Raw genomic sequence first — 112,521 nt, 5'->3', positions numbered from 1 at the left:
GAACTGCGCACCAGGTAGAACGATTCGCTGGCTTCGATGCGCTGGGCGAAGGGTTCGACCAAGCGTCCGTGCGCCAGCAGGTCGTCCACCATCGACGAGCGGGCCAGGGCGATGCCCAGTCCCAGCTCGGCCATGCGCAAGGTGCACACCAGCGTGTCGAACTGCATGCCGGTCGAAGAATCCACCGAATCCGCGCCGACCATGTTCAACCAGTAACCCCAGCCTTCTTCGTAGCCTAGTACGTGCAGCAACGGATGCTTCGCCACGTCGGCCGGCGCCTTCAAGCTCGCCATAAGGTCCGGCGAACAGACCGGGAACAGGGTGTCCCAGGTCAGGCGCTGCGACACCAGGCCGGGCCAATGACCGTGGCCCCAGCGGATCTCCAGGTCGTCTTCGCCGTCCAGTTCCTTGACCCAGATGTTGCTGATGTAGCGGATGTCGACGTGCGGATGGGCCTGGCGAAAATCCACCAGTTTCGGCGCCAGCCAGTGCACGAAAAACGCCAGGCTGCCGCGCACCTTGATCGGCCGACGCTTGTGCTGGCCGAAAATCTCGTTGGTGCCCACCGCCAGCCGCGTGATCGCGTCCTGCACCACCGGCAGGTACGCCTGGCCCTCCTCGGTCAAGCCCAGCCCGCGGGGCAGGCGCTTGAACAGCGCCACACCCAGGTGGCTTTCCAGTTGACGGATCTGCTGGCTGACCGCGCCCTGGGTCAAGAACAGTTCATCGGCGGCGTGGGTGAAGTTCAGGCAGCGGGCAGATACCTCGAATGCCCGCAACCAGTTCAATGGCGGTAACGGCTTTTGCTTCATAGTCTTGACCTTTAAACCCCGCCACCGAGCGCAGCTGCCACGTCTTCAACTGGACGGTTGCGCCAGGGCCGCGACCGACAAGCGTTGCTGGCGGCCCTTGCGGGTAATGAAATACACGAAATAACACCAGGCGATGAAGGGCAAGCCGAAGTACAGCGCCACCCGCTGTTCAGGGTCGAAGGCGATCCCGACACACGCCAGGGCGCAGCATACCAGCGCGCCCAGCGGCACCCACGGATAACCCCGCACGCGGAACTTGAGGTCGCGAATGTCGCCGCCGTTGGCCACGTAGTGACGACGGAACCCGATCTGGCTGGCGGCGATGCTCATCCACACCACCACCACGGCCAGCCCGGAAATCGACACCAGCGCCAGGTAGATGGTGTCGGCGGCGAACACGCTGCTGAGCAACGAGGCGGCGCCACCGGCCATGCTGACGATGATCGCGTTGAGCGGCGTGCCCAGGCGGGTCAAGGCCGAGAATTGCTTGGGCAGGTGGCCCAGGTCACTGAGGGTCCAGAGCATCCGCGATGCGGCGTACAACCCGGAGTTGGCCGCCGACAACAAGGCGCTGATGATCACGAAGTTCATGATGTCGGCGGAGTACGGGATGCCGATGTAGGTGAACACGGTGACGAAGGGGCTTTCCACCAGCCCGGCCTGTTCGCGGGGCAGCAAGGTTGCCAGGACAAAAATGGTCCCGACGAAGAACACCGCCAGGCGCAGCACGGTGGTGCGGATGGCCCGTGGTACGTTGCGCTGCGGGTCTCTGGTTTCGCCAGCGGCGATGCCGATCAGTTCAGTGCCGGAGAACGCGAAGGACACCGCCAACAGTGTCATGGCAATCGGCATGAAGCCGGTAGGAAACAGCCCTTCGCGGGTGAAGTTGCCCAACCCGATGCTGTGGGCCTGGTCGATGTGCAGCAGGCCGAGAATCGCCCCGCCACCGATCAGCAAGAACACCACCACGGTCACCACCTTGACCAGCGACAACCAGAACTCGGTCTCGGCGAACAAACGCACCGAAACCACGTTGGTCAGGAACACGAAGCCGGCGAACAGCGCGCTCCAGATCCACACCGGGGTGTCGGGAAACCAGCGGGTCATCAGGATGCCCGCGGCGGTGAACTCGGAGCCGATGGCCACGGTCCAGGTCAGCCAGTACAACCAGGCCACGGTGTAGCCGGTGCCCGGTCCGAGAAAACGCGTGGCGTAGGTGCTGAACGAACCGGTTTCCGGCATCTGCACCGCCAGTTCGCCCAGGCACATCATCACCAGGTAGACCATCAGCGCACCGATGATGTACGCGACCACCGCCCCCAGGGGGCCGGCCTGGTTAACGGTGTAGCCGGACGTGAGAAACAGCCCGGTGCCGATGACACCGCCCAATGCCAACATGACAATATGCCGTGTCTGCATTTCCTGTTTAAAACCGGAAGTTGAATCAGGTTGTTGTTCTTTTATGGACATGGTTGTTCTCATGAAAGTCATAGGGCGCGCATTAACATCTGCGACAAGTTGCCTGGCAGAGTCAAAGTACGTCGCCACTCGGTTTTATTATTATTCCTGCTTCATGAACGCCCCACTCACGGCCTTGTGGTGGGGTACAACTTTCAGACTTCAGTTGGCTGTTTCGACGGATGTTTCATTGCGTTGCGGATGGAGTGTCTTCTTGACGAAGGCGAATGCCTGTTTCAGATCGTCCAGCAGGTCGTCGGTGTCTTCGATGCCGACCGACACCCGCACCAACCCTTCGGAAATGCCCAGGGCCAGGCGTTCTTCCAAGGTGTTCTCGACATGACTGGTGGTGCGGGCCGGGCCGTAGATGGTTTCCACCGCACCCAGATTGCCGGCGCAATGGGCGAAGCGCAGGCGCGGCAGGAGCAGCTTGACGGTGTCCATGCCACCCACCAGGACGAAGCTGACGATGGCGCCGAAACCGGACATCTGCGCACACGCCACGGCGTGGTTCGGGTGAGTGGGCAAGCCTGGATAGTTGACCGACTCCACCAGCGGCTCGGTGCAGAGGAACTCCGCCAGGGCCCGGGCGCTGTGCTGTTGCTGGCGCATGCGCAGCACCAGGGTTTTCATGCCACGGATGATCATGTAGGCCGAGAACGGGTCGAGGCTCGCGCCATTGATTTCCCGGTAATGACGCACCTTGCCCATCAAGGCTTCGCTGCCGCACACCAGGCCGCCGAGCACATCGCCGTGGCCGCTGAGGAACTTGGTGGCGCTGTGGATAACCACGTCCACGCCCAAGGCCAGCGGGTTCTGGTTGAGCGGCGTGGCAAAGGTGTTGTCCGCCACGACCAAAGCGCCCACGCGCTTGGCCGCTGCCACCAGGCGCGGAATGTCGAGGATCTTCAGGGTCGGGTTGGTCGGCGTTTCCAGGTACAGCACCTGGCAGCCCTTGGCGATTTCGCGCTCGATGTCGTCATGATCGAAGGTCTCGCACAAGGTCACTGTCACGCCGGTGCGCGGCAGGAATTCTTCGAAAATCTTGTTGGTGCCGCCGTAGCTGTCCTTGGTCGACACCACGCGATCGCCCTGGGCCAGGAAGGTGTAGAGCACGCTGCTGATGGCCGCCATGCCGCTGCTGAAGGCCACGGCGGATTCGGCCATTTCCATCTCGCGGATCTTGGCTTCGAGGGTCTCGACGGTCGGGTTGCTCATACGGCTGTAGATAAAACCGGGGGCCTTGCCCAAGGCGACGTCGTACCAGACGTCGATGTCGTCGTAACCGTATGCGGCGCTGGCGACGATGGGGGTTTGCGTGGCGTTGTAGGGGTGCCTGACCTGCTCCCCACCCCACACCGCACGGGTGGCTGCTCCTGCGTTATCAAGCCCTGTGCTGTCAGGTTTATTGTTCATTGCGACTACTCACGCTGAAGGCGTGGATGTTGAGCCATCCACTGGATCTGACGGCCAATATAGGGAAAAGCCCCGGCGCCGAGAAACGATGTTATCGGTGCCAAAGGGGTGGTTTTTTTAATGGCTGGATTCAGGGGGAAGGTGGTGATCAGAGTAAGGAGGCATGACTCATTGTGGCGAGTGAGCTTGCTCCCTCGCCACGGGTTTGGGGTGTCTCTTGAGTTTTGCGTTCCTTGCAGATGCCGACCCGCACGCATTCTCAAGAAATACCCGCCAGCAATCCCCCAACCTGGCGTAATCTCGCATCTGCACGACGCACCCTCTGAATCCGGCCAGGAGACGCCACCGCAATGCCCTCCATTTACCAACTCAAACCCGCCTTCCAGAACCTGCTGCGCCCCACGGTCCAGCGCCTCTACGACAAGGGCGTTACGGCGAACCAGGTGACGCTGCTCGCGGGCATCGCTTCCGTGCTGGTGGGTGCCTTCATCGCCTGGTTTGCCAGTCATCCGTGGGTGTTCGCCCTGGTGCCGGCCTGGATGTTCCTGCGCATGGCGCTCAACGCCGTGGACGGCATGCTGGCCCGGGAGTTTGGCCAGCAATCGCATCTGGGCGCCTACCTCAATGAGCTATGCGATATCATCGCCGACGCGGCGTTGATCCTGCCTTTTGCCCTGATTCCCGATGTCAGCCTGTTGCTCGTGTTGTCGGTCACGCTGTTGGCGTTGTTCAGCGAATACGCAGGCGTCTTGGGGGCGATGGTCGGGGCTTCGCGGCGCTATGACGGGCCCATGGGCAAGAGTGATCGCGCCTTCGTGTGTGGCGTGTTGGCCACCGGTATTGCCCTGGGCTGGCTCGGGGCCGGTTGGGTCAATGGGGTGATGGCGGTGGTGGCCGCCCTGCTGGTTTATACCTTGGTCAACCGGGTTCGCCAGGGTTTGGCCCAAGTGAAAAATAACGCTCCCTCAGCATAAGGAAATTGCAATGCGCGAAGCCCAGGAACTGACGTTCACCACCCATGATGGCGTGGAGTTGTTCTACCGGCACTGGCCGGCCGTCACGCAAGATCCGGCCGAACCCCGCCAGGCGGTGTTGCTGTTTCACCGTGGTCACGAACACTCCGGGCGCATCGCCCACCTGGTGGACGAGCTGGACCTGCCCGGCTTCGACTTCTTCGCCTGGGATGCCCGCGGCCACGGCAAGTCCCCCGGCGAGCGTGGCGACAGCCCGAGCTTCGCCACCAGCGCCCGGGACGTGCAGACCTTCTGCGACCACATCGGCGCCACCCACCGGATCGACGAGTCGGACATTGCCGTGGTTGCCCAGAGCGTCGGCGCGGTGATCGTGTCCACCTGGGTCCACGACTACGCGCCGCGCATTCGCTCGCTGGTGCTGGCCTCGCCGGCGTTCAAGGTCAAGCTCTATGTGCCGTTCGCCCGCCCGGGCCTGGCGCTGCTGCGCAAGTTTCGCGGCAACTTTTTCGTCAACAGCTACGTCAAGGCGCAATTCCTCAGCCATGACCCGGAGCGGGTGGCGTCCTACGACAGCGATCCGCTGATCACCAAGGCCATTTCGGTGAACGTGCTGCTGGGCCTCTACGAAGCCGCCGACCGCGTGGTGGCCGACGCCCAGGCGATCCAGGTGCCGACGCAACTGCTGATCTCAGGTTCCGACTTCGTGGTGCAGCGCAAACCCCAGGAGCAGTTCTTCGAACGCCTGGGCAGCCTGCACAAGGAAAAACACATCCTGCCGGGGTTCTTCCACGACACCCTCGGCGAGAAAAACCGCGCGCCGGCCATCGCCAGCGCCCGCCGCTTCATTCTGCAAAACTTTGCCCACCCACTGGAGCGCCCTTCCCTGCTGGAGGCCGATCGCCTGGGCGCGACCTGCGCCGAAGCCGAATCCCTCGCCACGCCCCTGCCGCACAATTCGCCGCGTGACCTGTACTGGCGCATGACCCGCGCCAGCATGCGCTTTGGCAGCACGATGTCGGATGGGGTCAAGTTGGGCTTCGACACCGGGTTCGACTCCGGCAGCACCCTGGATTACGTCTACCGCAACATCCCCACCGGCACCTCGGCACTGGGACGGATGATCGACAAGAACTACCTGAATTCCATCGGCTGGCGCGGTATTCGCCAGCGCAAGCTGAACGTCGAGGAGCTGCTGCGCCTGGCGATGGGCAAGCTGCGCGCAGAGAACCGCGAAGTGCGCATCGTCGACATCGCCGCCGGCCATGGCCGTTACATTCTTGAAGCGCTGCACGGCGTCAATCCGCTGCCCGAGTCGATCCTGCTGCGCGACTACAGCGACATCAACGTACGCGACGGCAGTGCCTTGATCGTTGAAAAAGGCCTGGGCGACATCGCGCGCTTCGTCAAGGGCGACGCTTTCGATCGCCAGGACCTGGCCGCCCTGGAACCCAAGCCGACCCTCGCCGTGGTGTCCGGCCTGTACGAGTTGTTCGCCGACAACCAGATGGTCGGCAACTCCCTCGCGGGCCTGGCCGAAGCGGTGGAGCCCGGTGGTTTCCTGGTCTACACCGGCCAACCGTGGCACCCGCAACTGGAGCTGATCGCCCGCGCCCTCACCAGCCACCGCGCCGGGCAAGCCTGGGTGATGCGTCGGCGCACCCAGGCGGAAATGGATCAATTGGTGGAGGCGGCAGGCTTTCGCAAGATCACCCTACGGGTCGATGAGTGGGGCATCTTCAGCGTTTCGCTGGCGCAGCGAGTGCAGTGATGAGCGCCGTCATCACCCCGGCCCGCGAACCCGCACTGCTGAAACCGGCGGTGCTGTGGCTGCTGTTGCTGGCGCCGCTGTTCTTCACCACCTACGGCTTCGCCACCTGGGTCACCTCCCAGCGCGACGACGTCGGCACGCTGGTGTTCGGCTGGGAAAGCCATATACCGTTCATGGCCTGGACCATCGTGCCCTATTGGTCGATCGACTTGCTGTACGGTTTGTCCTTGCTCTTGCCTACCAGCCGCGAAGAACTCAAGCGCCACGCCTTGCGCCTGCTCACGGCCCAGGCGATCGCGGTCAGTTGCTTCCTGCTCTGGCCGCTGCGCTTCACCTTCCCCCGGCCAGAAATGGATGGGCTGTTTGGTTGGTTGTTCGAAGTGCTGGCGGGTTTCGACAAGCCGTTCAACCAGGCGCCGTCGCTGCACATCGCGCTGTTGGTGATCCTCTGGGTCTGCTATCAGCGCCACTTGCGGGGAATCTGGCGCGGCTTGATGCACGTTTGGTTCGCGCTGATTGGCGTGTCGGTGCTGACCACTTATCAACATCACTTTATTGACCTGCCCACGGGCGCGTTGGCCGGTTGGCTATGTGTCTGGCTGTGGCCGCTGGATCGGCCGAGTCCGCTGCTGAGTGCGCGCCTGGCGACAGACCCTGCCCGTCGGCGCCTGGCCTTGCGTTATGGCTTGGGCGCGGCGGTGATGTTCATCCCGGCGTTTGCCTGGGGCGGTGCCTGGCTGTGGCTGATCTGGCCGGCGGTGGCAGTGCTCATGGTGGCGCTGAATTACCTGGTGTTCGGTGCCGACGGTTTTCAGAAGCGTGAAGATGGCCGGCTGAGCCCGGCGGTGCGTTGGTTGCTGGCGCCTTACCTGGCGGCGGCGTGGATCAATTCCCGGTGGTGGACGCGCCAGCATCCGCAGCCGGATGAGGTGGCGGATGGCGTCTGGCTCGGGCGGGTTCCCACGCCGATGGAGTTGAAAGACAGCGCGTTTACCGGCGTGCTCGACCTTTGCGCCGAGTTGTCGATGAACAGCAGCGCGATCGCCTATCGCTCGTTGCCGGTACTCGACCTGACGGCGCCGACCGCCGCGCAGTGCCTGAAAGCGGCAGAGGCCATCGAAAGCTTGCGCCAGCACGGGCCGCTGCTGGTCTGCTGCGCCTTGGGCTATTCGCGCAGCGCTACGGCGGTGATCGCCTGGTTGCTGCACAGCGGCCGGGCGGCGAGTGTCGATGCGGCGATCGTACAGATCAAGCGCGCCCGCCCGCACATCGTCTTGCATGCCGCGCACCGTGAAGCGCTGGCGCAGTTCGCCCTAGGCCTTGCCCATGAGCAGTGACATGGAACTCCACAGCGTGGCGAGCCTGTTGCGCCGCGGGCATTCGCTGGACCAGTTGTCCACCGGGCTAACGCTGCTGGCGGCGCTGCTGGGTTTGGGGCAATGGCTGGTGGGCAGCGTCGATCCCTGGCTGCTGCTTTTCAGTGCTGTGCTGTTCAGCCTCGGCGTGTTGCAAAAATACTGGGCACTACGCGTGGCGTTCGATGCCGACCTGTTCCAACGCGTGGCGGACGGTATTCAGCCATTGGCCGAGCGTACCCTGGCACTGGATCAGGCGCTCACTACCCTTGGCCTGCAACCGGCTGAACGCGGTGGCCGTCCCTGGAACGAACGCAGCCGTGGCGCCTTGCGGTTGCTGCGCGCACAGTCGCTGTTGTTGGCCGCACAAGTTGTCTTGACGCTGGGCTTCATCCTGGCCAGCCCTTGGTTAGCTTTTTCAGGATAAGGAATCCTCATGCTAGAACCCGTGGTCGCCCACCTCATCACCTCCGCCGCCCGCATGGTCACGGGTGCTCGCAGCCTGTGGCTCGGCTGTGCGCCGAAGCCGGTACAGCGGATCTACTTCGCCAACCACAGCAGCCACGGTGACTTCGTCCTGCTCTGGGCCTCCTTGCCGCCGGCGCTGCGCAAGCTCACCCGGCCGGTGGCAGGTTCCGACTATTGGCAGAAAAGTCCATTGCGCCGCTACATCATCAACCGGGTGTTCAACGGCGTGCTGGTGGACCGTGAGCGCAAGGACCCATCCTACAATCCCTTGCAGCCGATGCTCGAAGCGCTGGAACAAGGCGACTCGCTGATCATCTTCCCCGAAGGCACGCGCAACCCGGACGAAGGCTTGCTGCCATTCAAGAGCGGAATCTATCACTTGATGAAAAACCACCCCGAGGTCGAGGTGATCCCGGTGTGGATCGCCAACCTCAACCGCGTCATGCCCAAGGGCCGTGTGCTGCCTTTGCCGCTGTTGTGCACCACCAGTTTCGGCGCGCCGCTGTGCATCGAAGAAGGTGAAAGCAAAGAGCAATTTCTAGAACGCAGCCGCGCCGCGCTGCTGGCACTGGCCCCGGAGCACGTCTGACATGGATCGATATACCCTGATGTTGTTTGGCGGGATCGGCGCGATTCTGGTGCTGGCGTCGCTGATCGGCTTCATTCTCAAGCTCAAGACCCGTGGCGCGCCGAACTCGGTCATCGACAACCTCAACGCGCGGATCAATGCCTGGTGGGTCATGGTGCTGGTGATCGGCATTGCGTTCTGGCTCGGCAACGCGGCGGTGATCCTGCTGTTCTACGCGGTGTCGTTCTACGCCCTGCGGGAATTCCTGACCCTGACGCCCACACGGCGCAGTGACTACCCGGCGCTGGTAGCGGCGTTCTACCTGGCGCTGCCGCTGCAATACCTGCTGATCTACTACGACTGGTACGGGCTGTTTTCGATTTTCATCCCGGTGTATGTGTTCCTGCTGCTGCCGATCCTGGCGTCCCTGGGCGGCGACAGCACGCACTTCCTGGAGCGTGCTTCCAAGGTCCAGTGGGGGCTGATGATCGCGGTGTTCTGCATCTCTTTCGTACCGGCATTGCTGACGTTGGATATCGCCGGGTTCGAAGGGCGCAACCTGTTGTTGATCGCCTATTTGGTGATCGTGGTGCAGCTGTCGGATGTGTTGCAGTACGTGTGCGGAAAGTTGTTCGGCAAGCACAAGATCGCGCCGAACCTGTCGCCGTCAAAAACCGTGGAAGGTTTTGCCGGCGGCATTTTCCTCGCCTCGTTGATCGGCGGCGCGCTGTGGTGGATCACGCCGTTCAATCCATGGCAGTCGTTCCTCATCGCCTTGCTGATCAACCTGCTCGGCTTTGCCGGCGGCATCGTCATGTCGGCGATCAAGCGCGACCGTGGGGTAAAGGATTGGGGCCACATGATCGAAGGCCACGGCGGCATGCTCGACCGCTTGGACTCGGTGTGCTTCGCCGCGCCGATCTTCTTCCATTTGGTGCGGTACTGGTGGACCTGAAAATGATCTTGGCGAACACCTGAACCTATGGAAACACACCCTGGGGGCAGGTAAGCACCAGTCCCTGTGGGACTAAGCAATCAATCGAGGATCAAATGCGGCAAGAACCGGCTGGAATCCTTGGTGATCAGGCTGTTGTCTTCCCGCACGCCAATACCGGCGGCCTGATCGCCGATGACCCAGGAGCCGATCAATGTGTAGCTGTCGCCAAACCGTGGCAGGGGCGCGAGTTCCTGGAGGATGAACGGTGCATCGGTGTAGGGCCCGTCTTCCTTGACGATCACACCGTCAGCGGTCTGTAGCTCGATGTTCGCCCCTTCCCGGGAAAAATACGGCTTGCGCACCCAGCCCTTGGGCACCGCTTTGCCCGTGTCGCTATCCAGGTGGGCCGCGAGCAGGTTCGGGTGGCCTTTGTGGAACTCCCACAGCAACGGCAGGATGCCTTTGTTGGAGATGATCGACTTCCAGGCCGGCTCAAAAAACTGCGTGTCGCTCTGGGCAATCGCCTCGCCGAACGGCTCGTGGAAGATGAACTCCCAGGCGTGCAGCTTGAACAGGTGGGGAATCCAGCGCTCTTGCAGGTCGACGAAACGCCCTTCACTGTTGAGGCCGATGTCCTCGATGTCGATGTGCCGCGACTCGATACCGACTTTTTCCGCGATCAGGCGCAGATAGTCGGTGGTGCCCTTGTCTTCCACCGAGTCTTTCATCGAGGCGAAGTAAAAGGGCTTCGTGAGTTGCAGCTGGGCAAAGGCCTGGTGCAGCTTGGTGTCGATGCTGTTGAACTGGTCCACATGGGCCGGCAGCAGGCCGCGCTCGATGCATTGCTCCAGCCAGCCCCACTGGAACGCCGCCGCCTCGTACAGGCTGGTCGGCGTGTCGTAGTTGAGCTCCAGCAGCTTGGCCGGGCCGTTGCCGTTGTAGGAGAAATCCATGCGCCCGTACAGGTGCGGATGGCCTTCGAGCCATGACGTGCGCACCAGGTCGAAGTACGGTGCGGGAATGCTCAGGCGCTCCAGCAGTTCCTCGCTCTGCACCACCCTGGCCACCAGGTCCATGCACATCTCATGGAGCTCGTTGGTCGGGTCTTCGAGATCGTCCTCGATCTGCCTGAGGGTGAACTGGTAGTACGCGCGCTCGTCCCAATAAGGTTCGCCGTCGATGGTGTGGAACAGAAAGCCGAGGTTCTCGGCGGTCTGTTTCCAGTCATGGCGTTCGGCGCATTGGATCTTCTTCATGAGCGCGTTCCTCAGCCGCCGAAGCTGCTCGAACCGCCCCAACCGCTGCGGGCGCTGGCCTTGCTGCCGAAACCGCCACGGGACGTGGAGGAGGCAACGGAGATCGGCTTGCTGCTGGTCTTGAGGGAATCGGTGTAGCCGCCGTAGCGCGCCTGGTTGGACTTGGTGAACGTCGTGCCGCGCGACACGCGCTGGCTGAGCGTCGAGGACCCGTAGTCGCCGCGATCATCGCGGTAGCGGTAGACCGGTTCGGCGTAATAGCTGTTGCGGTTGCCGCTCAGCATGTTGCCGATCAGCAATCCGGTCAGCAGGTTGCTGAAGCCTGACCCGCCCGTGTTCGCTTCCGAGGCCGGTAACTGGGCCCGGGCGGCGTCCACCTGGGATTGGGTGACCTCGCCATCGGCACTCAGCTCGAAGCCGCCCAGCTTGGGAATGAACTTGCCGGCGGAGTCTTGCTGGCACCAATCGGCGACAAAATCGGCGTCGCAATCGGCCTGGTTGTCGTACACCGGTGCGATGCGGCGGTGCTCGGCCATGGCGGTCATGTAGGCGTCGGCGCAAATGTCCACCGGCAGCTTTTCATCGACACATTGCTGCACCGACTGGAAGTTGTACTTCTTCTGCAACCGGTAGGTTTTTTCCGTTGGCCCGCAACCGGATATCGCCAGGGCGACCGACGCGGCCAGCGAGAGCTGGACGTACTTGCTTCGTTTCATCGGGATCTCCGTGGCGCAATCAGTTCTGGGAAGGCGTCATGCAGGCGGCGTTCAGCAGGCCGACACTGATGGCCACGGCGGCGATGTAGATACCGGCGGCGATTTCACCCTTCTTGATGCGCTCGGAAGCGCCCTTGAGCACCAGGCTGGTCACCAGGAAAGCCAGTAGTTGAACGAACGCGGCGATCACGGCCCAGACCACGAAGTCGAGCAGGTTGACCGAATAGGCGATCACGTTGCTCGCCGGGATGGCGAAGCCAATGAGGGCACCGCTCAAGGCGATGGCCGCCGCCACGTTGCCCGAACGGATCAGTTCGAGTTCCTTGTGCGGCGTGACATGGATGTAGATGAACTGGAACAGCGCGAACAGCACGGCGGCGCCGAGGATGTACAGGACGAAGCCGAACACCGCGGCCTTGTTCAGGGAAATGGAGAGCGCTTCAAGCATGGATGTCTTCCTTATTCAAAAAGTGTTCAGGTCGGTGGTGTACAGCGAGATGCCCAGCGAAGTGCTCAGGCTGACGGAGCCTTCGGCGTCTTCCTCGACGGAGAACAGCAAGAACTCCCGGCGATCGGTCAGGCCGGTGTCACGGGCGTAGAGCATCGAATGGTGCTCGATGCTGTAGGACTCGTCTGGATTGCTCACACGCTCGCTCATCGCCACCAGTTCAGTCTGGCCGCTCTCGGTGCCCCATTCGCGGTGGTACTCGACGCCATTGTGGGTGTAGGTCGGCAGGCCGATCAGGCTTTCCGGGCCGGCCAAGCGGCGCAACTCCGCTTCACTGTTGATCGTGACGCAGCTCTGGTAGTTGAACAGGATCACCGACTCGACCTGTCCGGCGACGTCGCCGCTGGTGTGCACTTGCAGCCAGTAGTCCTCGTCGTTCATGTAGCAGCGCGACAGCCAGTTCGACTGCCCGAGGTCGACCACACCGAAGCTCCAGATCTGTTGCGAGCCCGGGATGATCACGGCGCTATGGCCGTCGAGCAGCAACTTGAGCGTGGCATCGAACGTGACCTGCTTGCCGGCGGCCAGGCCCAGCGGCCCGCTGATGGGCGTACTGCTGGCGGTGGGGGTCGCGTTCGGGGCTTCGAGGCCCATCAATTGTTTAAACCAGCCCATGGGAGAGGTCCTTGAGACGCGTGGAAGCGATGTAGAAGAGTTCACCGCCCACGACACGCGTGGCACCGGGCGGGTTGATCGAAGGGTGGCGGTCACCCTTGGCGCGATAGCCGATGAGTGTAGCGTTGTGCTGCTCTTTCATCCGGGCGTACAGGTCGCCGAACGTGGCTTCGAACGCCTCGGGCAGTTTCATCAGGTACTGGGTGGCGCCCTGGCCGACGCAGAGCAGTTCGTTGATAACCACCGACGAGCCCGGATCCTGGGAGGCGCGCACCAGCATTTCGATGGCCATGCTGGAGGTGCATTCCAGGCTTGGCGCGTACGCACTGGCGAGGGCGGCGATTTCACTGTCGTTGAAGTGGGCGACCACATGGCCCGCAGGGCTCAATTGATTGATCGCCAGCACGGTGGCCAGGGTCAGGTCGTCGGAGTGGGTGCGCACCAGCACGCGTTCGGCACCCGGCACACCGGCACGCTGCAACAGGGCGACGGAAGACAGGCTGTCGCCCTTGATGAAACTGGCCTTGCCCGGCATCGGGTTTTCGTCGAGGCCGCAGTCACAAATCACGATCAGGTTGTCGTTGGAGGTTTCATCTTGCAGCAGCAGTTCGATGACGCGCTCGCTGGACGTGCCCTCCCAACCGATGAGCACGGTGTGGCCCACCTTGCCGGTGAAGTCGCCTTTGCCCTTCATGCCTTTTCTCCATACGTCGATGACGCTGCTGGTGGTTTTGCCGATGGCTGCCGTCAGCAGCGCGATGCCGCCGAGCATGACCCAGGTGGCCACGAAAATGCGTCCCGCCGCGGTCTGCGGCGCAAGATCGCCGTAGCCGACGGTGAGCGTGGTGGTGAGGTAAAAATAGGTAAATGTGGCGGCCGCGATAAGGTGTTGCTCGCCCAGCAGCACCAGGCCGATCCAGGCCGTTGCCAGGTGCACGCCCAACGCCATGGCCAGGCCCGCCCAGCCGAACCGGTGGAAGAACGACGAGGCGTACGCGCGCAACAAAAGGAAAATCGACATTTCGTCCCTGACTCCGTGGGGCTTTGTTCCTGGCGAGGTCGTCGCTTTGGCGGCTGGACGCTCGAAATGCGGCTACCGGCCAGCATTAAACCTGCTGCGGGGCGTGGATAAAAGTGCTTGGGTGACAATAAATCCGGATGAGCAGCCAGGCCGAGCACAAAACCTGTGGAAGATTGCATTTCTGTGGGAGCAAGGCTTGCCCGCGATGAAGGCGACGCGGTCTTTCAGAGCCCCAGGTGTCTTCTTCGCGAGCAAGCTTTGCTCCCACACATCCCCTCGCCGCAAGGTTCTGTGCCTGGCTTTCACTGATCAGCGCGTACCGATCACTCCGCCGATTTTTTCTTCAGCCGCTCCAGGATCGCATTGGCACTGCCTTCGTTCGGTGTGATGCCGGCTTCGCGCAGCTTGCGTTCCAGGTCGTTGCCGGTCGAGGCCTCGGCCAGTTCGTCCTGGGCTTGCAGTTCGGCCGCGCGCTGCTGCTGCTTGGCTTGCAGACGGTTGAGGGTACCGACGGCGGTTTCCAGCTTGCCATTGGCGCCGCCGCTGGCGATCGAGGCGCTGACCTGGGCTTTCTGCACGCTTTCGCGCGCCTTGGCCATGTCCACTTGCTGGCGCAGGCTCTTGATACGGCTTTCGGCCTTGGTGATGTCCTTGCGCATGTTGTCGGCGTAACCACCGAATTCGGTCGCGTGCTTCTGCTCGGCGTCCAGTTCGTTGGTCAGGGTCGAAATGGCTTCGGCCACTTCCAGCGCCAGGTCTTCGCGGTTGGCCTGGATCGCGGCCAGGGCCTTGGCTTCCAGGTCCTTGATCTTGGCGTTGTATTCGCCGACGCGATCGGTTGCCAGCTTGTGCTTGGCCATGATGGTGACCAGCTCGCGCTTGGCGCTGGCCAGGGCGCTGTCGGCGTCGCGGATCTCCTGGTCGAGGATGCGCAGGGCCTGTTGGTCGACGATCGCTTCGCCGACTTCGCTGGCACCGCCACGCAGTGCGGTGAACAACTTGCTCCAGATGGACTGAGTCATTGAATAGTTCCTATTCGGCGAATTAAATGAAGAAGCGTTCGAAGGCTTCGCTGGCGCGCTGGACGTTGTCGACGAGGGTTTTGACCTCGGTCACGACGTTGGTCAGGCTGGAATCGGCACTCAGGGCACCGAACATGTTGTAGACGACCTGCCCATTGGGCATGGACTCGATGCCGATGGACGACAGCGGGAACATCTCCCGGCTGCGCAACACAGCGTCATTGAAGGCCGCCACGTCGTTGATCGACTCGACATCCACCAGGACGGTGTCGACGATGATCTGGTCGCCCACTACGGCGATGTAAATCGGCAAGCCACCGAAATCGTTCATTTCCAGCTTGATGCTGGACTCGGAACCTTGGACGAGGGAGAGGCCGATGTCGTTCGCAACCACTTCGTCCAGGGCCTGAAGGGCGCTGTAGAGACGGTCGATGTTCCAGTTGTTACCTGCGCTCATGTAATCCTCCGACATGAATGAGCCAGCCAGAATCGGTTGGCGTAGCTGTTTCTCCATCTGCTTGAGCAGGCTTCGGTTTTCGGGAAGCACCCAAGTCTCGTGTTTCACATACCCGGCGGCACTCAAGCCCGCGCGCATCTGCTTCATGTAGAAGCTCGACGGCTTTTTCGCGGGGGATTTCGAGCGCTCTCCCTTGCGGCTCGTTGGTTCGGTGACAGACCCGACAGGTGGGTCTGATGGAGAGCTGCTTTGCATGGTGCTGACCCCACTGTGAAAAACTCACGCGTGAGAAACACTACAGGTACTTCCCAGACCTCACAATAGCTCACGCGTGAGATTTTTCGCAGCCGCCCGATACCCCTGTGGGAGCAAAGCTTGCTCGCGATGGCGGTGGATCAGTTAGCCGCGATGCTGGATGTGTCGATGACTATCTACGGGTAACTGAAGCTCTTGACCAACGTCAGCTCACCCACCGCCCGCATCGGCACGACGAAGGTTTCCATTTTCTCGCTGGGCGTGCCTTCTTCGGTGATCACGGTGACTTGTGCGGTGGTCAGGGCTTGTTGCGCCTGTTCGCCACCGCCCTCGCCTTCCTCGCTGTCGTCCGAATAGCGATAACCGCCGCCGTAGTAGTTCACGTACACCAGGTACTGGCCTTTGATCGGCACGGGCATGGCGAAGATTTCCGGGCCGTAGCCGGTGGTGACGTCGACGTCGAGCGCGGCACCGTTCGGAGCGACACGGTCGCCGTACCAGATGTGGGCGCCGTCGGGGGTGATGAGGTGCAGGTCCAGGTCGGTGCCGTCGCTGTCCCAGGTCAGCAAGACGCGCAGTTTGGCCGGGGTCGCGCCGCCGCGGGCGTTGAGGAACTGCGTGCGATGGCGCTGCTGGCCATCGGCGCTGCGCACCTCAACGCTGTTGCTGCCGTTGGGGAACGAGAACGGTCGGTCGAAGCGACCTTCCGAGTCAACCTTCAGGGGCATGCTCACGCCGTTGACGATGAGTTTGCCTGGCTCATTGTCCTTGGGCGCGCCTTTGATCTGGCCGGTGATCCGCGCCGTGCTGGCCTGGCCCACCGGTGTGTTGACCGACGAGGCCGGGTAGTTGACGGTCTGGCTGAAATTTTCGTCTTCGCCGCCCGGCGCACCGCTGCGCCAGCCGCCGATCGGCGTGTCGAGGGTGACGCCGTTGGCGGCCATGGCCGGTGGCAACGCGGTCAGGGCGCAAAGCAGCAACAAGACCTGGGAGTAACGGAGTGTCATGGTCTATTCCAACAAAAGGTGACGGGCGAGCCCTTCGATGTAGTTTTCATCCTGGCCGTTGGGGTGAGCTTCGAAGGCCAGGTGCAGATATTCGTGCGTCAGGTCCAGGCGATCCTGGAGCGACAGCACGCCGCGCACATAGATGCGCTGGCGTTCGCGATCGACGTAAGGCCGGCCAAAGGCCACACGGCAGACGGCGAACACGCTGATTTCGTTGTAACCCACTTCCCTTTCCAGCCGTTCACGCCAACCGCGACGTTGCTTGAGCAACCAATCCTGGGCGGCGGGTAGCGCTTCGCAAGACGCCACCGGGTTGTCCCAGCGACTGAGGCTGGCGCGCGGGTAGGCGTGCAGCAGGATCGCGTCGTAGCGTTGGCCGGCGTTGGCTTGCTCCACGGCCTGGGCCCAGGACAGTTTGTCCGGGCCTGGCTGGTCGGAGTGGTAGGTGACATCGGTGCCGGCCAGGACCAGGTCGCTGGTCCAGGCGGCAATGGCACGGGTTTCAGGCGCTGCCGGGCGTGGCGCGACGCGCTGGCGATGGCTGCTGTCGTCGATGCTCAGGCAGTCGCCGTTGCGCTGGGCGTTTTGCAGCAGGTAGGTGCGGATCGCCACGGCCAGCGCCTTGGCGGCTTCGGCGGGCTCGGCCTTGGCTTCGCGCTGCAAAACCCGGGCGACGTATTCTTCGCGGTCCAGACGCGCCACCAACTTGCCGGGCAGCAGGAACAGTTCGCCATCGCTGTGAATGTCCAACTGGTTGCCGTTGGTGAACTCGACACGGTAGTCGCCGCGCAGTTGCCCTGGCTTGGCGGGCCGGTCGCCGGCCATCACCCGTTGCCAGGGATAGCGGGCAAACAGGCCGACTTCCACGCAGCGCCCGGTTTCCGCCGGCCAGCGGGACGGCAACGCCGCTGACAAACCATCGCCGTACACCTTCAAGACTTGCTGGCTGGTGCCACGGCCACCGGCCCAGATCGGCGTGCCGTCGGCCAGCCAACCGGCGAAACCGCCCTGCCGGGACGAGGGCCCCTGGTCGCCCAGCCAGCTCCAGGTCTTGACCCGCAGGCGACTGCCCAACTCACCCACCAGGCGCCCGTCCGCCGCGCCGAGCACCACGTCCAGCAGTACCCGACGCGCCCGGTCCTGGGCCGGCAGCGTGGCCAGGGCCTTGAGCAGTTGGGCGACGGGCACTTGCGTCTGCGGTTGCAGGCTCGACAGATCCGCCAGCCACGCCGGCGCCTGGCGGGCCTGCCAGTAGTCGCGCCAGTGGCTGGCCGACAGCCCGAGCCGCTGCGGTTCGAAGTACAAGCCGCAGGATTTTACCAAGGCCTGGTCGCGCCCGATGCTCTGCCCGGCCGTGCAGCAGTAGACCTCTTCTTTCGATTCACCGCGGCACTCATAAGCCGGCTCGCGGGCATCGGTGTCCACCAGCCAGGCATAGACGAACAGTTTCCACAAACTGCCCAGTGGCGTTTGCAGGGAATCCGGCAGCGGCTGGCGATCCAGCACTTGCGCCGGGCTCACCCGCAGCAACTGACCGTCGAAGGCCAGGCGCAACGGTTCTTCCTGCGCTGTTGCCAGCGCAGGAATCAAGCACAACAGCCAACAGACCAGCGGCCTGAGCATGTCAGTTGACCGTGATCTGACCAAGCGCCGGCTTCTGTTCCTGGGCCTGATGCTGTGGCGCGTAGACCTGGGTGAAGCGCACCGGTGGCAGGTTGAACTGGCCTTTCTGGGAGAAGCGCACCAGGTGACGCAGGCGCAGCTCGCCGCTGAGGGCATCCACCGGCACCGCATAGGCCATCTGGCCCGGCTCGAAGCGCGCCCTTTCCAGGGACGTCGGTTCGCTGTCGGCCTTGCCCTGCAGCTGGATGCCCCAGGTGGTGCGTTCCACGTCGGCGCCCGGCGGCAACGGCACTTCCAGCATGCCGTAGCGCAGCGGCGTCGGCGCCTTGCTGTTGATGATCACTTCATCCAGGTACAGGCTGTCGCTGGACAACGGTTTGTTGCCCACGGCTTCAAGCTTGAAGGTGAAGGCCTCGTCACCCGGCACCAGCCGCGACAGACGACGGGTGATGGACACAGCCATCGGCGTCACGGGCGGTTGCTGGCTGCGGAAACTCAGCGCCGCTTGCAGCGGACGCTCCTGGGCACCGCTGAGGGTCAGCATCGTCGGCAACTGCGCCCCTTGCCATTGCCAGTAGGTTTCGCCGCTGGCGCCTTGCTTGGCTTTCCAACCTTCACCCGGCGCCAGGGCCACGGCCGGCGCGGCCTGTTCAATGCTGCGTTGCAGCCAGGTCAGGGCCAGGGCCCGCTCCAGGGTGGACTGTTGCGGCAGCACACGCTCCAGCAGCGCCGTGGCGCGCGCTTGGTCAAAGGTTTGCAACGACAGCACCAAGGCCTCGGCGAACGGCTGCGAGCTGGCCTCCAGTTGCTGTTGCGCAGCGTCCAGTTGACGGCTGAAGGCCGCCGGCAGCGGCACCTTCGCCTGTTTCGCCAGGGAAGCCGTCAGGACACGGGCACTGGCCAGGCCAAGGGCCGAATCCGGCGCGTTCATGACCAGGCTGTCTTCGCCGCCGTCGGTCACGCTCTCGCTGCTGTCTTCGCTGGCCTTCGCCAGGTCATCCATCAGGCCGCTGAGCAAGGTGTTCACCGGCAGTTGCATTTGTTTAGCGAACGACAGGATCAGTGCCCGTTGCAGCAACGGCGTATCGCCGGCCTGCTTGGCGTAGACCTCCAGCACCCGCTGCCAGTGTTCCGGCGGCAGGTTCACGTCCAGGACCTTGCTGGCGTGCCAGTCGGCGTAATAGGCGTACGCGGTGAGGAAGGCATCCGGCTCACCGTCCTGGCCCCACCAGGTGAAGCTCGCCGACGGACCGGCCATCTGCACCAGGCGCAAGCGACTGTTCTGCATGATCAGGCGCAGGCGGTCGCGTACTTGCGGGTTCGACGCCAGGGTCGGGTAGGCAATGCTCAGTGGCAGCAATTGGCTGGCGGTCTGCTCGACGCCACCGTACGGATAGCCCAGCAGGTCATCCAATGCCGAACGGAACAGCGCTTGCGGGCTGTCGTCCAGGCGCAGGCGCACGTCGCTGGCGTCAGCCGGCAGGCTCAGCGGGGTGTCGCCGCTCGCCACGTCGAGGCGTTGGTTCTGGGTAACTAGCCAACCATTGCCGCTGGCACTCAGGTTCACCGCCAGGGTGTCCTGGGTTTCGCCGTTCAATTGCAACTGCACGCTCAGGTCGCCACTGCTCAAGGCCACGGCCGGCAGCGCCACGTAGTTGATGCCGTTCTTCAGGTCCGCCACCACGCGTTGCTCGGCACCAGCGTAACGGATCACGAGTTCGGCCTTCAGCGGTTTTTCCGACTGGCTGAAGGCGAACAGCCCCAGTTGCGGCTTGTCGCCAGTACGGAAGCGGGTCGGGCCGCTCCACTTCAGGTACAGCGGTTTTTCCGAGGCGATGAATTGCTTCTTCTGGCCGACCTGGCCGTCGTCGGAAATCGCCCGGGCGGTGATGCGCCAGCGGGTCAGGGAGTCCGGCATCTTGAAGGTGAAACGGACCTTGCCGCTGGCGTCGGTGACCAGCTCCGGCTGCCAGGCGGCGGTGTCGACGTCTTCGCGACGCGGCCGCTCCAGCACCTTGACGCCCCGCTCGCTGCGGTTGGCCTTGCCCGGCGCACCAGGGCTGCCCGGCAGCGCCACGTCGTAGCTGATGAACGACAGGCTGGCACTGGTGCGCACGTTGTTGCGGCGCGGGTGATAGAAGAACTGGTCGATGGTCGGCGCTACTTCCGGTTGCAGGGCGTAGACCATTTCGTCCACCACGCTGACCGTCAGGTGCGCCGGGACCGCCTTGCCGGCGAACTGGGTGCTCAGGTCCACGGTCACCGTGTCGCCCGGTCGATAAGTAGGTTTATCCGTGACGATGCCCACGTCGATCTGTGGCGTGATCACCTTGATACCCGCGTTCTGGAAGCTGTACTGGCCGCCCTTGGTGTACAGCACCGAGAAGGTCAGGTTCGGCGCGAAGTTGTCTTTCACCGGAATGCGCGCGCGGTACTGGGTGTCGCTGAGTTTCTCCATCTTCAGCCAGTCGCCGCCCTTGGACAGCAGCGCCGTGGCCTCGACCTTGTCGCGCTCGAGCGACAGCAGCGCATCGCTGACCGGTTCCGGGAACGTCAACAGCGCCAGGGCTTCGTCGCCGGCCTTGTATTGCGGCTTGTCGAGCACGATTTCTACGGTGCCCGGCACGGCCTTGACGCCTTCACCGGTCACGGCGTGCGCGGCGGCGCCGATGACCCGGCCGTGGTCGTCCTTGAGCGTCAGGTTGTAGGTGCCGGGGCGGTCGAAGGTCAGGCTGAAGCCCTTGTCCTTGGCGGCCAGCTTGCCTTCGCCGGTGCTCTGGTCTTCCAGGCGCACCCAGGCGTAGCTGCCCGGCGCCACGGCCTTGGCTTGCTCGTTGCCGCCTTCATTGACGTAGCTGAACGCCACTTTCTGGCCGACGGCGCTGAAGCGCTGGGGCGCGCTCAGGCGGAAATTCGCCGCGCCACGGTCGATGAGGATTTCCTTGGTGGTCTTGACCCGATACGCCGCGCCATCGCTGGCAAACACGGTAAGCGTGTAGCGGCTCGGCTTGTCGGCGGCCGGCAGGTCGAGGGTCGCGTTGCCCTTGTCATCGGTGGTCACTTCGCTGCTGGTCAGTTCCACCGGGAATTGCCCCAGGTATTGCAGCTCGTTGTCCACCATCGACAGTTGCTGGGCGCGCAGGCTCAGGCTGACGGTGGCGTTGACCACCGGCTTGCCGTCCGGGTACAGCAACACCAGGTTGCCCTTGACCGGCTCACCCGTGCGGTAATCCTGCTTGGCCAGGTTCAGGGCGATTTCGAAGTGCGGCTTGATGTATTCGGCCACGCGGAAAGCGCTGCTGTAGAGCTGGTCCTTGTAGCTGAAGCGCAGTTCATAGCCACCGGCCACGGCGTTTTCCGGCAGTTGGAAACGACCTTGGGTGCCGGCCTTGGAGTCCAGTTTCAGCGCCAGGGTTTGCAGGGCGGTGCCGGTGGCGTCCAGCACGCTGACGTTGACGTCGGCGGCGGCCGGTTGCACCGAGTCACGGGCATTCTTGAACTCACGGCCGACGATTTTCAGCGAGACCCAATCCCCCGGCCGGTACAGCGGCCGATCGGTGAAGGCATAGAGCTTGGTGTCGTAGATTTCGCTGTCGTAGTAGAAGTTCTCGGAGACGAATACGCCGCCCTCCTCGTCTTCGCCAATGACGAACGAACGCTCCGGACTGACGTGCTTGAGGCGCAACAGGCCGTCGTCATCGGTGGCACCGCTGCTCATTACGCCCAGGCCGTCGGTCCACAGCACGTTGACCTTGGGCACCGAACGCCCTTCATGCTTGCGTGCGGCCCAGACCAGCAGCTCGTCGCCGGCGATCTTGCTCACCGCCACGGTGTTGGAGACGAAGACCATGGTGGTGGCGCGGTACTTGCCGATCAGCGCTTCCACCAGGTACAGGCCTGGCTTCAGCTTGCCCAGCGGCACATAGACGTTGCCCGGCGCGACCGTGACGAACTCGCTGGACGAACCGGCCAGGTCGACGCCCGCCGGCGGCTGGATCGGCTTGGCTTGCCACAGCGGATAACGGAACTGGCTGACCACCGGCAGGCCCGGGATCAGGGCGAATTGCGCTGGCGCGTCGTACGGGGTCGGGGCGACCAGGGCGTCGCCGACCTTCAGTTCCGGCACCTCTTCGGTGACTTGCTGGCGCGACTCGTAGGAGAACGCCCGCTGCATCACTCGACGGGACTTGCGGTACCAGTTGTCCCACAGATACGCGAGGGTGTTCGACAGGCCTTCGCCCTTGAACTGGCCGTCGCTGACCACGCGGTGCAGGTTCTTCTGGCGCTTGAGGAAGTCCAGGGGTTTTTCGATGCGATAGACGCGGATATCGGCGCCGCCGTAGGGCTCCATGCGGAAGCGACGATAGTCACGGCCCGGCGCTTCGAGGCGAACCATGGCTTGCTCGTCGCTGGCGAAACTGCTGTCGGCCAGCAGGAAAAAGCTTTCACCGGACACCGGCGTATAGCCGCTGGGCTCCACCGTGTCTTCGGCATTGACGACGGGTGCCAGCAACAGGGCAAACAGCAGGGGTAGTTTTGAACACAAGCGCAGCATGCGGGCACCGGTCATTGGGAGAGAAAGTTGAGTCGATAGACGCCGATGAAGTTGGGGTTGGCTGCGTCGGGTATCCATCGGGTGTCCTTCCAGTTCATGAGTTGTTGCAGGCTTGCGGAACGCATGCCGTTGTCGGTAGGGGTGGTGGTGCCGGTGTGATAGGCGATGTAGCGGCCCATCCAGATCATCAGGTGCTGGTCGTCGCCCTGGTCGAAGAACATCAGGTCACCGGGACGGGCCTGGGCCACGTCGCGGCCCACCAGGCGACTGTTGAATTGGATCAGCTTGATGGCGTTGACGTAGGGCCCGACCTTGCCGCCGCCCTGCTGCCATTGCTGGGCCAGCCGCCGCTGGGCGTCACTGAGTTCAAGCTCCGGCGGCAGGTAGCGGTTGGACAGGCCATTGCTGCGCAGCCACTTATCGTTGTGGACCTTCAGCGCCTCGTTGGCGGCGAACCGCACCAAGCCGGCGCAGTCCTGCTGATACCAGCGCGGGCTCGGGCCTTTGGTCAGTTGCTCCTCGGCGATGCGCACGAACCAGGCACGAAACACCTGGGATTGCTGCACATCCAGCGGCGGCGTCTCGACGGAAGGCTGCGCCGCGACGGAAAGCGGCGTCTCGACGGCCAGTGCCGGCCCGCCCCACAACAGAGCCAGCAACAGTGCCCATCCGGGGTTGCGGATCAGTCCTGTCACAGCGCTTTCCATTCCAGTGGCAGCCACTGCCAGTGCCCGTCCGGCTCGCTGCCGGCAGGCAACGTCAGGGCGTACTTGCCATAGCCGCCGAGGGTGCGCAGTTTCGGGATCAGGTAGGTTTGCGCGGCGTTGTAGAACACCGGTTCCATGTCCTGGGGCAGGCTGTCGAGGGTTTCGCGCTGCATCAGCTGCGCCATGGCATCGGGGCCGAAATAGATCGGCATCAGCACATCCTTGGGCACTACGTCAGCCATGGGCGGGAAGCGCTTGTCGAGGGTGCCGAGGGCCTTGTCCACCAGTTTGTCGTCGAGGGAGAACAGCAGGGTCGAACCGTGGCGCACCAGGCTGACGCGCAGGAAGGCCTTGCCGGTGATGGCGTCCGGTTGCAGCGACTCCTTGGCCAGGTAAGGGCCGAAATTGGAGCTCACCTGGCGCTGCCATTGGTGCATCGCGCCTTCCTGCTTCTCGACGACCGGGAACACGTGCTCGGCGGCATTGTTCTCATAGGCGCCCACCATCGAGCCGAACAACTTGCCCAGGTCGGCGTCGAGCTTACCGTCGTCTTCGTTCAGGCTCGCCACCAGCAGCGGTGTGTACAGCCGCGAATCGGCGTACCAGCACAGGCCCGCAGCGCCGGCAACATGGTCGACCATGGCCTGGGCGGCTTTTTCGTCGGCGCCGAGTTTCACCAGCAGCGGCTTCTGCGGTTCCGCGGCCAATGGCAAGGCAACGCAGGCACTGGCGCCCATGGGCATGGCTTGCCAGATCGGCTTGAAGTCGAAGTCCGGTTGGTTCTCCAGCTCGTCCATAGCCAGGAAGCTGTGCCAGCCCTTGTCGTCCATGTCGAAGCGCAACCCGGCGAAGTTCGGGATGAAACGCTGGTAACCCATGGCCAGCACGTTGGCATTGACCGAAATGCGTTGCTTGACCTCCGGCGCCTTGGGCGGCAGGCCGAAGGCTTCGGGGAACAGTTTGTCGCCGTTGAGCAAGGCGGCCAGGGCGGTCGTCGACACGCTGCCGCGCTCATCCGACGGGCCGTTGGCCGGGTCATAGAGTTTCGCCGGGTTGGACAACACCACCAGTTTGTCGCCGTGGGAGGCGAAGACCAGGGATTTGCTGGCGTTGTAGCTCAACTGGTAGAGCGCGACTTCATCACCGGCGACTTTCAGGTCGCTGAGCTTGCTCAGTTGCGTATCGTCCAGCGCGACTTTCGCCAGCGGTTCCAGCACCTTGGCCAGACCGCCGCGATCCATCACCAGCAGGAAGTCCTTGAGACGACCGTCGGCACCGCGCCACAGCGCGACATCGGCCGGCTGGTCGAACAGCTCCTCGATCAGGCTGTCCTGCAGCTTGAGGTCATGCTCGTAGATGATCCGGCGCAGGCTGCCCATCAACCCGAGGCGGTCGGCGTGGGTTTCGTAATAAAAGACGAAGTCTTCGGTGAGCGTGGCCTTGAGGAACGGCACGGCCAACAGGTCCTTGGGCAACTGGCTCAGGGAATGGGCTTCGAGCAGGCCGTCGGGCCGGCTCAGGCCGAGCTTCTCCAGCGCCAACGCCGTGGGCGGGGCCTTGGGCTTGGTCATGAACCAGCCCAACCCGGCGGCCACACCGGCCGCCAGGCACAGCCCGATCAGCAGAGCCGGCCAGCGGCGCGCAGGTTTAGCGACAGGTGTCGGCGTGGTCGGGGAAGCAGTGTTGTCGCTCATATTCACAAGGGCCTGTTCATCCGTGGAGCGGATACTTAGTAGTTGAAAGTCTTGACCAGCAACAGATCGCCAATGGCACGCAGGGGCACGACAAAGGTTTCGCGTTTTTCATCGACGGTGTTTTCGTTGAGCACCAGGTTGATCTGCGAGGTGATCACCTCGTTGTCGTTGCTGGTCTCGTCAAAGTTGTAGCCACCGCTGCCGTAGTTGCCCCAGTAGTTCACGTAGACCAGGTAGGTGCCGTGCATCGGCGCGGTCATGGTGAACATTTCGGGACCGGGGCCGTCGACGCCATCCGGGTCGAGGCCACCGCCGTTGCTCAGCGCGGGCTGGCCGAAGAACGCATGCTGGCCGTCGGGCGTAATGATGTGCAGGTCCAGCTCGGCCTTGGGGTCATCCCAGCCCAGCACCACGCGGATCTGCGCGGGGGTGCGCAGGTTGTTGGCTTCATAGAATTGCACGCGCTTGAGGGACTGGCCTTCGGAGCTGCGCACCTCGACGCTGTTGGAGCCGGCGCCGAACGCATACGGCCGGGCGAACCGCCCCTCGTCGTCGGTATAAAGATTGAGAGGGTTGCCGTTGACCGCCAGGCTGTGGGGCGGCCGTGCCGTGCCCATGGCCTTGAGGCGGCCTTCGATCATTGTGCGATTGCGCTGTACGCCACGGTCGATCGGTGGCGTGGGATAGGCGACCTGCGGGTTTTCCGTGCGATCGAGCAGGCCACTGTAGCGCCAACCACCGACCGGCTCCGACAGTTCGGCCGCGGGCTCGGCCCACACCCACGGTGCGGCCACCAGCGCGATCAGCAATGAAAGAAAACGCATGTATGCCTCCTGCCATGCACAACGCAACCTGGCGCCCTTCCCCGGCGCATTTTTTGTCATTTATCAGGTTTCGTCTGAGAGCCCGCCATATGGGGGCTGTAGATGGCGCGAAGGTTAGCGATTCGGCCAATTATTAACAATCGGGGAACGCGTGATTCTGTGTGGGAAATCACGTACTGAGGGTTACATGAGCCGAATACGAGAAGCTGTACAGATTCCGAGCTGTTTCCCCTGCGCCCCGCCCCGCACAAAACCGTGGCGAGGGAACTTGCTCCCGTTGGACTGCGCAGCAGTCCCATCAAAGCTGGACGCATTTCGCCTGACATGCCATGGGACCGGCTTGGGGTCGCTGCGCGCCCCAACGGGAGCAAGCTCCCTCGTCACAAGAGCCAGCACTTCGCTCCCCCGTCCTGGCCCATCCGCCCCACTTTGATCCAGCCCCCCTGATTTGCCCCAACCCCCCATGTCTGCTAGTGTCGCGCCGGTTTAACAAGCAACCGGAATAGCCGCCATGGCCCGCAAAAAAGCTGCACTGGATTTCGAACAATCTCTGGCAGACCTGCAAACGCTGGTCGAGCGACTGGAGAACGGCGAATTGTCGCTGGAAGACTCGCTGACCGCTTTCGAACAGGGCATCGGCTTGACTCGCGACTGCCAGGCGGCGCTGGCCCAGGCCGAACAGAAGGTGCAATTGCTGCTCGAGCGCGATGGTGAGCTGACCGAAGAACCTTTCGACGCGGAACAGCCTGAATGATCGGCGCGTATCAGGCCAGCAGCCAGGCCCGGGTCAATGCTGCACTGGAACGCCTGTTCACCGCCCCGAGCCCAGAGCTGGCGCGGCTGTACGAAGCCATGCGCTACAGCGTGATGAACGGTGGCAAGCGCGTGCGCCCCTTATTGGCCTACGCTGCGTGCGAAGCCCTGGGCGGTGCGGCCGAGCAGGCCAATGGCGCGGCCTGTGCCCTGGAGCTGATCCACGCGTATTCGCTGGTGCATGACGATCTGCCAGCCATGGACGACGACGACCTGCGCCGCGGCCAGCCCACCACCCACAAGCAATTCGACGAAGCCTGCGCCATTCTCGCCGGTGACGGTTTGCAGAGCCTGGCGTTCAGCGCCCTGCTCGACCCGAGCTTGAGTGATTGCCCGGCGCAGACGCGCCTGGAGATGGTCAGCACCTTGGCGCTGGCGGCAGGCCCGGCGGGGATGGTGGGCGGACAGGCCATCGACCTGGGTTCGGTCGGCCTGAAGCTGGACCAGGGTGCGCTGGAATACATGCACCGGCACAAGACCGGTGCGCTGATCGAGGCGAGCGTCAAGCTCGGCGCCCTGGCCAGCGGCCACGCCACCCCCGAACAACTGCAAGCCCTGCAAACCTATGCCCGGGCCATCGGCCTGGCGTTCCAGGTGCAGGACGACATCCTCGACGTCGAAAGCGATACCCAGACCTTGGGCAAGCGCCAGGGCGCCGACATCGCGCGCGACAAACCGACCTACCCGGCTCTGCTCGGCCTCGATGCAGCCAAGGCCTACGCCCTGGAACTGCGCGACCAGGCCCTGGACGCGCTGCGACCGTTTGACGCGTCGGCCGAGCCGTTGCGCGAGCTGGCGCGCTATATCGTCGAACGACGCAGCTGATACGGGGTCAACCCTTCAGGCTGCGTATCGGCCAAGTTCCGGCCTACGCGTGGGCAGCTTGCGATGCATAAGGTAAACTGCCGCCTCTTTCTATACCTATAACGATTCGCCTGATGCCCACGACGTTTCAAGAGATTCCCCGCAAACGCCCGACCACGCCCCTGCTGGACCGCGCCAACACGCCGGACGGCCTGCGTCGGCTAGGTGAAGCCGAGCTGGAAACCCTGGCCGATGAGTTGCGCCTGGAACTGCTCTACACGGTCGGCCAGACCGGTGGGCACTTCGGCGCGGGCCTGGGCGTCATCGAGCTGACGATCGCCTTGCATTACGTGTTCGACACCCCGGACGACCGGCTGGTGTGGGACGTCGGGCACCAGGCCTACCCGCACAAGATCCTCACCGGGCGCCGCAGCCGCATGGGCTCGCTGCGCCAGAAGGACGGCATCGCCGCGTTCCCACGGCGTTCCGAAAGTGAATACGACACCTTTGGCGTCGGTCACTCCAGCACGTCCATCAGCGCCGCCCTGGGCATGGCGATCGCCGCCCGCCTGCAAAACAGCGAGCGCAAGGCCATTGCCGTGATCGGCGACGGTGCACTAACGGCGGGCATGGCCTTCGAAGCGCTGAACCACGCGCCGGAAGTCGACGCCAACATGCTGGTGATCCTCAACGACAACGACATGTCGATCTCGCGCAACGTCGGCGGGCTGTCCAACTACCTGGCGAAGATCCTTTCCAGCCGCACCTACGCCAGCATGCGCGAAGGCAGCAAGAAGGTCTTGTCGCGCCTGCCCGGCGCCTGGGAAATCGCCCGCCGCACCGAAGAATATGCCAAGGGCATGCTGGTGCCCGGCACGCTGTTCGAAGAGCTGGGCTGGAACTACATTGGCCCGATCGACGGCCACGACCTGCCCACGCTGATTGCCACGCTGCGCAACATGCGCGACCTGAAGGGGCCGCAGTTCCTGCACGTGGTCACCAAGAAAGGCAAAGGCTTCGCCCCGGCGGAAGTCGACCCGATCGGCTACCACGCCATCACCAAGCTCGAACCGCTGGACGCCCCGGCCGCCACGCCGAAAAAGGCCGGCGGACCGAAGTATTCCGGTGTGTTCGGCCAGTGGTTGTGCGACATGGCTGCCGCTGACCCGCGCCTGGTGGGTATCACCCCGGCGATGAAGGAAGGCTCGGACCTGGTGGCCTTCAGCGAACGCTACCCGCAGCGCTATTTCGACGTGGCGATCGCCGAGCAGCATGCCGTGACCCTCGCCGCAGGCATGGCCTGCGAAGGGGCGAAACCGGTGGTGGCGATCTATTCGACCTTCCTGCAACGCGCCTACGACCAGTTGATCCACGACGTCGCGGTACAGAACCTCGACGTGCTGTTCGCCATCGACCGCGCCGGCCTGGTGGGCGAAGACGGCCCGACCCACGCGGGTAGCTTCGACCTGTCGTTCCTGCGCTGCATCCCCGGCATGCTGGTGATGACTCCGAGCGATGAAAACGAGCTGCGCAAGATGCTCACCACCGGTCACCGGTTCAACGGCCCGGCAGCGGTGCGCTATCCGCGCGGCACCGGCCCGAATGCGACGATCACGACCGATCTCGAACCGATCGAGATCGGCAAGGGCGTGATCCGCCGCCAGGGCAAGCAAACCGCCCTGCTGGTGTTCGGTGTGCAACTGGCCGAAGCCATGAAAGTCGCGCAGACCCTGGACGCCACCGTGGTGGACATGCGTTTCGTCAAGCCATTGGACGAAGCCCTGATGCGCGAGATGGCCGACAGCCACGACTTGCTGGTGACCATCGAGGAAAACGCCATCATGGGCGGCGCCGGCGCGGCAGTCAGCGAGTTCCTGGCCCGGGAAAACATCCTCAAGTCCGTGCTGCACCTGGGCTTGCCGGACATCTACGTCGAACATGCCAAGCCTGCGCAAATGCTGGCCGAGTGCGGGTTGGACGAGGTCGGGATCGAAGCGGCGGTGCGCCAGCGCCTGCAACTGCTGGGCCTCTGACTTTTCAAACCCCACAGAACCTAGTGGGGCCAAGCTTGCTCGCGATGACGGTGGGTCAGTTGGCGGTGATGTTGACTGTGCCGCCGTCATCGCGAGCAAGCTTGGCCCCCACTGTTTCCGAGCTATTCACCGATCTGGCGTTACCCGCTCATCAACCAAGCTGACGCGGAATGCGATACAGGTAGAACAGCACCGCGCTGGACAACGCCAGCAGCATCAGCGGCACCGCTTCCAACCCCACGAAGACGGCAAGGGCACCGATCCAGGCCGGCAACCCGGCCACCAGGAAGGCTGCGCGGCGACGGGCCGCCAGGGTGATCCAGGCCTGGGGTTCTTCGGGCGTATCGAGGGCTTTCTGGGTCGCGATCAAGGCCTGTTTATAGGACCCGAAGAAGCGCAGGCTGACAAACATCGATGCCATGCCGGCGATGAACAGCGGCATCGCCAGTACCGGCAGGATCGCTTCGCCCTGGCCGAACACCAGGTTGATCACGAACAGCGGCAGCAACGCCAGCGCGAGGTATTTCCACCAGGCGACGGACAGCCGTCGCCGGACCTGACCGCGCGTCACGCCCGGTCAACCTCGCCCTGGTGCTCATTGCCCATCATGTGGTCGAGCTTGCTGGCCTTGGTCGCCAGGTAGAGCTTGTTGTGAGGGTTATGGCCGGTGTGCAGCGGCACGCGCTCGGCCACTTCGATGCCCATGTCGGTCAGCGCCTTGACCTTGCGGGGGTTGTTGGTCATCAACCGCAACGATTTCACGCCCAGGTGTTCAAGCATCGGCAGGCAGATGCTGTAGTCGCGCAGGTCGGCGGCAAAACCGAGGCGCTCGTTGGCTTCCACGGTATCGGCGCCGCCGTCTTGCAGTTCATAGGCGCGGATCTTGTTCAGCAGGCCGATGCCGCGACCTTCCTGGCGCAAGTACAGCAGCACGCCACGCCCCTCACGGGCGATGGCCTGCAGCGCGGCCTCGAGTTGCGAACCGCAATCGCAGCGCTGGCTGAACAGGGCATCCCCCGTCAGGCATTCGGAGTGCAGGCGACCGAGTACCGGGGCGCCATCGGCGAAATCACCCAGGCTCAGCACGACGTGCTCGCGGCCGGTGGCTTCATCGAGAAAACCATGCATGGTGAATTGCGCAAAGGGCGTTGGCAGCTTGGAAGCGGCAACAAAAACGACAGGCACCGGTGTGCTCCTGATCTAGTACTGGAGATTCGCAGAGAGGCGCATTGTAACAGCACGCTCGAAAGGACGCTCAGGCTGAATTGTCGGCCATAACCATCGAAAAGTTCGATTACGGCTTCGGCGGGTTGCCGTTTTCATCGAAGGGATAGGGTTGTTTCCAGCGCTCGAAAATCGGCTTCAGCCGGCCGCTCTTCACCAGCACCTCCATGCGCTGGTCGAACAACGCACGCAGGGCACGCCCGTTCTCGTTGTTGGAAAAACCCAGGTACAGCGGCAGGTTGATCAGTGGCGAGACCTTGAATTGCTGGGGATTATCGGCCTTGGCGAGCACTTCCTGGACTTCCATCAAGGCATCGATGTAGTAGTCGGCGCGATCATGGGTCAGCATCGGCAAGATACCCACGGCGCGGTGAATTTCATTGAAGCGACGGATATTGGGCAGGTAGTTGTTGTACTCATACCCTCGCATCCACACCAATCGGTAGTTGCCGACCGTCGTCAGCGTAGGCGACGGTTTGGAGGCCAGCCCCAGGGCATAGATGTGATCGACGTCGTAATGCCAGTGCGGGTAAAGCAGGCCTTCGGTCTCGTCACGGTAGGCGCCGACCTGGGCGTCCATCTCCCCACGCTGTACCAGGCCGATCGAGCGGGTGTAGGGTACGCTACGGGTTTCCAGCTTGACCCCGGCAGGCTCGAAGACTTCGCGCAGGATGTCCCAGGCCATGCCCTGGCCATCAGCCTGGGTGTAATTCGCCCACTCCTCGCTGGCTGTGCGAATCTTGCCGGGGAGCGGCGTCGATGGGTCCGCCCCTACCCCCAGGCAGGTCCCCAGACACAGCAACAGCAGTAGTGCGCGGCTTACGCCCATGCCTGACTCCTTCAGGTGAAAAACCACACCAATCCTTGCATTGCCAGCCAGGCGAAGACCCCGGCCAGTACATCATCGAGCATAATGCCGACACCTCCGTGCACATGCCGGTCGACCCAGCGGATCGGCCAGGGCTTGAGGATATCGAAGAAGCGGAACATCAGGAAACCCGCCAACAGCCAGTACCAGCCTTCCGGCACCAGCCACAGGGTGATCCACATGCCCACCATTTCGTCCCAGACGATGCCCTCATGGTCATGGACCCGCAGGTCGTCCGCCACTTTGCCGCACAGCCAGAAGCCGAATAGCATGGTGATGCCCAGCATCAGCCAATAGCCCCAATCCGGCAACATCTGCCACAACGGTATGAAGGGTAGCGCAACCAGCGAACCCCAAGTGCCCGGTGCCTTGGGCAACGTCCCCGAACCAAAGCCGAACGCCATGAAATGCCAGGGATTACGCCAGACCGAGGGCGGAACGAATTGTGCCGGGACCTGGTTGGGATGATCTGTCACGGTGTCTCCCGAAAATGTTGATAGCCCCGTGTTTGCGGGGTGATGTCGCGCCCTGAACGGTCGACCAGCATGACGCCCTGCCCTTCGGTGACACGACCTATCACATGGATCGGCAAGCCTTCGGCCTGCAGCTGCGACAATCGGACCGGCGGAACGGTAAATAGCAGCACGTAGTCGTCGCCGCCGCTCAGGGCGGCCGGCTCAGCGTCCCGGCGCCCGAAAAAGGCCACTAAAGCCTTGGACAACGGCAACCGCTCCTGCTCAACCTGCAAGGCCACGCCAGAGGCCTGGGCGATGTGCCCGCAGTCGGCCAACAGGCCATCGGAAATGTCCATCGCCGCACTCGCCCTGCCCCGCAAGGCGAGACCCAGTTCGATTTGCGGCCGTGGGGACCAATAATGCGCCAGCAGCGGCTCGGCGACAGCCGGTTCAGCGTGACGCTGGCCGAGCACCAACGGCAATGCGCCAGCGGCATTGCCCAGCTCGCCCCCGACGCAGAGCACATCGCCAGGCCGAGCACCGCCCCGCGTCAGGGCCTGGCCGGAGGGCAAGCGGCCGAACACGGTCATGGTCAGGCTCAACGGGCCGCGGGTGGTATCCCCACCCACCAGCGCCACACCGCAAGCCTGGGCCATCTGGTTCAAACCGCGGGCATAGGCCTGCAGCCAATCGGTGGTCACCGCCGGCAAGGTCAGGGCAAGGGTAAAGGCAAGCGGTTGCGCGCCCATGGCGGCCAGGTCGCTGACCGCCACGGCCAGCGAGCGCTGGCCGAGCAGGAACGGGTCGCAAGGGTCTGGAAAATGCACGCCGGCCACGAGCGTGTCGGTGGACACGGCCAGTTGCTCCCCAGGGGGAATCGCCAGCAGCGCACAGTCATCGCCGATGCCGAGCGCAACGCCTTCGCCGCCCTGCGCGCATGGCGCGGCGGCGAAGTAGTTACGAATCAGCTCGAATTCGCCCATAGTCGCCGCGCCGCAAGCGCCGATCAGCGCTTGAACGCCTTCACTTCAGCTTCACGCAGGCGTGGGGCCAGTTTGTCGAGTACACCGTTGACGAACTTGTGGCCGTCGGTGGAACCGAAGACTTTCGCCAGTTCGATCCCTTCGTTGATCACCACGCGGTACGGTACGTCGACACGCTTGAGCAATTCCCAGGTGGACAGGCGCAGGACCGCCAGTTCAACCGGATCCAGCTCTTCGATGGTCAGGTCCAGGCATGGTGCGAGCGCGGTGTCGATTTCGTTCTTGAACTGCGGGACCCCGTGCAGGATCTCGCGGAAATAGGCGCCGTCTACATCGGTAAAATCGTTGTCGACCCGAAACTGCGCTTCGATCTCGTTCAGCGACTGCCTGGCCATGTGCCATTGATACAGCGCCTGGGTCGCGAGCTGACGGGCTTCACGACGCTTGGCGCTTTTCGAAGGCTTGCCGGCAGCGGCAGGCTTGGGATCGCGCGGGTTGAAACGATCGCTTTCGTCGCTAATCACTTGGCCTCCAACTGCGCCAGCAGGCTGACCATTTCCAGGGCGGACAGGGCAGCTTCGGCACCTTTGTTACCGGCCTTGGTGCCGGAACGTTCGATGGCTTGCTCGATGGAATCAACGGTCAGCACGCCGAAAGCGACTGGCACGCCGAACTCCATGGACACCTGGGCCAGGCCCTTGGTGCATTCGCCGGCCACGTATTCGAAGTGCGGAGTACCGCCACGAATGACCGCCCCCAGGGCGATGATCGCCGCATATTCGCCTTTTTGGGCGACTTTCTGCGTAACCAGCGGAATTTCGAAGGCGCCAGGAGCACGGATAATGGTGATGTCGCTTTCGCTCACGCCATGGCGAACCAGGGCATCGACCGCACCGCTCACCAGGCTCTCGACCACGAAACTGTTGAAACGGCCCACTACCAGAGCGTAGCGGCCTTTAGGGGCGATGAAGGTACCTTCGATGGTCTTCAGGGTCATTCGTCAGATCTCTTAAAGAGCCAGAGCGCGTTCTTTACGCGCTCTTTCAGTGATTTTAGCCACGAATACAGGGCCGAAAATCCGTCATGTTGTTCACTCGCCACAATGGACCTAACAATCCTTAAGTGAACAACAGGACCGGAATCCGCGGGCCATTATTCGGAGGGCACGTATTCTACAACTTCCAGATCGAAACCGGATATCGCGTTGAATTTCATCGGCGCGCTCATCAGGCGCATTTTACGCACGCCCAGGTCCCGAAGGATCTGCGAACCGGCGCCGACGATGCTGTAGGTGGTCGGTTTTTTCACCGCCGCCTGATCGCCGGTTTCGCGGATGTGCGCCAGCAACACATCGCCATCGAGCGGGTGGCCGAGCAGCAGCACGACACCGCTGCCCGCCTCGGCCACCGCGGCCATGGCGGCCCGCAGGCTCCAACGGCCGGGTTGCTTGACCATCAGCAGGTCGCGCAGAGGGTCCATGTTGTGCACGCGCACCAGGGTCGGTTCTTCGGCGCACACGGTGCCCAGGGTCAGCGCCATGTGCACGTCGCCTTCCACCGAATCGCGGTAGGTCACCAGGTTGAACTGGCCCAGTTCGCTGTCCAACGGCTGCTCGGCAATCCGCTGAACGGTACGTTCGTGGATCATCCGGTAGTGGATCAGGTCGGCAATGGTGCCGATCTTGATGTTGTGTTCGGCGGCGAAAGCTTCCAGTTCCGCACGACGGGACATGGTGCCGTCGTCGTTCATCACTTCGCAGATCACCCCGCTGGGCTCGAAACCGGCCATGCGCGCCAGGTCGCAAGCCGCTTCGGTGTGCCCGGCGCGGGCCAGGGTGCCGCCGGCCTGGGCCATCAGCGGGAAGATATGACCGGGGCTGACGATGTCTTCGGCCTTGGCGTCTTTCGCGGCAGCCGCCTGCACGGTGCGGGCGCGGTCGGCGGCGGAGATGCCGGTGGTCACGCCCTCGGCGGCCTCGATGGAGACGGTGAACTTGGTACCGAAGCCGGAACCGTTGCGCGGCGCCATCAGCGGCAGCCTCAGCAGTTCGCAGCGTTCGCGGCTCATCGGCATGCAGATCAGGCCGCGGGCGTGCTTGGCCATGAAGTTGATGTGTTCGGCCTTGCAGCATTCGGCGGCCATGATCAGGTCGCCTTCGTTCTCGCGGTCTTCGTCATCCATGAGGATGACCATCTTGCCTTGGCGGATGTCTTCAACCAGTTCTTCGATGCTATTGAGCGCCACGCGGCACCCCCTTGGGTCAGGATTTGAGGTAGCCGTTGGCGGCCAGGAAACTTTCAGTGATGTTACCGACGGATGCGGGCTCTGCAGCCTTGTCACCGAGCAGCAGGCGCTCCAGGTAACGGGCCAGCAGGTCGACTTCCAGGTTGACCCGGCGACCGGGCCGGTACGAAGCCATGATGGTTTCGCTCAACGTATGGGGAATGATTGTCAGCAGGAACTCGGCGCCATCCACCGCATTGACCGTCAGGCTGGTGCCGTCGACGGTGATCGAGCCTTTATGGGCGATGTACTTGGCCAACTCTTTCGGCGCGCGAATGCGAAATTCCACGGCCCGGGCGTTGTCGGTGCGCGAAACCACTTCGCCGACGCCGTCCACATGGCCGCTGACCAGATGCCCACCCAGGCGCGTCGTTGGGGTCAAGGCTTTTTCCAGGTTGACCGGGCTGCCGCTCTTGAGGTCGTTCATGGCCGTGCAGTCGAGGGTTTCGCGGCTGACGTCCGCCAGGAAACCGTTGCCCGGTAACTCGACGGCGGTCAGGCAGACGCCGTTCACCGCGATGCTGTCGCCCAGCTTGACGTCGCTCAGGTCGAGCTTGCCGGTTTCGACATGGACCCGCACATCACCGCCCTTGGGGGTCAATGCACGGATACTGCCGATGGATTCGATGATGCCGGTAAACATGGAGTCCTCCTCGAGAACAGGCCGCCGCTTGAGCGAAGGCCGGGAATTATACGCTCGCCTGCGGAGCGGGGACGGCGATGACTCGCCAGTCATCGCCCACGGCGCGAATTTCGGCGATTTTCAGCGCCGGGGCGTCTTTCATCTGCGCCAGCGGCCAATCCAGCAACGGTCGCGCCGAAGAGCCGAGGAACTTGCCGGCCATGAAAATCTGGAACTCGTCCACCAGCCCTTGCCGGGCGAAAGCCCCGGCCAGGCGCGGCCCCGCCTCCACCAGCACTTCATTGACACCACGGGCGGCCAATTCCACCAGCAGGCGATGCAGGTCGACCTGGCCGTCATCGCCTGGTACGAGCATGCACTCAGGACCGTTGGCGTACTGTTCTTCCACCGCCATGCAGGTGGCGACCAGCGCCGGACCGGCCTTGAAGAACGGTGCGTCGAGCGGCACTCGCAAGCGACCGTCCACCAGCACCCGCAGCGGCGGACGACTCATGACCTGCGCGGTTTGCTCGGCATCCAGCCCAAGCTCGTCGGCGCGCACGGTCAGCCGGGCGTTGTCCGCCAGCACCGTATCGGCGCCGGTCAGTACGACGCTGGCCTGGGCGCGTAGGCGTTGCACCGCCGAACGCGCGGCGGCGCCGGTGATCCACTGGCTTTCGCCGCTTTCCATGGCGGTGCGGCCGTCCAGGCTCATGGCAAGCTTGACCCGCACGAACGGCAGGCCGTGTTCCATGCGCTTGAGAAAACCTTCATTGAGCTTGCGCGCCTCGCCCTCCAGCACGCCGCTCTCGGTGGCGATGCCGGCCTGGGCCAGCCGCTGCAAGCCGCGCCCGGCCACTTCCGGGTTGGGGTCCTGCATCGCCGCCACCACCCGCGCCACGCCGGCATTGACCAGCGCATCGGCGCAAGGCGGCGTGCGTCCGTGGTGGCTGCAAGGTTCGAGGGTCACATACGCCGTGGCGCCCCGGGCGTTTTCGCCGGCGGCGCGCAACGCGTGGACTTCGGCATGAGGCTCGCCGGCGCGGATGTGCCAGCCTTCGCCGACGATCTGCCCGTCACGCACGATCACGCAACCGACCCGGGGATTGGGGTGGGTGGTGTAGTGACCGCGCCGCGCCAGTTCCAGAGCACGGGCCATGTACTGGGCGTCGAGGATGGCTTGCTGCGCCGCGGTGGTCATTCTTTCACCGGTTCGCGGGCCAGGCGGTCGATTTCCTCGCGGAACTCATCCAGGTCCTGGAAGCGCCGGTACACTGAAGCGAAACGGATGTAGGCGACTTCATCGAGCTTCTGCAGCTCGGCCATCACCAGTTCGCCGACCACCAGGGATTTGACCTCGCGCTCACCGGTCGCCCGCAGCTTGTGCTTGATGTGCACCAGCGCCGCTTCCAGGCGCTCGACGCTCACCGGACGTTTTTCCAAGGCGCGCTGCATGCCGGCGCGCAGTTTTTCTTCATCGAACGGCTGGCGGCTGCCGTCGGTTTTGATCAGGCGCGGCAACACCAGTTCAGCGGTCTCGAACGTCGTGAAACGTTCGCCGCAGGCCAGGCATTCGCGCCGGCGGCGGACCTGTTCGCCCTCGGCGACCAGTCGCGAGTCGATGACTTTGGTGTCGTTGGCACCGCAGAAGGGACAGTGCATGGTGGCAGGCAACAAAAAAAGGGAAGGCCATGGTAGCGCATCCCACTGGCAAGACAAGCCATAGGGTTTACGGTATACAGACGGGCTTACCGTCAGACTCACCGAATTCACCCCGCTGGAGCCACTCATGCCACTACGATCGCTCGTTTTGCTCAGTCTTTTCAGCCTGCTGATGGCGTGCAGCAGCGACGCCCCCAAACCCACGGCGCCCGCCGCGGCACCGGCACCGAAACAGGCGCAGCAAAAGGCCCGGCAAGCCGCCGAACTGGGGCCGCTACCCGCCTATCAACGGGAACTGAGCGGCACCCTGCAAGGCGTTCCGGCCGGCGCCGAGGTGGAATTGGCGCTGCTGGTGATCGACATTCAGGACCGTCCGCAGCAATTGCTCGCCAGCTCCACCCTGATCGGCACCAACCAGGACCTGCCCTTCCGCCTGCGCTTCAACCCCGATGCGTTCCCGGCCGACGCCCGTGTGGAACTGCGTGGTCGTGCCAGCCAGTCGGGCCAATTGATCCTGCACCTGCCGGAACAACGCATCGCCCAACCGACCACCCAGGCGCTGGGCACCCTGCGATTCGTCAAAGCCCCATGACCGCACCGCAAGACCTGCAACGGGCGCTGAGTGGGTTGCTGGGCGACGCGCGATTGGTGGCTTGTCCATTGCCCGGCGTCGACCTGGCCTTGTGGCTGATCGACGGCGACAACATGGACCGCGCCTTCAGCCCGGAGGAAACCCGGCGCATTCTTCATGAGCCGCCCTATTGGAGTTTCTGCTGGGCCAGCGGCCTGGCGATGGCCCGCTATTTGGCCGAGCAGCCGCAGTGGGTCGAAGGCAAGCGCGTGCTGGATTTTGGCGCCGGCTCTGGCGTGGCGGGCATCGCGGCGGCCAAGGCCGGGGCGCTGGAAGTGGTGGCCTGCGACCTGGACCCGTTGGCGATTGCCGCCTGCCGGGCCAATGCCGCGCTCAATGAGGTGGAACTCACCTATTCGACGGACTTCTTTGCCGAAGCCGATCGTTTCGACCTGATCCTGGTCGCCGATGTGCTCTATGACCGGGCCAACCTGCCGCTGCTCGACCAGTTCCTCAGCCGCGGCCGCGAGGCCTTGGTGGCCGACTCCCGGGTGCGTGACTTCCAGCATCCGCTGTACCGACGCATCGAAATGTTCCAGGCCATGACCCTGCCGGACCTGGCCGAGCCTGAAGAGTTCCGGCATGTGAGCCTGTACCACGCACGGCGCAAGCCCTGAAAACATCGCGAGCCGTCGCGCTTTCAGCCACCCCCCGCCAAGCCGTATAGTGACCCCATTCAAGCGTTCTACGAGATTCCCATGACCCAGGACACGCCGTACATCTTCGACGCCACCACCGCCGATTTCGACCAGTCGGTGATCGCCAACTCTTTCCACAAGCCGGTGCTGGTGGACTTCTGGGCCGAGTGGTGTGCACCGTGCAAAGCGCTGATGCCGATGCTGCAAGGCATTGCCCAGAGCTATCAGGGCGAGCTGCTGTTGGCCAAGGTCAATTGCGACATTGAACAAGACATCGTCGCCCGTTTCGGCATCCGCAGCCTGCCCACCGTGGTGCTGTTCAAGGACGGCCAGCCCGTCGACGGTTTCGCCGGGGCCCAGCCGGAATCCGCAGTGCGGGCAATGCTCGAACCCCACGTGCAGATGCCACCGCCGGCCGCAGCCGATCCGTTCGAACAGGCCCAGGCGCTGTTCGACGAAGGGCGTTTCGCCGATGCCGAAGCCGTGCTCACGGTGCTGTTGGGCGAAGACAACACCAACGCCAAGGCGCTGATCCTCTATGCTCGCTGCCTGACCGAGCGTGGGGAACTGGGCGAAGCGCAGACCGTACTCGACGCGGTAAAGAGCGACGAACACAAAGCCGCATTGGCCGGGGCCAAGGCGCAGATCAAGTTCCTCGGCCTGGCCCGCGACCTGCCCGACGCCGCCGACCTCAAGGCCCGCCTGGCGAAAGATCCGCAGGATGATGAGGCGGTGTATCAACTGGCGATCCAGCAACTGGCGCGCCAGCAGTACGAAGCCGCCCTGGAAGCCCTGCTCAAACTGTTCATCCGCAACCGCAGCTACAGCGAAGGTCTGCCGCACAAGACGCTGCTGCAAGTGTTCGAACTGCTGGGCAACGACCACCCGTTGGTGGCGACTTATCGGCGCCGGTTGTTTGCGGCGCTGTATTAAAGGGGCATTAAAGGGGCAGTTGCGAGCGGCAAGCTTCGAGCGACAAGCTGGATTTAGCTTGCCGCTTGCGGCTTGTCGTTTACCGCTCCAACCCAACTATAGAGCGGTGTATCGGCGCCGCTCAGCACCTTGACCTCGGCGCTGTGACGCAACCGCACCAATAGCCGTTTGCCCGCCGAAGCGCTGCCCGTCAGACCTTCGAGCTGTTCCAGCAGCTCTGGGCCGCTCAATTGGCCGGCCTTGCGGAGTAATTGCCGGGCGGCCTGCCACAACGCATCGTCCTGATTCACCGGTTTGGCCGCAGGCGCTGCCCTGTCCGGTTTGACCGCCTGCAACTGTGCGCCGAGTTGCGCCCAGTCGCCCTCATCCATTTCGATCGACAAGTCCACTGGCCAATCGCCGACGGTTCCGCGTATCCGCAACATTGCCCTGCTCCTGTAAATTTCATGTGCGCATGCTCCCACGGGCCTTGCGCGACGCCAAGCAGACGGTCAAACTCTGCGCAGTTTCGTTATAAGATTACATAACCTTTCCCGGAGACTCGTCATGCGTCGTCTGCTTCTCGCTTTGCCGTTCGCCCTGTTGCCATTGGCTGTCGCTCATGCGGCTGTCGAGCATGACCACGATCATGAGCACGGTAGCCTGGGTGCCCATGAACACGGTGTCGCCCGTCTCAACGCCTCGCTGGACGGCGAGATCCTGGAACTGGAGTTGGACAGCCCGGCGATGAACCTGGTGGGGTTCGAACACGCCGCCACCAGCGATGCCGACAAGGCCAAGGTGGCCGCCATCCGGGCGAAGCTGGAGAAGCCGGCGGCGCTGATCAATCTGGCCGATGCCAAATGCTCCCTGGAGCAACAGGAACTGGAAAGCCCGTTGTTCGGCGACGAACCGGGCCACGAGGAGCATGCGGAAGAGGCCGATGAAGATGGCCACGAACACAGCGAAATCCACGCCCACTACCAGTTCCGTTGCGTCGCGCCGGGCTCCTTGACACATCTGAACCTGGCGCCGCTGTTCCAGATCTTCCCAGCCACCCAGAAAGTCCTGGTGCAACTGGTCGGCCCGAACGGACAGCAAGGTGGGGAAGTGACGGCTGCGGCGCCCACCTTGAAATTCTGATTCACTGCATAACCCCATGTGGGAGAACTTTGTGGGGAGTCCTGTGGGAGCTTTGTCCCCACAGGTTCACACTTGCACAGGTCTCCCGCAGGTCTACCTTTTGAAATCGGCAAACATGACCCAAGCACTCATCGAACTGTCCGACCTGGGTTTCAGTTGGCCCGGGCATCCGCCCTTGCTGGATATCCCGGCGTTTCGCCTCGAAGCGGGCGAGACCTTGTTCCTCAAGGGCCCCAGCGGCAGCGGCAAGACCACGCTGCTGGGGCTCCTGGGCGGTGTGCAGATGCCCGATCGCGGCAGCATCCGCCTGCTCGGCCAGGCCCTCACCGAACTGAACGCCAGCGCGCGGGACCGCTTTCGCGTGGACCATACGGGCTATATCTTCCAGCAGTTCAACCTGCTGCCGTTTCTCTCGGTGCGCGAGAACGTCGAGCTGCCCTGCCACTTTTCCAAACTGCGCGCCCGACGCGCCATCCAGCGCCATGGCAGCGTCGATCAAGCCGCCGCCACGTTGCTGGCACACCTGGGCTTGAACGATCCGAACCTGCTGGAACGCCGCGCCGACTCGCTGTCCATCGGTCAGCAGCAACGGGTTGCCGCCGCCCGGGCACTGATCGGCCAGCCGGAACTGGTGATCGCCGACGAACCGACCTCGGCCCTGGACTACGACGCCCGGGAAAACTTCCTGCGGCTGCTGTTCGCCGAATGCCGCGAGGCCGGATCAAGCCTGTTGTTCGTCAGCCACGACCAGAGCCTGGCACCGCTGTTCGACCGCAACCTGTCGCTGGCCGATCTCAATCGCGCCGCCACGCCACTCGAGGTCTGAGATGTATCTGTTCCGTCTAGCCATGGCCAGCCTGGCGAACCGTCGCTTCACCGCGTTCCTCACGGCGTTCGCCATCGCCCTTTCGGTGTGCCTGCTGCTGGCGGTGGAGCGAGTGCGCACCGAGGCGCGGGCCAGTTTCGCCAGCACCATCAGCGGCACCGACCTGATCGTCGGCGCTCGCTCCGGCTCCGTGAACCTGCTGCTGTATTCGGTGTTTCGCATCGGCAACGCCACCAACAACATCCGTTGGGACAGCTTCGAACACTTCGCCAACAACCCGAAAGTGAAGTGGGCGATTCCCATGTCCCTCGGCGATTCCCACCGCGGCTACCGGGTGATGGGCACCACCGAAGCTTATTTCGAGCATTACCAGTACGGCCGCCAGCAACACCTGGAACTGGCCGAAGGCCGGGCCTTCGCCAGCGATCCGTTCGAAGTGGTGCTCGGCGCCGAAGTAGCCGAGTCCCTGCACTACAAGCTTGGCGACAAACTGGTGTTGGCCCACGGCGTCGCCGCGATCAGCCTGGTCAAGCACGACGACAAGCCGTTCACCGTGGTCGGGATACTCAAGCGCACCGGCACCCCGGTGGACCGCACGCTGCACATCAGCCTCGGCGGCATGGAAGCGATCCACATCGACTGGAAGAACGGCGTGCCGGCCCAGGGCAATGGCCGCATCAGCGCCGACCAGGCGCGCAACATGGACCTCACGCCCCAGGCGATCACCGCGTTCATGCTCGGCCTCAACAGCAAGATCTCGACTTTTGCCTTGCAGCGCGAAATCAATGAATTCCGTGGCGAACCGCTGCTGGCAATCCTGCCCGGCGTGGCCTTGCAGGAGTTGTGGAGCCTGATGGGCACAGCGGAAAAAGCCTTGTTCGTGATCTCGCTGTTCGTGGTGTTGACCGGGTTGATCGGCATGCTCACGGCAATTCTCACCAGCCTCAACGAACGTCGTCGGGAAATGGCGATCCTGCGTTCGGTCGGCGCCCGGCCATGGCACATCGCGACGTTACTGGTGCTCGAGGCGTTTGCGCTGGCCCTGGCCGGGGTCACCGCCGGGCTGGCGCTGTTGTACATCGGCATCGCGGGCGCCCAGGGTTACGTGCAGTCGGCCTATGGCTTGTACCTGCCGCTGGGCTGGCCGAGCGAGTATGAATGGACGCTCATGGCTGGCATCCTGCTCGCCGCCCTGTTGATGGGCTGCGTGCCGGCCTGGCGCGCCTATCGCCAATCGCTGGCCGACGGCCTGTCGATCCGTCTATGAGGATGTTGAAAATGCCCCGCGTCCTGTTTGCGCTGTTGATGATGATCGCCCTGCCGTTGTGGGCGGCCGAGCCGAGGGACCTGGCCTGGACCGAAATGATCCCGGCGGGCGCACCGCCGGAAGTGCCAAACATGACGCCGCTGCACGACCTGTCGAAGATGAGCGACGCGCTGTCCGCCGAGTCGGCACCGGCGGCCAGGCAGGACTTGCCCAACGCGCCGGTGGTCAAGGAACTCGACGGCTTGCAGGTTCGCCTGCCGGGCTACATCGTGCCGCTGGAAGTCAGCGAGGAAGGTCGCACCACTGACTTCTTGCTGGTGCCGTATTTCGGCGCCTGCATCCACGTGCCGCCACCGCCGTCGAACCAGATCGTCCATGTGAAAAGCGAGGTCGGGGTCAAGCTCGATGAGCTGTACCAGCCGTACTGGGTCGAGGGGCCGATGCAGGTCAAGCCGTCCACCAGTGAGCTGGCCGATGCCGGTTACCAGATGGAGGCGCAGAAGATTTATGTATATGAGCTGCCGGAGTGAAACCGGTGGTCATGGGGGATGATGAGAGAGCCTGCTCGCGATAAGGCGCTCAAGCTTTCTCATCAATGCTTTTATTGAGCTGAGTCAATTTATCAGCCCTGCCCCATTGAGCTGTGTCAAAAGACCGGGCCAGAGGGCTTCGTAGGATGGGCCACCAACTTTCGATGCCCTCTGGAGCCCCCATGCACAAGTCACTGCTCAGCGCTTCCCTCGTCGCCCTCGCCCTTGCCGCCCCTCTTGCCCAGGCCCATACGTCCGGGGACATCATCGTTCGCGCCGGTGCCATCACCGTGAACCCGGAAGCCGACAGCTCCAGCGTCAAGGTTGACCGTGGCCCGCTGGCTGGCGCCGACCTGGGCGGCAAGGCGACCATGAGCAGCGACACCCAGTTGGGCTTGAACTTCGCCTACATGATCACCGACAACCTGGGTATCGAACTGCTCGCGGCCTCGCCGTTCGAGCACGACGTGAAAATCAAAGGCACCGCCCTGGGCGCGGCCAATAACAAGCTCGGCACCCTCAAGCACCTGCCACCAACCCTGAGCCTGGTCTACTACCCGCTCGACGCCAAGTCGGCGTTCCAGCCGTATGTCGGCGCCGGTATCAACTACACCTGGATCTACGACGAACACGTCGGCAGCGAAGCCAGCGCCAACGGCTTCAGCAATTTCCGCGCGAGCAATAGTTGGGGCCTGGCCTGGCAAGTGGGCGCTGACTACATGCTGACCGACAACATCATGATCAACGGCCAGATCCGCTACATCGACATCGATACCACCGCGTATGTGGACAACAACGCCGTGGCCGGTGGTACCCGGGCCAAGGTGGATGTGGATGTGGACCCGTTCGTCTACATGGTGGGGTTGGGCTACAAGTTCTAAACGGCAACGCAATGACAAGCTGACAACACATCCTGTGGGAGCAAAGCTTGCTCGCGATTGGGGAAAATCAGTCGACATCTATATTGACTGGCGCACCGCAATCGCGAGCAAGCGTTGCTCCCACAGGTTTTGTGCTGTTTGATCCTTGACTGACCGGCATTACCCCGAAAGGCGCCTTTACTTATGGCAGCTGTAACTCAGCGCCCCAGCAACCGCGCCAACCCCACGCTCATCGGTGTTTGCGCCGGAAAGCTGAAACGCTGCAACAACCGATGATTATCCGCCCGGGAATGCTTGATGTCCCCCGAACGCGCCGGGCCGTAGCTGATCGGCGGTAGATCGCCGACCACGGCGGCCAGGGCCTGGAGCATCTGCTTGAGGGTCGTGGCCTGGTTCCAACCGACGTTCACCGCGCCCACTTCCACCTCGGGTTTGTCGATGGCTTGCACCAGCAAGTCCACCAGGTCTTCGACGTAGACGAAATCCCGGGTCTGCTCGCCATCGCCGAACACGGTGATCGGCAGGCCTTTCTGCGCCCGTTCACTGAAGATGCTGATGACCCCGGAATACGGGGAGGACGGATCCTGGCGCGGGCCATAGATGTTGAAGAAGCGGAACACCACCGGTTCCAGGCCGTGCTGGCGACGATAGAAGTCCAGGTAGAACTCGCTGGCCAGTTTGTCCGAGGCATACGGGGTGAGCGGGGCCTTGGGCGTGTCTTCGTCGATGGACTCGCCTTCGCCGTTGTTGCCGTAGACCGCTGCACTGGAGGCGAACAGCACCCGCTTCACGCCGTTCTGGCGCATGGCTTCGCAGACATTCAGGGTGCCGATGAAATTGCTCTGGTGGGTGCGCACCGGATCGTCCACCGAGGCTTGCACCGAGGCCACGGCCGCCAGGTGCGCCACGGCGCTGCAACCGGCCATGGCCCGGGCGACCAGGGCGGCATCGGCGACGTCGCCTTCGATCAGTTCGACCGCCGGGTTGTCCAGCGGCAGGTTGCTGCGCTTGCCGGTGGACAGATCATCGAGAATACGCACCGAATGCCCTTTGGCGAGCAAGGCGTCGGTCAGGTGCGAACCAATGAAACCCGCGCCGCCGGTGATTAAAACAGGGCCTTCAGCCATGGCGATAAAACCTATCCAGTAAAGCCGGGAGCGCCGCGCGCCAGGCGCGGGGCTTGATCCCGAAGGTGTGCAGAATTTTCTTGCAGGCCAGGACCGCGTGCTGCGGTTCTTCGGCAGCGTCCGGCCTGGCGGCGTGGGCCTGGGGGGTCGGCGACTCGATGGCCAGCGGATGCAGGGCACGGGCCTCGGTGAGGATCGCCTGGCCCAGCGCCAGCGGCGTGGTCGCCTCGTGACCGGCGTAATGATAGGTGCCCCACAGTGGCGCGGCGCAATCGAGTTGCTTGAGCACCGAGATGATCACCCGCGCCGCATCGTCCACGGGCGTCGGGTTACCGCGGCGATCGTCCGCCAGCAGCAGTTCTTCGGGCTGTTCGGCCCGGGCCAGGAAACGCCCGAGGATACCGTCGCTGCTGTCGTCCAGCAGCCAGCCGAAACGCAACAGCACATGTTGCGGACAGGTGGCGCGCACGCTTTGCTCGATGCGCCACAGCGCCTGGCCACGCAGGCCCAGGGGCACCGGCTCGTCTTTTTCGCTGTAGGCGGTGGCGCGGGAACCGTCGAACACCCGGTAGCTCGAAGGCTGCACCAGGATGATCTCATGATGCTGGCAGAGCTCAGCCAGGCGCTCGACGGCCCGCTCCTGGCCGGCCAGGCGCTGCTCGCTGACGGTTTCGGCCTGGAACCAGTCGAAGTAGTACGCCAGGTTGATCAAGGCGTCCGGCCGGGTATCGTCGAGCAGTTGGGTCAGGCTCGCGGCATCCCAACCGTTTTCAGGAGGGCGGGGGGCAAGAAAACCGATGTCTTCTTCTGCACCGAGGCGAATCAGCGCCTGCCCAAGGGCATTTCCGCCGCCCAGTAACATAAGGCGCATTCGCATAAAGTCAGCAGGCCCAGTCTGTTGGCACGAGAATTTGATCGACGACGCCCGCAGGCGTCGCCGGAATCGTTGCATTTTGCGGGTTTAGTGCGCAACCGTCATCCGTAAAGTGCAGACCTTCGGGTTTGACCGGTTTTCAAGGCTGAAACTTATCTTGTGGCGAGGGGATTTATCCCCTCGCCACAGAGGAGTATCGACTTCAGGTTCTGCACAGATTCCTGACGGTACTTGCATCTTCCCCAAGCCCGCCGCATAAACTGCCCACATGAATCTGCCCCTAGCAGCCGACCACGCCATGGCAGGCTTTCACCCCGCCGTTCGCGCCTGGTTCAGCCAGACCTTCCCAGCAGTCACGGCCGCCCAGGCCCAGGCGTGGCCGTTGATCGGCCAACGCCGCTCGACCCTGGTGGCGGCGCCCACCGGCTCGGGCAAGACCCTGACGGCGTTTCTCGCGGTGCTCGACGATCTGGTGCACCGCGGCCTGGAACAGGGTGGCCTACCGGACCAGACCCTGGTGGTCTACGTCTCGCCGCTCAAGGCCCTGAGCAACGACATCCAGATCAACCTGCAAAACCCACTGGCCGGCATCACCGAACAATTGCGGCGAATGGACCTGCCACCCCTGCACATCACCACCGCCGTGCGCACCGGCGACACGCCGCAAAAAGACCGCTCGGCGATGCGCAAGAGCGCACCGCACATCCTGGTCACCACCCCCGAGTCGCTCTACGTGCTGCTCGGTTCCGATTCCGGTCGACAGATGCTCGCCAGCACCCGCACGGTGATCGTCGACGAGATCCACGCCATCGCGGCCAGCAAGCGCGGCAGCCACCTGGCCTTGAGCCTGGAGCGCTTGCAGGCGTTGTGCGCCGAACCGCTGATGCGCATCGGCCTGTCCGCCACGCAAAAGCCCATCGAAGCGGTGTCACGCTTTCTCGTCGGCGAGGGACGCGCCTGCGACATCGTCGACATCGGCCACGCCCGCCCCCGGGACCTGGACATCGAGGTGCCGCCAGTGCCGCTCTCGGCGGTGATGGCCAACGACGTGTGGGAACTGGTCTACAACCGCCTCGCCGAACTGGCCCGCGAACACCGCACCACCCTGGTGTTCGTCAACACCCGGCGCCTGGCCGAACGCCTGACCCGGCACCTGAGCGAACGCCTGGGCAAGGCTGCCGTGGCCGCCCACCACGGCAGCCTGGCCAAGGAGTTTCGCCTCGACGCCGAACAACGCCTCAAGCGCGGCGAATTGCAGGTGCTGATCGCCACTGCGTCCCTGGAACTGGGCATCGACATCGGCGACGTCGACCTCGTCTGCCAGATTGCCTCGCCCCGTTCGGTCTCGGCGTTCCTGCAACGGGTCGGCCGTTCCGGGCACCAGGTCGGTGGCACGCCCAAGGGACGCCTGTTCGCCACCACCCGCGACGATTTGATCGAATGCGCCGCCCTGCTCGATTGCGTGCGTCGCGGCGAACTCGACATCCTGCACATTCCCAAGGCACCGCTGGACGTACTGGCCCAGCAGATCGTCGCCGAAGTCAGTTGCCAGGAATGGCCGGAACAGGCATTGCTGGAGATTTTCCGCCGCGCCTCGCCCTACGCGGAACTGGACGAAGGCCATTACCAGGCGCTGTTGCAGATGCTCGCCGAAGGCTTCAATGGCCGCCAGGGTTTGCGCAGTGCGTACCTGCACCGGGACGCCGTCGCTCGCACCTTGCGCGGTCGCCGGGGCAGCAAGCTGACGGCGGTGACCAGCGGCGGCACCATCCCGGACAACGCCGACTACAGCGTGCTGCTCGAACCCCAGGGCTTGAACATTGGCAGCGTCAACGAAGACTTCGCGGTGGAGAGCATTGCCGGCGACGTGTTCCAGCTGGGCAATACCTCCTATCGGATCATTCGTGTCGAGACCGGCCGCGTGCGGGTCGAGGATGCCCAGGGCCAGCCGCCGACCATCCCGTTCTGGCTCGGCGAGGCCCCCGGGCGCAGCGCCGAGCTGTCCCAGGCCGTGGCCCGCCTGCAAGCGCAGCTCGATCGACTGCTCGGCGCCACGCCGGGCGATCTGCAACCGGCCCTGGACTGGCTGACCGGCACCTTGCAACTGAACCTGGCCAGCGCCGAACAACTGGTGGATTACCTGGCCCCGGCGCGCCTGGCCTTCGGCGCCCTGCCGTCCCAGGACACGCTGCTGATGGAGCGCTTCTTCGACGAGTCCGGCGGCACGCAACTGATCATCCACACACCGTTCGGCAGCCGTATCAACCGCGCCTGGGGCCTGGCCCTGCGCAAACGCTTCTGCCGCACCTTCAACTTCGAATTGCAGGCTGCCGCCAGCGAGGACGCGATCGTGCTGTCGCTGTCCACCAGCCACAGTTTTGAATTGGACGAAGTCTGGCGCTACCTCAACAGCCGCAGCGCCCAACAGATCCTGGTGCAGGCGGTGCTCGATGCGCCGCTGTTTGGCGTGCGCTGGCGCTGGAATGCCAGCGTGGCCCTGGCCTTGCCGCGCTATGCCAGCGGGCGCAAGGTCGCGCCGCAGATCCAGCGGATGAAAAGCGAAGACCTGATCGCCAGCGTCTTCCCCGACCAGATCGCCTGCCTGGAAAACCTCGCCGGCGAGCGCGAGATCCCCGACCATCCGCTGGTGGAACAGACCCTCGACGACTGCCTGCACGAGGCCATGGACAGCGAAGGTTGGCTGGCCCTGTTGCGGCGCATGGAAGCGGGCGACGTTCGCCTGGTCAGCCGCGACCTGCCGGCGCCCTCGCCGTTGGCGGCAGAGATCCTCAGCGCCCGCCCCTATACCTTCCTCGATGACACGCCGCTGGAAGAACGCCGCACCCAAGCGGTGATCAACCGGCGCTGGAGCGATCCGCAATCCACCGATGACCTCGGCGCGCTGGACGCCGAGGCCATCCAGTCGGTCCGGGACGAAGCCTGGCCGGCGCCGGCCAACCTCGATGAAATGCACGAGGCGCTGATGAGCCTGGCCTGCATCGCCGACAGTGAAGCCGATGCACATCCATCGTGGCGGGATTGGTTACAGGCGCTGGCCGAGCGCGGCCGGGCCAGCCACGTGAAGATCAGCGCCGAGCGCGGCCTGTGGGTGGCGCTGGAACGGTTGACCTGCCTGCAAGCGATTTATCCACAGGGCCGCTGGCAGCCCGCCCTGGCGTCCCTGGCCGGTTTCGATGAAACCTGGGACGGCGACGAAGCCGTGGTGGAAGTGCTCCGGGCCCGGCTCAGTGCCTTTGGTCCGTTGCCGGTGAAGGCCATCGCCTACCCGTTGGGGCTGTCGACCGCGCAAGTCACCCAGGCCCTGGCGCACCTGGAGCAGCAAGGCTATGTGCTGCGTGGCCGCTTCACCCCGGGCACCGGGCAAGAGGAATGGTGCGAACGGCATTTGCTCGCGCGGATCCATCGCTACACGGTCAAACGCCTGCGCCGGGAAATCGAGCCGGTGATGTTGCAGGACTTCATGCGCTTCCTGTTCGACTGGCAGCACGTGTCACCCGCGACCCAGGGCCGGGGCAATGCCGTGCTGCCGTCGATCCTGGGCCAGTTCGAAGGCTACCCGGCCGCCGCTTCCGCCTGGGACAGCGATTTGCTGCCGGCACGGATCAAGGACTATTCGCCCACCTGGCTCGATGAGTCGTGCCGCAGCGGCAAATGGGTATGGACGCGCCTGAGCGCTCGCCAGAAGCCCGCCGCCAGTGCCCTGCGCAGCACGCCGGTGGTGTTGCTGCCGCGCAGCCAGGTGACGTTGTGGAGCAGCCTGGCCGAGCAAACCGCCCTGGAGGAATTGTCGCCCAAGACGCAAAAAGTCCATCAAGCCCTCAGCGAACACGGTGCGCTGTTCTTCGATGAGCTGGCGCACGAAGCGCACCTGCTGCGCAGCGAACTGGAGATCGCCTTGCAGGAACTGGTGGGCGCCGGGCTGGTGAATGCCGACAGCTTCGCCGGCCTGCGCGCACTGATTACCCCGACCAGCAAACGCCAGGCCCGCAGCAGCCGGCGCGGGCGCGGGGCGTTCGTCGGCGGCATGGAGGACGCCGGGCGCTGGGCCTTGTTGCGCCGCAGCCAACCCGCGCCGATGGACGGCAAGCGTCCCGCGCCCACCGCGCCCGAGACCCTGGAACACATCGCCATGACCCTGCTGCGCCGTTACGGCGTGGTGTTCTGGCGCTTGCTGGAGCGCGAGGCTGACTGGCTACCGAGCTGGCGCGAGTTGTTGCGCACCTTCCATCGCCTGGAGGCGCGCGGGGAGATTCGTGGCGGACGCTTTGTCAGCAGCCTGGCGGGCGAGCAATTCGCCCTGCCCGAAGCCATCGCGCTGCTGCGCGAAACCCGCCGTCGCCCCACCGATGGCAGCCTGGTGGCGGTGTGCGGCGTCGACCCGCTGAACCTGGCCGGCACCCTGCTGCCGGGGGCGAAAGTGCCGGCACTGGCGAGCAATCGGCTGGTGTACCGCGATGGGTTGCCAGTGGCGGCGCAGATCGCGGGCAAACAGCACCTGTGGCTGGAGCTGGATGCCCAGGGGATGGCTGAGATCAGGAGCAAGCTCATTCAGAGGGGTTGAGACCCGCCGCCCTGCCACCCAACCGCTGGTAATCCCACCGAAACTTTCCGCGCCACACGACAGTCATCCAAAGACACAAGCGCTGCGAGGTCATCGGCACGGGAGGGAGGCATGACGGCGATCCACATTGGCATTTCCGGTTGGCGCTACACGCCCTGGCGGGGGGGATTTCCACCCCAAGGGGCTCGCCACTGTGCCCGGCGAGCTCCGGCCGAGGGAGTGTTGCCATGACGCTTGAATCCACCGAAGCGACCCGCGAACCGACCCAGGAGCCGACTCAGAATCAGGCCCATGGCCTTGAGCGGATCAGCCGTTTCACGGTCCTGACGGTCAACACCCATAAAGGCTTCACCGCGCTGAACCGCCGCTTCATCCTGCCGGAACTGCGCGAAGCGGTGCGCAGCGTGTCCGCCGACGTGGTGTTCTTGCAGGAAGTCCACGGCGCCCACGAACACCACCCGCAGCGCTACAGCAACTGGCCGAGCATGCCGCAATACGAGTTCCTGGCCGACAGCCTCTGGCCACAATTCGCCTACGGCCGCAACGCGGTGTACCCGGCGGGCGATCACGGCAACGCGCTGCTGTCGAAATTCCAAATCATTCGCCACGAGAACCTGGACGTGTCCATCAGCGGCCACGAAAGCCGGGGCATGCTCCACAGCGTATTGCGCCTGCCGGGGGGCGACGGGCCGCAGATCCACGCCATTTGCGTGCACCTGGGCTTGCGTGAAGGTCATCGCGTCGAACAGCTGAAACTGCTGTGCAAGCGCCTGGGCGAACTGCCGCCCGAGGCGCCGGTGATCGTCGCCGGAGATTTCAACGATTGGCGCAGCAAGGCCAACGACCTGCTCGAACCCTGCGGCCTGCGGGAAGTGTTCGCCGAGCACCTGGGCAAACCGGCCCGCAGCTTTCCGGCGCGCCTGCCACTCCTGCGCCTGGACCGCATCTACGTACGCAACCTCAAGGCCCATCATCCCAAGGTGTTGAGCGTACGACCCTGGTCGCACCTGTCCGACCACGCACCGCTGTCGGTGGAGATCGAGCTATGAGCGCGACGCTGAACAAGGCCTCCGTGGAACAGATCGAGGTCGCGCCCAGCGAACGCGACCCGGCGCTGGCCGACATCGAGTACGGCTGGCACGGCAACAACCGCGTCACCCTGCTGGAGAATGGCGAAGCATATTTCCCACGGGTCTTCGAAGCCATTCGCCGGGCCGAGCAGGAGATTCTGCTGGAGACCTTCATTCTGTTCGAGGACAAGGTCGGCAACGAACTGCGCGACCTGCTGGTGGACGCCGCACGGCGCGGCGTGCGCATCGCCGTCAGCCTCGATGGCTTTGGCTGCGGTGAACTGACCACCGGTTTCCTGGCATCGCTGAGCGATGCGGGGGTGCGCTTGCAGATATTCGATCCGGCGCCCCGCCACCTGGGGATCCGCACCAACTGGTTCCGCCGCCTGCACCGCAAAGTCGTGGTGGTGGATGGGGTGATTGCGTTCATTGGCGGGATCAATTTCTCCGTTGACCACTTGGGCGACTTCGGCCCCGAGGCCAAGCAGGATTATTCCGTGGAGATCAAGGGCCCGGCGGTGGTGGACATCCATCACTTCGCCCTGGTGCAGAGCGGCCGGCCTTCGCGGGCCAAGTACTGGTGGCAACGCCGCCGCAGCCGGCGTAGCGAACTGGCGTTCAGCGAGCATGACGGCCAGGTGCGCCTGGTCTATCGCGATAACCACGAGCACCAGACCGACATCGAGGAAATCTATCTGCAAGTGCTGCGCGGCGCCCGACGCCGGGTGGTGATCGCCAACGCCTATTTTTTCCCGGGCTATCGGCTCCTGCGCGAGATCCGCAACGCGGCGCGACGCGGCGTGGAGGTGCGGCTGATCCTGCAGGGCCAGCCGGACATGATGATCGCCAAGCTCGCCGCCCGGATGCTCTACAGCTACCTGCTCCAGGCCGGGGTGGTGATCTACGAATATTGCGAGCGACCGCTGCATGGCAAGGTCGCGCTGGTGGACGAGGATTGGAGCACCGTGGGTTCGAGCAACCTCGACCCGCTGAGCCTGTCGCTGAACCTGGAAGCCAACGTGCTGATCCGCGACCGGACCTTCAACCGTGAGCTGTTCCAACGCCTCGACGACCTGAGCCGCCACCATTGCACCGTCATGCCCAAGGACCACGCACCGCGAGGCCTGCTGTGGCGCATGACCATCGGTTTTCTGGTGTTCCACTTCCTGCGCCATTTCCCGGCCTGGGCCGGCTGGCTGCCGGCGCATAAACCCCGCCTGAAACCTTTTTCGCCGCCAACGGCGGTCCGGAGCGAACCCCATGAACCACTCTGAAGCGCACACCGCGCCAAGAGCTGCCCATGGGCCGGATCAAGCCCGGTCCAAGTCACGCTGGAGCCGCTGGAAAAGACCGCTGACCCTGGCCTTCTTCCTGTTGCTGATCGTCCTGTTCACCACATTGGCCCGCCGCATCGACTGGTCGGAAGTGTTCGCCACCCTCGCTGACTTCAAGGTGCGCACCTTGATCATCGCCGCCACGCTGACGGTCATCAGTTTCCTCACCTATGCCTGTTTCGATCTGATCGGCCGCACCTACATCCGCCAGAAACTGGGTTGGCGGCAGATCCTGCCCGTGGGGGTTATCAGCTATGCCTTCAACCTCAACCTCAGTGCCTGGGTCGGCGGCATCGCCATGCGCTACCGGCTGTATTCGCGCCTGGGGGTCAGTACCGGCAACATCGCCAAGATCCTTGGCCTGAGCCTGGCAACCAACTGGTTCGGCTACATGACCCTCGCGGGCGTGGTGTTCAGCAGCGGCCTGGTGACCCTGCCGCCGGGCTGGAAGCTGAGCAGCCATGCGTTGCAGGGCGTGGGCGTGCTCCTGTTGCTGGCGAGCGCCGGTTACCTGCTGGCCTGTCGCTTTTCCAATCGCCGGGCCTGGACGATCCGCGGCATGGAAATCAACCTGCCGTCCCTGCGCATGGCCGTTCTGCAACTGGCGTTGGGCGCGCTGAACTGGTCGCTGATGGCGGCGGTGATCTTCACCTTGCTGCCCAGCAAACTGGACTACCCGGTGGTGCTGGGGGTGTTGTTGATCAGCAGCATCGCCGGGGTCATCACCCACATTCCGGCGGGGCTTGGGGTACTGGAGGCGGTGTTCGTCGCGCTGTTGCAGCATGACGTTTCGCGGGGCAGCCTGCTGGCGGGGCTGATCGCCTACCGGGCGATCTACTTCATCCTGCCGTTGCTGATCACGGTGGTGATGTACCTGGTGATCGAGGCGAAGGCCAAGGCACTGCGGGTCAGGCCGGGGCCCAAGTGAGTGGTTGCCGGCTCTGGTCTGCTGGCGAAGACGGCAGCGCCTCACAGCACAAAATCACCGCTCCTGAATAATGCTCAACCGCTCTCCCACCACCATTTCCGTGATCCAGTCCACGAGGATCGAGGTGTAGGCCTGCTGTGACACAGAGTCGCTCAAGGCATGGTCGGCGCCGTCGATGATCCGGTGGGTCAACGAATGGGTCTGCTGGCACGCCGCGCGGTAGCTCATGATGGTGGCGTGGGGCACATAGTCGTCGGTTTCCGATTCCACCAGCAGCACATCACCGGTGAATTGCGAGCAGGCGTGCAAGGCGCGGTTGGTGTCGGCATGGACCAGGGTGCTGCGGTAATCGAACAGGTCGGTCTTGTCCAGGTCGCGCTTGGGGGTGTGCCATTGCTCGTCGCGATAGAGCGCCGGGACGCGCAAGGCCAGCCAGCGCACCGGCCGCAGCGAGCTGAGGATCGATGCCAGGTAGCCGCCGTAGCTGGTGCCGACCACGGCAATCGCCGAGGTGTCCAGGGCCGGGTGGGCAAGCAGCCGGTCGTAGGCTGCGAGCAAATCCCGCAGGTTGTCTTCGCGGGTCACCCGCGACAATGGAATCCCCGCGCCGCCGGTGTGCCCGCGCAAGTCAAAGGTCAGGCACACGCAGCCCAACCCGGCGATGCCCTTGGCCCGCTCCAGGTCCCGCTCCTGGCTGCCGCCCCAACCGTGCACGAACAACACGCCGGGGACCTTCGATTTGGGGCTCAGGAAGGTCCCGTTCATGTGTTCGTCGTCGATCTCGATCTGAATGGTTTCGCTTCTAGCCGTCATGGGATTGAACCGTTACGTATTTGAGTAGAAAGCCACCGTTGTGCGCCACGCCGCGATACACCTCTCTGGCACCGGGAGGCAACGGTTGGTCGAAATAGGTTTCCACCGAGGACACCCGCACGGCGCGGGTCGAGGGATCCTCGACGAACACCTGCAATGCCGCCAGCTCCGCGCTGCTGGCCCCGCCCATGCGCCACGACTGTTCGAGCACACCGCCCCGGGGTTGCCCGCCGACATCGATACCCTGGGCAATGTCGTAATTGCGCCGCGAGGCAAAGAAACGCGGATAGGCCTGGTTGGCGGCGTCATCGAAGACTTGCGCCAACCGCACGGCCTCGCGCACTTCGTCGGGCAGGTCGAGGCTGAGCAACTCGATATAGCCGCCCTGCACCACCAGCAAGTCCGAGCCGCCATACACCTCCAGCCCTTCGTTGTCGCGGGTCAGGTGCTGCACGCCGCAATAGCTCAGGACCTGGCCGTTGATGAAGCTTTGACCAACGCTCTGGGTCTGGACCTCGCGCAGGTTCTGTTCCAGCACCACGCCCTCGCGAAACAACGCCTGGGCCCCGGGATCGGCGACCATTTCGTCGAACTGATCGAGGCTCTCGATCACTCGTTGGCCGCGGCCGGCACAGGCGTGGATCGGCTTGAAGCGGATCGGCCCCGCGTACAGCAGATGCTCGGCGGCCGGACGTGCATCCTTGAGCGCAAACACCGTCACGCCATCGAGCACCGCGCCACGGGTCAGCTTGGAAAACAACGGCGACCAGCCGGGCGGCGCGACCGCATGCTTATTCAAAAGACCGTGGGTGATGGCCTTGGTGCAGATGAAATCATGCTCGACGTAGCCGCCCCACAGATCTTCCGGCCCATTGACGCCCAGCGCTTGCGCAGCCTCGGCGCCGATCAGGGTCTGGGTGGGCAACAGATACAGATCGAGCCCGGTATGTTGCTGGGGATCATGGCTGCCGCCGTATTCGCAACCCAGGATCTGCGCCAGCCAGCGGGCCAACGCGCGATTGGTCTCGATCTCATGGAGCGGTGCACGGGGATCGACCGAATGGGCCACCACCCGCTTGTTGCGATTGACCGACGTCATGCGTTGTCCTTACCTGCGCTCGAGGGCTGTGGGTAAAGGGGTGCAGAGATCAGGCCAACGGGCGATGAGGACGAATGGTCAAAGGAAACGGCGGCGAGCGGGAAGTGACTGGCACGGGGCCTGTTTCATTCTGCACGACCGGCCCTGCAAATTGCACGACACTCGGGCGGATACCCCCTCGCCATAGAGGGGTATGAGTTCAGATTTTGGGGACAGTGGACGGGTTCGCCCCGAACCTCGCCCGGTAATCACTCGGCGCCAGCCCGGTGATTTTCTTGAATGTTGCGCGAAACGCACTGGGGTCCTGGTAACCGACGGTCCAGGCGATGTGGTCGATGGTGCCGTTGGTGAATTCCAGCAGTTCCCGGGCCTTGCCGACGCGCAGGTGCTGGCAGTATTCGGTGGGTTTGAGCCCGGTGGCCGCGCGAAACCGGCGCAGGAAGGTGCGTTCTTCCAGCCCGGCCCGCTCGGCCATCGCCGCGAGGGAAACGTCCACCGCCCCGCTGCCTTGCAACCAGTGCTGGACCTTGAGGATCGCCCCGTCGCCGTGCCCGAGGATCGGCGCAAAGTTACTGCCGCACTGGCTGGCGCTGTCGCTGTGCTCGATCACCAGAAATTGCGCGGTGCGCGTGGCGATGCTGGGCCCGAGCAGGCGATCCACCAGGCGCAGCCCCAGTTCCGACCAGGCCATCAGCCCGGCGGTGGTGATCAGGTCGCCGTCATCGACGATGGGTTTGTCGGCGTTGAGCCGGATCTTCGGGTAACGCGCCGCGAAACCCTTCGCTGAGGTCCAGTGGGTGGTGGCGCTGCGGCCGTCGAGCAAACCGCTTTCGGCCAGCAGGATCGAGCCGACGCACACCCCACCCAACACCGTGCCCCCGGCATGCTGGGCCCGTAGCCAATCCATCAGCGCCCGGGTGGCCTGGCCTTCATTGAAACCGGCAAGGGACGGCGGGATCAGCAACGCGGCCAGCTTGCCCGCCGGGCCGCTTGCGCTGTCGAACACCCGCGACGGCGCCGCGTCGTTTTCCATCTGCCAATGACTCACCCGCAGCCTCGGCAGCCGCGCACTGACCTGCTCGGTCGCGATCCGATCCGCCACGGCAAACAAGTCGGTCAAGCCATGCACCGCCGCCAACTGCGCGCCGGGATAGACCAGTACCCCAAGCTCGGCGACCGCCCTTTGTTGCGTCATTGTCAGTTTTCCCTCGCTTATTGTCGTTGCGGCCAATCCTCGAACCGGCGGCGAACGCCAATACTGGCCTCACACACAAACCTGATCGAGGAACCCCTCATGTCCAAGCAAGCGCTCATCGTAGTCGATATCCAGAATGACTACTTCCCCCAAGGAAAATGGCCGCTGGTCGGCGCCGACGCCGCCGCCGACAACGCCGCAAGGCTGATCGAAGCCTTTCGCCAGGCCGGGGACAAGGTGGTGCACATCCGCCACGAGTTCACCTCTGACGACGCACCGTTCTTCACCCCAGGCTCCGAAGGCGCACAGTTGCACGCCAAGGTGCGCAACCGCGCCGACGAACCGGTGGTGCTCAAGCACTTCGTCAATTCGTTTCGCGAAACCGAACTGCAAGCCCTCCTCGAGCATCACGGCATCGAACACCTGGTGGTGGTCGGCAGCATGAGCCACATGTGCGTCGACGGCGTCGTGCGGGCGGCGGCCGACCTGGGTTACGGCGTCACGGTGATCCACGACGCCTGCGCCACCCTCGACCTGGAGTTCAACGGCGTCACGGTTCCGGCGGCGCAGGTGCACGCGGCGTTCATGGCGGCGCTGGGGTTTGCCTATGCCAGCGTGGTGAGCACAGATGCGTTCCTGACAGCCCAGCGCTGAGGGCGCGGCCACTTCGGGCACCGCGCCGGATCACCGAGGCGCGATGCTGTCCGCAGCATCAACGATCCAGGATCTGCCGCAACCTTGGCATCGTCGCCACGAATCCCATCTGCTGCGCTTCGTGCGCCAGCCCTTTCAACGTCTCGTCGCCGGGCCGGTCAGCGGCCCGCAGCCACTGCCCCGCCACGTCGATCAACCGCACATGATGGTCGATCCAGGCGCACGACGCCGACTCGGGTAATGCGCTCATTTGCTGTCCATGCCAGATCGCCTGCTCGACATCCCCCGTCAACAGACAGGTTTCAGCGGCCGCCACGCGAAAGCGCAAGGCGTTATGGGCCAGGCAACCTTGGGTCAGTTGCGCCTCAGCGGTCGACAAGGCCTGCGCGCGCAGTGGTGCGTCATCGACCATCATCGCCAGGCTGCCATAGACCCAAGGTCCGATGTAGCGCTGCAACTCAAAGCGTTCGACCAGGCTCGCGGCCTCCAGGATCAACGTCTGCGCCAACTCGCGCTCATCCCGTTGCAGCGCCACCCGCGCCAACCCTTCCAGCACGATCGCCTCGAAACGGCTGGCGCCGAGGCTGCGCGCCAGTTCCAACGCGCAGGTCAATTGTTGCTCCGCCAACGTGTCCTGGGCACTCGCCACCAGCATCCAGGCCGCCGTCAGCCGTGAGAACACTTGCGCGCGATGATTGCCCATCCTGAGGCTGCATTCGATGGCCTCCAGGGCGTCGCGCAACGCCTGCGCGGGCTGGCCCAGGTACAACTGCGCCGAACCGCGCGCGCTACGGCTGGCCGCCTCGGCATGCACCAGGCCATGGCGCTCGCACAGGCGTACGCATTGATCGAAGACTTCATAGGCGGTCTGCATGCGCCCCTGCGCATAGTACGAATCACCGATGCCACTCAAGGCCTGGGCCTCGGTTTCCAGGTACCGGCCGATGCGCGCATAGGACAAGGCTTCTTCGTGCAGCCGGCGACACTCGGCGTAGTCGCCACGGGGGAAATAGATATTGCCGCGCAAGTGATGCAAGCGAGCCAGCGCCGTGTCGGCCTGGATGGCTCGGGCGACAGGCAGCATGTCTTCGATCAGGCGCTCTTCCTCGTCCAGGCAATCGAGGGTGTTGAGGACCGCCGCCAGTCCCAGCGCGGCCTCGATCCGATCCTGTGGCGAGTCGGCCAGGGCCAGCGCACGCTGGAAATACTCCCGGGCGTCGAGCGTCTGCCCCAACCCCGAACACGCCTGGCCGCACAGCAACGCGAGCGCAAAACTGCTGCCCGTGCGCTCGACGAACGGTGCACTTTGACGCGCCAACGCCAGGACACTGTCGTACTGACAAGCGAGTCGTTTCTCGTCCATGGCCGCCAACAGCGCGTCGAACGCCGCCGGATCGTTGGCCCGCAGCAAATGCTGGGCATGCAGCACCCGGTCGCGCTCTCGGTAGAGGTTGGCCACCTCGCGGTGCAACTGCTCGCGAAGCAGCGTGGGCATCGCGTCGTAGAGGCAGTGCATGACCAAATCGTGGACAAACAGGTAGCTGCCCGGCTCGACTTCCCGCAACAACCCCTGGCGCATGTCCGCCGTCGGCAGATAATCGGCCTGCCCCAGCACTTCGCGCCACAGCGTCAATTCGAAACGATTGCCCAGCACCGCGGCGTAATGCAGGGCGCGACGCTGGTCGGCGGCCAGTCGGTCGAAACGGGTCTGGACCAGATGCCGCAAACTGTCGGGGAAAACACCTTCCTGGCTCGACAGCAGTTGCGTCAGGTACAGCGGATTGCCCTGGGCACGCACCACGCAATCGGCCCGGTAGCCGGGATCGACCTCGGTGAACTGGTCCGCCAGCACGCTGGCCTCCCGCGCGCGGATGGGCGCGATGTCGAGCAGGCTCATGGGGGTGGAGGAATACGTCCGGATAGCGCTTTCCAACGGGTCATCTTCGGGACGGGAGGTCAGCAGCCAGACAATCGGCGCTTCGTCCGTGGCATTGAGCAGCTTGCCCAGCATCGCAAACAGGCGGTTGTCGCCCCAGTGCAGATCTTCCAGGCAAACCAGCAACGGTTGTTGCACAGCGACTCGCAACAGCAACTCGAGCAGCGCCTGGAACAGTCCCTGGACGCGCGCCTCGTTGCTCATCGCGGCATACAGGCCGGGCGGTTCGGCAGCCGACATGCCCGTCAGCACTTCAAGGAACATGCGATGCTCGGCGGCCACCTTCAGGCGAGACAACGCGGCGTCCAACGGCGTCGCCTCGATTGGCGACGCTCCGCGCAGGCCGAGCAGACTGCGCACCACCTGCCCCAAGGGCGACAGGCTGTCGGCCATGCCGAAATCCAACACATCGCCGCGATGGCAGGCGAAGCCGCGCTGGCGGGCCATGTCGAAGAACTCGCTGACCAGCCGCGTCTTGCCAATGCCGGCCATGCCGCGCACGTAGACCACATGGCCGTCCTGGCATTCCTGGGTGGCCTCGATCACCCCCTTGAACTGCAACAATTCCACTGCCCGGCCCACCAGGGGACGCGGTGCGTTCTCATCGAGGCTGCGCTGGCGCAGGCATTTTCGATAGGCGACAACCCCATCGTCCGTGGATGAAAACTCGAACCGTGACGCCAGTTGCTCCAGCAGGTTACGGGCCACGTACACCGGCGCGTGACCGTAGCCATCGGCCAAGGTTTTTTGCGCCAGCGAGACGGCGTCGGTATCGGCCGGCGTCTCGCCACTCAGGCACACCAGCCGCAGCCACAACGCGTGCCCGGGCTTGACGAACTGTTCCCGCCCCAGCGCCAGCGCGCATAACAGGCCGCGTTCGCTGTCGCTGCGGTACGCCTGCGGTGAACCGAACCGAGCGATCAGCACCTCTTGGGTCATGCCCTGTGGCACGCCACCGAACTGACGGACCAGGCGCTCGATATCATCCGCCAACGCCACCGTCACTGGCCCGGCCGGTTCAAAGGACAGTTCCAGCACGTAACGGATCACCGCGTCATCGGCCTGTTTCAGCGCCTGTTGCGCGAAAGCCGTCTCGTGCAGCTCGGCAAGGGTCTGCTCGACGTCACTCAAGGCCACCGAGACGGCATCGGCCAGCAACGCGCTGACGTCAACCTCGAACGCCGTCGCCAGGTGACGGGCCGTTCGATAAAGCACCGGTTTGCCGGTTTCGGCGCGCTTGATGGAGGCGATCGACACGCACAAGTGCCGGTTCAGGCAGGCTTCGGCCAGGGTTTCCTGGCTCAACCCACGTTGCTTGCGCAGCCCCTTCAGCGAGGCGGCATCGAGCAGGACACGGCCGTCGGACACCGCAGCATCGTGCCTGGGCGGGGTAGCAAACGGGTGATGTCGGGTGTCCATGGTGATCGCCAGGTAAAGGCCAACGGCAGCCGAGCGAGTGTACTCCCGCGACCTCTATCGGGGTAAGGCAAAGATGGCATTTTGCCTGATACCAAACTGATACCGGACTGACACCGTCCTGGACTGTTTGCCCATCACCGCCCTCCCGATACTGGGCCCATCAAGATGGTACAACCTGAACGATGGGAGAAAGGCGATGAACAACGGACTAAACGCAAACGAGCCACGGGACATCGGCGGTTCGCAACTGCTGGGGCGTGGCCTGAACCGGCTCGACTGGGCCGGTGACAACAAGGAATGCCAGAAAGTAGGCGACACCGAGTCGGGCAAGCGGGCCGTCACCTACAAGCAGACGTCTTATAACGTGGGCAAGAACGTCACCATGAGCACGGTGGTCAGCCAGGATAATTTCGCGACCGAAACCTTTTCTTCCCGCGACGAGTACGAGAAGCACACCCAGTCGAGCGTCGAGGCCGCCGGGAAATACGGTGCCTTTTCCGCCGGTTTCAAAGCCACCTTCGGCAGCGACATCAAAACCTTCGAAGAACGCGAGGCAGCGCTCTACAGCCACACGGCGCGGTTGTGGAAGTTGACTCTGGAGGTCAATCCCGCCAACACCACCGAAGCTTTCAAGAAACGCATTACAGAGCTGCCCAAAACCTTCGATGCGAATCAGCCGAAGCCGTTCTTCGACTTCTTCGTCGATTTCGGCGTCGACATTGTCAGCGAGGTCACCGTCGGCGGTTCGCTGAACTACGCGATGACCGCGCTCAAGAGCTACCTCAGCCAGACCAACACCCTCGATGCGATGCTCAAGGCCGAGTACGGCGCCTTCGTCAGCGGCAGCGCATCGACCTCGATTTCGGAAACAGTCAAGAAGAACCTGGCCCATCGCAACGCCAACCTGACCACCCAGGGCGGTACGTATTCGATCCGTTTCAACGCCGTCGACCCCAGCAACTGCAACGACGACTTCACGAAATGGCGCGAGTCGCTGGCCGATGACCCGAAGGTCGTCGAATTGCAGCTGTCGCCGGTCTACCGCTTCGTCAACAGCGGCGAAACCCGCACGGCACTGGAACAGGCTTATCAGTGGTACACCAGCTACAAGGCGGAAATCGAGGCGAACTGGCAGGAGTCGACGATTGTTCTCGGCCGCGCCGACCGGCTCAAGGCCTCCCTCGCCCCCAGCGGCCCCGCCCTGCGGATGGTCTGGGTCGATAACCAGAGCAAAGAGACCAGCGAATCGTTTCACAAACCACCGGCAGCGGATGCATCCACCGACGACTTCGAACAGTTCTGGGATGCGCTGGCCCTGCTGATCAAACAGAAAACCGGGCACAAATTGTTGATGGCCACCGAACGCTGGCCCCGCGAAAAACGCTACTACCCGACGCGCGCCATGCGGGAGTCCCTGCTGCTCAACGGCGCCAGCGACAAGGCGCTCAAGCGCTGGGAAGCCCTGACCAAGTACGTGCAGCCGAACCCACTGGCCGGTCTCACGTATGTGCTGGCGGGTAACAACTTCAATGAGCCGGGCGTCGACGGTCTCATCGCCGGTTTTGGCCAGGCAGGCACCGATCTCAACCCGACGGTGAAGGTCCGGGCGCGCCTGTGCCATGACTCATTCGGCCGGGTCAAAGTGGTCCAGACCGAAAAGACCGAAGAAGATCCGTGCACGGTGCTGTACATCGTGCGCAACAACACCGGGGACAAGCCGGCGCTGGCCACCGACCCGCAGAACAAGACCCGTATCGCCATGGAGGCTCCGGACAAGCGCAACCTCGGGCAGTTCTGGTACATGCCCGAGCTGGAAAAACCCTACCCGGACATCAACCACCCGGTACTGCTGATCAACTACGAAACGGGCACCTGCCTACAAGGCATGCATGACCAGAACGACTGCCGGCTCAAGCCCATCGAACCGGGGCGCCAGCAGGACGACGTTATCTGGGACCGGCGCGGTGATGACGTGTTTCATCTGTTGTTGGTCCACTACAAGGGCAACAACATGTGCCTGACCCAGATTGAAAAGCGTGCCGCTGTCCGGCCGTGGCGCCAGCCTCACGGCCTGGACTGGTTGCGCGAGCAGCATCGTCCGTATAGTTGATGCCAACCTCTGTGGGAGCGAGCAACCCGCTCCCACACAGCCCCCTTGCGTGAGTGGTCCATAACGATGCAAGTCTTCAACAGCGTTTCCTTTATCGGCGAAGGCAAGGAGTCGACGCTCGACTGCCGCAAGCTTCCCTACCTGTTCAACGACTACGGGCTGGCGCAGCCCAGTGCCCAGGTGCGCGGCAACCTGATCCAGCTCGCGCCCGAGAATCACACGTTGTCGTTAGGCGCGAGATACTCCGGTATCAGTTGGAGGAATCGGGAAGTGCCAACGAGCACCGGCGCCTACGGGATCAAGCAGTTCGATTTCCACGCCAGGGAGGTGCGCTACGAACCACTCTGGGCCACCAGGGAAACCGCACAAGCGTTCGGCATGACCTTGCTGGCAAACGGCGAATGCCTGCGTTTCGAATACGACCAACTGATCCTGGGCCAATACACCTACGGCAAATGGGCCGGCCACCAATCGCCCTACCTGGGGCCGGCGCGCCAGCGCGAATTGCTGACCTACAACCCGACCGACCTCGAATACCACAACTTCCCCCACGCGTTCTTTTCCCGATATGGGCGCTTGCCGCTGGTGATCAGCGTCGCCCGCTGGCGACCCGGCTCGCGGGAGATCTACCTGACGGACTTGTGGGTCCGTCCCGGTGACGCGCTGGTGCTGCCACCCAAGCATTACCCCATCATCCCTCCCAGCGATGCACCGGGCGTCGAAGCCTGGCCGGAGGTGGTGGACATGCACGGCAATCGAAACTCGGCGCTGGCTTGCTGGTTTGAGGACGGCGAGGACTGTTTGCTGACGGAAACGATCCTCGCCAACTCGACCTTGATGAGTTCCCCAGCGGGAAAACCGCATTATCACGAAGAGAAAACACCGACGCGACATGAGTGGCCGGCGGGTTATCGGCCGTGAGGGTGCCCAGCCATCGACCAGGCACCCAACGTCACTAACCGGCCACTGAGCGCAGCCGAGAAGCAGTGGCTGGGGTCATGACCGAGAACCATTGCAGCATTTCATCCCAGGTTTCCATGGCCGAAGCACGGAAATAGCCCATATGGCCGATGGGCTCCCTGGGATTGGTGGAATGCAGGTCGCGCGTGAGAATCGCGGCATTGCGATAGCCCTTGATAAAGGCGTCACGCGAGGCCGGAGGTGCCCACGGATCGTCCACCGCATTGGAGAAAATACACGGCATGCGCACCTCCGCGTACAGCCGGGTCACCGGCTCCATGGCAGGGTCATCGAAGAAGTAGTGGGGATGCTTGCACCAGCGCCGCCAGTCCTTGTAGACCCCCAATGGCAGATCGTCGCCCATCCCCAACAGGCTCCAGGCCATGTAGCCCTTCACCGATACGATGACCGGTAACACGCAGGACCACAGGAAGCGGACTTTGCGCGCTTCGGCCTTGGGCATCCAGCCGGCCCACCCCGCCCCGGTCCCGAAACAATAGGCGGCGGTGATTTTGTGATGGTTGGGCAGCAGCCCAAGGGCATGTCCACCGAAGGAGTGCCCGACCCAATAGAGCGGCATGTCGTCATGCATGAAATCGACGGCAGCCGCCAGGTCGCGAAAGCCCCAGTCGAGGTAAGACATGTCGAAGCCCTTGAGCGTCTTCGGGCTGGACTGGCCGACGCCGCGGTAGTCCAGGGTCAGGACGTTATAGCCCTGGGAATTGGCGTGTTCGGCGAAGCGGCGATAAAAACGCTGCTGCACCCCGGTCGCACCGGCCATGATGAGGTTGCCCTTGATCGGCCCCACGGCAGCATAACGCGTGGCGGCGAGCCGGTAGCCGTCATCCGCCTGAAGAGTGATGGGCTCGATCGAGCCAGGAATGGTCGCACAGCGGATCATTGTCACGTGTTCTTCGCCCGTTGGAGGGTTGGTTGTCTTAAGGGCATTCATTAGCGACCTTTGAAGACCGGTTCGCGCTTCTGCATCATGGCCATGACGCCTTCGCGCACGTCTTCGCTCTTGATCAGCGAGAACAACAAAGCGTTGATGGTCGACAGGGCGGCATCGTCCCCCTCGTCACGCGCCTGGAAGGCAGACTGGAGGGTCGCCTTGACCGCCAGCGGCGCCGCCTTGGCAATGCGTTCGGCATACTCGATGGCCCGAGGCAATTCTTGTCCCGGTTCGACCACCTCGGTGAGCAGGTTCATGTCCAGCGCCTGGTGAGCATCGAACGCTTCGCCGGTCAGCATGTAGCGCATGGCCCGGGTCCAACCCGCCGCCTGGGTGAAACGCACCGTCGAGCCGCCGGACGGCGGGATGCCACGCAGCACTTCCAGGTGGGCGAAACGGGCGTTATCGGCGGCGATCGCGATGTCAGCGTTGAGCATCAGCTCGATGCCCGCCGTCCAGCAACTGCCCTGTACCGCCACCACCAGCGGTTTGGTCCGGCGCGGCTTGGACACACCCCACGGATCGATCCCTTCGGCTGGATACTGGAAGCCACCGGACGCCAGTTTCGGCGCCAGTTCCATCAAGTCGAGGCCCGCCGTGAAATGCTCACCATGGGCGAAGATCACTGCGCAACGAAGTTCGTCATTGCGCTCGAATTCCCCCAGGGCCAAAGCAAGGTCGCTCAGCATCGCGCTGTCGAAGGCGTTGCGTTTTCCCGCCCGGTCCAGACCGATCAGGAACAGGTGACCACGTTGTTCTCGGGAAACGCGACCGGGGCCGCTGTTCACTTCGCTCATGCCATGACTCTCCCAGGGGGCCGGCTCGTTGAAATCGAGGCACAGCCGCTTACTTACCAAATGTTCGGTTTTAAAACTAACCAAATGTTCGGTAATCGTCAAATTGAGATGCCAGGGCTTATGACGTAAGATCAGCGCGCATTATCGAGAGCAGGATTTTCCCGTGCGGCCACCCAAGATTTCTCGCGACGAGCTGTTGCAGCGCTGTGCCAATACCTTCAAACGGCTTGGCTACCACGGCACGACCATGGACGCGTTATCGACGGCCTGCGGGCTGACCAAGGCTTCGTTCTATCACCATTACTCCAGCAAGGAATCGTTGCTGAGGGATGTATTGGCCTGGACACACCAGGGCCTGAAAGAAGCGCTGTTTTCCGTGGCCTATAACGAGAAGCTGGTCCCAGAAGAGCGGCTTGTCAGCATGGGGAAAAAAGCCCGGAAACTGTTCCAGGACGACTCCATCGGTTGCCTGATGGGCGTGGTCGCGGTGGACGCGAGCTACGGAAAACCAGAACTGATGGAGCCCATACGCGCCTTTCTCGATGACTGGATTGCCGCGTTCAGCCAACTGTTCGAAGCCCATGACCCGGCAGATGCCCAGCGCCTGGCCAGGCAACTGGTGGCCGATTTCGAGGGCGCTATCCTGCTGGCGCGGATCTACAACGACCCAACGTATATCGACGCGGTTATCCAACGCGCGGGGGAAACGCTCAGGCCTGCTCGCGCTCCAGACTCCGCCTGAGTTCTTGCCAGATCACATCCAGCGGCTCGGCGCTTCGAGCCGCGCGGCATAACGCGACCGCCCCCTCGATCGCGGCAATGATCATTGTCGCCAAGCTCCCGGCCCGCTGCGCAGTGATGCCGGAGGCCTGCATGGCCCGACTGATGATGCGTTGCCACTCGCTGAAAATACCGTGGGCCTGGTCCAGCAGTTGCTGTTGTATCTGGTCGTCCTGCTCGGGGCTCACGTCTGCCCGTTGCTCGGACGAATACTGTTCGACCGCCACCGCCAATACCGCGCAACCGGCCTGATACTGGCTGTCTTCCAACATTTGCCGCCAGCCCGCCACAAAGCGTTCCAGCCCCTCCACCAGCCCCTGCGATTCGAGCAGGGTCGCCAGCGGCGTGCTGACTTCAAGCCCGGCCTGCTCCAACGCCGCCTCCAGTAACTGGCGCTTACCACCCGGGAAGTGATGGGCAATCGAGCCCCTGGGCGTATTTGAATGGCGAACGACTTCGCGAACGCTGGTGGCATGCACCCCACGTCGACGGAGCAGGTCGACCGCCCCGATGATCATCCGGTCGCGCGTGTTTTTTTTCATTGCGATTATGCCGCTCGTCATAAATTGGTGTAGGCTCAGGCCCAAACTATGCCATCCGACATAGAAATAAGCCACTCCGTCCACGCGAGGCGAAAACAATATGAATACCCGCCCCATACTTCCCAACCCGATCGACTCCATCGCCACGGCTTCGCTCGATACCGCCGAAGGCTGGCTCCCTTATCCACTGGGGGACGACGTCATCGAAGGCCAACCGGACACCCGGATGAAGTTGCTGCGAACCGTAGGCGTAAAGACGCCGCACAAGTCCGTGGCATTCTTCACCTCGCACCCCGCGAAATTCCATTGGCGGTTCGACAACGACGAAGCCTTTGTGCTGATCGAGGGCCGGATTGCCATTACCCTGGACGATGGCGAGCGCCACGAAATGGGCCCTGGCGATGCCATTTCCGTTCCGGCGGGTCGCAAAGGGGTGTGTGAGGTATTCGAGTTCAGCCGCAAGTTCACGGTGGTGACCAGCGCAGTTGCCGATTGACGAGACGGTTCGTCATAGGGAAACAAGCAACCATAAAAAAAGCGAAGCCAGGTGAATGGCTTCGCTTTTTTTAAACGCCTGGAGTCGCCAGCGTCAGAATGGTTCTACGTACGAAAACTTGTCAACAAATCCAGATTTCCTTGTGAGTCAACGCATTGGAAATCAGACACGCGTCATCCGCCCAAAAAACGTAAACGAATCGAGGATTTGAAGCCCTGTTGTTTACACTTTTCTTCCATGTTGAAGCCGGTCGCACATCTGAATTAGGACCAAAACGGGCGGATCTCCCAACCTGCAACCAGGCCAAGCTCGGCCGTGTTCCGGTCGGCTTTTGATCAATCTTCCCTCTGCAGCCGCCGGCATGCTTCAGTTCAAGGTTTTTATAAAGAAAGTGGCAAGCTGTTCTACAGACGCACGGACTGTCTCAGGGCGATCGTAGAAGTCGAAATGCTTGCCTTCGGTCCAATGCAGATGTTTCGGACCTCCCAGCAATTCGTGAACTCTGCGCGCTTGGTCAGGGAAGGCTGATCCATCAGAATGAATGATCAAAGCCGGAGCGGTAACGGCCGTAGCCTGGGCTACTGGATTGAAGTCGAGCCAGCCCTCCCATCCCATGAGTGCAAATTCGTTGCGCCAGGAGCGCACCGCGCCCCCACGGCTTGTGTCCATGTAGTATTCGCTGGGGCTAGTGCTTGCCGCCGTCTTATCGACGGGGTCGTACGCTCGGACTGTGTCAATGACGCCGGTTTTGTCAAAACGCTTGAGGGCCTCATGGCCTAAAGCTCTGCGCTGCTCCACGCCTTCTGGGCCAAACATCTTGAGCATGAGCTCTGGATCCGCAAAATAACCCGCAACAGTTGCAACCGCACTGACGTTTGCGTCGGTTGCCGCCGTATAAAGCACTGTGCCGCCCGAGGTACAGATACCAAGGAGCCCGGTGCCTGAAACATCAGGACGTTTTTTGAGAAAACGAAGTGCGGCGGACAGGTCTTCAGCCTTGGACGCTGGATCCTCGCACTGGCGCTTCGCGCCGCTGCTTTCACCGAAATTACGGTAGTCAATTGCCAGGGCGATGATGCCGCGTTGAGCTAACTCACCGGCATAGGTATCAGCCATCTGCTCCTTCACCGAACTCATCGAGCCACCGATCGCCACTGCTGGATAGCTCCAGGTCGGATCGTATCTCGATGGTAAATGGAGATGAGCAACGACACTCCCATTTCCGCTTTCAAAACTGACCTTTAGGGGCTTTTGGCCTAGCGGCCTGATATCGGGTTGAGACATAGCGGGTCGACCTATAGCTAGAAGTAGGCCAATTACCCCAATGGACAGGCCAAATGTGCGGCGGGTGATTGAGGCAATGGGCATGATGGAAACTCTCCATACCGGTCATGCATTGTGTTACTCAAGTTGATAATCTGGACGGCATTTGATGGGCCTGAAAACTGGGTTTAACAATGCGCTCCGACATTTTCGACGGGCTATTGATTTTTACGCGTGTTGCCGAGAAGCGGAGCTTCACAGCAGCAGCCGCTGAGCTGGGTATCACCACAGCCGCTGTGAGCTGGAATATCAGTCGACTTGAAGCGCGCGTGGGAGTATCGCTACTAACCCGCACAACGCGGTCGGTCAGGCTCACCGACGCAGGGAAACTGTTCCTGGAACAAGCGCAAGGAAGCGTGTCCTGCGCTGAAGCCGCAGTCCAAGCCGCTCAGCGCTTGGGGGTCAGCCCCAAAGGTCTGCTACGCCTCAGCATTCCTTATGTGGCGCAAACGCTGATTGAGCCAATACTCAAGGGCTTCGCGGTTACATGCCCTGACGTAGAGTTGGAATTGGTATTTGAAGACCGTTTTGTGGATATCGTCGCGGAGGGTTATGACGCGGGCATTCGTATTGGCAAAATGATTGCTCACGACATGGTCGCGGTTCGCCTGACAGATCCATCGCCTTTGACTGTAGTGGGATCTCCAGCGTATTTTGCCGAGCGCGGTAAGCCCCAGTATCCAGACCAGCTTGAAGACCATGCCTGCATCAATGTCAGGCTTGCAGGGGGCGCAATCTATCGCTGGGCATTTGTCGATCATCAGGCGTCAGGTGGGCCACGGGCATTTTCAATTGACGTGAAAGGCCCCCTCATCGTCAACGGCCCAGCCACATGCCTGGCCGCAGCGGTGGCCGGCGTCGGGCTCACCTATAATATTCGCGGAGTTGTCGAACCTTTGATGCGCCAAGGATTGCTAGAACCCTGCCTTGACGCTTTCATGCCTGAGAGTGCAGGTTTCTTCATTTTCTTCCCTAGCCGAAAACATATGCCTCCGAAGCTGCGTGCATTTATCGACTTCGCCCGGAAATTTCATGAGGTTTCAACAACCGAAACTCCCGTTGAACCAGACAAACAGTAAGGCACGGACAATCCTGTAAACAATAAAAAAGCGAAGCCAAATCAATGGCTTCGCTTCTAATGTTTACGGTTCTGAAAAAGCTACACTTCAGAACGGAATATCGTCATCGAAGCTGTCGAAATCCGGAGCCGGTTGCGGCGCGGCTTGTTGTGGGGCCGGGCGTTCGCGTTGTGGCTGTGGAGCCGACTGTGGACGCGGAGCCTGCTGGCGCGGCGCCGATTGCTGGTAGTTGTTACCGCCCTGCTGGTCACCCTGTGGACGACCGCCCAGCAGCTGCATGGTGCCCTGCATGTCGACGATGATTTCGGTGGTGTAGCGTTTGATGCCGTCTTTTTCCCACTCGCGGGTCTGCAGCTTGCCCTCGATGTACACCTGCGAACCCTTGCGCAGGTATTCGCCGGCGATCTCCGCCACTTTGCCGAACATCGACACGCGGTGCCATTCGGTCTTCTCGACCTTCTGGCCGGTCTGCTTGTCGGTCCATTGTTCGCTGGTCGCCAGACTCAGGTTGGTCACGGCGTTGCCGTTCGGCAGGTAGCGAACTTCGGGATCCTGGCCGCAAGTGCCGACCAATATGACTTTGTTAACCCCACGGGCCATAACGTTCTCCTAGGCTTCGCACGTCGCCGGGGCCGGGTTGTTCACCAGGCGTTCAAGCGTCGCGCGATCCAATAATTCGGTGTCCAGTTTGATATATACGGCCGCTTCGTCGGCGACCACCACTGCATCGGTTACTCCAACGACGGCCTTGAGGCGCTCGGTCAGGCCTGCTTCGCGGATGGCTTCGGGCGACAGCGGCAAGCGCAGGCTCGTCACATACGGAGGTTCGCGCATGGTAACAGCAAAGAGCAGCCAAAGTGCAGCCAGCGCGGCGCATCCCAGGAACACAACCGACAAACCGCCATGCTGGAACAACCAGCCGCCGAGGATCCCACCCAACGCCGAGCCCAGGAACTGGCTGGTGGAGTAGACCCCCATCGCCGTGCCCTTGCCGCCCGCCGGTGAAACTTTGCTGATCAGCGATGGCAGCGACGCCTCCAGGAGATTGAACGCAGTGAAGAACACCACCGTCCCGATCACCAGGGCGCGCAAGCTGTCGCCGAACTGCCAGAAGAATAGCTCAGTGAGCATCAGCGTCACGACGGCGCCGAGCAAAACTCGTTTCATTTTGCGTCGCTTCTCGCCATAGATGATGAAGGGAATCATGGCGAAGAACGAAATCAGCAGCGCAGCCAGGTAGACCCACCAATGCTGTTCCTTGGGCAGCCCGGCTTTCTGGACCAGCGCCAACGGCAAGGCGACGAAACTCGACATCAACATGGCGTGGAGCACGAAGATGCCCAGGTCCAGGCGCAACAGGTCCGGGTGCTTGAGCGTCGGGATCAGTGCCTGGCGCGCCACGCCCGACTCGCGATGCTGCAACGGCCCGGTGGAGCGCGGCACCATGACCGCGACGATCAGGATACCCACCAATGCCATGCCGCCGGTTGCCAGGAACAGGCCAGACAAACCAAAGGCCCGGGTCAGCAACGGGCCGACTACCATCGCGACGGCAAAGGACAGGCCGATGGTCATGCCGATCATGGCCATGGCCTTGGTCCGATGCTGCTCGCGGGTCAGGTCCGACAGCAGCGCCATGACGGCTGCGGAAATCGCCCCGGCGCCTTGCAGGATGCGTCCGGCGATCACGCCCCAGATCGAGTCGGCACTGGCCGCCAGTACGCTACCGAGGGCAAAGACGATCAGCCCCAGGTAAATGACCGGACGCCGGCCGATGCGGTCGGAAATGATCCCGAACGGGATCTGGAAAATCGCCTGGGTCAGGCCATAGGCGCCAATCGCCAACCCGATCAGGGCCGGCGTCGCGCCAGCCAGGTCCATGCCATAGGTCGCCAATACCGGCAACACCATGAACATGCCCAGCATGCGGAAGGCGAACACCAGGGCAAGACCGCTCGCCGCGCGTGTCTCGCCGCCACTCATGCGTTCGCTGTGGGGATCGTGCATGGAAAAACCTCGTGTGAACCGGCGGCGATTCTACCAGTCCCATCGATTGAGAGGGTATATCGCGACCGATTGCCGCGCAGTCTTCATGTATGGCTGAAAACTTATCCACAATAGTGTTCATCCATCCAGTATTGCCCGTATACTCCTAGCTTTTCGACGCCCGCCAAGCGAGGCCACTTTGGACAAGATCCTGATTCGTGGGGCCCGTACCCACAACCTGAAGAACATCGACCTGACCCTGCCCCGGGACAAACTGATCGTCATCACCGGCCTGTCCGGATCCGGCAAATCATCCCTGGCCTTCGACACCCTGTACGCCGAGGGCCAGCGACGCTATGTCGAGTCACTGTCGGCCTACGCCCGGCAGTTCCTGTCGATGATGGAGAAACCCGACGTCGACACCATCGAAGGCCTGTCGCCGGCGATCTCCATCGAACAGAAGTCGACCTCCCATAACCCGCGCTCGACCGTCGGCACCATCACCGAGATCTACGACTACCTGCGCCTGCTGTATGCGCGGGTCGGTATCCCTCGCTGCCCCGACCACGATATTCCCCTGGAAGCCCAGACCGTCAGCCAGATGGTCGACCTGGTCCTGGCCCAGCCTGAAGGCAGCAAGCTGATGCTGCTGGCCCCTGTAGTTCGTGAGCGCAAGGGCGAACACCTGCTGGTCTTCGAAGAACTGCGTGCCCAAGGCTTCGTACGCGCCCGGGTCAATGGCAAGCTCTGCGAACTGGACGAACTGCCGAAACTGGATAAACAGAAGAAGCACTCGATCGATGTGGTGGTTGACCGTTTCAAGGTCCGGGCCGACCTGCAACAGCGCTTGGCCGAGTCTTTCGAGACCGCGCTGAAACTGGCCGATGGCATCGCCCTGGTAGCACCGATGGACGACGAGCCGGGCGAGGAGATCATCTTCTCCGCACGCTTCGCTTGCCCAATCTGTGGCCACGCCATCAGCGAGCTGGAACCCAAGCTGTTTTCCTTCAACAACCCCGCCGGCGCCTGCCCGACCTGCGATGGCCTGGGGGTCAAGCAGTTCTTCGACACCAAGCGCCTGGTCAATGGCGAGCTGACCCTGGCCGAAGGCGCAATCCGCGGTTGGGACAGGCGCAACGTCTATTACTTCCAGATGCTCGGTTCGCTGGCGGCCCACTACAAGTTCAGCCTGGACCAACCGTTCAACGAACTGCCCGCTGACCAGCAGAAGTACATCCTGCACGGCAGTGGCACACAAAGCGTCGACTTCAAGTACCTCAACGACCGTGGCGATATCGTCAAGCGCTCCCATCCGTTCGAAGGCATCGTGCCGAACCTAGAGCGGCGCTACCGCGAGACCGAGTCGGCGAGCGTGCGCGAAGAACTGGCCAAGTTCCTCAGCACCCAGCCCTGCCCCGATTGCCGTGGCACGCGCCTGCGCCGGGAAGCGCGGCATGTGTGGGTCGGTGAAAAAACCCTACCGGCGGTGACCAACCTGCCGATTGGCGATGCCACCGAGTATTTCGACGGCTTGAAGCTCACGGGGCGTCGTGGCGAGATCGCCGACAAGATCCTCAAGGAGATCTGCGAGCGCCTGAAATTCCTGGTGAACGTCGGCCTCGACTACCTGACCCTCGACCGCAGCGCCGACACCCTGTCCGGCGGCGAAGCCCAGCGCATCCGCCTGGCCAGCCAGATCGGTGCGGGCCTGGTGGGGGTGATGTACATCCTCGACGAACCGTCCATCGGCCTGCACCAGCGCGACAACGACCGGTTGCTCGGGACCCTCAAGCACCTGCGGGACATTGGTAATACGGTGATCGTGGTCGAGCATGACGAAGACGCGATCCGCCTGGCCGACTACGTGGTGGACATCGGTCCGGGCGCGGGCGTCCACGGCGGGCACATCGTCGCCCAGGGCAGTGCGGCCGAAGTCATGGCGCATCCTGACTCGCTGACCGGCAAATACCTGTCGGGCCGGGTGAAGATCAAGGTGCCGGCCAAGCGTACACCGCGCAACAAAAAGCTTTCACTGACCCTCAAGGGAGCACGTGGCAACAACTTGCGCAACGTCGACCTGGAAATCCCGATCGGCCTGCTGACCTGCGTCACCGGTGTATCCGGCTCAGGCAAGTCGACGCTGATCAACAACACCCTGTTCCCCCTCAGCGCCACCGCCCTGAACGGCGCCACGTCCCTGGAAGCCGCCGCCCACGACAGCATCAAGGGCCTGGAACACCTGGACAAGGTCGTCGACATCGACCAGAGCCCGATTGGCCGCACGCCACGCTCCAACCCGGCCACCTACACCGGCCTGTTCACGCCGATCCGCGAGCTGTTCGCTGGCGTGCCGGAATCCCGCGCCCGTGGTTACGGCCCGGGGCGATTCTCCTTCAACGTCAAGGGTGGACGCTGCGAGGCGTGCCAGGGCGATGGGTTGATCAAGGTTGAAATGCACTTCCTGCCGGACATCTATGTGCCGTGCGACGTGTGCAAGAGCAAGCGCTACAACCGCGAAACCCTGGAAATCAAGTACAAGGGCAAGAGCATCCACGAAACCCTCGAGATGACCATCGAGGAGGCACGGGAGTTCTTCGACGCGGTGCCGGCCCTGGCGCGCAAGCTCCAGACGCTGATGGATGTCGGCCTGTCATACATCAAGCTCGGGCAATCGGCGACAACGTTGTCGGGAGGCGAAGCGCAGCGGGTGAAACTGTCCCGCGAGCTGTCCAAGCGCGATACCGGCAAGACGTTATACATCCTCGACGAACCGACCACCGGTCTGCACTTCGCCGATATCCAACAGTTGCTCGACGTGCTACATCGCCTGCGGGACCACGGCAACACCGTGGTGGTGATCGAACACAACCTGGACGTGATCAAGACCGCGGATTGGCTGGTGGACCTGGGGCCGGAAGGCGGTTCCAAGGGCGGGCAGATCATTGCGGTAGGTACGCCCGAACAAGTGGCCGAGATGAAGCAGTCCCACACGGGTCACTACCTCAAGCCATTGCTGGAGCGTGATCGGGATTGACTCCACCCGCGCATGAAAAAGCCCCTGCCATCTCATCGATGCCAGGGGCTTTTTTCATCAGCGCATCAGCCGATCAGAACTGCGACTGCAGGTAGTTTTCCAAACCAACCAGCTTGATCAGGCCCAGTTGCTTCTCCAGCCAGTAGGTATGATCTTCCTCAGTGTCGTTCAGCTGGACACGCAAAATCTCGCGGGTCACGTAGTCGTTGTGCTGCTCGCAAAGCTCGATCCCCTTGCACAGTGCTGCGCGAACTTTGTATTCCAGGCGCAGGTCAGCGGCGAGCATGTCAGGCACCGTAGCACCGATGTCCAAGTCATCGGCACGCATGCGTGGCGTACCTTCAAGCATCAGGATCCGACGCATCAACGCATCAGCGTGCTGGGTCTCTTCTTCCATCTCATGATTGATGCGTTCGTAGAGCTCGGTAAACCCCCAATCCTCATACATCCGCGAGTGGATGAAATACTGATCACGGGCAGCCAGCTCGCCTGTCAGCAGCGTGTTGAGGTAATCGATTACGTCCGGGTGACCTTGCATCGCCCTACATCTCCACAAACCTTGAAAGGCCCTAGTTTGAACCAAGCCAACTGCAACGTCACGGGCTCATCGCAATAAATACGAAGAAAATCTGAGAAAACAAGCTGAAATAACGCAAAAACCGCCCTAAATGCGGGCGGTTCTGCTTCTCGTTTAGACTTAGTTAAGCTGTACACCCAACGCTTCTGCAATCCCTTCGCCGTAAGCGGCATCCGCCTTGACGAAGTGCTGCAACTGGCGGTCGATGACATCCGCCGACACTCCGGTCATCGCACCGGCGATGTTGCTGATCAGCAGGGCTTTCTGCTCATCATTCATCAAGCGGAACAGCGCACCGGCATGGCTGTAGTAATCGGTGTCTTCCCGATGATCGTAACGATCAGCCGCCCCACCCAGGGCCAGCGCCGGTTCGGCGTAGTGCGGAGCCTGCTTCGGCGCCTCGACGTAGCTGTTAGGCTCGTAGTTCGGCGCGGCCCCGCCATTGCTGCCGAACGCCATGGCGCCGTCGCGCTGGTAGGTGTTCACCGGGCTACGTGGGGCATTCACCGGCAACTGCTGGTGATTGGTGCCGACACGGTAGCGGTGCGCATCCGCGTAAGCGAATACCCGACCTTGCAGCATGCGATCCGGCGAAAGCCCCACACCCGGCACCATGTTGCTCGGCCCGAACGCCGCTTGCTCGACTTCAGCGAAGTAGTTCAACGGGTTGCGATTGAGTTCAAGCTCACCGACTTCGATCAGCGGGAACTCCTTCTGCGACCAGGTCTTGGTCACGTCGAACGGATTTTCGTAATGAGCGGCGGCCTGGGCCTCGGTCATGATCTGGATGCAGACGCTCCATTTCGGGAAGTCGCCGCGCTCGATCGCATTGAACAGGTCGCGCTGAGCGTAATCCGGATCGGTGCCGGCCAAGCGTGCCGCGTCAGCCGGCGCGAGGTTCTTGATCCCTTGCTTGGTCTTGTAGTGCCACTTCACCCAGTGGCGCTCACCTTGGGCATTGATCAGGCTGTAGGTGTGACTGCCGAAACCGTGCATATGACGGTAGCCATCCGGAATGCCACGATCCGAAAACAGAATGGTGATCTGGTGCAATGCCTCAGGCGAGTGCGACCAGAAATCCCACATCGCCTGGGCACTTTTCAGGTTGCTTTGCGGCAGGCGCTTTTGGGTGTGGATAAAGTCCGGGAACTTCAGCGGATCACGAATGAAGAACACAGGTGTGTTGTTGCCAACGATGTCCCAGTTACCTTCCTCGGTATAGAACTTCAGGGCGAAACCACGAGGGTCGCGTTCAGTGTCGGCAGAACCACGTTCGCCACCGACGGTGGAAAATCGCAGGAAAGTCGGGGTTTGCTTGCCCACGGACTCAAACAACTTGGCGCGGGTGTATTGGGTGATGTCCCGAGTAACGGTGAAGGTACCGTAGGCACCCGAACCTTTGGCGTGCACGCGGCGCTCAGGGATGTTCTCGCGATTGAAGTGAGCAAGCTTTTCGATGAGATGGAAATCGTCGAGCAACAGCGGGCCACGCGGGCCGGCGGAGCGGGAGTTCTGGTTGTCGGCGACAGGGGCGCCGCTAGCGGTCGTAAGCGTCTTGGTCTGGCTCATGCTCAATCTTCCTCGGTCGGTCTTCGAACTGCCGGCTAATCGGCTGGAAAGGAGTATTGATCATCTTAGTGACAGTATCCAAATTCATTAAATCATGGATGACGATAGTTATTATCTAATAACTCAGCTTGGCACATAGCGAGGCCAGGCCAAATGCCGCCGCACTTTTTGACCGGACACAAAAAACCGGGCGCAAGGCCCGGTTTTTTGTTTATTGCCGTCTTACTCAGCGGATACAGCTTCACCGCCGGTAGCACGATCAACCAACTCGACGTACGCCATAGGCGCGTTGTCGCCAGCGCGGAAACCGCACTTGAGGATGCGCAGGTAGCCACCCTCACGGGTAGCGTAACGCTTGCCCAGGTCGTTGAAGAGCTTACCAACGATAGCTTTCGAACGAGTACGGTCGAAAGCCAGGCGGCGGTTAGCCAGGCTGTCTGTCTTGGCCAGAGTGATCAGCGGCTCGGCAACGCGGCGCAGTTCTTTGGCTTTCGGCAGTGTAGTTTTGATCAGCTCGTGCTCGAACAGCGACACCGCCATGTTTTGGAACATGGCCTTGCGGTGCGAGCTGGTGCGGCTCAGGTGACGACCACTTTTACGATGACGCATGGTTCATTCCTTACCAAACACAACGTTCGGTGATTACGACGATCAGGCAGTCGCCTTGTCGTCCTTCTTAAGACTTGCAGGCGGCCAGTTGTCGAGGCGCATGCCGAGGGACAGACCGCGGGAGGCCAGAACGTCCTTGATTTCAGTCAAGGATTTCTTGCCCAGGTTCGGAGTCTTCAACAGCTCTACTTCGGTACGCTGAATCAGGTCGCCGATGTAGTAGATGTTTTCCGCCTTAAGGCAGTTAGCCGAACGTACAGTCAGTTCCAGATCGTCAACCGGGCGAAGCAGGATCGGATCGATCTCGTCTTCCTGCTCGACAACCACTGGCTCACTGTCACCCTTGAGGTCGACGAACGCAGCCAACTGCTGTTGCAGGATGGTTGCAGCACGACGGATGGCCTCTTCAGGATCCAGGGTACCGTTGGTTTCCAGATCAATAACCAGCTTGTCCAGGTTGGTACGCTGTTCGACACGGGCGTTTTCCACCACGTATGCGATACGGCGAACCGGGCTGAACGAAGAGTCGAGCTGCAAGCGACCGATGCTGCGGCTTTCGTCTTCATCGCTCTGACGCGAGTCTGCTGGTTCATAACCACGACCACGAGCTACGGTGAGCTTCATGTTCAGGGCGCCGTTGGACGCCAGGTTAGCGATTACGTGATCGGGATTAACGATCTCGACATCATGATCCAGCTGAATATCGGCAGCGGTAACCACCCCCGAACCCTTCTTCGACAAGGTCAGCGTAACTTCGTCACGACCGTGCAGCTTGATAGCCAGACCTTTAAGGTTCAACAGGATTTCAATGACGTCTTCCTGTACACCTTCGATGGCGCTGTACTCGTGGAGCACACCGTCAATCTCGGCCTCGACTACTGCACAGCCGGGCATTGAGGACAACAGGATGCGGCGCAGCGCGTTGCCCAGGGTATGGCCGAAACCACGCTCGAGAGGCTCGAGAGTGATCTTGGCGCGGGTTGGACTGACAACCTGCACATCAATATGGCGGGGTGTCAGGAACTCATTTACCGAAATCTGCATGGATGCACCTATTTTCTAGCCCTTACTTGGAGTAGAGCTCGACAATCAGGCTTTCGTTGATGTCGGCGGACAGATCACTGCGAGCTGGAACGTTCTTGAAAACGCCCGACTTCTTCTCAGTGTCTACTTCTACCCATTCTACGCGGCCACGTTGGGCACACAGATCGAGAGCTTGGACAATGCGAAGTTGGTTTTTAGCTTTCTCGCGAACAGCAACCACGTCACCAGCACGAACCTGGTAGGACGGAACGTTTACGGTCTGACCGTTAACGCTGATCGACTTGTGCGATACCAGCTGACGGGATTCGGCACGAGTAGAACCGAAGCCCATACGGTATACAACGTTGTCCAGACGGCATTCGAGCAGTTGCAACAGGTTTTCGCCAGTTGCACCTTTCTTGCCAGCAGCTTCCTTGTAGTAGCCGCTGAACTGACGCTCAAGAACGCCGTAGATACGACGGACCTTCTGCTTTTCACGCAGTTGGGTGCCGTAGTCGGACTGGCGGCCGCGGCGCTGGCCGTGGATACCAGGTGCTGCTTCGATGTTGCACTTCGATTCGATCGCGCGCACGCCGCTCTTCAGGAAGAGATCGGTGCCTTCGCGACGAGCGAGTTTGCATTTTGGACCAATGTAACGAGCCATTCTTTACAATCTCCTGGATTACACGCGGCGCTTCTTCGGCGGACGGCACCCGTTGTGCGGGATTGGCGTCACGTCGGTGATGCTGGCGATCTTGTAGCCACAGCCGTTCAAAGCGCGGACTGCGGATTCACGACCTGGACCTGGGCCCTTGACGTTTACGTCGAGGTTTTTCAGGCCGTATTCCAGCGCAGCTTGACCAGCACGCTCAGCAGCTACTTGAGCAGCGAACGGGGTGGACTTGCGGGAACCGCGGAAACCCGAACCACCGGAGGTAGCCCAGGAAAGAGCGTTACCTTGACGGTCGGTAATGGTCACGATGGTGTTGTTAAAAGAAGCATGGATGTGGGCGATGCCATCAACCACTGTCTTTTTAACTTTTTTACGAGGACGAGCAGCAGGTTTTGCCATGATTAAATTCCTGTCGATTCGCTGGGGCGATTACTTGCGGATCGGCTTACGCGGACCTTTACGGGTACGCGCGTTGGTCTTGGTACGCTGACCGCGTACTGGCAGACCACGACGATGACGCAGACCGCGATAGCAACCGAGGTCCATCAAGCGCTTGATTTTCATGTTGATTTCGCGACGCAGGTCACCTTCAGTGGTGAACTTCGCCACTTCGCCACGCAGCTGTTCAATCTGCTCGTCGCTCAGATCTTTGATCTTTGCAGCTGGGTTGACCCCAGCCACTGCACAAATTTTCTGTGCAGTAGTGCGACCAACACCATAGATGTAGGTCAGCGAGATAACAGTATGCTTGTTATCTGGAATGTTGACGCCTGCAATACGGGCCATTCAGTGGGACTCCAATTGACAGCTACCTACGCCCCGGAAGCCAAGAAATAGGGCGCGAGATAATATCGCTGTAATAACAAATAATCAACCCGGCAGCGCACTAGCTGCCGGGCTTAAAGCACAATCACACTCAGCCTTGGCGCTGTTTGTGACGCGGTTCCGCGCTGCAAATTACCCGAACAACACCTTCGCGGCGAATAATCTTGCAGTTACGGCACAGCTTTTTCACCGATGCACGAACTTTCATCACCAACTCCTCGAACCTTATGGACGCTACTCAGCGCAACATGCCGCTGCCGTAGCCCTTCAGGTTGGCTTTCTTCATCAGGGATTCGTACTGGTGCGAAACGAGGTGCGATTGTACTTGGGACATAAAGTCCATCACAACCACGACCACGATCAGCAACGAGGTCCCGCCAAGGTAGAACGGTACGTTTGCCGCCACCACCAGGAACTGGGGCAACAGACAGACGGCCGTCATGTAAAGAGCACCGAACATGGTCAAACGAGTCAGAACGCCATCAATGTAGCGCGCAGACTGCTCACCTGGACGGATGCCCGGAATAAAGGCACCGGACTTCTTCAGGTTTTCCGCTACGTCTTTCGGATTGAACATCAACGCCGTATAGAAGAAGCAGAAGAAAATAATCCCTGCACTAAACAGCAGAATATTCAATGGCTGACCAGGAGCGATCGACTGCGAGATGTCCTGCAACCAGCCCATACCTTCAGACTGGCCGAACCAGGCACCCAACGAAGCCGGGAACAGCAGGATGCTGCTCGCGAAAATAGCCGGGATAACACCGGCCATGTTCACCTTCAACGGCAAGTGGCTGGTCTGCGCAGCAAATACCTTGCGGCCTTGCTGACGCTTGGCGTAGTGAACAGCGATACGCCGCTGACCACGCTCAATGAACACCACGAAACCGATAATCGCTACTGCCAGCAGACCGATGGCAACCAGGGCGAAAATGTTGATATCACCCTGACGCGCAGACTCGAAAGACTGCCCGATCGCTCTCGGAAGACCGGCGACGATACCTGCGAAGATCAACATCGAGATACCGTTGCCAACACCACGCTCAGTAATCTGCTCACCCAGCCACATCATGAACATTGCGCCAGCCACGAACGTGGTTACCGCAACGAAATAAAAGCTGAAGTCAGCAGTGAACGAAACGCCCTGCCCCGCCAGGCCAATGGACATGCCAATGGCTTGAACGAGGGCGAGGACGACAGTGCCGTAGCGGGTGTACTGGCTGATCTTGCGACGGCCAGCTTCACCTTCCTTCTTCAACTGCTCCAGCTGCGGACTGACAGCGGACATCAGTTGCATGATGATCGATGCCGAGATGTACGGCATGATCCCCAATGCAAAGATGCTCATCCGCTCCAGCGCGCCGCCGGAAAACATGTTGAACAAGCTAAGAATGGTCCCCTCATTCTGTCGAAACAGGTCCGCGAGTCGGTCCGGGTTGATACCTGGAACCGGGATGTGTGCGCCTATTCGGTAGACGATAATCGCCAGGAACAGAAAACGCAGACGAGCCCAGAGTTCAGACATACCGCCTTTGCCGAGCGCAGAGAGAGCACCTTGCTTAGCCATTTATTCCTCGAACTTGCCGCCAGCTGCTTCGATAGCCGCACGCGCACCTTTGGTGGCGCCGATTCCCTTTCCGATGGTGACAGCACGAGCAACTTCGCCCGACAGCATGATTTTCACACGCTGTACGTTCTGGTTGATCACGTTGGCGTCCTTCAGGGACTGCACGGTGACGATGTCGCCGTCCACTTTAGCCAGTTCGGACAGACGCACTTCAGCGCGATCCATGGCTTTCAGGGAAACGAAACCGAACTTCGGCAGGCGACGATGCAGCGGTTGTTGACCGCCTTCAAAGCCTGGAGCGATGGTGCCACCGGAGCGGGAGGTCTGACCTTTGTGGCCACGGCCACCGGTCTTGCCCAAACCACTACCGATACCACGGCCCGGACGATGCTTTTCGCGACGGGAACCCGGCGCTGGACTCAGATCATTGAGTTTCATCGATTAACCCTCGACACGCAGCATGTAGTAAGCCTTGTTGATCATCCCGCGATTCTCGGGAGTATCCTGGACTTCTACAGTGTGACCGATGCGACGCAGACCCAGACCCTTGACGCACAGTTTGTGGTTAGGGATACGGCCGGTCATGCTTTTGATCAGCGTAACTTTTACGGTAGCCATGATCAGAAGATCTCCTTGACGCTTTTGCCACGCTTGGCGGCAATGGACTCAGGAGACTGCATAGCCTTCAGACCCTTGAAAGTGGCGTGAACCACGTTTACTGGGTTAGTCGAGCCGTAGCACTTGGCCAGAACGTTCTGAACGCCAGCAACTTCGAGGACAGCACGCATAGCGCCGCCAGCGATGATACCCGTACCTTCAGAAGCAGGCTGCATGTACACCTTCGAAGCGCCATGGGCAGACTTCATTGCGTACTGCAGAGTGGTGCCGTTCAGATCAACCTGGATCATGTTGCGGCGAGCAGCTTCCATTGCCTTCTGGATCGCAGCAGGCACTTCACGCGACTTGCCACGGCCGAAGCCAACACGGCCCTTACCATCACCTACCACGGTCAACGCGGTGAAAGTGAAGATACGGCCACCTTTTACGGTTTTGGCTACGCGGTTAACTTGAACCAGCTTCTCGATGTAGCCTTCGTCGCGCTTTTGGTCGTTATTTGACATAACTTAGAACTCCAGCCCAGCTTCACGAGCAGCATCAGCCAGCGCCTTGACGCGGCCGTGGTACTTGAAGCCAGAGCGGTCGAAAGCCACCTGCGAGACGCCAGCGGCTTTAGCACGCGTAGCGACCAGCTGGCCAACCTTAGTGGCCGCGTCGATGTTGCCAGTGGCGCCATCACGCAGTTCTTTATCCAAAGTCGAGGCACTTGCCAGGACCTTGTTGCCGTCGGCCGAAATGACCTGGGCGTAGATGTGCTGCGAAGAGCGGAACACGCAGAGACGCACGACTTCGAGTTCGTGCATTTTCAGGCGTGCTTTGCGAGCGCGACGCAGTCGAGTAACTTTTTTGTCGGTCATTTGCTATGCCCTACTTCTTCTTGGCTTCTTTACGACGGACGACTTCGTCCGCGTAGCGCACACCTTTGCCTTTGTACGGCTCTGGTGGACGGAAGTCGCGGATCTCGGCGGCCACTTGACCTACCAGCTGCTTGTCGATGCCCTTGATCAGGATATCGGTCTGGCTAGGAGTCTCAGCGGTGATGCCTTCCGGCAGTTCGTAATCCACTGGGTGCGAGAAGCCAAGAGCCAGGTTCAGAACCGAGCCTTTTGCTTGCGCTTTGTAACCAACACCGACCAGCTGGAGCTTGCGCTCGAAGCCTTGGCTCACGCCTTGGACCATGTTGTTTACCAACGCACGAGTGGTACCAGCCATTGCGCGAGTCTGCTGATCACCATTGCGAGCAGCGAAACGCAGCTCACCGGCTTCTTCAACGACCTCAACGGACGAATGGACGTTCAGTTCAAGAGTACCCTTGGCACCCTTCACCGAAAGCTGTTGGCCTGCGAATTTGACTTCGACACCGGCTGGCAGCTTAACGGGGTTCTTAGCGACGCGAGACATGCTTATCCCCCCTTAGAACACAGTGCAAAGAACTTCGCCGCCGACACCGGCAGCGCGCGCAGCACGATCAGTCATCACACCCTTGTTGGTGGAGACGATAGACACGCCCAGGCCGCCGCGAACTTTCGGCAGATCCTCGACGGACTTGTACTGACGCAGGCCTGGACGGCTAACGCGCTTCACTTCCTCGATGACCGGACGGCCTTCGAAGTATTTCAGCTCGATGGACAGCAGAGGCTTGATTTCGCTGCTGATCTGATAACCCGCAATGTAACCTTCGTCCTTCAGGACTTTGGCAACAGCTACCTTCAAAGTAGAAGATGGCATGCTTACGACGGACTTTTCAGCCATCTGGGCATTACGGATACGAGTTAGCATGTCCGCTAACGGGTCCTGCATACTCATGGGCTAGACGCTCCTAATACACAAAAAATTAGCCTTTCGGCTAGTACGTGTCGCCGAGCGCATCCGTGCAATAAAAACACGGGCTCAGGCGAGCCGGGTATTCTAGAGATACCCCAGAAATGAATCAAGCCCCAAAAGGGGCTTGATTCAGATTCAAGGCTACCGGCGGTCAGGATCCAGAGAGCCTGAACGCCTGTGCTTTGAAGATGCTTACCAGCTGGCTTTAACCAGACCTGGAACGTCACCACGCATAGCAGCTTGACGCAGCATGTTACGGCCCAGGCCGAACTTGCGGTACACGCCATGCGGACGACCAGTCAGGCGGCAGCGGTTACGCATGCGCGAAGCGCTTGCGTCACGTGGCTGCTTCTGCAGTGCTACGGTAGCTTCCCAACGTGCTTCTGGACTTGCGTTCAGGTCGACGATGATTGCTTTCAGCGCTGCACGCTTGGCGGCGTACTTGGCAACGGTGAGCTGACGCTTCAGCTCACGGTTCTTCATGCTCTTCTTGGCCATTTTCCTACTCCAATCAGTTGCGGAACGGGAATTTGAAAGCGCGCAGCAGTGCGCGACCTTCGTCATCCGTCCGAGCAGTAGTGGTCAGGGTAATGTCCAGACCGCGGAGAGCGTCGATCTTGTCGTAATCGATTTCCGGGAAAATGATCTGCTCTTTAACGCCCATGCTGTAGTTGCCACGACCGTCGAAGGACTTGGCATTCAGGCCGCGGAAGTCGCGAACCCGAGGCAGGGAGATCGACAGCAGACGATCCAGGAACTCGTACATACGCTCACGGCGCAGGGTCACTTTGACGCCGATCGGCCAACCTTCACGGACTTTGAAGCCAGCGATGGATTTCCGAGCGTAAGTCACAACGACTTTCTGACCGGTGATCTTTTCCAGGTCAGCAACAGCGTGCTCGATGACTTTCTTGTCGCCGATCGCTTCGCCCAGACCCATGTTCAGGGTGATTTTGGTAACGCGCGGAACTTCCATCACGTTCGAAAGCTTAAGTTCTTCCTTAAGTTTCGGGGCGATTTCCTTCCGGTAAATCTCTTTTAGTCGTGCCATGGTCTTCTACCTAGCAGTGTTCAAGCATCAACCGCTTTTTGGGTCGACTTGAAGACACGAATTTTCTTACCGTCTTCTACTTTGAAACCAACGCGGTCAGCCTTGTTGGTTTCGCCGTTGAAAATGGCGACGTTGGAAGCGTGCAGTGGCGCTTCTTTCTCGACGATACCGCCCTGTACGCCCGACATCGGGTTAGGCTTGGTATGACGCTTGACCAGGTTCAGACCACCAACAACCAGACGGTTGTCAGCAAGAACCTTCAGCACCTTACCGCGCTTACCTTTGTCTTTGCCGGCGATCACGATGATCTCGTCGTCACGACGAATCTTTTGCATGTCGGATCTCCTTACAGCACTTCTGGGGCGAGCGAGACGATCTTCATGAACTTCTCAGTACGAAGTTCACGGGTCACTGGCCCAAAGATACGGGTGCCGATTGGCTCTTGCTTGTTGTTCAACAGAACAGCAGCGTTGCCATCAAAGCGGATGATGGAGCCGTCAGCACGACGGACACCATGGCGAGTGCGGACTACGACAGCAGTCATCACTTGGCCTTTTTTCACCTTGCCGCGAGGAATTGCTTCCTTGACGGTAACTTTGATGATGTCGCCAATTGCAGCGTAACGACGATGGGAGCCACCCAGCACCTTGATGCACATAACGCGGCGAGCGCCGCTGTTATCGGCCACATCGAGCATGGATTGAGTCTGAATCATATAATTTCTCCGACCCCTAGCCCTTAGACTTCCACAGCGCGTTCGAGAACATCAACCAGCGCCCAAGACTTGGTCTTGGCCATCGGACGAGTTTCACGAATAGTGACCTTGTCGCCGATGTGGCACTGATTGGTTTCGTCGTGCGCGTGCAGCTTAGTCGAACGCTTAACGTATTTACCGTAGATCGGGTGCTTAACGCGACGCTCAATCAGAACGGTGATGGTTTTGTCCATCTTGTCGCTGACAACACGGCCAGTCAGCGTACGGACAGTTTTTTCGGCTTCAGCCATGATCACTTACCTGCCTGCTGGTTGAGCACAGTTTTCACGCGAGCGATGTCACGCTTAACTTGCGAGAGCAGATGGGACTGCCCCAACTGGCCAGTTGCTTTCTGCATACGCAGATTGAACTGGTCGCGCAGCAGGCCGAGCAGTTGCTCGTTCAGCTGCTGTGCTGATTTTTCACGAAGTTCATTCGCTTTCATCACATCACCGTCCGCTTAACAAAGGAGGTGGCGAGCGGCAGCTTTGCAGCAGCCAGGGCGAAAGCCTCACGCGCCAGCTCTTCAGAAACACCCTCGATCTCATACAGGACTTTACCTGGCTGGATCTGGGCAACCCAGTACTCCACGTTACCCTTACCTTTACCCATCCGAACTTCGAGTGGCTTCTTGGTGACAGGCTTGTCCGGGAATACACGGATCCAGATCTTGCCGCCACGTTTTACGTGACGGGTCAGGGCACGACGCGCTGACTCGATCTGACGAGCGGTGAGACGACCACGAGCAACAGACTTCAGCGCGAACTCGCCGAAGCTGACTTTGCTACCGCGCAGTGCCAGGCCACGGTTGTGACCGGTCATCTGCTTGCGGAACTTCGTACGCTTTGGTTGCAACATTTGGCGTACCCCTTACTTAGCAGCTTTTTTACGAGGCGCTGGCGCTTGCGGCTTCAGCTCTTCTTGGCGACCACCAATTACTTCGCCTTTGAAGATCCAAACCTTCACACCGATCACACCGTAGGTGGTGTGAGCTTCGTAGTTGGCATAGTCGATGTCGGCACGCAGGGTGTGCAGTGGCACACGACCTTCGCGATACCATTCAGTACGTGCGATTTCAGCACCGCCGAGACGACCGCTCACTTGGATTTTGATGCCTTTGGCACCAATGCGCATGGCGTTCTGTACGGCGCGCTTCATGGCGCGACGGAACATGACGCGACGCTCCAGCTGCTGAGCTACGCTCTGCGCAACCAGCATACCGTCGAGTTCCGGCTTGCGGATCTCTTCGATATTGATGTGCACAGGCACACCCATTTGCTTGGTCAGGTCCTGACGCAGCTTCTCAACATCTTCACCTTTCTTCCCGATAACGATACCTGGACGAGCGGTGTGAATGGTGATGCGTGCAGTCTGAGCCGGACGATGAATATCGATACGGCTTACGGACGCGCTTTTTAGTTTGTCTTGGAGATACTCACGCACTTTCAGATCAGCGAACAAGTAGTCCGCATAAGTCCGACCGTCTGCGTACCAGACGGAGTTGTGCTCCTTGACGATTCCCAGGCGAATGCCAATGGGATGTACTTTCTGACCCATCTCTTCGACTCCGTTACTTGTCAGCAACCTTGACAGTGATATGGCAAGACCGCTTGACGATGCGATCAGCACGGCCTTTGGCACGTGGCATGATGCGCTTCAGCGAACGCCCTTCGTTGACGAAAACGGTGCTGACCTTCAGGTCATCAACGTCTGCGCCTTCGTTATGCTCGGCGTTGGCTACGGCCGACTCCAGCACTTTTTTCATGATCTCGGCGGCTTTCTTACTGCTGAAAGCCAACAGGTTGAGCGCGTCGCCCACCTTCTTCCCGCGGATCTGGTCGGCGACCAAGCGGGCTTTCTGGGCGGAGATTCGAGCGCCCGACAACTTAGCGGCTACTTCCATTTCCTTACCCCTTAACGCTTGGCTTTCTTGTCAGCCACGTGCCCACGGTATGTGCGGGTACCGGCGAACTCGCCCAGTTTGTGGCCGACCATGTCTTCGTTCACGAGAACTGGGACGTGCTGGCGACCGTTGTGTACTGCGATGGTCAGACCGACCATTTGTGGCAGGATCATCGAGCGACGCGACCAGGTCTTAACTGGTTTGCGATCGTTCTTTTCCGCCGCCACTTCGATCTTCTTCAGTAGGTGAAGATCAATAAAAGGACCTTTTTTCAGAGAACGTGGCACTGTCGTATCCCTCTATTTACTTGCGACGACGGACGATCATATTGTCGGTACGCTTATTACCACGAGTCTTCGCGCCCTTAGTCGGGAAGCCCCATGGCGATACCGGATGACGACCACCAGAGGTACGACCTTCACCACCACCATGTGGGTGGTCAACCGGGTTCATGGCAACACCACGAACGGTTGGGCGAACGCCACGCCAGCGCTTGGCACCAGCTTTACCCAACGAACGCAGGCTGTGCTCGGAGTTCGAGACTTCGCCCAGGGTCGCACGGCACTCAGCCAGTACTTTACGCATCTCACCGGAACGCAGACGCAGGGTTACATAGACACCTTCACGAGCGATCAGCTGAGCCGAAGCACCAGCGGAACGAGCGATCTGTGCGCCTTTACCTGGCTTCAATTCGATGCCGTGTACGGTGCTACCAACTGGAATGTTACGCAGTTGCAGAGCGTTGCCCGGCTTGATCGGCGCCAAGGCACCTGCGATCAGCTGGTCGCCAGCACTCACGCCTTTAGGGGCGATGATGTAGCGACGCTCGCCATCTGCGTACAGCAGCAGAGCGATGTGAGCAGTACGGTTTGGATCGTATTCGATACGCTCGACGGTGGCAGCGATGCCATCCTTGTCGTTGCGACGGAAGTCGACCAGACGATAATGCTGCTTATGACCACCACCCACGTGACGTGTAGTGATGCGGCCATTGTTGTTACGACCACCAGACTTCGATTTTTTCTCGAGCAGCGGTGCGTGAGGAGCGCCTTTATGCAGCTCCTGGTTGACCACCTTGACCACAAAACGGCGGCCAGGGGAAGTCGGTTTGCATTTAACGATTGCCATGATGCACCCCTTCCTTACTCAGCACTGCTGCTGAAATCGAGATCTTGGCCTGGCTGAAGGGAGATAACTGCCTTCTTCCAGTCATTACGCTTGCCCAGACCGCGAGCAGTGCGCTTGCTCTTACCCAGAACATTCAGGGTAGTCACGCGCTCTACTTTCACGCTGAACAGGCTTTCGACGGCCTTCTTGATTTCCAGCTTGGTTGCATCGGTAGCAACCTTGAAAACGAACTGGCCTTTCTTGTCTGCCAGAACCGTAGCCTTCTCGGAAACGTGCGGGCCAAGCAGAACTTTAAATACGCGTTCCTGGTTCATCCCAGCAGCTCCTCGAATTTCTTCACGGCCGACACGGTGATCAACACCTTGTCGTATGCGATCAGACTGACCGGATCGGAACCTTGCACGTCACGAACGTCGACGTGAGGCAGGTTGCGAGCAGCCAGGTACAGGTTCTGATCAACAGCATCAGACACGATCAGGACGTCAGTCAGACCCATGCCATTGAGCTTGTTCAGCAGATCTTTGGTTTTCGGTGCTTCAACAGCGAAGTCCTGAACCACGACCAGACGATCAGTACGCACCAGCTCAGCAAGAATGGAACGCATCGCTGCGCGATACATCTTCTTGTTCAGCTTCTGGGAGTGATCCTGAGGACGAGCTGCGAAGGTGGTACCGCCGCCGCGCCAGATTGGGCTACGGATAGTACCAGCACGAGCACGGCCAGTACCTTTCTGACGCCATGGGCGCTTGCCGCCACCGGAAACGTCGGAACGGGTCTTTTGCTGCTTGCTACCTTGACGGCCGCCAGCCATGTAGGCCACGACTGCTTGGTGAACCAGCGTCTCGTTGAATTCGCCGCCAAATGTCAGTTCGGAAACTTCGATCGCTTGAGCGTCATTTACATTTAATTGCATGTCAGCTTCCCCTTAACCGCGAGCCTTGGCTGCTGGACGTACAACCAGATTGCCGCCAGTAGCGCCAGGAACAGCGCCCTTGACCAACAACAGATTGCGTTCAGCGTCCACGCGCACTACTTCGAGGGACTGCACGGTCACGCGCTCGGCGCCCATATGACCGGACATTTTCTTGCCCTTGAATACACGACCAGGAGTCTGGCACTGGCCGATAGAGCCTGGAACGCGGTGGGATACGGAGTTACCGTGGGTGTTATCTTGCCCGCGGAAGTTCCAACGCTTGATCGTACCCTGGAAGCCTTTACCCTTGGACTGACCGGTTACATCAACCAGTTGACCAGCGGCGAAGATTTCAGCGTTGATCAGATCGCCGGCCTGGTATTCGCCTTCTTCAAGGCGGAATTCCATCACGGTACGACCAGCAGCTACGTTCGCCTTGGCGAAGTGGCCTGCCTGAGCAGCTGTTACACGCGAAGCGCGACGCTCGCCGACAGTGACTTGCACTGCACGATAGCCATCGGTTTCTTCAGTTTTGAACTGGGTGACGCGATTCGGCTCGATCTCAATGACCGTGACCGGAATGGAGACACCTTCTTCGGTGAAAATACGGGTCATACCGCATTTACGACCGACTACACCAATAGTCATGTTGTAAACCTCATGAGTGTACGGGGCTTTCACCCGCTATGGCCGCCCATTTCAGAGCGTTACACGACTAAGACCAAGTCTTAGCCGAGGCTGATCTGCACTTCCACGCCGGCCGCAAGATCGAGCTTCATAAGTGCATCAACGGTTTTATCCGTTGGCTGGACGATGTCCAGAACGCGCTTATGAGTACGGATCTCGTACTGGTCACGCGCGTCTTTGTTGACGTGCGGGGAGACCAGAACGGTGAACCGCTCTTTACGGGTAGGCAATGGAATTGGACCACGCACTTGAGCACCAGTACGTTTCGCGGTTTCCACGATTTCCTGGGTGGATTGGTCGATCAGGCGATGGTCAAAAGCCTTCAACCTGATACGGATTTGCTGATTTTGCATTGGATTTCAGACTCCGGCTGCTATTCCCACCGGGCGCAATACGCCCGTTAAAAGGAGGCGCAATTCTATAGACGCCCCCGATAGGTGTCAACCCAATAAAAAAGCCCCCGCTAAGCGGGGGCTTTTTCAATCATCGAGCAGACTCTAAAAGAGACTTATTCGATAACCTTGGCTACGACGCCAGCGCCAACGGTACGACCACCTTCACGGATAGCGAAACGCAGACCGTCTTCCATCGCGATTGGCTTGATCAGAGTGACAGTCATCTGGATGTTGTCACCTGGCATTACCATTTCAACGCCTTCTGGCAGTTCGCAGTTACCAGTCACGTCAGTTGTACGGAAGTAGAACTGTGGACGGTAGCCTTTGAAGAACGGAGTATGACGACCACCTTCTTCCTTGCTCAGCACGTAGACTTCAGCGGTGAACTTGGTGTGAGCCTTGACGGTACCTGGCTTGACCAGAACCTGACCACGCTCAACGTCGTCACGCTTGGTGCCGCGCAGCAGCACGCCGCAGTTCTCGCCAGCACGACCTTCGTCCAGCAGCTTACGGAACATTTCAACGCCGGTGCAGGTAGTTTTCTGAGTGTCGCGCAGACCGACGATCTCAACTTCTTCCTGGATGCGGACGATGCCACGCTCAACACGACCAGTCACAACAGTACCGCGACCCGAGATCGAGAATACGTCTTCGATTGGCATCAGGAACGGCTTGTCGATAGCACGCTCTGGTTCTGGGATGTAGCTGTCCAGAGTCTCAACCAGCTTACGAACGGCAGTGGTGCCCATTTCGTTGTCGTCTTGGCCGTTCAGAGCCATCAGAGCCGAACCAACGATGATCGGGGTGTCGTCGCCTGGGAAGTCGTAGGTGCTCAGCAGATCGCGAACTTCCATCTCGACCAGTTCCAGCAGCTCAGCGTCGTCAACCATGTCAGCCTTGTTCAGGAAGACAACGATGTACGGAACGCCAACCTGACGGGACAGCAGGATGTGCTCACGAGTTTGTGGCATCGGACCATCGGCAGCCGAGCAAACCAGGATCGCGCCGTCCATCTGGGCAGCACCAGTGATCATGTTCTTTACGTAGTCGGCGTGACCTGGGCAGTCAACGTGCGCGTAGTGACGAACATTGGAGTCGTACTCTACGTGCGCAGTGTTGATGGTGATACCACGGGCCTTTTCTTCCGGAGCGCTGTCGATCTTGTCGAAGTCAACACGAGCCGAACCGAAGACTTCGGAGCAGACGCGAGTCAGAGCAGCGGTCAGAGTGGTTTTACCGTGGTCAACGTGACCGATGGTGCCGACGTTGACGTGCGGTTTGTTACGTTCAAATTTTTCTTTAGCCACGACAATTAACTCCTAGCCTAAAGGGGCTGAATCAGCCTTGTTTTTTAACGATAGCTTCGACGATGTTCGACGGAGCTTCGGAGTATTTGGAGAATTCCATAGAGTAGCTCGCGCGACCCTGGGACATGGAACGAACGTCGGTCGCATAACCGAACATCTCGCCCAACGGAACCTCGGCACGGATAACCTTACCGGAAACCGTATCTTCCATACCCTGGATCAGACCGCGACGACGGTTCAGGTCACCCATCACGTCGCCCATGTAGTCCTCAGGTGTTACGACTTCAACCTTCATGATCGGCTCAAGAACAACACCGCCACCTTTGGTAGCCAGTTGCTTGGTCGCCATGGAGGCCGCCACCTTGAACGCCATCTCGTTGGAGTCGACGTCGTGGTAAGAACCATCGAACACGGTAGCCTTCAGGCCGATCAGCGGATAGCCGGCGACAACGCCGTTCTTCATCTGCTCTTCGATACCCTTCTGGATAGCCGGGATGTATTCCTTCGGAACCACACCACCGACCACTTCGTTCAGGAATTGCAGACCTTCCTGACCTTCGTCAGCAGGAGCAAAACGGATCCAGCAGTGACCGAACTGACCACGACCACCGGACTGACGAACGAACTTGCCTTCGATCTCACAAGCCTTCGTGATCTTCTCACGATAGGAAACCTGTGGCTTACCGATGTTGGCTTCGACGTTGAACTCACGACGCATCCGGTCAACCAGGATGTCCAGGTGCAACTCGCCCATGCCGGAGATGATCGTCTGACCAGTCTCTTCGTCGGTCTTGACGCGGAAAGACGGGTCTTCCTGAGCGAGCTTGCCCAGGGCGATACCCATTTTTTCCTGGTCATCCTTGGTTTTTGGCTCAACGGCAACCGAAATAACCGGCTCCGGGAAGTCCATACGAACCAGGATGATTGGCTTGTCAGCGGAGCACAGAGTGTCACCAGTGGTGACGTCCTTCATGCCGATCAGGGCCGCGATGTCACCAGCGCGCACTTCCTTGATCTCTTCACGGGTGTTTGCGTGCATTTGCACCATACGACCCACGCGCTCTTTCTTGCCCTTGACCGAGTTGATCACGCCGTCGCCGGAGTTCAACACGCCCGAGTAAACGCGAGCAAATGTGAGCGTACCAACAAACGGGTCGGTAGCGATCTTGAACGCCAGAGCCGAGAACGGCTCGTTGTCGTCTGCATGACGCTCCATCTCGACAGTTTCGTCATCAGGGTCAGTACCCTTGATGGCTGGAATGTCGACCGGCGCAGGCAGGTAGTCGATAACGGCGTCGAGAACCAGGGGAACACCCTTGTTCTTGAACGAAGAACCGCATACGGCCAGAACGATTTCACCGGCGATAGTACGCTGACGCAGCGCTGCCTTGATCTCTTCGATCGTCAGCTCTTCGCCTTCCAGGTACTTGTTCATCAGCTCTTCGCTGGCTTCGGCAGCTGCCTCAACCATGTTGCCGCGCCACTCTTCAGCCAGCTCTTGCAGCTCAGCCGGGATCGGACCACGAACTGCCGCCATGCCCTTGTCGTTATCGTTCCAGCGGACAGCTTCCATGGTCATCAGATCGATCTGACCTTCGAAGTTGTCTTCGGAACCGATAGCCAACTGGATAGGCACCGGAGTGTGACCCAGGCGCTGCTTGATCTGGCCGATCACGCGCAGGAAGTTCGCACCAGCACGGTCCATCTTGTTCACGTAAACAAGACGTGGAACGCCGTATTTGTTGGCCTGACGCCATACGGTTTCGGACTGAGGCTCAACACCCGAAGTACCACAGAACACAACGACAGCGCCGTCGAGCACGCGCAGCGAGCGCTCTACTTCGATGGTGAAGTCAACGTGGCCAGGGGTGTCGATGATGTTGAAGCGATGCTTAGGGAACTGCTTGTTGGAGCCTTCCCAGAAAGCGGTAGTAGCAGCGGAAGTAATGGTAATACCCCGCTCCTGCTCTTGTACCATCCAGTCCATGGTCGCGGCGCCATCATGCACCTCGCCCATTTTGTGGTTTACGCCCGTGTAGAACAGGACGCGCTCGGTGGTGGTGGTTTTACCAGCATCCACGTGAGCAACGATACCGATGTTACGGTAGCGTTTAATATCGGTTGTACGAGCCATAAAGCCCTCGCAAATTGAGTGACGCTAAAATTAGAAGCGGTAGTGCGAGAAAGCCTTGTTGGCTTCAGCCATACGGTGCACGTCTTCACGCTTCTTAACTGCAGCACCTTTACCTTCAGCAGCGTCCAACAGTTCACCAGCCAAACGCAGAGCCATGGACTTCTCGCCGCGCTTGCGGGCGAAGTCTACCAACCAGCGCATGGCCAGAGCGTTACGACGGGACGGACGAACTTCGACCGGAACCTGGTAAGTAGCACCGCCTACACGGCGCGACTTCACTTCGACCAGCGGAGCGATGGCGTCGAGTGCTTTTTCGAAGAGTTCCAGGGGATCGGAGTTCTTACGCTCTTTAACTTTTTCCAGCGCGCCATAAACGATACGCTCGGCAACGGCTTTCTTGCCGCTTTCCATTACGTGGTTCATGAACTTGGCGAGAATCTGGCTTCCGTATTTCGGATCGTCCAGAATCTCACGCTTGGCTGCTACGCGACGTCTTGGCATTGATAAGCCCTCAAACGGTCTTCAGGTTAGCCCGGGACAGCAAATGCGTGCCCGACCTTACTCTTATCGACTCAATAAAATTAAAAACTGCAAAACGGCCGATTATTTCGGACGCTTGGTACCGTACTTCGAACGACCTTGGTTACGACCTTTAACGCCGGAGGTATCCAGAGAGCCGCGAACGGTGTGGTAACGAACACCTGGCAAGTCTTTTACACGACCGCCGCGGATCAGTACCACGCTGTGCTCTTGCAGGTTGTGGCCTTCACCACCGATGTACGAGGAAACCTCGAAACCGTTGGTCAGACGCACACGGCACACTTTACGCAATGCCGAGTTAGGTTTTTTCGGCGTAGTGGTATACACACGGGTGCATACGCCACGACGTTGCGGGCAGTTCTGCAGCGCAGGCACGTCGGATTTCTCGACGATACGCTTACGCGGCTGACGTACCAGCTGGTTGATAGTTGCCATCTACTAGCTCCACTGTTGTCTTGCGACGCTATTGTCTTGCAAGAAAAGCAAAATGGCAGGAACGCATTCCCGCCAAATTTAGGGGATCAAGAGTCTAAAGAGGATCTTGCCCCCAGTCAAGGCAAGGCCCCGACCTCCCCGCCCGCCGGATATCGACTATTTGTCTCAATCCGCCGAACGGGGCGACCAGGGCCTGGCACTCAATTACCGCAGAACTCAGTTACCGCTCGAGTTCAGCGCTTCGGTCAGTGCAGCTTCCACTTCACTGGCGCTCACGCGCAACGGCTTGTCTGCATCACGGCGACGCTTGCGCTCGCTGTGATAGGCCAAACCGGTACCGGCCGGGATCAGACGACCCACAACCACGTTTTCTTTCAGGCCGCGCAGGTAGTCGCGCTTGCCGGTTACCGCCGCTTCGGTCAATACGCGGGTGGTTTCCTGGAAGGAAGCCGCCGAGATGAACGATTCGGTGGACAACGACGCCTTGGTGATACCCAGCAGAACGCGGGTGAACTTGGCGACGAACTTGTCTTCCGCAGCCAGCTTCTCGTTCTCTACCAATACGTGAGTCAGTTCCATCTGGTCGCCCTTGATGAAGCTGGAATCGCCGGACTCGGAGATCTCAACTTTACGCAGCATCTGACGCAGGATGGTCTCGATGTGCTTGTCGTTGATCTTCACGCCTTGCAGACGGTAAACGTCCTGGATCTCGTTCACGATGTACTTGGCCAGCGCACTAACACCCAGCAGACGCAGGATGTCGTGTGGATCGCTAGGACCGTCGGAGATAACTTCGCCACGGTTCACCTGTTCACCTTCGAAGACGTTCAGGTGGCGCCACTTCGGAATCAGCTCTTCGTACGGATCGCTACCGTCGTTCGGGGTGATGACCAGACGGCGCTTGCCCTTGGTCTCTTTACCGAACGCGATGGTGCCGCTGACTTCAGCCAGAATCGACGCCTCTTTCGGACGACGAGCTTCGAACAAGTCGGCAACACGCGGCAGACCACCGGTGATGTCACGGGTCTTCGAAGTCTCTTGCGGAATACGAGCGATAACATCACCGATCGCAATCTGCGCGCCGTCCGCTACACCGACCAGGGCGTTGGCTGGCAGGAAGTACTGAGCGATAACGTCAGTGCCTGGCAGCAACAGATCCTTGCCGTTGGCATCGACCATCTTCACGGCTGGACGGATGTCCTTGCCGGCAGCTGGACGATCTTTCGGATCGAGTACTTCAATGTTGGTCATACCGGTCAATTCGTCAGTCTGACGCTTGATCGTGATGCCTTCTTCCATGCCCACGTAGGTCACGGTACCTTTCATTTCGGTAACGATCGGGTGAGTGTGCGGATCCCACTTGGCCACGATGGCGCCAGCGTCGACCTTGTCACCTTCCTTGACCGAAATTACCGCACCGTAAGGCAGCTTGTAGCGCTCACGCTCGCGACCGAAGTCGTCGGCGATTGCCAGTTCACCGGAACGGGACACGGCAACCAGGTGACCGTCCACACGTTCAACGTGCTTGAGGTTGTGCAGGCGGACAGTACCGCCATTCTTCACCTGGACGCTGTCGGCCGCGGAGGTCCGGCTTGCCGCACCACCGATGTGGAACGTACGCATCGTCAGCTGGGTACCCGGCTCACCGATGGACTGGGCAGCGATGACGCCGACCGACTCACCGATGTTCACCTGGTGACCACGAGCCAGGTCACGACCGTAGCACTTGGCGCAGATGCCGTAACGGGTTTCGCAACTGATCGGCGAGCGCACGATGACTTCGTCGATGCTGTTGAGCTCGATGAACTCGACCCACTTCTCGTCAACCAGGGTGCCAGCAGGAACGATCACGTCCTCGGTACCTGGCTTGAATACGTCACGGGCAATGACACGGCCCAATACGCGCTCACCCAGCGGCTCTACCACGTCGCCGCCTTCGATGTGCGGAGTCATGACCAGGCCATGTTCGGTACCGCAGTCGATCTCGGTCACGACCAGGTCTTGCGCCACGTCTACCAGACGACGGGTCAGGTAACCGGAGTTCGCGGTTTTCAACGCGGTATCCGCAAGACCCTTACGAGCACCGTGAGTGGAGATGAAGTACTGGAGTACGCTCAAACCTTCACGGAAGTTCGCTGTAATCGGGGTCTCGATGATGGAGCCGTCCGGCTTGGCCATCAGGCCACGCATACCGGCGAGCTGACGGATCTGCGCAGCAGAACCCCGCGCACCCGAGTCGGCCATCATGTACATCGAGTTGAAGGATTCCTGCTCGACTTCGTCGCCATGGCGATCGACCACCTTCTCTTTCGAGAGGTTGGCCATCATCGCCTTGGAAACTTCATCGTTCGCCTTGGACCAGAGGTCGATCACCTTGTTGTACTTCTCGCCCTGGGTTACCAGGCCGGAGGCGTACTGACTTTCGATCTCTTTCACTTCTTCGGTAGCAGTACCGATGATGCGGGCTTTTTCATCCGGGATAACGAAGTCGTTAACACCGATGGAAACGCCGGAAATGGTCGAATAGGCAAAACCGGTGTACATCAGCTGGTCAGCGAAGATCACGGTCTCTTTCAGACCCACCACGCGATAGCACTGGTTGATCAGCTTGGAGATCGCCTTTTTCTTCATCGGCAGGTTGACGACGTCGAAGGACAGGCCTTTTGGCACAACCTGGAACAGCAACGCACGGCCGACGGTGGTGTCGACGATACGGGTGTTGGTCACGCTGTTGCCATCGCGATCGTTCACGGTTTCGCTGATCCGCACCTTGACCTTGGCATGCAGTGCGGCTTCGCCGGCACGGAACACACGGTCAACTTCCTGCAGATCCGCGAACACACGACCTTCGCCCTTGGCGTTGATCGCTTCGCGGGTCATGTAGTACAGACCCAATACAACGTCCTGCGACGGCACGATGATTGGCTCACCGTTGGCTGGCGACAGGATGTTGTTGGTCGACATCATCAACGCACGCGCTTCCAACTGGGCTTCCAGTGTCAGCGGTACGTGCACGGCCATTTGGTCACCGTCGAAGTCGGCGTTGTACGCCGCACAGACCAGCGGGTGCAGCTGGATAGCCTTACCTTCGATCAGTACCGGTTCAAACGCCTGGATACCCAGACGGTGAAGGGTCGGTGCACGGTTGAGCAGCACTGGGTGTTCGCGAATCACTTCAGCGAGAACGTCCCAGACCTCTGGCAGCTCGCGCTCGACCATTTTCTTGGCCGCTTTGATGGTGGTCGCCAGACCACGCATTTCCAGCTTGCCGAAAATGAACGGCTTGAACAGTTCCAGAGCCATCTTCTTGGGCAGACCGCACTGGTGCAGACGCAGGGTCGGGCCAACGGTAATTACCGAACGACCGGAATAGTCAACACGCTTACCGAGCAAGTTCTGACGGAAACGACCCTGCTTACCCTTGATCATGTCAGCCAGGGACTTCAGAGGACGCTTGTTGGAACCGGTGATAGCGCGGCCACGACGACCGTTGTCGAGCAATGCGTCGACCGCCTCTTGCAACATACGCTTTTCGTTGCGAACGATGATGTCCGGAGCGGACAGATCGAGCAGACGCTTCAAGCGGTTGTTACGGTTGATCACTCGACGATACAGATCGTTGAGGTCGGAAGTCGCGAAACGGCCGCCATCGAGCGGAACCAGTGGACGCAGGTCTGGCGGCAGAACCGGCAGAACGGTCAACACCATCCACTCTGGCAGGTTGCCGGAGCCCTGGAAGGCTTCCATCAACTTCAGGCGCTTGGACAGCTTCTTGATCTTGGTTTCGGAGTTGGTTTGCGGAATTTCTTCGCGCAGACGGCCAATCTCGTGCTCCAGGTCGATCGCGTGCAGCAGTTCGCGGACGGCTTCTGCACCCATGCGGGCGTCAAAGTCGTCACCGAACTCTTCCAGTGCTTCGAAGTACTGTTCGTCGTTGAGCAACTGACCTTTTTCAAGGGTGGTCATGCCTGGATCGATAACGACATAGCTCTCGAAGTAGAGAACGCGTTCGATATCACGCAGGGTCATGTCCATCAGCAGGCCGATACGGGACGGCAGCGACTTCAGGAACCAGATGTGGGCAACCGGCGAGGCCAACTCGATGTGCGCCATACGCTCACGACGAACTTTTGCCAGCGCGACTTCAACGCCGCACTTCTCGCAGATCACACCGCGGTGCTTCAAGCGCTTGTACTTACCGCACAGGCACTCGTAATCCTTGACCGGGCCAAAGATCTTGGCGCAGAACAGGCCGTCACGCTCAGGTTTGAACGTACGGTAGTTGATGGTTTCCGGCTTTTTAACTTCACCGAACGACCACGAACGGATCATCTCAGGCGAGGCCAATCCGATACGGATGGCGTCGAACTCTTCGACTTGACCCTGGTTTTTCAGCAAATTCAGTAGGTCTTTCAAGGCCTTTCCTCCTGGCGGAGCAGAGAGCGGGCAAGACAGCCCCGCTCTCGATTCGCGTCACGTGTTATTCGGTTTCCAGATCGATATCGATGCCGAGGGAACGAATTTCCTTGATCAACACGTTGAAGGACTCGGGCATGCCCGGCTCCATACGGTGATCGCCGTCCACGATGTTCTTGTACATCTTGGTCCGACCGTTCACATCGTCCGACTTCACTGTGAGCATTTCTTGCAGAGTGTAAGCAGCACCGTATGCTTCCAGTGCCCAGACCTCCATCTCCCCGAAACGCTGACCACCGAACTGCGCCTTACCACCCAGCGGCTGCTGGGTAACCAGGCTGTAAGAACCGGTAGAACGAGCGTGCATCTTGTCGTCTACCAAGTGGTTCAGCTTCAGCATGTACATGTAGCCAACGGTAACCGGACGCTCGAACTTGTTGCCGGTACGACCGTCGAACAGCTGCATCTGGCCGCTTTCTGGCAAGTCTGCCAGTTTCAGCATGGCCTTGATTTCACTTTCCTTGGCGCCGTCGAACACTGGAGTCGCCATTGGAACGCCGCCGCGCAGGTTCTTCGCCAGATCCAGGATTTCCTGGTCGGAGAAGGTGTCCAGCTCTTCGTTGCGCCCGCCGATCTCGTTGTAGATCTCGTGCAGGAACTTACGCAGGTCTGCCACTTTGCGCTGCTCTTCGACCATACGGTTGATCTTCTCGCCCAAACCTTTGGCCGCCAGGCCCAGGTGGGTTTCGAGAATCTGACCAACGTTCATACGCGAAGGTACGCCCAACGGGTTGAGGACCACGTCCACCGGGGTGCCATTGGCATCGTGCGGCATGTCTTCAACCGGCATGATCACGGAGACCACACCCTTGTTACCGTGACGACCGGCCATCTTGTCGCCCGGCTGGATGCGACGACGGATTGCCAGGTAGACCTTGACGATCTTCAGCACGCCCGGAGCCAGGTCATCGCCCTGCTGCAGCTTGCGCTTCTTGTCTTCGAACTTGTCATCCAGCAGACGGCGACGATCAACGATATAGGCCTGGGCCTTCTCGAGTTGCTCGTTCAGCGCGTCTTCGGCCATGCGCAGTTTGAACCACTGGCCATGCTCCAGACCGTCGAGGACTTCGTCGGTGATTTCCTGACCTTTCTTCAGGCCGGCGCCGCCTTCGGCCTTGTGGCCTACCAGGGCGGAACGCAGACGTTCGAAAGTGGCGCCTTCAACGATACGGAACTCTTCGTTGAGGTCCTTGCGGATCTCGTCGAGCTGGGTCTTCTCGATGGACAGTGCGCGAGCGTCACGCTCAACGCCGTCACGGGTGAAGACCTGGACGTCGATGACGGTACCCTTGGTGCCGGTAGGCACGCGCAGGGAGGTGTCCTTAACGTCGCTGGCTTTCTCACCGAAGATCGCACGCAGCAGTTTTTCTTCCGGAGTCAGTTGGGTCTCGCCTTTCGGAGTGACCTTGCCGACCAGGATGTCACCGGCGCCGACTTCGGCACCTACATAAACGATACCGGCCTCGTCCAGCTTGTTCAGCGCAGCCTCACCCACGTTCGGGATGTCCGCGGTGATTTCCTCTGGGCCAAGCTTGGTATCACGGGCCACACAGGTCAGTTCCTGGATGTGGATCGTGGTGAAGCGGTCTTCCTGGACCACACGCTCGGACAGGCAGATGGAGTCTTCGAAGTTGAAGCCGTTCCATGCCATGAACGCGATGCGCATGTTCTGGCCCAGTGCCAGTTCGCCCATGTCGGTGGACGGACCGTCGGCCATGATGTCGCTGCGCTGAACCCGATCACCCTTGCTCACCAGCGGACGCTGGTTGATGCAGGTGTTCTGGTTGGAGCGGGTGTACTTGGTCAGGTTGTAGATGTCGACACCGGCTTCGCCCGGTTCTACTTCGTCATCGGCAACACGAACCACGATACGGCTGGCGTCGACGGAGTCGATCACACCACCACGACGAGCCACGACGCAAACGCCGGAGTCACGGGCAACGTTACGCTCCATGCCGGTACCTACCAGCGGCTTGTCGGCGCGCAGGGTCGGTACAGCTTGACGCTGCATGTTCGAACCCATCAACGCACGGTTGGCGTCGTCGTGCTCGAGGAACGGGATCAGCGACGCGGCGACCGAAACTACCTGCTTCGGCGACACGTCCATCAAGGTGACGTCTTCCGGCGCCTTGACGGTGAACTCGTTCAGGTGACGAACAGCTACCAGCTCATCGATCAGGACTTTCTTGTCGTTCATCGTGGCCGAAGCCTGAGCGATCACGTGATCAGCTTCTTCGATGGCGGACAGGAACACGATCTCGTCGGTAACCAGGGCGTCTTTCACCACGCGATACGGGCTTTCAAGGAAGCCGTACTGGTTGGTGCGCGCATAGGCTGCCAGGGAGTTGATCAGACCGATGTTCGGACCTTCAGGCGTTTCGATCGGGCATACACGACCGTAGTGGGTCGGGTGTACGTCACGAACTTCGAAGCCTGCGCGCTCGCGGGTCAGACCACCTGGGCCGAGTGCGGAGACACGACGCTTGTGGGTGATCTCGGACAGCGGGTTGTTCTGGTCCATGAACTGGGACAGCTGGCTCGAACCGAAGAACTCCTTCACCGCCGCCGCTACCGGCTTGGCGTTGATCAGGTCTTGCGGCATCAGGCCTTCGCTTTCAGCCATCGACAGACGTTCCTTGACCGCGCGCTCTACACGCACCAGGCCCACACGGAACTGGTTCTCGGCCATCTCGCCTACGCAGCGAACACGACGGTTACCCAGGTGGTCGATGTCATCGACGATGCCCTTGCCGTTACGGATGTCGACCAGAGTCTTGAGCACCGCGACGATGTCTTCCTTGTTCAGCACGCCCGAACCTTCGATCTCGGTACGACCGATACGACGGTTGAACTTCATCCGGCCGACCGCAGACAGGTCGTAGCGCTCAGGACTGAAGAACAGGTTGTTGAACAGGGTTTCGGCGGCATCCTTGGTTGGCGGCTCGCCAGGACGCATCATGCGATAGATCTCGACCAGGGCTTCCAGCTGGTTGCCGGTGGAGTCGATCTTCAGCGTGTCGGAGATGAACGGACCGCAGTCGATGTCGTTGGTGTACAGGGTTTCGATACGAACGACCTGGGCCTTGACGATTTTCGCCAGGATTTCGACGGTCAGCTCGGTATTGCACTCTGCAATGATCTCGCCAGTGGCCGGGTGCACGATGGCCTTGGCTGTGGTGCGACCCAGGACGTAGTCCATAGGCACCTGCAGCTCTTTGATACCGGCTTTTTCCAGCTGGTTGATGTGACGAGCAGTGATACGACGACCCTGCTCGACAATAACCTTGCCGTTGCCATCCTGGATGTCGAGGACGGCGATTTCACCACGCAGACGCTGAGGCACCAGCTCCAGGCTGAGGGCTTCGGCCTGAACATGGAAGACGTTGGTGGTGTAGAACGCCTCGAGGACTTCCTCGGTGGTATAGCCGAGCGCGCGCAGCAATACCGAGGCAGGCAGCTTGCGACGACGGTCGATACGCACGAATACGCAGTCCTTCGGGTCGAACTCGAAGTCCAGCCACGAACCGCGGTAAGGAATGATGCGGGCGGAGTAAAGCAGTTTGCCAGAGCTGTGCGTCTTGCCACGGTCGTGGTCGAAGAACACGCCCGGGGAACGGTGCAGCTGGGAAACGATTACACGCTCGGTACCGTTGATAACGAAGGTACCGTTTTCAGTCATCAGGGGAATTTCACCCATGTAGACTTCTTGCTCTTTGATGTCCTTGATCGCTTTGTTCGACGATTCTTTGTCGAAAATGATCAGGCGCACTTTTACCCGCAAAGGTACGGCGTAAGTTACACCGCGCAATACGCATTCTTTGACATCAAATGCCGGTTCGCCCAGGCGATAACCGACGTACTCCAGCGCAGCATTGCCGGAGTAGCTGATGATCGGGAAAACGGATTTGAAGGCCGCATGCAGGCCCACGTCGCGGAACTGATCTTTAGTCGCTCCCGCTTGCAAGAATTCACGATACGAATCCAGCTGGATGGCCAGGAGGTACGGCACATCCATGACGTCCGGCAACTTGCTAAAGTCCTTGCGGATACGTTTTTTCTCAGTGTATGAGTAAGCCATCAGCGTTCCCCAGCTTGGTCACCTGCTTGTTTGGCCCTCCCGGCGGGAGTGGCCAGAAAATCTGCAAACCCCTTGGTTTGCGCCACCGCCTCGGGTGGTTGCAGCTCGTTACCAGCACCGACCCAGTCGGCTGCCAATAACGGAAAAAGGCCGGTGGCAAAAGCCACCAGCCATCAGCCTTTCGCTTAACGCTCGGGCTGGAGACGCAAGGTCGAAATTACTTGATTTCGACGGTAGCGCCTGCTTCTTCCAGCTTCTTCTTCGCGTCAGCAGCGGCTTCTTTCGAAACGCCTTCAGCGATAGTCTGAGGAGCGCCATCGACTTTCTCTTTGGCTTCTTTCAGACCCAGACCGGTCAGTTCACGAACAGCCTTGATCACGTTAACTTTCTTCTCGCCAGCAGCGGCCAGGATAACGTTGAACTCGGTTTGCTCTTCAACAACAGCGGCAGCAACAGCTGGACCAGCCGAAGCAGCGGCAGCGGTAACGCCGAATTTTTCTTCGAAAGCTTTGATCAGCTCAACAACTTCCATTACGGACATGTTGCCAACGGCTTCGAGGATATCGTTTTGAGAGATAGACATGACTCTAAATTCCTGAATTGGGGGACGGCCTACGCGACCATCGAAATAAACAAAAAACGCGAAAAGAAGTGTCGAGCCTTAGGCTGCAGCAGCTTCTTTCTGGTCGCGCAGTGCCGCCAGGGTACGAGCCAATTTGCTGGTAGCGCCTTGAATCACGCTCATCAGCTGGGAAATTGCTTCGTCACGGGTCGGCAGAGTTGCCAGTACGTCGATCTGGTTAGCTGCGAGGAACTTGCCCTCGAACGCAGCTGCCTTAATCTCGAACTTGTCCTGACCTTTCGCGAATTCCTTGAACAAACGGGCAGCAGCGCCAGGATGTTGGGTGGAAAATGCGATCAAGGTCGGGCCGCTGAACACGTCGTTGAGGACACTGTATTCAGTGTCAGCAACAGCGCGCTTGAGCAGGGTGTTACGTACAACACGTACGTAAACGCCAGCTTCACGGGCCTCTTTACGGAGTCCGGTCATAGCGCCTACTGTTACGCCACGGGCATCAGCCACGACAGCGGACAGAGCAGCTTTGGCAGCCTCGTTGACTTCAGCGACGATGGCCTTCTTGTCTTCGAGTTTAATTGCCACGGGTTTAACTCCTGCTTGTTACCGTTTCATCCGGTCGAAACCGAATGTCGTTTTGGTGTCTGATTCGGTAAGGAACCGGGAGCACCATCTGCGTAGGCTTGTGGTTTAAGACTTTCGTCGCCTACGGTCTTGGATAGCCCCCGCCAGGCAGGGACCCCAATTTTTTGATTGGCGCAATATCTTGCGCCAACCCGCGTCTTACGCGTCGAGCGAGCTCTGATCGATGACCAGACCTGGGCCCATGGTGGTGCTCAGGGTAACGCGCTTGACGTAGATACCTTTCGAAGAAGCTGGCTTGATACGCTTGAGATCAGCGATCAGGGCTTCAACGTTTTCCTTCAGCTTGACGGCGTCGAAGCCGATCTTGCCAACGGAAGTGTGGATGATGCCGTTTTTGTCGGTGCGATAACGAACCTGACCAGCCTTGGCGTTTTTAACCGCGGTGGCGACGTCTGGCGTTACGGTGCCAACTTTAGGGTTAGGCATCAGGCCACGTGGACCGAGGATCTGACCCAGTTGACCTACAACGCGCATGGCATCCGGGGATGCGATCACGACGTCATAGTTCAGGTCGCCGCCTTTCATTTCAGCAGCCAGATCGTCCATGCCCACGCGATCAGCGCCAGCAGCCAGAGCAGCTTCAGCTGCTGGGCCCTGGGTGAACACGGCAACACGAACGGTTTTGCCAGTGCCGTGCGGCAGCACGGTAGCGCTACGAACGACCTGATCGGATTTACGTGGATCAACACCCAGGTTGACAGCTACGTCGAACGACTCGCTGAACTTGACAGTCGACAGCTCGGCCAGCAGAGCGGCAGCATCTACAATGTTGTAGGCCTTGCCTGCTTCGATTTTGCCGGCGATAGCCTTTTGACGCTTGGTCAGCTTAGCCATTACACACCCTCCACGTTAAGGCCCATGCTACGAGCAGAACCGGCGATAGTACGCACGGCTGCATCCATATCAGCTGCAGTCAAATCCGCGTTTTTGGTTTTCGCGATTTCTTCCAGCTGAGCACGGGTAACGGTGCCAACCTTAACGGTGTTTGGACGAGCGGAACCGCTGGTCAAACCTGCAGCCTTCTTCAGCAGAACCGAAGCTGGGGTGCTCTTTGTTTCGAAAGTGAAGCTACGGTCGCTGTAGACAGTGATGATCACTGGAGTCGGCAGACCTGGCTCAAGACCCTGAGTACGGGCGTTGAAAGCCTTGCAGAATTCCATGATGTTCACACCGTGCTGACCCAGCGCAGGACCAACGGGTGGGCTTGGGTTAGCCTGAGCGGCCTTCACTTGCAGCTTGATGTAAGCGGTAATTTTCTTGGCCATGAGGCACTCCAATTACGGGTTCGAACGCCTCGAAAGGCTCCCCGGTTACTTGCGCGTTTATCCCAGTGACGACAAAACCCCACAGTCTACGACTGCGGGGTTGGGATGCCTGTTCAATCAGACCTTTTCGACCTGGCTGAACTCGAGCTCTACCGGAGTAGAGCGACCGAAAATGAGCACTGCCACTTGGATCCGGCTCTTTTCGTAGTTAACTTCTTCAACGGTACCGGTAAAATCAGCAAAAGGCCCGTCATTGACCCGAACCATCTCACCTGGTTCGAACAACGTCTTCGGCTTCGGCTTATCACTACCATCAGCGACACGACGCAGAATTGCTTCTGCCTCTTTGTCCGTAATAGGCGCAGGCTTATCGGCAGTACCACCAATGAACCCCATGACTCGAGGGGTATCCTTGACCAAGTGCCAAGTCCCTTCGTTCATGTCCATCTGAACCAGCACATAGCCTGGAAAAAACTTACGTTCGCTTTTGCGCTTCTGGCCATTGCGCATCTCTACCACTTCTTCAGTGGGGACCAGAATCTCGCCAAAGCCATCTTCCATGCCAGCCAGCTTCACACGCTCTATCAGCGAGCGCATAACATGCTTCTCGTAACCCGAGTAAGCATGCACAACGTACCAACGCTTAGCCACGGGACACCCTTAGCCAACAATCAAGGAAACAAGCCAGCCGAGCAGGGAATCAAGCCCCCACAACAGCAACGCCATTACCAGAACGACAACCACAACGATCAAAGTGGTCTGCGTGGTTTCTTGGCGAGTCGGCCATACGACTTTACGGATCTCGGTGCGAGCTTCCTTAGCGAGTACAAAGAAAGACTTACCCTTGCTTGTTTGCAGACCAACAAAGGCAGCAACAGCAGCAATAGCAAGCAATGCGAGTACGCGATACAGGATCGGCGATGCAGAAAAATACTGATTGCCAACAACACCAACAGCTACCAAAGCGACTACCACTAGCCACTTGAGCAGATCGAAGCGAGAGCCTTGAGCTTCAGCTTTAGGAGTCATCTATGAAGATCCTGTGAAAAGAAAGCCAGACACACTGAGTGAATCTGGCAGGTCAGGAGGGAATCGAACCCCCAACCTACGGTTTTGGAGACCGTCGCTCTGCCAATTGAGCTACTGACCTAAAACAAAATCAGGCCGACCATTATGCCGGCCCGAAAAAGACATTACAACTGTTTACTCGATGACTTTAGCCACGACGCCAGCGCCAACGGTACGACCACCTTCACGGATAGCGAAACGCAGACCGTCTTCCATCGCGATTGGCTTGATCAGAGTGACAGTCATCTGGATGTTGTCACCTGGCATTACCATTTCAACGCCTTCTGGCAGTTCGCAGTTACCAGTCACGTCAGTTGTACGGAAGTAGAACTGTGGACGGTAGCCTTTGAAGAACGGAGTATGACGACCACCTTCTTCCTTGCTCAGTACGTAGACTTCAGCGGTGAACTTGGTGTGAGCCTTGACGGTACCTGGCTTTACCAGAACCTGACCACGCTCAACGTCGTCACGCTTGGTGCCGCGCAGCAGCACGCCGCAGTTCTCGCCAGCACGACCTTCGTCCAGCAGCTTACGGAACATTTCAACGCCGGTGCAGGTAGTTTTCTGAGTGTCGCGCAGACCGACGATCTCAACTTCTTCCTGGATGCGGACGATGCCACGCTCAACACGACCAGTCACAACAGTACCGCGACCCGAGATCGAGAATACGTCTTCGATTGGCATCAGGAACGGCTTGTCGATAGCACGCTCTGGCTCTGGGATGTAGCTGTCCAGAGTCTCAACCAGCTTACGAACGGCAGTGGTGCCCATTTCGTTGTCGTCTTGGCCGTTCAGAGCCATCAGAGCCGAACCAACGATGATCGGGGTGTCGTCGCCTGGGAAGTCGTAGGCGCTCAGCAGGTCGCGAACTTCCATCTCAACCAGTTCCAGCAGCTCAGCGTCGTCAACCATGTCAGCCTTGTTCAGGAAGACAACGATGTACGGAACGCCGACCTGACGGGATAGCAGGATGTGCTCACGAGTTTGTGGCATCGGACCATCGGCAGCCGAGCAAACCAGGATCGCGCCGTCCATCTGGGCAGCACCAGTGATCATGTTTTTTACGTAGTCGGCGTGACCTGGGCAGTCAACGTGCGCGTAGTGACGAACATTGGAGTCGTACTCTACGTGCGCAGTGTTGATGGTGATACCACGAGCCTTTTCTTCCGGGGCGCTGTCGATCTTGTCGAAGTCAACACGAGCCGAACCGAAGACTTCGGAGCAGACGCGAGTCAGAGCAGCGGTCAGAGTGGTTTTACCATGGTCAACGTGACCAATGGTACCAACGTTGACGTGCGGCTTATTACGTTCGAACTTTTCCTTAGCCATCGAAATCACCCCCAGGAGAAGAATTTAGCAAGTCACACAAGCCATTAAAACAAAGGCAGATATTTTCATATCTGCCTTGTTATATGGAGCTCTTGAGCGGATTTGAACCGCTGACCTCACCCTTACCAAGGGTGTGCTCTACCAACTGAGCTACAAGAGCGAAACACTTTGCACAACCTGCAAACTTGGAGCGGGTAGCGGGAATCGAACCCGCATCATCAGCTTGGAAGGCTGAGGTTCTACCACTAAACTATACCCGCGGAGCTTGCAGCTCACGCTAAAAATGGTGGAGGGGGAAGGATTCGAACCTTCGAAGTCGTAGACGTCAGATTTACAGTCTGATCCCTTTGGCCGCTCGGGAACCCCTCCTAAGCGAGCCGGCATTCTACATCATGCCAGCCTTCTGTCAAGCATTTTCTCATTAAAAACCTGAGGTTAGCTGCGTTGACCGTGTTTCGCGTCGTTAACCTTTAAAGGTCTTCGCTGCGAAGCGGGCGCCATTCTATGCAAACTACCCAGCGGGCGCAACCCCCTCACATGGCATTATTTTATGTTTTAACTCATTGAATTCTTTAGAAAGGTTTTGAAGCAGCGTTTCATTCACCTTCCCAGCGCCATCGACAGGAACCTGAAGCCAGAACCCCTCCATTTCAGGGGAGTTCGACTGACCTAAAGTCGCAGCATGAGTCACGACACCCGAGGCAGCCAGTCGCTGCTCGAGCTGCCTGGCCAGTTCCGCACGCACGAAACCACCCAGATACATACAATTCTTTTGCGAATCACCCGACTTACCCGAGTCACGCCTGATAAGCGCGTCTGCCGCTTCACTCAACAAGTGGATGTCCTGTTGCGACCCCCGATACAAACTCAGCGGAGTCACATCCTTCGCGCGGAGAGGGGCCTCCTGTTGATGCCAGATGTAATAGAAGACATTCAAAACCAGCAACAACAGAAACAGCCACCGCATAGAAACCTCAAGACAAAGGGCAGGCCATCGCCAAACCCACGAAAACCAGATCAGGCACCAGCCTGGCATCAGGGACAACCCCCAAAACCAGATTGGCATCCCCTCCCGTGAGAAACACCACGAAATCATTTCCCCAGTATTGCTTCGCCAATTCAAGCTGAGTCAGAACGAACCCTCTGAGCATTAGCATGCACCCGCGCTCAACCGCCTCGACAGTCGCTCGACCTGGAGCAAGGCTCTCGTGCGCTCGCTCAGCAGCCGTATCGTCATAACGAATTCGCCGCGTGTGGGTGCGCAGCTGATTACGCATCAAAGGCATGCCAGGACAAATAAAGCCCCCAAGATGCTCACCATCAGGCGCTACGAAGTCAGCGGTAATGGCCGTACCAAAATCAAGCACCAAGCATGCTCCGGAAGCCAAACGGAAGCCACCGAGCAAGGCCAGCCAGCGATCAAGCCCCAATCGCGTGTAATCTTCATAACCATTCTTGACGCCCGCCATTTCGCGAGCAGGCACAGCCCGAACCACAGAAATACCAAATGCATCAACCAGCGAAGCGACCAACGAGTCCGTCTCTTCCAAAGTCCGAACACTGACAAGTCGACACTTCTTCAACTGGAATTTCTCGACATCACTCAAACTCGCCAACAAGGCGCTGTCGGAGCTGACCACCCCACCTTCAACAGGCGTTAGACCATCACACTGAAGAACACGCCACTTGATAAAGCTGTTACCGCAATCGAGCTCAAGAATCATCACGCAACCTCAAACTGAGCTCACCACCGCTAAAGACCTTTTCCACACCCTCTACCTTCAAACGCAGCGCACCCTGGAGGTCTATACCCATCACGACACCGTCAATCCGATTGATACCGGCAATCAACGAAACAGCTCGCCCCTGCCAAAGATGATAGCTCTCCCACTCCGACTGAATCGCCGCGAACCCTGATTCATGATGAAGCTTCAAATACTGCCGAAGCTTTCTCCCTAGCTGAGCAACCAATTCATTCCGATCAAAGGTCCTACCCGCCTCGAGAGACATCGACGTCCATTGCTGATCGACCTCATCTGTCGATTGCATATTTACATTAATGCCCACGCCCAGGACCACATGACAAACATCTGCCGGATCCCCTACCAACTCGAGCAAAATACCCGCGATTTTCTTTCCACCAACCAGGACATCGTTAGGCCATTTCAGACCAGCCTCTGTGACCCCCATATCACGCAATGTGCGCATGACAGCAAGCCCGACGACAAGACTAAGCCCCTCTACTTGCCGCATGCCGCCCTCGATACGCAGCACCAAGCTGTAATAGAGATTTTCAGCAAAAGGACTGACCCATCTGCGGCCTCGACGACCACGACCAGCCGCCTGCCGCTCGGCCAAGACAAGGAATGGCGCCTCTACTCCACGCCCAATAGCGCGCAGCGCCTCAGCATTAGTAGAGTCAATGGAATCAAATATATGAACAGGCCATTCAGAGGGTGAGCGTGCATCAATTTCCGCTGCATCCAAAAGCAACAGAGGCTTGGCCAACTGGTACCCCCGGCCACGAACCTTATGGACAGACAACCCCAGCTCCGCCTCCAGATGCTGTAATTGCTTCCATACAGCGCTCCGACTGATCCCCATCGCAACACCCAGCGCCTGCCCCGAATGAAAGCGACCGTCCTTCAGAAGTTTTAGCAACGTGAGCATGCGAGGTGCGCCCTGATGATAAGGCCCGCATGATAGCCATGCGCAAGACGGTTGCATAGAAACACAAGATTGCTTTCCTGCGGGCAAAACAAAACCCCTACCTGCGTCAGCAGATAGGGGTTCCGGAATTTAATCTTGACGATGACCTACTCTCACATGGGGAAACCCCACACTACCATCGGCGATGCATCGTTTCACTT

General features: G+C 60.7%; 114 protein-coding genes, 4 tRNA genes and 2 pseudogenes (1 of these 120 only partly in view). 30 read left to right on the top strand and 90 right to left on the bottom strand.

Translation table 11 applies throughout. The features are described 5' to 3' along the window. From N4Q37_RS11830 to N4Q37_RS11820, 3 genes are all read right to left on the bottom strand, one after another. A protein-coding gene (locus N4Q37_RS11830; protein WP_260958139.1) for a LysR substrate-binding domain-containing protein crosses the window boundary here: on the bottom strand, positions 1-812 show its 5' portion. 73 nt of this gene lie to the left of the window's left edge; 812 of the gene's 885 nt are visible here — the first part of the coding sequence; its start codon is at positions 810-812; its stop codon lies off the left edge, out of view. Between the two features lie 45 nt (positions 813-857). After that, positions 858-2,282 carry an amino acid permease gene (locus N4Q37_RS11825; RefSeq protein WP_260958138.1) on the bottom strand — a complete coding sequence of 475 codons (1,425 nt, stop codon included), beginning with the start codon at positions 2,280-2,282 and terminating at the stop codon, positions 858-860. A 150-nt stretch (positions 2,283-2,432) separates the two neighbouring features. Next, a complete protein-coding gene (locus N4Q37_RS11820; RefSeq protein ID WP_260958136.1) occupies positions 2,433-3,686 on the bottom strand; it encodes a cystathionine gamma-synthase family protein in 1,254 nt (417 codons plus the stop codon). Between the two features lie 350 nt (positions 3,687-4,036). Between N4Q37_RS11820 and N4Q37_RS11815 the strand changes: the two genes are divergently transcribed. From N4Q37_RS11815 to N4Q37_RS11790, 6 genes are read left to right on the top strand one after another with little or no spacing between them, the layout of a single operon-like run. Then, positions 4,037-4,660: a CDP-alcohol phosphatidyltransferase family protein gene (locus tag N4Q37_RS11815; RefSeq protein WP_260958134.1), complete on the top strand. Its 624-nt coding sequence runs from the start codon at positions 4,037-4,039 to the stop codon at positions 4,658-4,660. 10 nt (positions 4,661-4,670) lie between these two features. Continuing rightward, a complete protein-coding gene (locus tag N4Q37_RS11810) occupies positions 4,671-6,428 on the top strand; it encodes a bifunctional alpha/beta hydrolase/class I SAM-dependent methyltransferase (RefSeq protein ID WP_260958133.1) in 1,758 nt (585 codons plus the stop codon). Continuing rightward, positions 6,428-7,765, top strand: a complete 1,338-nt coding sequence (locus N4Q37_RS11805; RefSeq protein ID WP_260958131.1) for a phosphatase PAP2/dual specificity phosphatase family protein — start codon at positions 6,428-6,430, stop codon at positions 7,763-7,765. The genes N4Q37_RS11810 and N4Q37_RS11805 overlap by 1 nt, the downstream gene beginning before the upstream one ends. After that, the gene (locus N4Q37_RS11800) at positions 7,755-8,210 is read left to right on the top strand and encodes a hypothetical protein (protein WP_260958130.1); all 456 of its coding nucleotides are present in this window, start codon (positions 7,755-7,757) and stop codon (positions 8,208-8,210) included. The genes N4Q37_RS11805 and N4Q37_RS11800 overlap by 11 nt, the downstream gene beginning before the upstream one ends. A 9-nt stretch (positions 8,211-8,219) precedes the next feature. Continuing rightward, the gene (locus N4Q37_RS11795; RefSeq protein ID WP_260958128.1) at positions 8,220-8,840 is read left to right on the top strand and encodes a lysophospholipid acyltransferase family protein; all 621 of its coding nucleotides are present in this window, start codon (positions 8,220-8,222) and stop codon (positions 8,838-8,840) included. A gap of 1 nt (position 8,841) precedes the next feature. After that, positions 8,842-9,774, top strand: a complete 933-nt coding sequence (locus tag N4Q37_RS11790; RefSeq protein ID WP_260958126.1) for a phosphatidate cytidylyltransferase — start codon at positions 8,842-8,844, stop codon at positions 9,772-9,774. A gap of 80 nt (positions 9,775-9,854) precedes the next feature. Here N4Q37_RS11790 and N4Q37_RS11785 read toward each other — a convergent pair whose 3' ends face one another. The 12 genes from N4Q37_RS11785 to N4Q37_RS11730 form a co-directional block, all read right to left on the bottom strand. After that, the gene (locus tag N4Q37_RS11785) at positions 9,855-11,012 is read right to left on the bottom strand and encodes a glutathionylspermidine synthase family protein (protein ID WP_260958124.1); all 1,158 of its coding nucleotides are present in this window, start codon (positions 11,010-11,012) and stop codon (positions 9,855-9,857) included. An 11-nt stretch (positions 11,013-11,023) separates the two neighbouring features. Beyond that, complete coding sequence (locus N4Q37_RS11780) at positions 11,024-11,728, bottom strand: DUF1190 domain-containing protein (RefSeq protein WP_260958122.1); 705 nt, start codon at positions 11,726-11,728, stop codon at positions 11,024-11,026. Positions 11,729-11,747: 19 nt separating this feature from the next. Then, positions 11,748-12,176 carry a DUF350 domain-containing protein gene (locus N4Q37_RS11775; protein ID WP_260958121.1) on the bottom strand — a complete coding sequence of 143 codons (429 nt, stop codon included), beginning with the start codon at positions 12,174-12,176 and terminating at the stop codon, positions 11,748-11,750. A gap of 15 nt (positions 12,177-12,191) precedes the next feature. Next, positions 12,192-12,851, bottom strand: coding sequence for a YjfK family protein (locus N4Q37_RS11770; protein WP_260958119.1), 660 nt, complete (start codon positions 12,849-12,851; stop codon positions 12,192-12,194). Continuing rightward, complete coding sequence (locus N4Q37_RS11765; RefSeq protein ID WP_260958117.1) at positions 12,838-13,872, bottom strand: ion channel; 1,035 nt, start codon at positions 13,870-13,872, stop codon at positions 12,838-12,840. The genes N4Q37_RS11770 and N4Q37_RS11765 overlap by 14 nt, the downstream gene beginning before the upstream one ends. Positions 13,873-14,195: 323 nt before the next feature. Beyond that, a complete protein-coding gene (locus N4Q37_RS11760) occupies positions 14,196-14,894 on the bottom strand; it encodes a PspA/IM30 family protein (RefSeq protein ID WP_260958116.1) in 699 nt (232 codons plus the stop codon). 22 nt (positions 14,895-14,916) lie between these two features. Further along, entirely contained in the window at positions 14,917-15,498 is a 582-nt protein-coding gene (locus N4Q37_RS11755) for a YjfI family protein (protein ID WP_260958115.1), read from the bottom strand. A gap of 284 nt (positions 15,499-15,782) precedes the next feature. Next, positions 15,783-16,613 (bottom strand): YfaP family protein, encoded by an 831-nt coding sequence (locus N4Q37_RS11750; protein WP_260958114.1) that lies wholly within the window; start codon positions 16,611-16,613, stop codon positions 15,783-15,785. A 3-nt stretch (positions 16,614-16,616) separates the two neighbouring features. Further along, entirely contained in the window at positions 16,617-18,236 is a 1,620-nt protein-coding gene (locus N4Q37_RS11745; RefSeq protein ID WP_260958113.1) for a DUF2300 domain-containing protein, read from the bottom strand. A gap of 1 nt (position 18,237) precedes the next feature. Next, positions 18,238-22,806 carry an alpha-2-macroglobulin family protein gene (locus N4Q37_RS11740; RefSeq protein WP_260958288.1) on the bottom strand — a complete coding sequence of 1,523 codons (4,569 nt, stop codon included), beginning with the start codon at positions 22,804-22,806 and terminating at the stop codon, positions 18,238-18,240. After that, positions 22,803-23,486: a DUF1175 domain-containing protein gene (locus N4Q37_RS11735; RefSeq protein WP_260958112.1), complete on the bottom strand. Its 684-nt coding sequence runs from the start codon at positions 23,484-23,486 to the stop codon at positions 22,803-22,805. Before N4Q37_RS11735 ends, N4Q37_RS11740 begins: the two co-directional genes overlap by 4 nt. Further along, complete coding sequence (locus N4Q37_RS11730; RefSeq protein WP_260958111.1) at positions 23,483-24,619, bottom strand: DUF2138 domain-containing protein; 1,137 nt, start codon at positions 24,617-24,619, stop codon at positions 23,483-23,485. Before N4Q37_RS11730 ends, N4Q37_RS11735 begins: the two co-directional genes overlap by 4 nt. Here N4Q37_RS11730 and N4Q37_RS11725 point away from each other — a divergent pair. Beyond that, positions 24,605-24,711, top strand: a pseudogene (locus N4Q37_RS11725). The gene N4Q37_RS11730 and the pseudogene N4Q37_RS11725 overlap by 15 nt on opposite strands. A gap of 516 nt (positions 24,712-25,227) precedes the next feature. Here N4Q37_RS11725 and N4Q37_RS11720 read toward each other — a convergent pair. After that, complete coding sequence (locus N4Q37_RS11720) at positions 25,228-26,016, bottom strand: YfaP family protein (protein ID WP_260958110.1); 789 nt, start codon at positions 26,014-26,016, stop codon at positions 25,228-25,230. Positions 26,017-26,527: 511 nt separating this feature from the next. On the opposite strand from N4Q37_RS11720, the gene N4Q37_RS11715 reads away from it, so the two are divergent. From N4Q37_RS11715 to dxs, 3 genes are all read left to right on the top strand, one after another. Then, positions 26,528-26,770 carry an exodeoxyribonuclease VII small subunit gene (locus tag N4Q37_RS11715; RefSeq protein ID WP_003185917.1) on the top strand — a complete coding sequence of 81 codons (243 nt, stop codon included), beginning with the start codon at positions 26,528-26,530 and terminating at the stop codon, positions 26,768-26,770. Next, positions 26,767-27,654: a (2E,6E)-farnesyl diphosphate synthase gene (gene ispA, locus N4Q37_RS11710; RefSeq protein ID WP_260958109.1), complete on the top strand. Its 888-nt coding sequence runs from the start codon at positions 26,767-26,769 to the stop codon at positions 27,652-27,654. Before N4Q37_RS11715 ends, ispA begins: the two co-directional genes overlap by 4 nt. 113 nt (positions 27,655-27,767) lie before the next feature. Further along, positions 27,768-29,666, top strand: coding sequence for a 1-deoxy-D-xylulose-5-phosphate synthase (gene dxs / locus N4Q37_RS11705; RefSeq protein WP_260958108.1), 1,899 nt, complete (start codon positions 27,768-27,770; stop codon positions 29,664-29,666). A 151-nt stretch (positions 29,667-29,817) separates the two neighbouring features. Here the strand turns inward: dxs and N4Q37_RS11700 are convergent, their stop codons facing one another. From N4Q37_RS11700 to nrdR, 11 genes are all read right to left on the bottom strand, one after another. Then, entirely contained in the window at positions 29,818-30,237 is a 420-nt protein-coding gene (locus tag N4Q37_RS11700) for an MFS transporter (RefSeq protein ID WP_260958107.1), read from the bottom strand. After that, positions 30,234-30,851 carry a GTP cyclohydrolase II gene (ribA, locus tag N4Q37_RS11695; protein WP_260958106.1) on the bottom strand — a complete coding sequence of 206 codons (618 nt, stop codon included), beginning with the start codon at positions 30,849-30,851 and terminating at the stop codon, positions 30,234-30,236. Before ribA ends, N4Q37_RS11700 begins: the two co-directional genes overlap by 4 nt. A 109-nt stretch (positions 30,852-30,960) precedes the next feature. Continuing rightward, positions 30,961-31,719: a substrate-binding periplasmic protein gene (locus N4Q37_RS11690; RefSeq protein ID WP_260958105.1), complete on the bottom strand. Its 759-nt coding sequence runs from the start codon at positions 31,717-31,719 to the stop codon at positions 30,961-30,963. Between the two features lie 11 nt (positions 31,720-31,730). Beyond that, positions 31,731-32,234, bottom strand: coding sequence for a phosphatidylglycerophosphatase A family protein (locus N4Q37_RS11685; RefSeq protein WP_260958104.1), 504 nt, complete (start codon positions 32,232-32,234; stop codon positions 31,731-31,733). Then, the gene (gene thiL, locus N4Q37_RS11680; protein ID WP_260958103.1) at positions 32,231-33,196 is read right to left on the bottom strand and encodes a thiamine-phosphate kinase; all 966 of its coding nucleotides are present in this window, start codon (positions 33,194-33,196) and stop codon (positions 32,231-32,233) included. The genes N4Q37_RS11685 and thiL overlap by 4 nt, the downstream gene beginning before the upstream one ends. Before the next feature lie 23 nt (positions 33,197-33,219). Next, positions 33,220-33,720 carry a transcription antitermination factor NusB gene (gene nusB / locus N4Q37_RS11675; RefSeq protein WP_260958101.1) on the bottom strand — a complete coding sequence of 167 codons (501 nt, stop codon included), beginning with the start codon at positions 33,718-33,720 and terminating at the stop codon, positions 33,220-33,222. Beyond that, positions 33,717-34,193, bottom strand: a complete 477-nt coding sequence (ribH, locus tag N4Q37_RS11670; protein ID WP_022641271.1) for a 6,7-dimethyl-8-ribityllumazine synthase — start codon at positions 34,191-34,193, stop codon at positions 33,717-33,719. Before ribH ends, nusB begins: the two co-directional genes overlap by 4 nt. 155 nt (positions 34,194-34,348) lie before the next feature. Next, entirely contained in the window at positions 34,349-35,440 is a 1,092-nt protein-coding gene (gene ribBA / locus N4Q37_RS11665) for a bifunctional 3,4-dihydroxy-2-butanone-4-phosphate synthase/GTP cyclohydrolase II (protein ID WP_260958097.1), read from the bottom strand. A 16-nt stretch (positions 35,441-35,456) separates the two neighbouring features. Next, positions 35,457-36,122: a riboflavin synthase gene (locus N4Q37_RS11660; protein WP_260958095.1), complete on the bottom strand. Its 666-nt coding sequence runs from the start codon at positions 36,120-36,122 to the stop codon at positions 35,457-35,459. A gap of 46 nt (positions 36,123-36,168) precedes the next feature. Continuing rightward, on the bottom strand, positions 36,169-37,302 hold the full coding sequence (ribD, locus tag N4Q37_RS11655) for a bifunctional diaminohydroxyphosphoribosylaminopyrimidine deaminase/5-amino-6-(5-phosphoribosylamino)uracil reductase RibD (RefSeq protein WP_260958094.1): 1,134 nt from the start codon (positions 37,300-37,302) through the stop codon (positions 36,169-36,171). After that, on the bottom strand, positions 37,299-37,763 hold the full coding sequence (gene nrdR / locus N4Q37_RS11650) for a transcriptional regulator NrdR (RefSeq protein ID WP_260958092.1): 465 nt from the start codon (positions 37,761-37,763) through the stop codon (positions 37,299-37,301). The genes ribD and nrdR overlap by 4 nt, the downstream gene beginning before the upstream one ends. A gap of 127 nt (positions 37,764-37,890) precedes the next feature. Between nrdR and N4Q37_RS11645 the strand changes: the two genes are divergently transcribed. From N4Q37_RS11645 to trxA, 3 genes are all read left to right on the top strand, one after another. Beyond that, positions 37,891-38,355 (top strand): YbaY family lipoprotein, encoded by a 465-nt coding sequence (locus N4Q37_RS11645; protein WP_260958090.1) that lies wholly within the window; start codon positions 37,891-37,893, stop codon positions 38,353-38,355. Next, positions 38,352-39,011, top strand: a complete 660-nt coding sequence (locus tag N4Q37_RS11640) for a class I SAM-dependent methyltransferase (protein ID WP_260958088.1) — start codon at positions 38,352-38,354, stop codon at positions 39,009-39,011. Before N4Q37_RS11645 ends, N4Q37_RS11640 begins: the two co-directional genes overlap by 4 nt. An 81-nt stretch (positions 39,012-39,092) precedes the next feature. Next, positions 39,093-39,965: a thioredoxin gene (gene trxA, locus N4Q37_RS11635; RefSeq protein ID WP_260958086.1), complete on the top strand. Its 873-nt coding sequence runs from the start codon at positions 39,093-39,095 to the stop codon at positions 39,963-39,965. Positions 39,966-40,018: 53 nt separating this feature from the next. On the opposite strand, the gene N4Q37_RS11630 is transcribed toward trxA, so the two are convergent. Continuing rightward, a complete protein-coding gene (locus N4Q37_RS11630; RefSeq protein ID WP_260958084.1) occupies positions 40,019-40,390 on the bottom strand; it encodes a hypothetical protein in 372 nt (123 codons plus the stop codon). 121 nt (positions 40,391-40,511) lie between these two features. Between N4Q37_RS11630 and N4Q37_RS11625 the strand changes: the two genes are divergently transcribed. From N4Q37_RS11625 to N4Q37_RS11605, 5 genes are all read left to right on the top strand, one after another. Next, the gene (locus N4Q37_RS11625; RefSeq protein ID WP_260958082.1) at positions 40,512-41,087 is read left to right on the top strand and encodes a DUF2796 domain-containing protein; all 576 of its coding nucleotides are present in this window, start codon (positions 40,512-40,514) and stop codon (positions 41,085-41,087) included. A 115-nt stretch (positions 41,088-41,202) separates the two neighbouring features. Next, a complete protein-coding gene (locus N4Q37_RS11620; protein WP_260958080.1) occupies positions 41,203-41,913 on the top strand; it encodes an ABC transporter ATP-binding protein in 711 nt (236 codons plus the stop codon). 1 nt (position 41,914) lies between these two features. Further along, positions 41,915-43,180, top strand: a complete 1,266-nt coding sequence (locus tag N4Q37_RS11615; RefSeq protein WP_260958079.1) for an ABC transporter permease — start codon at positions 41,915-41,917, stop codon at positions 43,178-43,180. An 11-nt stretch (positions 43,181-43,191) separates the two neighbouring features. Then, a complete protein-coding gene (locus tag N4Q37_RS11610) occupies positions 43,192-43,710 on the top strand; it encodes a DUF3299 domain-containing protein (RefSeq protein WP_260958077.1) in 519 nt (172 codons plus the stop codon). Positions 43,711-43,892: 182 nt separating this feature from the next. Beyond that, positions 43,893-44,591 (top strand): OmpW/AlkL family protein, encoded by a 699-nt coding sequence (locus N4Q37_RS11605; protein WP_260958075.1) that lies wholly within the window; start codon positions 43,893-43,895, stop codon positions 44,589-44,591. Positions 44,592-44,788: 197 nt separating this feature from the next. Here the strand turns inward: N4Q37_RS11605 and N4Q37_RS11600 are convergent, their stop codons facing one another. After that, complete coding sequence (locus tag N4Q37_RS11600) at positions 44,789-45,718, bottom strand: NAD-dependent epimerase/dehydratase family protein (RefSeq protein ID WP_260958074.1); 930 nt, start codon at positions 45,716-45,718, stop codon at positions 44,789-44,791. Further along, entirely contained in the window at positions 45,711-46,595 is an 885-nt protein-coding gene (locus N4Q37_RS11595) for an NAD(P)-dependent oxidoreductase (RefSeq protein WP_260958072.1), read from the bottom strand. The genes N4Q37_RS11600 and N4Q37_RS11595 overlap by 8 nt, the downstream gene beginning before the upstream one ends. 265 nt (positions 46,596-46,860) lie before the next feature. Here N4Q37_RS11595 and N4Q37_RS11590 point away from each other — a divergent pair, with 265 nt between their 5' ends. From N4Q37_RS11590 to N4Q37_RS11575, 5 genes and pseudogenes are all read left to right on the top strand, one after another. Then, positions 46,861-51,174 (top strand): DEAD/DEAH box helicase, encoded by a 4,314-nt coding sequence (locus tag N4Q37_RS11590; protein WP_260958070.1) that lies wholly within the window; start codon positions 46,861-46,863, stop codon positions 51,172-51,174. A gap of 111 nt (positions 51,175-51,285) precedes the next feature. Further along, positions 51,286-51,357 (top strand): annotated as a pseudogene (locus N4Q37_RS28100) (DUF72 domain-containing protein); the annotation flags it as partial. A 44-nt stretch (positions 51,358-51,401) separates the two neighbouring features. Continuing rightward, positions 51,402-52,223 carry an endonuclease/exonuclease/phosphatase family protein gene (locus N4Q37_RS11585; protein ID WP_260958068.1) on the top strand — a complete coding sequence of 274 codons (822 nt, stop codon included), beginning with the start codon at positions 51,402-51,404 and terminating at the stop codon, positions 52,221-52,223. Beyond that, positions 52,220-53,518: a cardiolipin synthase ClsB gene (clsB, locus tag N4Q37_RS11580; RefSeq protein ID WP_260958066.1), complete on the top strand. Its 1,299-nt coding sequence runs from the start codon at positions 52,220-52,222 to the stop codon at positions 53,516-53,518. Before N4Q37_RS11585 ends, clsB begins: the two co-directional genes overlap by 4 nt. After that, positions 53,505-54,506 (top strand): lysylphosphatidylglycerol synthase domain-containing protein, encoded by a 1,002-nt coding sequence (locus N4Q37_RS11575; protein WP_260958064.1) that lies wholly within the window; start codon positions 53,505-53,507, stop codon positions 54,504-54,506. The genes clsB and N4Q37_RS11575 overlap by 14 nt, the downstream gene beginning before the upstream one ends. A gap of 54 nt (positions 54,507-54,560) precedes the next feature. On the opposite strand, the gene N4Q37_RS11570 is transcribed toward N4Q37_RS11575, so the two are convergent. The 3 genes from N4Q37_RS11570 to N4Q37_RS11560 form a co-directional block, all read right to left on the bottom strand. Further along, on the bottom strand, positions 54,561-55,319 hold the full coding sequence (locus N4Q37_RS11570) for an alpha/beta hydrolase family protein (RefSeq protein WP_260958063.1): 759 nt from the start codon (positions 55,317-55,319) through the stop codon (positions 54,561-54,563). After that, the gene (locus tag N4Q37_RS11565; RefSeq protein WP_260958061.1) at positions 55,309-56,418 is read right to left on the bottom strand and encodes a DUF3182 family protein; all 1,110 of its coding nucleotides are present in this window, start codon (positions 56,416-56,418) and stop codon (positions 55,309-55,311) included. The genes N4Q37_RS11570 and N4Q37_RS11565 overlap by 11 nt, the downstream gene beginning before the upstream one ends. Before the next feature lie 199 nt (positions 56,419-56,617). Then, positions 56,618-57,613 carry a GlxA family transcriptional regulator gene (locus tag N4Q37_RS11560; protein WP_260958059.1) on the bottom strand — a complete coding sequence of 332 codons (996 nt, stop codon included), beginning with the start codon at positions 57,611-57,613 and terminating at the stop codon, positions 56,618-56,620. 99 nt (positions 57,614-57,712) lie between these two features. On the opposite strand from N4Q37_RS11560, the gene N4Q37_RS11555 reads away from it, so the two are divergent. Beyond that, positions 57,713-58,267 carry a cysteine hydrolase family protein gene (locus N4Q37_RS11555; RefSeq protein ID WP_260958057.1) on the top strand — a complete coding sequence of 185 codons (555 nt, stop codon included), beginning with the start codon at positions 57,713-57,715 and terminating at the stop codon, positions 58,265-58,267. A 58-nt stretch (positions 58,268-58,325) separates the two neighbouring features. Here N4Q37_RS11555 and N4Q37_RS11550 read toward each other — a convergent pair whose 3' ends face one another. Next, positions 58,326-61,622 (bottom strand): ATP-binding protein, encoded by a 3,297-nt coding sequence (locus N4Q37_RS11550; RefSeq protein WP_260958056.1) that lies wholly within the window; start codon positions 61,620-61,622, stop codon positions 58,326-58,328. Positions 61,623-61,818: 196 nt separating this feature from the next. On the opposite strand from N4Q37_RS11550, the gene N4Q37_RS11545 reads away from it, so the two are divergent. Together N4Q37_RS11545 and N4Q37_RS11540 are read left to right on the top strand one after the other, a co-directional pair. Next, positions 61,819-63,732, top strand: a complete 1,914-nt coding sequence (locus tag N4Q37_RS11545; RefSeq protein ID WP_260958054.1) for an MACPF domain-containing protein — start codon at positions 61,819-61,821, stop codon at positions 63,730-63,732. Between the two features lie 66 nt (positions 63,733-63,798). Further along, positions 63,799-64,653 carry a hypothetical protein gene (locus N4Q37_RS11540; RefSeq protein ID WP_260958053.1) on the top strand — a complete coding sequence of 285 codons (855 nt, stop codon included), beginning with the start codon at positions 63,799-63,801 and terminating at the stop codon, positions 64,651-64,653. 34 nt (positions 64,654-64,687) lie between these two features. Here N4Q37_RS11540 and N4Q37_RS11535 read toward each other — a convergent pair whose 3' ends face one another. Together N4Q37_RS11535 and N4Q37_RS11530 are read right to left on the bottom strand one after the other, a co-directional pair. Continuing rightward, the gene (locus N4Q37_RS11535; RefSeq protein WP_260958051.1) at positions 64,688-65,593 is read right to left on the bottom strand and encodes an alpha/beta hydrolase family protein; all 906 of its coding nucleotides are present in this window, start codon (positions 65,591-65,593) and stop codon (positions 64,688-64,690) included. A gap of 50 nt (positions 65,594-65,643) precedes the next feature. After that, positions 65,644-66,441, bottom strand: coding sequence for a crotonase/enoyl-CoA hydratase family protein (locus tag N4Q37_RS11530; protein WP_260958049.1), 798 nt, complete (start codon positions 66,439-66,441; stop codon positions 65,644-65,646). A gap of 163 nt (positions 66,442-66,604) precedes the next feature. Between N4Q37_RS11530 and N4Q37_RS11525 the strand changes: the two genes are divergently transcribed. Then, entirely contained in the window at positions 66,605-67,183 is a 579-nt protein-coding gene (locus tag N4Q37_RS11525) for a TetR/AcrR family transcriptional regulator (RefSeq protein WP_260958046.1), read from the top strand. Here N4Q37_RS11525 and N4Q37_RS11520 read toward each other — a convergent pair. Next, positions 67,152-67,763: a TetR/AcrR family transcriptional regulator gene (locus tag N4Q37_RS11520; protein ID WP_260958044.1), complete on the bottom strand. Its 612-nt coding sequence runs from the start codon at positions 67,761-67,763 to the stop codon at positions 67,152-67,154. The genes N4Q37_RS11525 and N4Q37_RS11520 overlap by 32 nt on opposite strands. A gap of 100 nt (positions 67,764-67,863) precedes the next feature. On the opposite strand from N4Q37_RS11520, the gene N4Q37_RS11515 reads away from it, so the two are divergent. After that, positions 67,864-68,259 carry a cupin domain-containing protein gene (locus N4Q37_RS11515; RefSeq protein WP_260958043.1) on the top strand — a complete coding sequence of 132 codons (396 nt, stop codon included), beginning with the start codon at positions 67,864-67,866 and terminating at the stop codon, positions 68,257-68,259. Between the two features lie 366 nt (positions 68,260-68,625). On the opposite strand, the gene N4Q37_RS11510 is transcribed toward N4Q37_RS11515, so the two are convergent. Then, a complete protein-coding gene (locus tag N4Q37_RS11510) occupies positions 68,626-69,543 on the bottom strand; it encodes an alpha/beta hydrolase (RefSeq protein WP_260958041.1) in 918 nt (305 codons plus the stop codon). A gap of 173 nt (positions 69,544-69,716) precedes the next feature. Here N4Q37_RS11510 and N4Q37_RS11505 point away from each other — a divergent pair, with 173 nt between their 5' ends. Continuing rightward, positions 69,717-70,661 (top strand): LysR family transcriptional regulator, encoded by a 945-nt coding sequence (locus N4Q37_RS11505; RefSeq protein WP_260958039.1) that lies wholly within the window; start codon positions 69,717-69,719, stop codon positions 70,659-70,661. 87 nt (positions 70,662-70,748) lie between these two features. Here the strand turns inward: N4Q37_RS11505 and N4Q37_RS11500 are convergent, their stop codons facing one another. After that, positions 70,749-71,261, bottom strand: coding sequence for a single-stranded DNA-binding protein (locus N4Q37_RS11500; protein ID WP_260958036.1), 513 nt, complete (start codon positions 71,259-71,261; stop codon positions 70,749-70,751). 9 nt (positions 71,262-71,270) lie between these two features. Further along, entirely contained in the window at positions 71,271-72,668 is a 1,398-nt protein-coding gene (locus tag N4Q37_RS11495) for an MFS transporter (protein ID WP_260958034.1), read from the bottom strand. A gap of 178 nt (positions 72,669-72,846) precedes the next feature. Between N4Q37_RS11495 and uvrA the strand changes: the two genes are divergently transcribed. Further along, a complete protein-coding gene (gene uvrA / locus N4Q37_RS11490; RefSeq protein WP_260958033.1) occupies positions 72,847-75,681 on the top strand; it encodes an excinuclease ABC subunit UvrA in 2,835 nt (944 codons plus the stop codon). A 73-nt stretch (positions 75,682-75,754) separates the two neighbouring features. On the opposite strand, the gene bfr is transcribed toward uvrA, so the two are convergent. The 50 genes from bfr to birA all read right to left on the bottom strand — a co-directional run bounded on the left by bfr (position 75,755) and on the right by birA (position 112,321). Further along, positions 75,755-76,219 carry a bacterioferritin gene (bfr, locus tag N4Q37_RS11485; RefSeq protein ID WP_260958031.1) on the bottom strand — a complete coding sequence of 155 codons (465 nt, stop codon included), beginning with the start codon at positions 76,217-76,219 and terminating at the stop codon, positions 75,755-75,757. Positions 76,220-76,378: 159 nt separating this feature from the next. Beyond that, on the bottom strand, positions 76,379-77,827 hold the full coding sequence (locus tag N4Q37_RS11480) for a catalase (protein WP_260958029.1): 1,449 nt from the start codon (positions 77,825-77,827) through the stop codon (positions 76,379-76,381). A 222-nt stretch (positions 77,828-78,049) separates the two neighbouring features. Beyond that, the gene (gene rplQ / locus N4Q37_RS11475) at positions 78,050-78,436 is read right to left on the bottom strand and encodes a 50S ribosomal protein L17 (RefSeq protein WP_024778333.1); all 387 of its coding nucleotides are present in this window, start codon (positions 78,434-78,436) and stop codon (positions 78,050-78,052) included. Positions 78,437-78,478: 42 nt separating this feature from the next. Beyond that, entirely contained in the window at positions 78,479-79,480 is a 1,002-nt protein-coding gene (locus N4Q37_RS11470; RefSeq protein WP_003186012.1) for a DNA-directed RNA polymerase subunit alpha, read from the bottom strand. A gap of 22 nt (positions 79,481-79,502) precedes the next feature. Further along, the gene (rpsD, locus tag N4Q37_RS11465) at positions 79,503-80,123 is read right to left on the bottom strand and encodes a 30S ribosomal protein S4 (RefSeq protein ID WP_003176404.1); all 621 of its coding nucleotides are present in this window, start codon (positions 80,121-80,123) and stop codon (positions 79,503-79,505) included. A gap of 18 nt (positions 80,124-80,141) precedes the next feature. Then, a complete protein-coding gene (gene rpsK, locus N4Q37_RS11460) occupies positions 80,142-80,531 on the bottom strand; it encodes a 30S ribosomal protein S11 (RefSeq protein ID WP_002555466.1) in 390 nt (129 codons plus the stop codon). Positions 80,532-80,561: 30 nt separating this feature from the next. Next, complete coding sequence (gene rpsM, locus N4Q37_RS11455) at positions 80,562-80,918, bottom strand: 30S ribosomal protein S13 (protein ID WP_003194635.1); 357 nt, start codon at positions 80,916-80,918, stop codon at positions 80,562-80,564. Between the two features lie 130 nt (positions 80,919-81,048). After that, a complete protein-coding gene (gene rpmJ, locus N4Q37_RS11450) occupies positions 81,049-81,165 on the bottom strand; it encodes a 50S ribosomal protein L36 (RefSeq protein ID WP_002555468.1) in 117 nt (38 codons plus the stop codon). 30 nt (positions 81,166-81,195) lie between these two features. Beyond that, positions 81,196-82,524, bottom strand: coding sequence for a preprotein translocase subunit SecY (gene secY, locus N4Q37_RS11445; RefSeq protein WP_260958025.1), 1,329 nt, complete (start codon positions 82,522-82,524; stop codon positions 81,196-81,198). Continuing rightward, positions 82,525-82,962, bottom strand: coding sequence for a 50S ribosomal protein L15 (rplO, locus tag N4Q37_RS11440; RefSeq protein ID WP_003186032.1), 438 nt, complete (start codon positions 82,960-82,962; stop codon positions 82,525-82,527). Positions 82,963-82,965: 3 nt separating this feature from the next. Beyond that, positions 82,966-83,142, bottom strand: a complete 177-nt coding sequence (rpmD, locus tag N4Q37_RS11435; RefSeq protein ID WP_003176408.1) for a 50S ribosomal protein L30 — start codon at positions 83,140-83,142, stop codon at positions 82,966-82,968. Between the two features lie 2 nt (positions 83,143-83,144). After that, the gene (gene rpsE, locus N4Q37_RS11430; RefSeq protein ID WP_003186035.1) at positions 83,145-83,645 is read right to left on the bottom strand and encodes a 30S ribosomal protein S5; all 501 of its coding nucleotides are present in this window, start codon (positions 83,643-83,645) and stop codon (positions 83,145-83,147) included. Between the two features lie 3 nt (positions 83,646-83,648). Beyond that, positions 83,649-83,999 carry a 50S ribosomal protein L18 gene (gene rplR / locus N4Q37_RS11425; protein WP_003186037.1) on the bottom strand — a complete coding sequence of 117 codons (351 nt, stop codon included), beginning with the start codon at positions 83,997-83,999 and terminating at the stop codon, positions 83,649-83,651. 10 nt (positions 84,000-84,009) lie between these two features. Then, positions 84,010-84,543 carry a 50S ribosomal protein L6 gene (gene rplF / locus N4Q37_RS11420; protein WP_260958020.1) on the bottom strand — a complete coding sequence of 178 codons (534 nt, stop codon included), beginning with the start codon at positions 84,541-84,543 and terminating at the stop codon, positions 84,010-84,012. A gap of 12 nt (positions 84,544-84,555) precedes the next feature. Beyond that, a complete protein-coding gene (rpsH, locus tag N4Q37_RS11415) occupies positions 84,556-84,948 on the bottom strand; it encodes a 30S ribosomal protein S8 (RefSeq protein ID WP_017848802.1) in 393 nt (130 codons plus the stop codon). A 210-nt stretch (positions 84,949-85,158) separates the two neighbouring features. Next, the gene (gene rpsN, locus N4Q37_RS11410; RefSeq protein WP_072395485.1) at positions 85,159-85,464 is read right to left on the bottom strand and encodes a 30S ribosomal protein S14; all 306 of its coding nucleotides are present in this window, start codon (positions 85,462-85,464) and stop codon (positions 85,159-85,161) included. 13 nt (positions 85,465-85,477) lie between these two features. Further along, the gene (gene rplE / locus N4Q37_RS11405; protein WP_003186044.1) at positions 85,478-86,017 is read right to left on the bottom strand and encodes a 50S ribosomal protein L5; all 540 of its coding nucleotides are present in this window, start codon (positions 86,015-86,017) and stop codon (positions 85,478-85,480) included. A 20-nt stretch (positions 86,018-86,037) separates the two neighbouring features. Continuing rightward, positions 86,038-86,352, bottom strand: coding sequence for a 50S ribosomal protein L24 (gene rplX, locus N4Q37_RS11400; protein ID WP_003186046.1), 315 nt, complete (start codon positions 86,350-86,352; stop codon positions 86,038-86,040). A gap of 11 nt (positions 86,353-86,363) precedes the next feature. Continuing rightward, a complete protein-coding gene (gene rplN / locus N4Q37_RS11395) occupies positions 86,364-86,732 on the bottom strand; it encodes a 50S ribosomal protein L14 (protein WP_024778329.1) in 369 nt (122 codons plus the stop codon). Positions 86,733-86,755: 23 nt separating this feature from the next. Beyond that, complete coding sequence (rpsQ, locus tag N4Q37_RS11390; protein ID WP_003194644.1) at positions 86,756-87,022, bottom strand: 30S ribosomal protein S17; 267 nt, start codon at positions 87,020-87,022, stop codon at positions 86,756-86,758. Between the two features lie 2 nt (positions 87,023-87,024). Beyond that, the gene (gene rpmC, locus N4Q37_RS11385; RefSeq protein WP_002555481.1) at positions 87,025-87,216 is read right to left on the bottom strand and encodes a 50S ribosomal protein L29; all 192 of its coding nucleotides are present in this window, start codon (positions 87,214-87,216) and stop codon (positions 87,025-87,027) included. Then, positions 87,216-87,629 (bottom strand): 50S ribosomal protein L16, encoded by a 414-nt coding sequence (rplP, locus tag N4Q37_RS11380; protein ID WP_003186052.1) that lies wholly within the window; start codon positions 87,627-87,629, stop codon positions 87,216-87,218. Before rplP ends, rpmC begins: the two co-directional genes overlap by 1 nt. Before the next feature lie 12 nt (positions 87,630-87,641). Further along, entirely contained in the window at positions 87,642-88,328 is a 687-nt protein-coding gene (gene rpsC / locus N4Q37_RS11375) for a 30S ribosomal protein S3 (protein ID WP_260958011.1), read from the bottom strand. A 13-nt stretch (positions 88,329-88,341) separates the two neighbouring features. Then, on the bottom strand, positions 88,342-88,674 hold the full coding sequence (gene rplV / locus N4Q37_RS11370; protein ID WP_003304070.1) for a 50S ribosomal protein L22: 333 nt from the start codon (positions 88,672-88,674) through the stop codon (positions 88,342-88,344). Positions 88,675-88,685: 11 nt separating this feature from the next. After that, positions 88,686-88,961, bottom strand: a complete 276-nt coding sequence (rpsS, locus tag N4Q37_RS11365) for a 30S ribosomal protein S19 (RefSeq protein WP_002555486.1) — start codon at positions 88,959-88,961, stop codon at positions 88,686-88,688. Between the two features lie 16 nt (positions 88,962-88,977). Then, positions 88,978-89,802 (bottom strand): 50S ribosomal protein L2, encoded by an 825-nt coding sequence (gene rplB, locus N4Q37_RS11360; RefSeq protein ID WP_260958004.1) that lies wholly within the window; start codon positions 89,800-89,802, stop codon positions 88,978-88,980. 14 nt (positions 89,803-89,816) lie between these two features. Beyond that, entirely contained in the window at positions 89,817-90,116 is a 300-nt protein-coding gene (rplW, locus tag N4Q37_RS11355) for a 50S ribosomal protein L23 (protein ID WP_002555488.1), read from the bottom strand. Continuing rightward, positions 90,113-90,715 (bottom strand): 50S ribosomal protein L4, encoded by a 603-nt coding sequence (rplD, locus tag N4Q37_RS11350; protein ID WP_003186057.1) that lies wholly within the window; start codon positions 90,713-90,715, stop codon positions 90,113-90,115. The genes rplW and rplD overlap by 4 nt, the downstream gene beginning before the upstream one ends. A gap of 12 nt (positions 90,716-90,727) precedes the next feature. Continuing rightward, positions 90,728-91,363 carry a 50S ribosomal protein L3 gene (gene rplC / locus N4Q37_RS11345; RefSeq protein ID WP_003186059.1) on the bottom strand — a complete coding sequence of 212 codons (636 nt, stop codon included), beginning with the start codon at positions 91,361-91,363 and terminating at the stop codon, positions 90,728-90,730. A gap of 80 nt (positions 91,364-91,443) precedes the next feature. Next, positions 91,444-91,755, bottom strand: a complete 312-nt coding sequence (gene rpsJ, locus N4Q37_RS11340) for a 30S ribosomal protein S10 (protein ID WP_003186070.1) — start codon at positions 91,753-91,755, stop codon at positions 91,444-91,446. Positions 91,756-91,910: 155 nt separating this feature from the next. After that, a complete protein-coding gene (tuf, locus tag N4Q37_RS11335; RefSeq protein WP_260957999.1) occupies positions 91,911-93,104 on the bottom strand; it encodes an elongation factor Tu in 1,194 nt (397 codons plus the stop codon). Between the two features lie 31 nt (positions 93,105-93,135). After that, positions 93,136-95,238: an elongation factor G gene (fusA, locus tag N4Q37_RS11330; RefSeq protein ID WP_260957997.1), complete on the bottom strand. Its 2,103-nt coding sequence runs from the start codon at positions 95,236-95,238 to the stop codon at positions 93,136-93,138. A 30-nt stretch (positions 95,239-95,268) separates the two neighbouring features. Further along, positions 95,269-95,739, bottom strand: a complete 471-nt coding sequence (gene rpsG, locus N4Q37_RS11325) for a 30S ribosomal protein S7 (RefSeq protein ID WP_024776462.1) — start codon at positions 95,737-95,739, stop codon at positions 95,269-95,271. Between the two features lie 102 nt (positions 95,740-95,841). Continuing rightward, on the bottom strand, positions 95,842-96,213 hold the full coding sequence (gene rpsL, locus N4Q37_RS11320; protein WP_003186084.1) for a 30S ribosomal protein S12: 372 nt from the start codon (positions 96,211-96,213) through the stop codon (positions 95,842-95,844). 216 nt (positions 96,214-96,429) lie between these two features. Next, complete coding sequence (gene rpoC, locus N4Q37_RS11315) at positions 96,430-100,629, bottom strand: DNA-directed RNA polymerase subunit beta' (RefSeq protein ID WP_260957976.1); 4,200 nt, start codon at positions 100,627-100,629, stop codon at positions 96,430-96,432. 64 nt (positions 100,630-100,693) lie between these two features. Continuing rightward, complete coding sequence (rpoB, locus tag N4Q37_RS11310; protein ID WP_260957974.1) at positions 100,694-104,767, bottom strand: DNA-directed RNA polymerase subunit beta; 4,074 nt, start codon at positions 104,765-104,767, stop codon at positions 100,694-100,696. A gap of 217 nt (positions 104,768-104,984) precedes the next feature. Further along, a complete protein-coding gene (gene rplL, locus N4Q37_RS11305) occupies positions 104,985-105,350 on the bottom strand; it encodes a 50S ribosomal protein L7/L12 (protein ID WP_260957972.1) in 366 nt (121 codons plus the stop codon). A gap of 78 nt (positions 105,351-105,428) precedes the next feature. After that, complete coding sequence (gene rplJ, locus N4Q37_RS11300) at positions 105,429-105,929, bottom strand: 50S ribosomal protein L10 (protein WP_260957970.1); 501 nt, start codon at positions 105,927-105,929, stop codon at positions 105,429-105,431. Positions 105,930-106,127: 198 nt separating this feature from the next. Continuing rightward, on the bottom strand, positions 106,128-106,823 hold the full coding sequence (gene rplA / locus N4Q37_RS11295; protein ID WP_003228754.1) for a 50S ribosomal protein L1: 696 nt from the start codon (positions 106,821-106,823) through the stop codon (positions 106,128-106,130). After that, positions 106,823-107,254 (bottom strand): 50S ribosomal protein L11, encoded by a 432-nt coding sequence (rplK, locus tag N4Q37_RS11290; RefSeq protein ID WP_003176435.1) that lies wholly within the window; start codon positions 107,252-107,254, stop codon positions 106,823-106,825. The genes rplA and rplK overlap by 1 nt, the downstream gene beginning before the upstream one ends. A 117-nt stretch (positions 107,255-107,371) precedes the next feature. Beyond that, positions 107,372-107,905, bottom strand: a complete 534-nt coding sequence (gene nusG / locus N4Q37_RS11285) for a transcription termination/antitermination protein NusG (RefSeq protein ID WP_260957962.1) — start codon at positions 107,903-107,905, stop codon at positions 107,372-107,374. A 9-nt stretch (positions 107,906-107,914) separates the two neighbouring features. Then, positions 107,915-108,283 carry a preprotein translocase subunit SecE gene (secE, locus tag N4Q37_RS11280; protein ID WP_260957960.1) on the bottom strand — a complete coding sequence of 123 codons (369 nt, stop codon included), beginning with the start codon at positions 108,281-108,283 and terminating at the stop codon, positions 107,915-107,917. Positions 108,284-108,328: 45 nt separating this feature from the next. Next, positions 108,329-108,404, bottom strand: a tRNA-Trp gene (locus N4Q37_RS11275). Positions 108,405-108,457: 53 nt separating this feature from the next. Then, positions 108,458-109,651 (bottom strand): elongation factor Tu, encoded by a 1,194-nt coding sequence (tuf, locus tag N4Q37_RS11270; RefSeq protein ID WP_260957958.1) that lies wholly within the window; start codon positions 109,649-109,651, stop codon positions 108,458-108,460. An 84-nt stretch (positions 109,652-109,735) separates the two neighbouring features. Then, a tRNA-Thr gene (locus N4Q37_RS11265) sits at positions 109,736-109,811 on the bottom strand. A 26-nt stretch (positions 109,812-109,837) separates the two neighbouring features. Next, positions 109,838-109,911, bottom strand: a tRNA-Gly gene (locus tag N4Q37_RS11260). Between the two features lie 24 nt (positions 109,912-109,935). After that, positions 109,936-110,020, bottom strand: a tRNA-Tyr gene (locus N4Q37_RS11255). A gap of 142 nt (positions 110,021-110,162) precedes the next feature. Then, positions 110,163-110,618 (bottom strand): hypothetical protein, encoded by a 456-nt coding sequence (locus N4Q37_RS11250; protein ID WP_260957955.1) that lies wholly within the window; start codon positions 110,616-110,618, stop codon positions 110,163-110,165. Positions 110,619-110,625: 7 nt separating this feature from the next. Further along, a complete protein-coding gene (locus tag N4Q37_RS11245) occupies positions 110,626-111,375 on the bottom strand; it encodes a pantothenate kinase (protein ID WP_260957954.1) in 750 nt (249 codons plus the stop codon). After that, positions 111,365-112,321, bottom strand: a complete 957-nt coding sequence (birA, locus tag N4Q37_RS11240; protein WP_260957952.1) for a bifunctional biotin--[acetyl-CoA-carboxylase] ligase/biotin operon repressor BirA — start codon at positions 112,319-112,321, stop codon at positions 111,365-111,367. The genes N4Q37_RS11245 and birA overlap by 11 nt, the downstream gene beginning before the upstream one ends. Between the last annotated feature and the right edge of the window lie 200 nt (positions 112,322-112,521).

It is taken from the genome of Pseudomonas citri (assembly GCF_025336485.1).
In the GTDB taxonomy this organism is placed as follows: domain Bacteria; phylum Pseudomonadota; class Gammaproteobacteria; order Pseudomonadales; family Pseudomonadaceae; genus Aquipseudomonas; species Aquipseudomonas citri.
The sequence above is the reverse complement of the archived record's forward strand: the minus strand, read 5'-3'. Positions and strand labels throughout refer to the sequence as shown.

Bases quoted from the DNA above. Each gene is read 5' to 3' on its own strand.
- N4Q37_RS11555 (WP_260958057.1), top strand. From the start codon at position 57,713: ATGTCCAAGCAAGCGCTCATCGTAGTCGATATCCAGAATGACTACTTC.
- N4Q37_RS11780 (WP_260958122.1), bottom strand. From the start codon at position 11,728: ATGAAACGAAGCAAGTACGTCCAGCTCTCGCTGGCCGCGTCGGTCGCC.
- rpmJ (WP_002555468.1), bottom strand. From the start codon at position 81,165: ATGAAAGTTCGTGCATCGGTGAAAAAGCTGTGCCGTAACTGCAAGATT.
- N4Q37_RS11595 (WP_260958072.1), bottom strand. From the start codon at position 46,595: ATGCGAATGCGCCTTATGTTACTGGGCGGCGGAAATGCCCTTGGGCAG.
- N4Q37_RS11630 (WP_260958084.1), bottom strand. From the start codon at position 40,390: ATGTTGCGGATACGCGGAACCGTCGGCGATTGGCCAGTGGACTTGTCG.
- N4Q37_RS11560 (WP_260958059.1), bottom strand. From the start codon at position 57,613: ATGACGCAACAAAGGGCGGTCGCCGAGCTTGGGGTACTGGTCTATCCC.
- rpsK (WP_002555466.1), bottom strand. From the start codon at position 80,531: ATGGCAAAACCTGCTGCTCGTCCTCGTAAAAAAGTTAAAAAGACAGTG.
- N4Q37_RS11530 (WP_260958049.1), bottom strand. From the start codon at position 66,441: ATGAGCGAAGTGAACAGCGGCCCCGGTCGCGTTTCCCGAGAACAACGT.
- ribH (WP_022641271.1), bottom strand. From the start codon at position 34,193: ATGACCCTGAAGACCATCGAAGGTACCTTCATCGCCCCTAAAGGCCGC.
- N4Q37_RS11810 (WP_260958133.1), top strand. From the start codon at position 4,671: ATGCGCGAAGCCCAGGAACTGACGTTCACCACCCATGATGGCGTGGAG.
- rplP (WP_003186052.1), bottom strand. From the start codon at position 87,629: ATGTTGCAACCAAAGCGTACGAAGTTCCGCAAGCAGATGACCGGTCAC.
- ribD (WP_260958094.1), bottom strand. From the start codon at position 37,302: ATGACCACCGCGGCGCAGCAAGCCATCCTCGACGCCCAGTACATGGCC.
- rplB (WP_260958004.1), bottom strand. From the start codon at position 89,802: ATGGCAATCGTTAAATGCAAACCGACTTCCCCTGGCCGCCGTTTTGTG.
- rpsD (WP_003176404.1), bottom strand. From the start codon at position 80,123: ATGGCTCGTTACATTGGTCCAAAATGCAAACTCGCTCGTCGCGAAGGC.
- N4Q37_RS11535 (WP_260958051.1), bottom strand. From the start codon at position 65,593: ATGATCCGCTGTGCGACCATTCCTGGCTCGATCGAGCCCATCACTCTT.
- N4Q37_RS11745 (WP_260958113.1), bottom strand. From the start codon at position 18,236: ATGCTCAGGCCGCTGGTCTGTTGGCTGTTGTGCTTGATTCCTGCGCTG.
- birA (WP_260957952.1), bottom strand. From the start codon at position 112,321: ATGCTCACGTTGCTAAAACTTCTGAAGGACGGTCGCTTTCATTCGGGG.
- N4Q37_RS11575 (WP_260958064.1), top strand. From the start codon at position 53,505: ATGAACCACTCTGAAGCGCACACCGCGCCAAGAGCTGCCCATGGGCCG.
- N4Q37_RS11815 (WP_260958134.1), top strand. From the start codon at position 4,037: ATGCCCTCCATTTACCAACTCAAACCCGCCTTCCAGAACCTGCTGCGC.
- N4Q37_RS11495 (WP_260958034.1), bottom strand. From the start codon at position 72,668: ATGCACGATCCCCACAGCGAACGCATGAGTGGCGGCGAGACACGCGCG.
- trxA (WP_260958086.1), top strand. From the start codon at position 39,093: ATGACCCAGGACACGCCGTACATCTTCGACGCCACCACCGCCGATTTC.
- rpsH (WP_017848802.1), bottom strand. From the start codon at position 84,948: ATGAGTATGCAGGACCCGTTAGCGGACATGCTAACTCGTATCCGTAAT.
- N4Q37_RS11660 (WP_260958095.1), bottom strand. From the start codon at position 36,122: ATGTTTACCGGCATCATCGAATCCATCGGCAGTATCCGTGCATTGACC.
- N4Q37_RS11610 (WP_260958077.1), top strand. From the start codon at position 43,192: ATGCCCCGCGTCCTGTTTGCGCTGTTGATGATGATCGCCCTGCCGTTG.
- N4Q37_RS11250 (WP_260957955.1), bottom strand. From the start codon at position 110,618: ATGCGGTGGCTGTTTCTGTTGTTGCTGGTTTTGAATGTCTTCTATTAC.
- rplL (WP_260957972.1), bottom strand. From the start codon at position 105,350: ATGTCTATCTCTCAAAACGATATCCTCGAAGCCGTTGGCAACATGTCC.
- N4Q37_RS11790 (WP_260958126.1), top strand. From the start codon at position 8,842: ATGGATCGATATACCCTGATGTTGTTTGGCGGGATCGGCGCGATTCTG.
- secE (WP_260957960.1), bottom strand. From the start codon at position 108,283: ATGACTCCTAAAGCTGAAGCTCAAGGCTCTCGCTTCGATCTGCTCAAG.
- N4Q37_RS11245 (WP_260957954.1), bottom strand. From the start codon at position 111,375: ATGATTCTTGAGCTCGATTGCGGTAACAGCTTTATCAAGTGGCGTGTT.
- rplW (WP_002555488.1), bottom strand. From the start codon at position 90,116: ATGAACCAGGAACGCGTATTTAAAGTTCTGCTTGGCCCGCACGTTTCC.
- N4Q37_RS11785 (WP_260958124.1), bottom strand. From the start codon at position 11,012: ATGAAGAAGATCCAATGCGCCGAACGCCATGACTGGAAACAGACCGCC.
- rpsJ (WP_003186070.1), bottom strand. From the start codon at position 91,755: ATGCAAAATCAGCAAATCCGTATCAGGTTGAAGGCTTTTGACCATCGC.
- nrdR (WP_260958092.1), bottom strand. From the start codon at position 37,763: ATGCACTGTCCCTTCTGCGGTGCCAACGACACCAAAGTCATCGACTCG.
- N4Q37_RS11510 (WP_260958041.1), bottom strand. From the start codon at position 69,543: ATGTCTCAACCCGATATCAGGCCGCTAGGCCAAAAGCCCCTAAAGGTC.
- rpsQ (WP_003194644.1), bottom strand. From the start codon at position 87,022: ATGGCTGAAGCCGAAAAAACTGTCCGTACGCTGACTGGCCGTGTTGTC.
- N4Q37_RS11795 (WP_260958128.1), top strand. From the start codon at position 8,220: ATGCTAGAACCCGTGGTCGCCCACCTCATCACCTCCGCCGCCCGCATG.
- rpsC (WP_260958011.1), bottom strand. From the start codon at position 88,328: ATGGGTCAGAAAGTACATCCCATTGGCATTCGCCTGGGAATCGTCAAG.
- rplX (WP_003186046.1), bottom strand. From the start codon at position 86,352: ATGCAAAAGATTCGTCGTGACGACGAGATCATCGTGATCGCCGGCAAA.
- N4Q37_RS11590 (WP_260958070.1), top strand. From the start codon at position 46,861: ATGAATCTGCCCCTAGCAGCCGACCACGCCATGGCAGGCTTTCACCCC.
- N4Q37_RS11550 (WP_260958056.1), bottom strand. From the start codon at position 61,622: ATGGACACCCGACATCACCCGTTTGCTACCCCGCCCAGGCACGATGCT.
- N4Q37_RS11515 (WP_260958043.1), top strand. From the start codon at position 67,864: ATGAATACCCGCCCCATACTTCCCAACCCGATCGACTCCATCGCCACG.
- N4Q37_RS11565 (WP_260958061.1), bottom strand. From the start codon at position 56,418: ATGACGTCGGTCAATCGCAACAAGCGGGTGGTGGCCCATTCGGTCGAT.
- rpsG (WP_024776462.1), bottom strand. From the start codon at position 95,739: ATGCCAAGACGTCGCGTAGCAGCCAAGCGTGAGATTCTGGACGATCCG.
- rplR (WP_003186037.1), bottom strand. From the start codon at position 83,999: ATGACCGACAAAAAAGTTACTCGACTGCGTCGCGCTCGCAAAGCACGC.
- N4Q37_RS11505 (WP_260958039.1), top strand. From the start codon at position 69,717: ATGCGCTCCGACATTTTCGACGGGCTATTGATTTTTACGCGTGTTGCC.
- N4Q37_RS11825 (WP_260958138.1), bottom strand. From the start codon at position 2,282: ATGTCCATAAAAGAACAACAACCTGATTCAACTTCCGGTTTTAAACAG.
- N4Q37_RS11520 (WP_260958044.1), bottom strand. From the start codon at position 67,763: ATGAAAAAAAACACGCGCGACCGGATGATCATCGGGGCGGTCGACCTG.
- N4Q37_RS11600 (WP_260958074.1), bottom strand. From the start codon at position 45,718: ATGGCTGAAGGCCCTGTTTTAATCACCGGCGGCGCGGGTTTCATTGGT.
- N4Q37_RS11755 (WP_260958115.1), bottom strand. From the start codon at position 15,498: ATGAAGCAGATGCGCGCGGGCTTGAGTGCCGCCGGGTATGTGAAACAC.
- N4Q37_RS11720 (WP_260958110.1), bottom strand. From the start codon at position 26,016: ATGCGTTTTCTTTCATTGCTGATCGCGCTGGTGGCCGCACCGTGGGTG.
- N4Q37_RS11765 (WP_260958117.1), bottom strand. From the start codon at position 13,872: ATGTCGATTTTCCTTTTGTTGCGCGCGTACGCCTCGTCGTTCTTCCAC.
- secY (WP_260958025.1), bottom strand. From the start codon at position 82,524: ATGGCTAAGCAAGGTGCTCTCTCTGCGCTCGGCAAAGGCGGTATGTCT.
- rpsN (WP_072395485.1), bottom strand. From the start codon at position 85,464: ATGGCCAAGAAGAGCATGAAGAACCGTGAGCTGAAGCGTCAGCTCACC.
- N4Q37_RS11715 (WP_003185917.1), top strand. From the start codon at position 26,528: ATGGCCCGCAAAAAAGCTGCACTGGATTTCGAACAATCTCTGGCAGAC.
- rplO (WP_003186032.1), bottom strand. From the start codon at position 82,962: ATGAAACTCAATGATCTGAGTCCAGCGCCGGGTTCCCGTCGCGAAAAG.
- N4Q37_RS11570 (WP_260958063.1), bottom strand. From the start codon at position 55,319: ATGACGGCTAGAAGCGAAACCATTCAGATCGAGATCGACGACGAACAC.
- rpmD (WP_003176408.1), bottom strand. From the start codon at position 83,142: ATGGCTACCGTAAAAGTTACGCTGATCAAAAGCATGACCGGCCGTATC.
- dxs (WP_260958108.1), top strand. From the start codon at position 27,768: ATGCCCACGACGTTTCAAGAGATTCCCCGCAAACGCCCGACCACGCCC.
- rplN (WP_024778329.1), bottom strand. From the start codon at position 86,732: ATGATTCAGACTCAATCCATGCTCGATGTGGCCGATAACAGCGGCGCT.
- N4Q37_RS11605 (WP_260958075.1), top strand. From the start codon at position 43,893: ATGCACAAGTCACTGCTCAGCGCTTCCCTCGTCGCCCTCGCCCTTGCC.
- ispA (WP_260958109.1), top strand. From the start codon at position 26,767: ATGATCGGCGCGTATCAGGCCAGCAGCCAGGCCCGGGTCAATGCTGCA.
- N4Q37_RS11545 (WP_260958054.1), top strand. From the start codon at position 61,819: ATGAACAACGGACTAAACGCAAACGAGCCACGGGACATCGGCGGTTCG.
- rplC (WP_003186059.1), bottom strand. From the start codon at position 91,363: ATGACTATTGGTGTAGTCGGTCGTAAATGCGGTATGACCCGTATTTTC.
- N4Q37_RS11820 (WP_260958136.1), bottom strand. From the start codon at position 3,686: ATGAACAATAAACCTGACAGCACAGGGCTTGATAACGCAGGAGCAGCC.
- N4Q37_RS11805 (WP_260958131.1), top strand. From the start codon at position 6,428: ATGAGCGCCGTCATCACCCCGGCCCGCGAACCCGCACTGCTGAAACCG.
- N4Q37_RS11620 (WP_260958080.1), top strand. From the start codon at position 41,203: ATGACCCAAGCACTCATCGAACTGTCCGACCTGGGTTTCAGTTGGCCC.
- rpsM (WP_003194635.1), bottom strand. From the start codon at position 80,918: ATGGCCCGTATTGCAGGCGTCAACATTCCAGATAACAAGCATACTGTT.
- rpmC (WP_002555481.1), bottom strand. From the start codon at position 87,216: ATGAAAGCGAATGAACTTCGTGAAAAATCAGCACAGCAGCTGAACGAG.
- rpsL (WP_003186084.1), bottom strand. From the start codon at position 96,213: ATGGCAACTATCAACCAGCTGGTACGTCAGCCGCGTAAGCGTATCGTC.
- thiL (WP_260958103.1), bottom strand. From the start codon at position 33,196: ATGGGCGAATTCGAGCTGATTCGTAACTACTTCGCCGCCGCGCCATGC.
- N4Q37_RS11800 (WP_260958130.1), top strand. From the start codon at position 7,755: ATGAGCAGTGACATGGAACTCCACAGCGTGGCGAGCCTGTTGCGCCGC.
- rplF (WP_260958020.1), bottom strand. From the start codon at position 84,543: ATGTCTCGCGTCGCTAAGAACCCCGTTAAGCTGCCAGCCGGTGTCGAA.
- N4Q37_RS11615 (WP_260958079.1), top strand. From the start codon at position 41,915: ATGTATCTGTTCCGTCTAGCCATGGCCAGCCTGGCGAACCGTCGCTTC.
- rpsE (WP_003186035.1), bottom strand. From the start codon at position 83,645: ATGTCAAATAACGACCAAAAGCGCGACGAAGGCTACATCGAGAAGCTG.
- N4Q37_RS11645 (WP_260958090.1), top strand. From the start codon at position 37,891: ATGCCACTACGATCGCTCGTTTTGCTCAGTCTTTTCAGCCTGCTGATG.
- N4Q37_RS11690 (WP_260958105.1), bottom strand. From the start codon at position 31,719: ATGGGCGTAAGCCGCGCACTACTGCTGTTGCTGTGTCTGGGGACCTGC.
- rplE (WP_003186044.1), bottom strand. From the start codon at position 86,017: ATGGCACGACTAAAAGAGATTTACCGGAAGGAAATCGCCCCGAAACTT.
- rpoB (WP_260957974.1), bottom strand. From the start codon at position 104,767: ATGGCTTACTCATACACTGAGAAAAAACGTATCCGCAAGGACTTTAGC.
- rplD (WP_003186057.1), bottom strand. From the start codon at position 90,715: ATGCAATTAAATGTAAATGACGCTCAAGCGATCGAAGTTTCCGAACTG.
- N4Q37_RS11470 (WP_003186012.1), bottom strand. From the start codon at position 79,480: ATGCAGATTTCGGTAAATGAGTTCCTGACACCCCGCCATATTGATGTG.
- N4Q37_RS11750 (WP_260958114.1), bottom strand. From the start codon at position 16,613: ATGACACTCCGTTACTCCCAGGTCTTGTTGCTGCTTTGCGCCCTGACC.
- N4Q37_RS11500 (WP_260958036.1), bottom strand. From the start codon at position 71,261: ATGGCCCGTGGGGTTAACAAAGTCATATTGGTCGGCACTTGCGGCCAG.
- fusA (WP_260957997.1), bottom strand. From the start codon at position 95,238: ATGGCTCGTACAACCGATATTAAACGCTACCGTAACATCGGTATCGTT.
- N4Q37_RS11640 (WP_260958088.1), top strand. From the start codon at position 38,352: ATGACCGCACCGCAAGACCTGCAACGGGCGCTGAGTGGGTTGCTGGGC.
- N4Q37_RS11540 (WP_260958053.1), top strand. From the start codon at position 63,799: ATGCAAGTCTTCAACAGCGTTTCCTTTATCGGCGAAGGCAAGGAGTCG.
- tuf (WP_260957958.1), bottom strand. From the start codon at position 109,651: ATGGCTAAGGAAAAGTTCGAACGTAATAAGCCGCACGTCAACGTTGGT.
- rplA (WP_003228754.1), bottom strand. From the start codon at position 106,823: ATGGCTAAGCTGACCAAGCGTCAAAAGGCTATCGCCGGCAAAATCGAA.
- rplQ (WP_024778333.1), bottom strand. From the start codon at position 78,436: ATGCGTCATCGTAAAAGTGGTCGTCACCTGAGCCGCACCAGCTCGCAC.
- N4Q37_RS11480 (WP_260958029.1), bottom strand. From the start codon at position 77,827: ATGAGCCAGACCAAGACGCTTACGACCGCTAGCGGCGCCCCTGTCGCC.
- rplK (WP_003176435.1), bottom strand. From the start codon at position 107,254: ATGGCCAAGAAAATTACCGCTTACATCAAGCTGCAAGTGAAGGCCGCT.
- N4Q37_RS11775 (WP_260958121.1), bottom strand. From the start codon at position 12,176: ATGCTTGAAGCGCTCTCCATTTCCCTGAACAAGGCCGCGGTGTTCGGC.
- N4Q37_RS11585 (WP_260958068.1), top strand. From the start codon at position 51,402: ATGACGCTTGAATCCACCGAAGCGACCCGCGAACCGACCCAGGAGCCG.
- N4Q37_RS11740 (WP_260958288.1), bottom strand. From the start codon at position 22,806: ATGACCGGTGCCCGCATGCTGCGCTTGTGTTCAAAACTACCCCTGCTG.
- N4Q37_RS11625 (WP_260958082.1), top strand. From the start codon at position 40,512: ATGCGTCGTCTGCTTCTCGCTTTGCCGTTCGCCCTGTTGCCATTGGCT.
- clsB (WP_260958066.1), top strand. From the start codon at position 52,220: ATGAGCGCGACGCTGAACAAGGCCTCCGTGGAACAGATCGAGGTCGCG.
- bfr (WP_260958031.1), bottom strand. From the start codon at position 76,219: ATGCAAGGTCACCCGGACGTAATCGATTACCTCAACACGCTGCTGACA.
- N4Q37_RS11760 (WP_260958116.1), bottom strand. From the start codon at position 14,894: ATGACTCAGTCCATCTGGAGCAAGTTGTTCACCGCACTGCGTGGCGGT.
- rplV (WP_003304070.1), bottom strand. From the start codon at position 88,674: ATGGAAGTAGCCGCTAAGTTGTCGGGCGCTCGAATCTCCGCCCAGAAA.
- N4Q37_RS11770 (WP_260958119.1), bottom strand. From the start codon at position 12,851: ATGGGCTGGTTTAAACAATTGATGGGCCTCGAAGCCCCGAACGCGACC.